The sequence below is a fragment of the Bacillus spongiae genome, from assembly GCF_037120725.1.
In the GTDB taxonomy this organism is placed as follows: Bacteria; Bacillota; Bacilli; order Bacillales; family Bacillaceae_K; genus Bacillus_CI; species Bacillus_CI spongiae.
The window spans coordinates 115343-230685 of record NZ_JBBAXC010000006.1 but is presented as its reverse complement, the minus strand read 5'-3'; the positions used below and the strand labels follow the sequence as shown (position 1 = coordinate 230685).

The 115343-nt window shown below is 35.9% G+C and carries 120 protein-coding genes, 1 other RNA gene and 1 pseudogene (2 of these 122 running past the window's edge); 24 read left to right on the top strand and 98 right to left on the bottom strand.

The features are described from left to right. From WAK64_RS09705 to WAK64_RS09655, 11 genes are all read right to left on the bottom strand, one after another. A protein-coding gene (locus WAK64_RS09705; protein ID WP_336586763.1) for a DNA topology modulation protein crosses the window boundary here: on the bottom strand, positions 1-216 show its beginning. It extends 288 nt beyond the left edge of the window; the window shows 216 of its 504 coding nt (coding positions 1-216); its start codon is at positions 214-216; its stop codon lies off the left edge, out of view. 807 nt (positions 217-1023) lie between these two features. Then, entirely contained in the window at positions 1024-1563 is a 540-nt protein-coding gene (locus WAK64_RS09700; protein WP_336586762.1) for an RNA 2'-phosphotransferase, read from the bottom strand. Positions 1564-1964: 401 nt separating this feature from the next. Then, positions 1965-2399 (bottom strand): SMI1/KNR4 family protein, encoded by a 435-nt coding sequence (locus tag WAK64_RS09695; RefSeq protein WP_336586761.1) that lies wholly within the window; start codon positions 2397-2399, stop codon positions 1965-1967. Between the two features lie 350 nt (positions 2400-2749). Further along, a complete protein-coding gene (locus tag WAK64_RS09690) occupies positions 2750-3325 on the bottom strand; it encodes a suppressor of fused domain protein (RefSeq protein WP_336586760.1) in 576 nt (191 codons plus the stop codon). Between the two features lie 520 nt (positions 3326-3845). Then, positions 3846-4241, bottom strand: a complete 396-nt coding sequence (locus tag WAK64_RS09685) for an SMI1/KNR4 family protein (RefSeq protein WP_336586759.1) — start codon at positions 4239-4241, stop codon at positions 3846-3848. After that, on the bottom strand, positions 4241-4453 hold the full coding sequence (locus tag WAK64_RS09680; protein WP_336586758.1) for a hypothetical protein: 213 nt from the start codon (positions 4451-4453) through the stop codon (positions 4241-4243). Before WAK64_RS09680 ends, WAK64_RS09685 begins: the two co-directional genes overlap by 1 nt. Before the next feature lie 550 nt (positions 4454-5003). Further along, positions 5004-5462: an SMI1/KNR4 family protein gene (locus WAK64_RS09675; RefSeq protein ID WP_336586757.1), complete on the bottom strand. Its 459-nt coding sequence runs from the start codon at positions 5460-5462 to the stop codon at positions 5004-5006. Positions 5463-5708: 246 nt separating this feature from the next. After that, on the bottom strand, positions 5709-6434 hold the full coding sequence (locus WAK64_RS09670; protein WP_336586756.1) for a hypothetical protein: 726 nt from the start codon (positions 6432-6434) through the stop codon (positions 5709-5711). Positions 6435-7459: 1025 nt separating this feature from the next. Then, positions 7460-7606 carry a hypothetical protein gene (locus WAK64_RS09665; RefSeq protein ID WP_336586755.1) on the bottom strand — a complete coding sequence of 49 codons (147 nt, stop codon included), beginning with the start codon at positions 7604-7606 and terminating at the stop codon, positions 7460-7462. A gap of 253 nt (positions 7607-7859) precedes the next feature. Next, positions 7860-8195, bottom strand: a complete 336-nt coding sequence (locus tag WAK64_RS09660) for a hypothetical protein (RefSeq protein WP_419465922.1) — start codon at positions 8193-8195, stop codon at positions 7860-7862. An 84-nt stretch (positions 8196-8279) separates the two neighbouring features. Continuing rightward, on the bottom strand, positions 8280-9050 hold the full coding sequence (locus WAK64_RS09655) for a sporulation protein (protein WP_336586753.1): 771 nt from the start codon (positions 9048-9050) through the stop codon (positions 8280-8282). A gap of 244 nt (positions 9051-9294) precedes the next feature. On the opposite strand from WAK64_RS09655, the gene WAK64_RS09650 reads away from it, so the two are divergent. Then, complete coding sequence (locus tag WAK64_RS09650) at positions 9295-10368, top strand: DUF2515 family protein (protein ID WP_336586752.1); 1074 nt, start codon at positions 9295-9297, stop codon at positions 10366-10368. Between the two features lie 88 nt (positions 10369-10456). Here the strand turns inward: WAK64_RS09650 and WAK64_RS09645 are convergent, their stop codons facing one another. Then, on the bottom strand, positions 10457-10630 hold the full coding sequence (locus WAK64_RS09645; protein WP_336586751.1) for a YozD family protein: 174 nt from the start codon (positions 10628-10630) through the stop codon (positions 10457-10459). A gap of 133 nt (positions 10631-10763) precedes the next feature. Between WAK64_RS09645 and WAK64_RS09640 the strand changes: the two genes are divergently transcribed. Then, positions 10764-10907 carry a hypothetical protein gene (locus WAK64_RS09640; protein WP_336586750.1) on the top strand — a complete coding sequence of 48 codons (144 nt, stop codon included), beginning with the start codon at positions 10764-10766 and terminating at the stop codon, positions 10905-10907. Here the strand turns inward: WAK64_RS09640 and WAK64_RS09635 are convergent. The 11 genes from WAK64_RS09635 to WAK64_RS09585 all read right to left on the bottom strand — a co-directional run bounded on the left by WAK64_RS09635 (position 10904) and on the right by WAK64_RS09585 (position 21803). Next, positions 10904-11542 (bottom strand): hypothetical protein, encoded by a 639-nt coding sequence (locus WAK64_RS09635; RefSeq protein WP_336586749.1) that lies wholly within the window; start codon positions 11540-11542, stop codon positions 10904-10906. The genes WAK64_RS09640 and WAK64_RS09635 overlap by 4 nt on opposite strands. A 287-nt stretch (positions 11543-11829) precedes the next feature. Continuing rightward, the gene (locus WAK64_RS09630; RefSeq protein WP_336586748.1) at positions 11830-12087 is read right to left on the bottom strand and encodes a YozE family protein; all 258 of its coding nucleotides are present in this window, start codon (positions 12085-12087) and stop codon (positions 11830-11832) included. 68 nt (positions 12088-12155) lie between these two features. Beyond that, positions 12156-12443 carry a YokU family protein gene (locus WAK64_RS09625; RefSeq protein WP_336586747.1) on the bottom strand — a complete coding sequence of 96 codons (288 nt, stop codon included), beginning with the start codon at positions 12441-12443 and terminating at the stop codon, positions 12156-12158. After that, positions 12436-13854, bottom strand: a complete 1419-nt coding sequence (gene kamA, locus WAK64_RS09620; protein WP_336586791.1) for a lysine 2,3-aminomutase — start codon at positions 13852-13854, stop codon at positions 12436-12438. The genes WAK64_RS09625 and kamA overlap by 8 nt, the downstream gene beginning before the upstream one ends. Before the next feature lie 35 nt (positions 13855-13889). Beyond that, complete coding sequence (ablB, locus tag WAK64_RS09615) at positions 13890-14723, bottom strand: putative beta-lysine N-acetyltransferase (protein ID WP_419465921.1); 834 nt, start codon at positions 14721-14723, stop codon at positions 13890-13892. 21 nt (positions 14724-14744) lie between these two features. Continuing rightward, positions 14745-16163, bottom strand: a complete 1419-nt coding sequence (locus tag WAK64_RS09610) for an aldehyde dehydrogenase family protein (protein ID WP_336586745.1) — start codon at positions 16161-16163, stop codon at positions 14745-14747. Positions 16164-16215: 52 nt separating this feature from the next. After that, entirely contained in the window at positions 16216-17487 is a 1272-nt protein-coding gene (locus WAK64_RS09605; protein WP_336586744.1) for a peptidase, read from the bottom strand. A 14-nt stretch (positions 17488-17501) separates the two neighbouring features. Next, positions 17502-18170, bottom strand: coding sequence for a 3-oxoacid CoA-transferase subunit B (locus WAK64_RS09600; RefSeq protein ID WP_336586743.1), 669 nt, complete (start codon positions 18168-18170; stop codon positions 17502-17504). Beyond that, the gene (locus tag WAK64_RS09595; RefSeq protein ID WP_336586742.1) at positions 18137-18844 is read right to left on the bottom strand and encodes a CoA transferase subunit A; all 708 of its coding nucleotides are present in this window, start codon (positions 18842-18844) and stop codon (positions 18137-18139) included. Before WAK64_RS09595 ends, WAK64_RS09600 begins: the two co-directional genes overlap by 34 nt. 17 nt (positions 18845-18861) lie before the next feature. Further along, positions 18862-20190: an aspartate aminotransferase family protein gene (locus WAK64_RS09590; protein ID WP_336586741.1), complete on the bottom strand. Its 1329-nt coding sequence runs from the start codon at positions 20188-20190 to the stop codon at positions 18862-18864. Positions 20191-20333: 143 nt separating this feature from the next. Then, the gene (locus tag WAK64_RS09585) at positions 20334-21803 is read right to left on the bottom strand and encodes an NAD(P)/FAD-dependent oxidoreductase (protein WP_336586790.1); all 1470 of its coding nucleotides are present in this window, start codon (positions 21801-21803) and stop codon (positions 20334-20336) included. Positions 21804-22058: 255 nt separating this feature from the next. Between WAK64_RS09585 and WAK64_RS09580 the strand changes: the two genes are divergently transcribed. After that, positions 22059-23849: a methyl-accepting chemotaxis protein gene (locus WAK64_RS09580; protein ID WP_336586740.1), complete on the top strand. Its 1791-nt coding sequence runs from the start codon at positions 22059-22061 to the stop codon at positions 23847-23849. A 148-nt stretch (positions 23850-23997) separates the two neighbouring features. On the opposite strand, the gene WAK64_RS09575 is transcribed toward WAK64_RS09580, so the two are convergent. The 4 genes from WAK64_RS09575 to rsgA form a co-directional block, all read right to left on the bottom strand. Beyond that, positions 23998-24147 (bottom strand): YjcZ family sporulation protein, encoded by a 150-nt coding sequence (locus WAK64_RS09575; protein ID WP_336586739.1) that lies wholly within the window; start codon positions 24145-24147, stop codon positions 23998-24000. 200 nt (positions 24148-24347) lie between these two features. Next, on the bottom strand, positions 24348-24782 hold the full coding sequence (gene msrB, locus WAK64_RS09570; RefSeq protein WP_336586738.1) for a peptide-methionine (R)-S-oxide reductase MsrB: 435 nt from the start codon (positions 24780-24782) through the stop codon (positions 24348-24350). Further along, positions 24779-25264: a peptide-methionine (S)-S-oxide reductase MsrA gene (msrA, locus tag WAK64_RS09565; RefSeq protein WP_419465928.1), complete on the bottom strand. Its 486-nt coding sequence runs from the start codon at positions 25262-25264 to the stop codon at positions 24779-24781. Before msrA ends, msrB begins: the two co-directional genes overlap by 4 nt. A 143-nt stretch (positions 25265-25407) precedes the next feature. After that, entirely contained in the window at positions 25408-26445 is a 1038-nt protein-coding gene (rsgA, locus tag WAK64_RS09560) for a ribosome small subunit-dependent GTPase A (RefSeq protein ID WP_336586736.1), read from the bottom strand. Positions 26446-26755: 310 nt separating this feature from the next. Here rsgA and WAK64_RS09555 point away from each other — a divergent pair, with 310 nt between their 5' ends. Then, positions 26756-27502 carry a DUF4397 domain-containing protein gene (locus WAK64_RS09555; RefSeq protein WP_336586735.1) on the top strand — a complete coding sequence of 249 codons (747 nt, stop codon included), beginning with the start codon at positions 26756-26758 and terminating at the stop codon, positions 27500-27502. 41 nt (positions 27503-27543) lie between these two features. Here the strand turns inward: WAK64_RS09555 and WAK64_RS09550 are convergent, their stop codons facing one another. Both WAK64_RS09550 and WAK64_RS09545 read right to left on the bottom strand, forming a co-directional pair. Then, on the bottom strand, positions 27544-28137 hold the full coding sequence (locus WAK64_RS09550; protein ID WP_336586734.1) for a YpmS family protein: 594 nt from the start codon (positions 28135-28137) through the stop codon (positions 27544-27546). A gap of 2 nt (positions 28138-28139) precedes the next feature. Continuing rightward, entirely contained in the window at positions 28140-28973 is an 834-nt protein-coding gene (locus WAK64_RS09545) for a GDSL-type esterase/lipase family protein (RefSeq protein WP_336586733.1), read from the bottom strand. A gap of 1115 nt (positions 28974-30088) precedes the next feature. Here WAK64_RS09545 and WAK64_RS09540 point away from each other — a divergent pair. Then, positions 30089-30973, top strand: coding sequence for an alpha/beta hydrolase (locus tag WAK64_RS09540; RefSeq protein WP_336586732.1), 885 nt, complete (start codon positions 30089-30091; stop codon positions 30971-30973). A 116-nt stretch (positions 30974-31089) separates the two neighbouring features. Next, entirely contained in the window at positions 31090-31908 is an 819-nt protein-coding gene (gene coaW, locus WAK64_RS09535; RefSeq protein ID WP_336586731.1) for a type II pantothenate kinase, read from the top strand. 411 nt (positions 31909-32319) lie between these two features. Here coaW and WAK64_RS09530 read toward each other — a convergent pair whose 3' ends face one another. Both WAK64_RS09530 and WAK64_RS09525 read right to left on the bottom strand, forming a co-directional pair. After that, positions 32320-33162, bottom strand: a complete 843-nt coding sequence (locus tag WAK64_RS09530; protein ID WP_336586730.1) for a DegV family protein — start codon at positions 33160-33162, stop codon at positions 32320-32322. Between the two features lie 274 nt (positions 33163-33436). Continuing rightward, positions 33437-34105, bottom strand: coding sequence for an SOS response-associated peptidase (locus WAK64_RS09525; protein ID WP_336586729.1), 669 nt, complete (start codon positions 34103-34105; stop codon positions 33437-33439). 200 nt (positions 34106-34305) lie between these two features. Between WAK64_RS09525 and trhA the strand changes: the two genes are divergently transcribed. Further along, entirely contained in the window at positions 34306-34941 is a 636-nt protein-coding gene (gene trhA, locus WAK64_RS09520) for a PAQR family membrane homeostasis protein TrhA (protein WP_336586728.1), read from the top strand. 291 nt (positions 34942-35232) lie between these two features. On the opposite strand, the gene WAK64_RS09515 is transcribed toward trhA, so the two are convergent. The 3 genes and pseudogenes from WAK64_RS09515 to WAK64_RS09505 form a co-directional block, all read right to left on the bottom strand. Continuing rightward, the gene (locus WAK64_RS09515) at positions 35233-35946 is read right to left on the bottom strand and encodes a lysophospholipid acyltransferase family protein (RefSeq protein ID WP_336586727.1); all 714 of its coding nucleotides are present in this window, start codon (positions 35944-35946) and stop codon (positions 35233-35235) included. A gap of 271 nt (positions 35947-36217) precedes the next feature. After that, positions 36218-36757: a DJ-1/PfpI family protein gene (locus WAK64_RS09510; protein ID WP_336586726.1), complete on the bottom strand. Its 540-nt coding sequence runs from the start codon at positions 36755-36757 to the stop codon at positions 36218-36220. A 345-nt stretch (positions 36758-37102) separates the two neighbouring features. Further along, a pseudogene (locus WAK64_RS09505) lies at positions 37103-37737 on the bottom strand (FMN-dependent NADH-azoreductase). 205 nt (positions 37738-37942) lie between these two features. Here WAK64_RS09505 and WAK64_RS09500 point away from each other — a divergent pair. Both WAK64_RS09500 and WAK64_RS09495 read left to right on the top strand, forming a co-directional pair. Next, positions 37943-38383: a helix-turn-helix transcriptional regulator gene (locus WAK64_RS09500; RefSeq protein ID WP_336586725.1), complete on the top strand. Its 441-nt coding sequence runs from the start codon at positions 37943-37945 to the stop codon at positions 38381-38383. 15 nt (positions 38384-38398) lie between these two features. Next, positions 38399-38878, top strand: coding sequence for a WYL domain-containing protein (locus WAK64_RS09495; RefSeq protein WP_336586724.1), 480 nt, complete (start codon positions 38399-38401; stop codon positions 38876-38878). A 245-nt stretch (positions 38879-39123) separates the two neighbouring features. On the opposite strand, the gene WAK64_RS09490 is transcribed toward WAK64_RS09495, so the two are convergent. The 17 genes from WAK64_RS09490 to WAK64_RS09410 form a co-directional block, all read right to left on the bottom strand. Continuing rightward, the gene (locus WAK64_RS09490; protein WP_336586723.1) at positions 39124-40209 is read right to left on the bottom strand and encodes a DUF4179 domain-containing protein; all 1086 of its coding nucleotides are present in this window, start codon (positions 40207-40209) and stop codon (positions 39124-39126) included. Next, positions 40202-40720 carry a sigma-70 family RNA polymerase sigma factor gene (locus tag WAK64_RS09485; protein WP_336586722.1) on the bottom strand — a complete coding sequence of 173 codons (519 nt, stop codon included), beginning with the start codon at positions 40718-40720 and terminating at the stop codon, positions 40202-40204. The genes WAK64_RS09490 and WAK64_RS09485 overlap by 8 nt, the downstream gene beginning before the upstream one ends. A 525-nt stretch (positions 40721-41245) precedes the next feature. Further along, positions 41246-43219 carry an ABC transporter permease gene (locus tag WAK64_RS09480; RefSeq protein WP_336586721.1) on the bottom strand — a complete coding sequence of 658 codons (1974 nt, stop codon included), beginning with the start codon at positions 43217-43219 and terminating at the stop codon, positions 41246-41248. Continuing rightward, positions 43209-43973: an ABC transporter ATP-binding protein gene (locus tag WAK64_RS09475; protein ID WP_336586720.1), complete on the bottom strand. Its 765-nt coding sequence runs from the start codon at positions 43971-43973 to the stop codon at positions 43209-43211. The genes WAK64_RS09480 and WAK64_RS09475 overlap by 11 nt, the downstream gene beginning before the upstream one ends. Before the next feature lie 311 nt (positions 43974-44284). Further along, the gene (locus tag WAK64_RS09470; RefSeq protein WP_336586719.1) at positions 44285-44776 is read right to left on the bottom strand and encodes a dihydrofolate reductase; all 492 of its coding nucleotides are present in this window, start codon (positions 44774-44776) and stop codon (positions 44285-44287) included. Then, complete coding sequence (locus WAK64_RS09465; RefSeq protein ID WP_336586718.1) at positions 44773-45567, bottom strand: thymidylate synthase; 795 nt, start codon at positions 45565-45567, stop codon at positions 44773-44775. The genes WAK64_RS09470 and WAK64_RS09465 overlap by 4 nt, the downstream gene beginning before the upstream one ends. Positions 45568-45579: 12 nt before the next feature. Beyond that, positions 45580-46281 carry an anthrax toxin lethal factor-related metalloendopeptidase gene (locus WAK64_RS09460; protein ID WP_336586717.1) on the bottom strand — a complete coding sequence of 234 codons (702 nt, stop codon included), beginning with the start codon at positions 46279-46281 and terminating at the stop codon, positions 45580-45582. A 95-nt stretch (positions 46282-46376) separates the two neighbouring features. Next, positions 46377-46958, bottom strand: a complete 582-nt coding sequence (locus tag WAK64_RS09455; RefSeq protein WP_336586716.1) for a YpjP family protein — start codon at positions 46956-46958, stop codon at positions 46377-46379. A gap of 243 nt (positions 46959-47201) precedes the next feature. Continuing rightward, positions 47202-47975, bottom strand: coding sequence for a class I SAM-dependent methyltransferase (locus WAK64_RS09450; RefSeq protein ID WP_336586715.1), 774 nt, complete (start codon positions 47973-47975; stop codon positions 47202-47204). A gap of 52 nt (positions 47976-48027) precedes the next feature. Continuing rightward, entirely contained in the window at positions 48028-48462 is a 435-nt protein-coding gene (locus tag WAK64_RS09445) for a BrxA/BrxB family bacilliredoxin (RefSeq protein WP_336586714.1), read from the bottom strand. 20 nt (positions 48463-48482) lie between these two features. Further along, the gene (locus WAK64_RS09440) at positions 48483-49598 is read right to left on the bottom strand and encodes a conserved virulence factor C family protein (protein ID WP_336586789.1); all 1116 of its coding nucleotides are present in this window, start codon (positions 49596-49598) and stop codon (positions 48483-48485) included. 75 nt (positions 49599-49673) lie between these two features. Then, positions 49674-51557 (bottom strand): ABC-F family ATP-binding cassette domain-containing protein, encoded by a 1884-nt coding sequence (locus WAK64_RS09435; protein ID WP_336586713.1) that lies wholly within the window; start codon positions 51555-51557, stop codon positions 49674-49676. Beyond that, a complete protein-coding gene (locus WAK64_RS09430; RefSeq protein WP_336586712.1) occupies positions 51554-52189 on the bottom strand; it encodes an HD domain-containing protein in 636 nt (211 codons plus the stop codon). Before WAK64_RS09430 ends, WAK64_RS09435 begins: the two co-directional genes overlap by 4 nt. 79 nt (positions 52190-52268) lie before the next feature. Then, complete coding sequence (locus WAK64_RS09425) at positions 52269-53102, bottom strand: DegV family protein (RefSeq protein WP_336586711.1); 834 nt, start codon at positions 53100-53102, stop codon at positions 52269-52271. 52 nt (positions 53103-53154) lie between these two features. After that, positions 53155-53646: a hypothetical protein gene (locus WAK64_RS09420; protein WP_419465920.1), complete on the bottom strand. Its 492-nt coding sequence runs from the start codon at positions 53644-53646 to the stop codon at positions 53155-53157. Next, a complete protein-coding gene (locus WAK64_RS09415) occupies positions 53647-55332 on the bottom strand; it encodes a formate--tetrahydrofolate ligase (RefSeq protein ID WP_336586710.1) in 1686 nt (561 codons plus the stop codon). A gap of 456 nt (positions 55333-55788) precedes the next feature. Beyond that, entirely contained in the window at positions 55789-56352 is a 564-nt protein-coding gene (locus tag WAK64_RS09410) for a YfiT family bacillithiol transferase (protein WP_336586709.1), read from the bottom strand. A gap of 205 nt (positions 56353-56557) precedes the next feature. On the opposite strand from WAK64_RS09410, the gene WAK64_RS09405 reads away from it, so the two are divergent. Next, a complete protein-coding gene (locus tag WAK64_RS09405) occupies positions 56558-56806 on the top strand; it encodes a hypothetical protein (protein ID WP_336586708.1) in 249 nt (82 codons plus the stop codon). 221 nt (positions 56807-57027) lie between these two features. Here WAK64_RS09405 and WAK64_RS09400 read toward each other — a convergent pair whose 3' ends face one another. Both WAK64_RS09400 and WAK64_RS09395 read right to left on the bottom strand, forming a co-directional pair. Beyond that, a complete protein-coding gene (locus tag WAK64_RS09400; protein WP_336586707.1) occupies positions 57028-57723 on the bottom strand; it encodes an AIM24 family protein in 696 nt (231 codons plus the stop codon). Further along, the gene (locus WAK64_RS09395; RefSeq protein WP_336586787.1) at positions 57723-58352 is read right to left on the bottom strand and encodes a class I SAM-dependent methyltransferase; all 630 of its coding nucleotides are present in this window, start codon (positions 58350-58352) and stop codon (positions 57723-57725) included. Before WAK64_RS09395 ends, WAK64_RS09400 begins: the two co-directional genes overlap by 1 nt. Before the next feature lie 152 nt (positions 58353-58504). On the opposite strand from WAK64_RS09395, the gene WAK64_RS09390 reads away from it, so the two are divergent. Next, positions 58505-58723 carry a DUF3892 domain-containing protein gene (locus WAK64_RS09390; RefSeq protein ID WP_336586706.1) on the top strand — a complete coding sequence of 73 codons (219 nt, stop codon included), beginning with the start codon at positions 58505-58507 and terminating at the stop codon, positions 58721-58723. Between the two features lie 103 nt (positions 58724-58826). Here the strand turns inward: WAK64_RS09390 and WAK64_RS09385 are convergent, their stop codons facing one another. Further along, positions 58827-60086, bottom strand: coding sequence for an aminopeptidase (locus tag WAK64_RS09385; RefSeq protein ID WP_336586705.1), 1260 nt, complete (start codon positions 60084-60086; stop codon positions 58827-58829). Positions 60087-60175: 89 nt separating this feature from the next. Further along, complete coding sequence (gene mntR, locus WAK64_RS09380; protein WP_336586704.1) at positions 60176-60604, bottom strand: transcriptional regulator MntR; 429 nt, start codon at positions 60602-60604, stop codon at positions 60176-60178. Between the two features lie 497 nt (positions 60605-61101). On the opposite strand from mntR, the gene cspD reads away from it, so the two are divergent. Next, complete coding sequence (gene cspD, locus WAK64_RS09375) at positions 61102-61302, top strand: cold-shock protein CspD (RefSeq protein ID WP_336586703.1); 201 nt, start codon at positions 61102-61104, stop codon at positions 61300-61302. Positions 61303-61345: 43 nt separating this feature from the next. On the opposite strand, the gene WAK64_RS09370 is transcribed toward cspD, so the two are convergent. Beyond that, positions 61346-61537 (bottom strand): zinc-finger domain-containing protein, encoded by a 192-nt coding sequence (locus WAK64_RS09370; RefSeq protein ID WP_336586702.1) that lies wholly within the window; start codon positions 61535-61537, stop codon positions 61346-61348. A gap of 20 nt (positions 61538-61557) precedes the next feature. After that, on the bottom strand, positions 61558-62214 hold the full coding sequence (locus tag WAK64_RS09365; RefSeq protein WP_336586701.1) for a reverse transcriptase-like protein: 657 nt from the start codon (positions 62212-62214) through the stop codon (positions 61558-61560). Between the two features lie 374 nt (positions 62215-62588). Here WAK64_RS09365 and WAK64_RS09360 point away from each other — a divergent pair, with 374 nt between their 5' ends. Together WAK64_RS09360 and WAK64_RS09355 are read left to right on the top strand one after the other, a co-directional pair. Further along, a complete protein-coding gene (locus WAK64_RS09360; RefSeq protein ID WP_336586700.1) occupies positions 62589-63011 on the top strand; it encodes an RNase H family protein in 423 nt (140 codons plus the stop codon). Beyond that, entirely contained in the window at positions 62990-63904 is a 915-nt protein-coding gene (locus WAK64_RS09355; protein ID WP_336586786.1) for a DMT family transporter, read from the top strand. The genes WAK64_RS09360 and WAK64_RS09355 overlap by 22 nt, the downstream gene beginning before the upstream one ends. A 21-nt stretch (positions 63905-63925) precedes the next feature. Here WAK64_RS09355 and WAK64_RS09350 read toward each other — a convergent pair whose 3' ends face one another. The 6 genes from WAK64_RS09350 to WAK64_RS09325 form a co-directional block, all read right to left on the bottom strand. Beyond that, positions 63926-64204 (bottom strand): DUF6123 family protein, encoded by a 279-nt coding sequence (locus WAK64_RS09350; protein ID WP_336586699.1) that lies wholly within the window; start codon positions 64202-64204, stop codon positions 63926-63928. A gap of 36 nt (positions 64205-64240) precedes the next feature. Then, the gene (locus WAK64_RS09345) at positions 64241-64723 is read right to left on the bottom strand and encodes a divergent PAP2 family protein (protein WP_336586698.1); all 483 of its coding nucleotides are present in this window, start codon (positions 64721-64723) and stop codon (positions 64241-64243) included. A 772-nt stretch (positions 64724-65495) separates the two neighbouring features. Next, positions 65496-66386, bottom strand: coding sequence for a 5'-3' exonuclease (locus WAK64_RS09340; protein WP_336586697.1), 891 nt, complete (start codon positions 66384-66386; stop codon positions 65496-65498). Positions 66387-66431: 45 nt separating this feature from the next. Continuing rightward, positions 66432-67277: a sulfurtransferase gene (locus WAK64_RS09335; protein WP_336586696.1), complete on the bottom strand. Its 846-nt coding sequence runs from the start codon at positions 67275-67277 to the stop codon at positions 66432-66434. Continuing rightward, positions 67274-67459, bottom strand: a complete 186-nt coding sequence (locus tag WAK64_RS09330) for a hypothetical protein (protein WP_419465927.1) — start codon at positions 67457-67459, stop codon at positions 67274-67276. Before WAK64_RS09330 ends, WAK64_RS09335 begins: the two co-directional genes overlap by 4 nt. Beyond that, on the bottom strand, positions 67449-71063 hold the full coding sequence (locus tag WAK64_RS09325) for a dynamin family protein (protein WP_336586694.1): 3615 nt from the start codon (positions 71061-71063) through the stop codon (positions 67449-67451). The genes WAK64_RS09330 and WAK64_RS09325 overlap by 11 nt, the downstream gene beginning before the upstream one ends. A 152-nt stretch (positions 71064-71215) precedes the next feature. Between WAK64_RS09325 and yunB the strand changes: the two genes are divergently transcribed. Next, positions 71216-71989: a sporulation protein YunB gene (yunB, locus tag WAK64_RS09320; protein WP_336586693.1), complete on the top strand. Its 774-nt coding sequence runs from the start codon at positions 71216-71218 to the stop codon at positions 71987-71989. Positions 71990-72080: 91 nt separating this feature from the next. Here the strand turns inward: yunB and WAK64_RS09315 are convergent, their stop codons facing one another. Next, the gene (locus tag WAK64_RS09315) at positions 72081-72629 is read right to left on the bottom strand and encodes an isoprenylcysteine carboxyl methyltransferase family protein (protein ID WP_336586692.1); all 549 of its coding nucleotides are present in this window, start codon (positions 72627-72629) and stop codon (positions 72081-72083) included. Further along, positions 72629-73702, bottom strand: a complete 1074-nt coding sequence (locus tag WAK64_RS09310) for a type III polyketide synthase (RefSeq protein ID WP_336586691.1) — start codon at positions 73700-73702, stop codon at positions 72629-72631. Before WAK64_RS09310 ends, WAK64_RS09315 begins: the two co-directional genes overlap by 1 nt. 164 nt (positions 73703-73866) lie before the next feature. On the opposite strand from WAK64_RS09310, the gene WAK64_RS09305 reads away from it, so the two are divergent. Continuing rightward, positions 73867-74349 (top strand): chemotaxis protein CheX, encoded by a 483-nt coding sequence (locus tag WAK64_RS09305; RefSeq protein ID WP_336586690.1) that lies wholly within the window; start codon positions 73867-73869, stop codon positions 74347-74349. 306 nt (positions 74350-74655) lie between these two features. Here WAK64_RS09305 and WAK64_RS09300 read toward each other — a convergent pair whose 3' ends face one another. Then, complete coding sequence (locus tag WAK64_RS09300; RefSeq protein ID WP_336586689.1) at positions 74656-75426, bottom strand: SDR family NAD(P)-dependent oxidoreductase; 771 nt, start codon at positions 75424-75426, stop codon at positions 74656-74658. Between the two features lie 294 nt (positions 75427-75720). Between WAK64_RS09300 and WAK64_RS09295 the strand changes: the two genes are divergently transcribed. Genes WAK64_RS09295 through WAK64_RS09285 form a run of 3 tightly spaced genes read left to right on the top strand, consistent with a single transcriptional unit; the run spans position 75721 to position 78031 of the window. Beyond that, on the top strand, positions 75721-75879 hold the full coding sequence (locus WAK64_RS09295; RefSeq protein WP_336586688.1) for a cytochrome c oxidase subunit 2A: 159 nt from the start codon (positions 75721-75723) through the stop codon (positions 75877-75879). 24 nt (positions 75880-75903) lie between these two features. Beyond that, on the top strand, positions 75904-76380 hold the full coding sequence (locus WAK64_RS09290; protein ID WP_336586687.1) for a cytochrome c oxidase subunit II: 477 nt from the start codon (positions 75904-75906) through the stop codon (positions 76378-76380). A 1-nt stretch (position 76381) separates the two neighbouring features. Beyond that, positions 76382-78031 carry a b(o/a)3-type cytochrome-c oxidase subunit 1 gene (locus WAK64_RS09285; protein ID WP_336586686.1) on the top strand — a complete coding sequence of 550 codons (1650 nt, stop codon included), beginning with the start codon at positions 76382-76384 and terminating at the stop codon, positions 78029-78031. Positions 78032-78298: 267 nt separating this feature from the next. Here the strand turns inward: WAK64_RS09285 and WAK64_RS09280 are convergent, their stop codons facing one another. Next, positions 78299-78742 (bottom strand): hypothetical protein, encoded by a 444-nt coding sequence (locus WAK64_RS09280; protein WP_336586685.1) that lies wholly within the window; start codon positions 78740-78742, stop codon positions 78299-78301. A gap of 14 nt (positions 78743-78756) precedes the next feature. After that, positions 78757-79080: an alpha-helical endospore appendage domain-containing protein gene (locus WAK64_RS09275; protein WP_336586684.1), complete on the bottom strand. Its 324-nt coding sequence runs from the start codon at positions 79078-79080 to the stop codon at positions 78757-78759. A 255-nt stretch (positions 79081-79335) separates the two neighbouring features. Between WAK64_RS09275 and WAK64_RS09270 the strand changes: the two genes are divergently transcribed. Then, positions 79336-79734, top strand: a complete 399-nt coding sequence (locus tag WAK64_RS09270; RefSeq protein ID WP_336586683.1) for a YhfM domain-containing protein — start codon at positions 79336-79338, stop codon at positions 79732-79734. Positions 79735-79862: 128 nt separating this feature from the next. On the opposite strand, the gene WAK64_RS09265 is transcribed toward WAK64_RS09270, so the two are convergent. From WAK64_RS09265 to WAK64_RS09220, 10 genes are all read right to left on the bottom strand, one after another. Further along, positions 79863-81365, bottom strand: a complete 1503-nt coding sequence (locus tag WAK64_RS09265) for a carboxypeptidase M32 (protein WP_336586682.1) — start codon at positions 81363-81365, stop codon at positions 79863-79865. A 252-nt stretch (positions 81366-81617) separates the two neighbouring features. Next, on the bottom strand, positions 81618-83546 hold the full coding sequence (locus WAK64_RS09260) for an ATP-dependent DNA helicase (RefSeq protein WP_336586681.1): 1929 nt from the start codon (positions 83544-83546) through the stop codon (positions 81618-81620). 66 nt (positions 83547-83612) lie between these two features. After that, entirely contained in the window at positions 83613-84752 is a 1140-nt protein-coding gene (locus WAK64_RS09255) for a THUMP domain-containing class I SAM-dependent RNA methyltransferase (protein WP_336586680.1), read from the bottom strand. 247 nt (positions 84753-84999) lie between these two features. Next, positions 85000-85388, bottom strand: an RNA gene (gene rnpB, locus WAK64_RS09250) — RNase P RNA component class B. A 73-nt stretch (positions 85389-85461) separates the two neighbouring features. Beyond that, positions 85462-85770 carry a cell division regulator GpsB gene (gpsB, locus tag WAK64_RS09245; protein ID WP_336586679.1) on the bottom strand — a complete coding sequence of 103 codons (309 nt, stop codon included), beginning with the start codon at positions 85768-85770 and terminating at the stop codon, positions 85462-85464. A gap of 224 nt (positions 85771-85994) precedes the next feature. Further along, the gene (locus tag WAK64_RS09240; RefSeq protein WP_336586678.1) at positions 85995-86549 is read right to left on the bottom strand and encodes an SLOG family protein; all 555 of its coding nucleotides are present in this window, start codon (positions 86547-86549) and stop codon (positions 85995-85997) included. A 76-nt stretch (positions 86550-86625) separates the two neighbouring features. After that, positions 86626-86901, bottom strand: a complete 276-nt coding sequence (locus tag WAK64_RS09235; RefSeq protein WP_336586677.1) for a CotD family spore coat protein — start codon at positions 86899-86901, stop codon at positions 86626-86628. 344 nt (positions 86902-87245) lie between these two features. Further along, positions 87246-88490, bottom strand: a complete 1245-nt coding sequence (locus WAK64_RS09230; RefSeq protein ID WP_419465926.1) for a ribonuclease H-like domain-containing protein — start codon at positions 88488-88490, stop codon at positions 87246-87248. 9 nt (positions 88491-88499) lie between these two features. After that, positions 88500-90776, bottom strand: a complete 2277-nt coding sequence (locus WAK64_RS09225; protein WP_336586675.1) for a DEAD/DEAH box helicase — start codon at positions 90774-90776, stop codon at positions 88500-88502. 72 nt (positions 90777-90848) lie between these two features. After that, complete coding sequence (locus WAK64_RS09220) at positions 90849-91634, bottom strand: alpha/beta fold hydrolase (RefSeq protein WP_336586674.1); 786 nt, start codon at positions 91632-91634, stop codon at positions 90849-90851. A 104-nt stretch (positions 91635-91738) separates the two neighbouring features. Between WAK64_RS09220 and WAK64_RS09215 the strand changes: the two genes are divergently transcribed. Then, positions 91739-92206, top strand: a complete 468-nt coding sequence (locus tag WAK64_RS09215) for an Hsp20/alpha crystallin family protein (RefSeq protein ID WP_336586673.1) — start codon at positions 91739-91741, stop codon at positions 92204-92206. A 150-nt stretch (positions 92207-92356) separates the two neighbouring features. Here WAK64_RS09215 and WAK64_RS09210 read toward each other — a convergent pair whose 3' ends face one another. Continuing rightward, entirely contained in the window at positions 92357-92851 is a 495-nt protein-coding gene (locus tag WAK64_RS09210) for a YppG family protein (protein WP_336586672.1), read from the bottom strand. A gap of 187 nt (positions 92852-93038) precedes the next feature. Here WAK64_RS09210 and yppF point away from each other — a divergent pair, with 187 nt between their 5' ends. Then, positions 93039-93248 carry a YppF family protein gene (gene yppF / locus WAK64_RS09205; RefSeq protein WP_336586671.1) on the top strand — a complete coding sequence of 70 codons (210 nt, stop codon included), beginning with the start codon at positions 93039-93041 and terminating at the stop codon, positions 93246-93248. Between the two features lie 155 nt (positions 93249-93403). Here yppF and WAK64_RS09200 read toward each other — a convergent pair whose 3' ends face one another. The 3 genes from WAK64_RS09200 to WAK64_RS09190 all read right to left on the bottom strand — a co-directional run bounded on the left by WAK64_RS09200 (position 93404) and on the right by WAK64_RS09190 (position 95508). Beyond that, positions 93404-93763 (bottom strand): YppE family protein, encoded by a 360-nt coding sequence (locus WAK64_RS09200; protein ID WP_336586670.1) that lies wholly within the window; start codon positions 93761-93763, stop codon positions 93404-93406. A gap of 107 nt (positions 93764-93870) precedes the next feature. Next, a complete protein-coding gene (locus WAK64_RS09195) occupies positions 93871-94119 on the bottom strand; it encodes a hypothetical protein (RefSeq protein ID WP_336586669.1) in 249 nt (82 codons plus the stop codon). Between the two features lie 390 nt (positions 94120-94509). After that, positions 94510-95508 (bottom strand): DUF2515 family protein, encoded by a 999-nt coding sequence (locus WAK64_RS09190; RefSeq protein WP_336586668.1) that lies wholly within the window; start codon positions 95506-95508, stop codon positions 94510-94512. Positions 95509-95621: 113 nt separating this feature from the next. Between WAK64_RS09190 and recU the strand changes: the two genes are divergently transcribed. After that, positions 95622-96260, top strand: a complete 639-nt coding sequence (gene recU, locus WAK64_RS09185; RefSeq protein WP_336586667.1) for a Holliday junction resolvase RecU — start codon at positions 95622-95624, stop codon at positions 96258-96260. 16 nt (positions 96261-96276) lie between these two features. Continuing rightward, positions 96277-98880, top strand: a complete 2604-nt coding sequence (locus WAK64_RS09180) for a PBP1A family penicillin-binding protein (protein ID WP_336586666.1) — start codon at positions 96277-96279, stop codon at positions 98878-98880. 436 nt (positions 98881-99316) lie between these two features. On the opposite strand, the gene WAK64_RS09175 is transcribed toward WAK64_RS09180, so the two are convergent. The 16 genes from WAK64_RS09175 to bshB1 form a co-directional block, all read right to left on the bottom strand. Continuing rightward, positions 99317-99826, bottom strand: coding sequence for a YpoC family protein (locus WAK64_RS09175; protein ID WP_336586665.1), 510 nt, complete (start codon positions 99824-99826; stop codon positions 99317-99319). Between the two features lie 2 nt (positions 99827-99828). Next, entirely contained in the window at positions 99829-100482 is a 654-nt protein-coding gene (gene nth / locus WAK64_RS09170; RefSeq protein WP_336586664.1) for an endonuclease III, read from the bottom strand. Positions 100483-100500: 18 nt separating this feature from the next. After that, entirely contained in the window at positions 100501-101202 is a 702-nt protein-coding gene (locus tag WAK64_RS09165) for a DnaD domain-containing protein (protein WP_336586663.1), read from the bottom strand. Positions 101203-101371: 169 nt separating this feature from the next. Continuing rightward, a complete protein-coding gene (asnS, locus tag WAK64_RS09160) occupies positions 101372-102664 on the bottom strand; it encodes an asparagine--tRNA ligase (RefSeq protein WP_336586662.1) in 1293 nt (430 codons plus the stop codon). Between the two features lie 143 nt (positions 102665-102807). Next, a complete protein-coding gene (locus WAK64_RS09155) occupies positions 102808-104001 on the bottom strand; it encodes a pyridoxal phosphate-dependent aminotransferase (protein WP_336586661.1) in 1194 nt (397 codons plus the stop codon). A gap of 21 nt (positions 104002-104022) precedes the next feature. Continuing rightward, positions 104023-104499: a cell wall elongation regulator TseB-like domain-containing protein gene (locus tag WAK64_RS09150; RefSeq protein ID WP_336586660.1), complete on the bottom strand. Its 477-nt coding sequence runs from the start codon at positions 104497-104499 to the stop codon at positions 104023-104025. A 19-nt stretch (positions 104500-104518) separates the two neighbouring features. After that, entirely contained in the window at positions 104519-104689 is a 171-nt protein-coding gene (locus WAK64_RS09145) for a YpmA family protein (protein ID WP_336586659.1), read from the bottom strand. Between the two features lie 193 nt (positions 104690-104882). Continuing rightward, the gene (locus WAK64_RS09140) at positions 104883-105689 is read right to left on the bottom strand and encodes a hypothetical protein (protein ID WP_336586658.1); all 807 of its coding nucleotides are present in this window, start codon (positions 105687-105689) and stop codon (positions 104883-104885) included. Between the two features lie 85 nt (positions 105690-105774). Then, positions 105775-108567 (bottom strand): ATP-dependent DNA helicase DinG, encoded by a 2793-nt coding sequence (gene dinG / locus WAK64_RS09135; RefSeq protein ID WP_336586657.1) that lies wholly within the window; start codon positions 108565-108567, stop codon positions 105775-105777. Positions 108568-109117: 550 nt separating this feature from the next. Then, positions 109118-109504 (bottom strand): aspartate 1-decarboxylase, encoded by a 387-nt coding sequence (gene panD / locus WAK64_RS09130; RefSeq protein ID WP_336586656.1) that lies wholly within the window; start codon positions 109502-109504, stop codon positions 109118-109120. 18 nt (positions 109505-109522) lie between these two features. Continuing rightward, on the bottom strand, positions 109523-110368 hold the full coding sequence (gene panC, locus WAK64_RS09125; protein WP_336586655.1) for a pantoate--beta-alanine ligase: 846 nt from the start codon (positions 110366-110368) through the stop codon (positions 109523-109525). Then, on the bottom strand, positions 110365-111204 hold the full coding sequence (gene panB, locus WAK64_RS09120; RefSeq protein WP_336586654.1) for a 3-methyl-2-oxobutanoate hydroxymethyltransferase: 840 nt from the start codon (positions 111202-111204) through the stop codon (positions 110365-110367). The genes panC and panB overlap by 4 nt, the downstream gene beginning before the upstream one ends. Positions 111205-111423: 219 nt before the next feature. Next, on the bottom strand, positions 111424-112407 hold the full coding sequence (locus WAK64_RS09115; protein WP_336586653.1) for a biotin--[acetyl-CoA-carboxylase] ligase: 984 nt from the start codon (positions 112405-112407) through the stop codon (positions 111424-111426). Then, positions 112392-113585: a CCA tRNA nucleotidyltransferase gene (locus WAK64_RS09110; RefSeq protein ID WP_336586652.1), complete on the bottom strand. Its 1194-nt coding sequence runs from the start codon at positions 113583-113585 to the stop codon at positions 112392-112394. The genes WAK64_RS09115 and WAK64_RS09110 overlap by 16 nt, the downstream gene beginning before the upstream one ends. 11 nt (positions 113586-113596) lie before the next feature. After that, on the bottom strand, positions 113597-114724 hold the full coding sequence (gene bshA / locus WAK64_RS09105) for an N-acetyl-alpha-D-glucosaminyl L-malate synthase BshA (RefSeq protein WP_336586651.1): 1128 nt from the start codon (positions 114722-114724) through the stop codon (positions 113597-113599). Beyond that, positions 114721-115343: the 3' portion of a bacillithiol biosynthesis deacetylase BshB1 gene (gene bshB1, locus WAK64_RS09100; RefSeq protein WP_336586785.1), read on the bottom strand. The gene runs 88 nt beyond the window's last position; only the last 623 of its 711 coding nucleotides appear in the window; its start codon lies off the right edge, out of view; its stop codon occupies positions 114721-114723. The genes bshA and bshB1 overlap by 4 nt, the downstream gene beginning before the upstream one ends.

The window sequence follows — 115343 nt, the reverse complement described above, 5'->3', positions numbered from 1 at the left end:
CATCGTACGATTGTAATTCCCATCAATAATCCATGATGATTCACTTAATAATTCATTTTGGATTTGTCTTTGCTCTTCATAAGATGTCGCAGCCCAATTAGGGTTCCATAATAATTGATCTAAGTGAAAAACATTTATATTCAACTTATTTCCTAGTTCAGTGGCCAATGTGGATTTTCCTGAACCACCTGAACCAATAAGAGCAATTTTCTTCAAATTATTCCACCAGCCTCTATATTTCTACTCCTACCAATAATATCACTCTCTTTTTATAACTCAACTTCGTAATCCTTTAGTTGCTCCAACATTCCTTGGACTTTTTACCGGACAAATATTATTGCTTTCTTCTATTAAAAGGTAGGTAATTAAATGAATGGCTTATTCTTAATAACTAAACTTTCACCTAGTTTCTCCTGCCAATAATTGATGATAACAGCTGTATCGTGCTTTTTATGTAAACCTATTCCAAAATATTACTTTTGTTACTAGTATTACAAGTCAAAACAATCATTTTGCTTCTTTGCACCAAGTTTATTTATAAATCACACGTTTCCCTACTGTGCTCATTTTACTCATATTTGTTTATGTCCTTTTAACAGCTAAATACAATAAGCACTCTTCACCTACGCTGGCAATCAAGTGCTGGCAAATTTTCTATGAGATTTTTTTTGTATTGACAAGAATTATGTAAAACCAATGTGGATGCGTGATATCGTCCTCGTTATTCAAAGTTGCAGTATATAGTCTTTCTTGTCTTAAAAAGTATCATCTCGAAATGTTCTTATTAACTTAAACTGTTATAGTAATATTCTATGATGGTACTTCCTTCATGCGTTATGGATTTCAGAGAAATAGTGTTTCAATACCTGTATACATCAGCTATGATCATTTATGTTGCTAGGTTCGCTATTATCTCATATGTAGTAATAAATTTTTCATATTGTCCTACTCAAATATTAGTAGATTTAATAAAAAAACCTTAAAAGACATATAGCCATTAAAGGTTTAAGCAATTGATTGATATTAATCTAAACATATGAACTTAGGAGGAATATAATCTGCCAACCATACTTTATTATTACCTTGGTAAAACTTTATGCCTTCCTCGATAGCCTTTTTAGCCTGCACCTTTAGTATTATAGGGTTTGAATCTTTACGTTTTCCAACTAAATTTGCTGTGTTAGTGTCAATTGACAAGTGTACATACTGCCTTGTCATTGGTTGAAGCCCGTTAGAAAAAATCTGTTCAACTAAATGTCTTGCTGTCCCATGATATAAAACAGATGGAGGTATCCCCGCTTTTTTCATTATTTTTTGAGGAACCGAATGACCGTATAATGCTCTTATCCTTCCATTCTGAATCTGATGCCGTTCTTTATCTGAGACCTCAATCATCCTCCTCAAATCATCTTGCATTAATGATTCCCATTCTAGATTATGTCTTAGAGCATTTAAAACTTGTTCTACATTTACCCACCCTTCACTATCTAGTTCTAACTCATATTCCCAAGGCGAATGTCGTAAAGCAAACGATAACTCCTTACTAAGTTTCAATAAATCCATATACACAACTTCTTTCTTAATCAAATTTATTCATTTTATCAATAGCTACTTTAAATCAATCCCAAAATAGTTCCCTATTGTTAATCACTCAGAGCTTTGTACTTCTTGTTAGTTCTTCAAGATATCCCCAGGTAAATACTCCTGACACATCAAATGCCATCTCCCCAAATTATCACACATTTTATTCTATCCCAGTCTTTAAATCCATAATCGAAGGATTACTTGCTTTACCTTCTCGTGTTTAGTTGTAATTTGAGGGTGTATTAATATAATGTCATCATCACTATCCTCTTAAACCTTCTTTCAATCATCAACTCTTCATTCAAAGCTTCTATAATTATATTCTGTTCTAAATCACTAAAAAACTTAAAGACTATAAAGTTAATCAAGGTCTCTGATTATTAACAATTGTCTAATAGAGTATTTACACCTACATTATTTACTAATAATTCCGTTAACGATGGTGCAATTCTCACTGCCTCCTCAATGTCCAAATCTGCGAATCTGTTATGGTATAACCCAAAACCCTCTTTACCATGTAGATAGATTAATGCACCACCTCCTTCATCATCACCAATTGCGAGTGAATTCGGGAGGTATCTCTGCACTTCATAAGCTTCATTCATTTCTATGCACCCTGATGCTCCCCAAATTCGAATATACATTTGGTTGCTAACATTAATCTCAATGTCTGAACCTAGCTGAATTAATTCTATATATTCTGTAGGTACATCTATTGTTGAAAGTTCCTGAAGTGCTTTGATCTCTTCTTTTTTTGAAGGGAACTGTCTGGCATCAATTCTGTAAACACTACTGATATTGTTTAGTATGTTCATTAATTATCAATCCTTTCAAACTTAACACCTAGTGTATTAAAATAATACTCTATTTTCCTACACGTAAAGCTATTCGTTCTTTTCGCATCGTATTTTGAGCTGATTCCATCAAGAACCTCAAATTCGTTTAATTTCTAGAAGGGCTGACGGGGGAACTATTGCTCATTTAATAATACGTTCTATTCGCTTAAACTAGCAAAATCCTTCACCTTTATACCATTTTTCGGACCGTTCTTATTTAATTCAATGCCTTTTTAACTCACTTTTACTACAATCTTTAATTATCAATTATAAACTTGTAGTAAATTATCTTGAAACGAAATAGTCATATAAGGTAAAGAACAGGAGGCCTACAATATAGACTTTCGCTCTAAATCAAATATGTCTATGTCTTCCTGTTCGAATAAATCCTCTAATGAGTCTGTTCCATTTTCTTGTGCAAATAGATATTCATTCTCAGAAATTGGAACAGCAAGTAGCCAAGTTACTTTTTTATTTGGAAAATCTAGCGTCCTTAAACCTTCAAACAAAAAGGGAAGCACAAATAAAATGTGTTTCATCTCCATATCGGGGTAATACATGCTAACCACATCATGAAAAACTTGACCAGGCGATACTGAGAATTTTGAATTTATAATACAAAAAGAACAGGTTGCTAATACATTTGGGAATAGATCATACTCATTATCACTCGCTCCCACAATTTCTATTCTTAAAGGAGTTGCCTCGACCGTAAATTCAATTGAATGATCGGATAGTCCAATAGTTGAGTATGATGTTATTCCATCATAAGGTCTATTAATAGTTGAAAGCATATCAATATTACTGACATTATTTTCATCCCAATATTTTGAGACACTCGGTTTCCCGCCCAAAGCTTCTAAAGCGGATTTTGCAATTATTTTATTTTCATTAGAAATACTCACACTAAACCTCCTTATAACCAAAATAATTGTCAGTCAAGTCCTCACCTTTATGGCTTCTATTTGATGAACTATAAAAACCTTATATAATTTTTCTTAAGGTTATTAACATAATCAAAGAGAATAGTTATCATACTAATACCATCAAATATAAAGTTGCACCCCTCAGTAGTCTTTGAAGCCAAAAGTTCATATGGTGGATTCCCGAATCCTATCCATTTATCTGCTATCTTGTCTAGAATTTTATTAAATTCCATATTATCTCTTTCATCTAAGAGTTCTAGTTTTATTCAAATTACATACACATCATTTATTTTCCAATAAGGAGTAATCCTAATAATTTATGACTCTCACTAGTAAATTTTCCTTTTCCCTGTTCTTGATAATTGAACATCCCACTCAAAAGGTTCGTCTCCCTCCTGCTACTTCGGGTTCAAGAAGATTCCTCCGTTATTTAATTTATTGGTAGTTTAAACTGATTTCCATTGCCAATCAAAGTTTAAATAATATTTGATTTCCTTAGTTATTCAGGAATGGTACAACCACGAGATACCCATTCTACTAAATCATTTGTCATAAAATCAGCATGACTTAGATTCATGTCACCGCTATCTGAAATAATTACTTGGGACGAATCAGTATCAGCAGCCATTAAAAATACTCTCCCACCACTATCATCACCAATAGCAATGTATCCATGAGCATACTGATTTACTTCCCATGTTTTATTTCTTTCAACAATATCCTCCGTTCCATAAATAAATACACCTTCAGTTGTTAAGAAACCATTTGATGTTAGTAATAACTCTTTAAAAGCTATTGGGATTATAGTGTTCATTAACTTTTCAATTTGAACAATGTCTTCATTAGACCCTGGAGGATTATTGTAATCCATTTCTAATTTAGTTAAATCAACCATTATTTAAACGCTCCTAAGCTATCAAAATATTTATACGCATTACGCACTGATTTCTGTGCATCTTTCATGTTCACACCAGTGTCTATCATTTCTGGATATCCCGTATTGAACTCATGTGTGATATCTGTATTATTACCTTCTATATTTAAATTTGCCCATTTATCCTGATTCGGATGGTGCGAACTGAACAAAGTTATCTGATTATTTTTCATTATGATATCCTGAAGCACGATTCTTTTGAGGACTCAAATAACCTTTCTCATCCATATCGTTTTTTTTGTAACCGTCTGGTCTTTTTGCATTACCCGTTTCCTTAAGAGCACACATATTTTGTATCTGCATCTTAAGGCTTGAGACAAAGTAACAATGTAGATCGTCTACTTTAAAAATTATAGACCGTTACACGTTCTTGTTTAACCTCTACCTTTTCAATAGGTATTTCTTTACCCTGGTAGGGAATGAATCGACTAGTTTTTAGAGCTGTAAGTTAGCACCACTATAATGTAAGTCAGTTGACGCATCAATCGCAGAGCAGGTGAATTTCACATTGTTTTTAAGCTCCTTGTCCACGACCTCTTTAGAATTTCCTAAGTCGTCACATCCATACCCTTTACTTATTTTACTTTATGGTTCACCACATTCGAGATACTTCCCTAAGAATTATAGAATTATTAAAGCAGCTTTCTATTAGCCTGGTTACGGTTTCTTACAATTAAAGATCGTTTAGTAGGCGATGGTACTGCCTTCTTAAGTTATGAATTTTTATTCTTCTTCTTCATACTCAATTAGACTATTTATAAAATTTGGTAATGAATCTGACAAATACTCGATATAATCTTCTGGATCTTCTCCATAATCAAATTCATGATTATAATAATAAATTGCTCCATTATCTTTTTCCCTAATGCTAAAGCAAAATAAATTACCACCATCTTCGTCCGCAAACGGGATTAACCATACTGGCTTAATCTGTTCATCATCTAGTAACGTTAAAATACTAAGTAAACTTCGTTCTTCATTTTTTACTGGAATAAAAAACTCCACTATATGTTCACTATTGTCAGCTCCAACAAATAGTGATTTTTCAGGATATCCGCCATTATACATTAAATAATGCTCTCTAATAGAAGTAGGAAATTTAAAACCAAAAGTAATTTCTACTTCTTCCAAATCGGACTCCTGAATATCATCTTCTTTTTCTAAAATCTTATTTGAATACATATTATCACACACCCTTATTTATATTTAACACCATGATATTTTTCGTATTGTGATACAGCTCATTGATGCTTGAATGTTGTCACTTTTGCTTTTCTTTGAATAAATTGGTTCGTAGATTCTCTTTTATACCCGCACAGTATTTGTCTTCCTTGCCTTTAATCTTGTTATCTCCCTAATGTCGTATGAGTAGTCTATTTTTCATAGCATGACTCTGCACTTAAAATCATAGTACAGAAAACCACTTAACTACCTTAAATAACTCCAACTCTGAGTACCTTTTTTGTTATATAGCCTAACTTCGTTGTCTGATACCCATTTTATTTTCCCTAAATGCTTGGCATATGCAAACTCATCAGGCAATTCAGTAATTATTTTCTTTCTCTCTAATTCAATACCTTGCATATCCTTTAATACTATAAAAATACTCATTTCTTTCACTTCATGTTGACAAAGCACTACTGCAATTTTGTCTTTCTTTGGGCTCTTTAATGTTTTTCCCCACATCCATTCATTTTTATAATCTAACCTTATTATTTTATTGTACACGTCTTCGAACGTCGTATTTTCCCACTTTTTTTCTATATTGATTTTCTCTATTCCTTCCATTAATAAATTTAGAGCTCTATTCTTCTTATCTCTATCATTACAAACAATAAACTTATCGAAACTAAACTTTACCTGAACTGTATAAACTCCTGAAAAATTAAGAATTCGTTCATCATCTACCTTATCAACACATTCCACGATTATCTTCCTACAATCTACAGTATTGAATTTGCTAAACAATCGCTCAAACATAGATGTAATACACCTAGTTTCTAAGCTAAAAACGCGTCGTTTCTGTTTCCAATTTGCTTCGTAATCATACCTTGTTGCTTCTTCATGAGAAAGATTTTTCTCATACATAATTTCTTCAATTTTATCTTTTTCAGTTTGATAAGGTAAGTCTAAACCAAATTCTTTTAGTATCATATTTTTCCTCCTTATTTGTCTTTCACTTGCCCTTGAGTAGGAACTCGTATATCCCTAACAAATTCAACTCTTTCACCCTCCGGTTATGGAAATTCAATTTATGTAACGTTTTAAGAAATATCGAGTAGTTTACGACCGTCTCTAGTTACTACAAATTGAATTACTCCCTTTTTAATGCAGACATTGTTTCTTCTGTGCAAATTTAAATCGAGTAATGAGGTGGTTGATTTTATATATATGTCAATGCAATTAATTTCGTAATACTGGTAGGCTTTTCAAAAAAAACTTGAAAGAATTAAAGTTCCCTCAAGGTTTCTATGGTTATGTGTTTAGTTTTTCAATGAAACGTAAATATATTGTTCTTTTTGTTTAAATCAATTCATTTATTAATCGGTCTTCCTTCTTTAATAATATAGCACTAAGCCTACAGCATATACTGCCCTATTATCATCTAAAGGGCATATTAAGATAGCTTCCCTGTGATCTTGATACATGTATTAATAGTATTTTCCCTGCATGAATATTTTTCAATGAACGGTAAGAGGTACAATAAGTACCTTCTTTCCATCCGAGCATCGAGAGCAACACTTTTTAAGATAACCGTCTTTATTCATTATCAATTTGTACTAATCACATTTTCAATATTAACAAAATTATCTTTAAGACAATTATTAATTTTTACTTCCCTTGTAAGAATCTCAAAGTAACTACTGTCAACTGCTCTTATTTCAACAAGTCCAGACTCCAATTGAATTTCGTTCAAATAATCATTATAGTCCAGGATCTTAATATTATTGTAATTTCTGTCCGACAATAATTTTACATCCTTGTCAGTGCCTATTATAATGACCTAAAATGTCTAACAAATCAAAGTCTAATTTATTATTCTTATTCGAAACTCTAAAATGATACATATTGCCCTCCCTTATTTGTACTATGTTGAAGTTCATACAATCAGTTGCCCTCCAGTTAGGATGAGTTATAAAAGAACCATGTACACTCCAAAACTTAAAAGTAATCGATTTTTATAAATATTGTATTGCACCTTCAATCTTTCTTTTGAAGGTAGTAGAATTTTTAGACCTTTTTAATTTCTCATTATCACACAATGGGTCAATTTTTTCTTTTAACATTGAAAGTAACCATTGTTTTACTTTCTTTTGTTCTGGCACTTCACTTTCTCCTAATCTCAACTCTCCTATCTATTATGATACCTTCAACTTGCAGAGACGTTAATGGACTTGCACGAAAAAAATACATCTATGACAACGCATTATGCACAGTGAACAATCCAAAACATCAAACGATTGCTTGTTATACCAATGCTAACCCCTCCACTTAACCCCAAATAACAACAGAAATAGTAGACCAAAGAGTTGGTCTACTATTTCTGTTGTTATGTTACCTTTATATTTTGTTACCATTTTATCTAATATGCACACGATTGACAGACTTCCAACCACCTGTCTCTAACCGATAGTAATGATGACCAGACTTACCTTCATCAATAAAGATAATGTCACCTGTTTGAATGTAACGGGCAGTATAATCTTTTGGTATTAAATCACCCACATTAAACATGCGGAAAACTTCATACAAAATGTCATCGTGGTTAGAACCTTTCACTTTTAAACGATAGACTTGAAGATAGCCTTTTTTCTGACCAAAATGAGGTGTTTGAAAAATCGTGATATCGTACAACTTGTTAACAAACTGAGGAATTGCTAGTTTTTCTAATAACGGCACTCCTATCCCTCCCATTAATATCGGAATTTTCAGTCATTATTTAAATTAGATACTAAGGGAGGATATTCCTTCTACTATTTCAAATTTTTTGTAAAAAAATTAAGAAAATCGTTGGATTACATCGAGTAACTTCTGTTCTATTGACACCATGTCTTCAGATGTTACAGTAACTCGAATGAAACTTTCATCCATTTCGAAAGCTTCTGCTAACAGTCCACCAATTCCTCTTGCCTTACGATCTACTTGCATTAATAGTTCTGCACTATTCTCATTTTGACTTAAGAAGCTAATTTCAAGTTCATCTAGCTTCCCTCTAAATTCCCCACTAGTTGGAACAAATTCAAACTCTTGAATAAATGGATATTTTCCCTTAAGTGAAGAAGGAGCCACCTCACATTCTACTTCCCGAATTCGAAACCCAATATTTTGGACAGATTGCAAGATTTCTTCTGTTAAAGGGTTTGGCTTTACTTCGATATAATCTTTGTCAGTTGGATCAACAGCATTTTTAATATCTAGCCCTGTTGACACCCATACTCGAGTATTTCCATATGTTAAAGGTGTATCATATGGGAGTAAAAATGAAAAAGGAATTTCTTTTGTTTCATTTTCATTAATCATAAACGGCTCATTCAGACGTGTTTTAAAAATGGATGCCGTATCTGTAAATTTACGATCGTCGGATTCGCGGATATACGTTGTATTAACAGATAAATAGATTGAGTCAATTTCTTGAGCGATATTCCCACCCACAATAGAAACAACTCCGTTAACGGTTTCTCCTGCTTCATATACCCCTTTCTCTAAAGAAGTATCTACTTTTGCTGCGCCAATTCCAAAACTTGCGAATACTTTATTAAATAATGACATTCTTCTTCTCCTCCTGATTCAATTGGTCAATGACCTAAAGGTGCTAACCCTCAGCTTGAAATGTTCTTTTAAGGTTTCTTCTTTACCTATGATGATTCCTTCAAAAATCGAATGAAAATATGAACAATTTAATGAAAATTCAAGCGTTAATACATCAATATCCATGTTTGTACTAACAAAGAGGATGTTACTTATCCTTATTTACGAATAACTTATTAAATGGTTTCAAAAGGGAGAGGTTTTTTTGTTTTTATCATTTATTAAGGAAGAGAGTGCAACCCCTTTACTGTCTTTCATCTCTATTCAAAAATTGGGAAAAGATATCGAGCAAGTTAAAAGTCCACCTACCGTGAAAGGAAAGGATGAGGATTTAATTCTCCAGAATATTCGTCGCTCGGTTGAAAAAAACAACCTTAATAATATCACTAGAACAAATGCCTACTTATCATTTTATAAAGAATACCCTGAAATACACTGGTCCTTCCTTGCACATATGGTTTCACGCAATGCAGGGTATCATATGACAGATATTCAATCTGTTTTCTTCAAATCCATCCTTAAAGACAACGACATAAAGTCATTGTTCTATTTTTTAGAGAAGGCTAATTTTGAAATTTTTGCAGATGCCTACCCTCAATTACTTTTATATCAGGAAAGTAAAAAAAGAGGGCTCCCCCTCTTCCATTTATTAGATGTATTGAATATTTCTCCTTTCATGAAAGTCTTATGGAATGAGTTTTGGCGAACTCAAGATTCGCGTATGCTCACTGTAGCCATGATCATCAATGAACAACAATTACTACAACAAAGAGTGTTGAATCATAATAATTCATTTAGTTCTTTACAAAGCATGTTATTCACTTTTCATGACCGGCTTGCTTTAACAACAATCCTTTTTCCTTTTTATAAAAAGAATAAAAAGAAAAGGAGCTTAACAGGGGCCGCTGTCCATCATTTTGAAGAGGTTAATCAAAGAATTACTACCGGAAAAAAATTATATCAATTGCTATTTCACTCCGATATTTATGCGCACGCTTTCTCATTCGCTCAACAGATTAACCATACTGGTTCTCGAGAAGACTATTGGCCTGAGACCTATCACGCTGAAATTCAAAATAACCGCGTCCATTCTCCTCCTTTAGCAGCTGTGTGGACAGACGTTAAGAACACGTTAGCCTGTCCAGAAGAATGGTATGATTCTCGAAAAAAATTATTACCGCTTCACTCATTGCCAATTATATCTCCTCGAGATCTCTCCTCCTTACACACAAAGAAAATAAAGTGGATCAAACGTCTCCAAAAATCTATCCTGTTATAAGAAAAGGGCAACCCCTTTATACAAAAGGATTGCCCTTCTTATTTGTTATGTGCCCATTATTTTCATACCGCAAGGATGTAACATAGCTTTATGGGTTTTCAATTTCTTCGTCAATAATACATTTTTCAATTAAGTATTCAAATGTTATATCAGCTAATTCCTCTAATTCGACTTCTGATGGAACATACCCTCTGTATACTAGCTCTTTAAGGAAAAAGGCTGCAATTTCTTCGGTATCAATAATAACTTCAATTTCCCGCATTGTATCGCCTCCTTTGTTTACAATCTATGAAGTGATAAACAAAGTTATGCTATCTCACTTTTTCTTCGGTATGTTTTTCTTAAGACATGCATATTTATGAAATATCATTAGATGATCGGAGTTGATCTTGTCCATGACCTATTGGAAGGAAAGAATAGTGGAAGAGTTTGAGAAAGAAGATGGAATGGTGATGAAGACGATGAGAAATATTATTTCTGTTACTTTTATTAGCTTTCTATTTTGCTTCATAGCGCTCTTTATCTTGATGCTTAGTTAAGCAGATTCATCTCGTGAACATGTAGCCTCTTTTAATTGCTGTAAGATTCCATCCATTTTTTTTAGGTATTGAGGGTCTAGAAATAACTGGTACATGACTTTATAATCATTATATTTATCTAATAAATAATCTACAAACTGATGATTATTTACAGAAGGAATAGTGGACGAGTGATTCATTGTTGGATGAAGAATATAATATTCTTTAAGAAAAACCTCTGCATAGTGACTTTCGGCAATAAGAGAAAGCTCGTCTTCATCCGCTTCTAACCATTCTCCATCTGTCACTCTCGTCAATTCATACACAATGTCCTCCCAAGCATCATCTTGATAACGCCAAATTTCTGTTCGTATGCCCACTACTTTAAATAAATCTAGTTCAAATCCCTTCACCTTCACAAGGTCGCCAAAGAAGAAGCCGTATTGAATATCAATCTGTTCTTTTTCCACTAAGACCCCTTCATATTCGTCTAATAAAAATAAGACCTCTTCTCTAAATAACCCCTCACTTTCATTTACTTCATATAAAATTTCACCCTCCATTCTCTTAATATCTGTAATAATGCCAACCGTACCATAAATGCCAATAACGATGGTGTCTCCTATTTGAAACCTAGGTTTCTGATTTTTATTCATTTCCTCCCATCTCCTTGATGTCTCTTTTTATTACTATATGCATGGAGTGGACATTCTGTCTAAAAACAATAGAAATTGAGTCAGATGTTATATTAATGTATCGAATCGCTTGTTATTCAACCAAAAAAATCCTGATCCGAAGATCAAGATTTTTTCAGTTTGCATTCTTTTCGAGTAATCCTCTATAGCATCATTAAATCAGGAACTTTTTCTGCAGTTACTTACTTTCATTATGAAGATAAGAAATACATTTCTTAGCAAGTGAAGGTAAGAAACCTATCCATTAATTACTCGTCATGAGAAGGAGTACTTACACTTTTCTTGTCTTCTACGTACACATATTCCTCCCATGCCTCGTCAAATACATTCATACTGGATAAATACGTTCCGTTTAATTCTAAATAAGCACTTATTTCATAAAAGTCTGTTGAATGCTTTGGAAAGCTATGATCCTCATATACATTATTGGCGAATAATGAGATATCGTCCTTACTACTAGAAGAATCTCGAAACTTCATTAAAAAGTGATAAAAAGATTTTGTCATTTATTCAACCGCCTATAGTTTTAAAAAATACTATAACGTACTTTATTAATCACGTAAAGTCGAACTCATTACGTGTCAAGACGAAAATAATTTCTCTTTAATAATCTTGGTAAAGACATTAACTCTTTAAAGGTAATGACCGCTGGAATTTTGGCTTGATCAACTAAATAAAGTTGATCCTCTAATTCTTGAATGAGATTCTCTGATTGATACTCCATTTGGCATGCTGAACAACACTTTGTAGGGGTCTCCGTTATTTGTATGGCTCGTGTACCATCAGGAAGCTCCCAATACACCGTTCGTTGCTGACTTATAATTGATTTTTCCCCACACCAATCGCATACTTCATTACTCATCTGTTTGCTCCTGTTTTTCCGCAGATTTAATTTTCTGTATCACAGCCTTATGCTTTTTTTCTTTTAATTGATCTCGCTTCTCACGAAAATCCTTTAAACTAGCATGCTCAGGATCACTTTCATACCCTTCTCTACGTTGAATTCGATTTAAATCTTGAGGAGTAATGGTGGCACTTTCGTCCTGCAATAATCCTGAAATACCAATCGGTGAATGACTACGGTCACTTTCCTCATAAATTGAATAGAAATAGTCATCCGCTTGACCCGGTATATAATTTTCTGGCTCTGGATACGTTGTAATAACACCTTCAAAATTACGTAATACGACCTTTTTTGAACTTTGGGCAAGTAAATAATTTGGTTGCAAGGCAATTTTTCCGCCTCCGCCTGGCGCATCAACAACAAAAGTAGGGACAGCATACCCGGATGTATGCCCTCTAAGACCTTCAATAATTTCGAGCCCTTTTGATACTGGAGCTCTAAAGTGGCCAATCCCTTCTGATAAATCACACTGATAAATATAATATGGGCGCACTCGAATCTTCACTAGGTCATGCATTAGCTTTTTCATGATTCCCACACTATCATTGATCCCCGCTAAAATGACTGCTTGGTTCCCAACTGGAACACCTGCATCAACTAACATTTCGCATGCTCGTTTAGATTCTTCAGTAATTTCAATTGATGTATTAAAATGGGTATTTAACCATACTGGATGATACTTTTTAAGAATGTTACATAAGTTTTCGGTGATCCTTTGCGGAAATACAACTGGTGCTCGTGTCCCAATTCGGATGATTTCTACATGTGGAATAGACCTTAAATTTTTCAAAATATATTCTAATATTTGGTCATTTATTAACAAACCGTCTCCACCAGAAAGAAGTACATCACGAACGTCAGGTGTGTTTCGAATGTAGTCAATTGCGAGGTCGAGCTGTTTTTTCGGTACTCCCATCCCGATTTGTCCTGAAAACCTTCTACGTGTACAATATCTACAATACATAGAACATTGATTGGTAACTAGAAAGAGAACTCTATCCGGATAACGGTGAGTAAGTCCTGGAACTGGTGAATCTTCATCCTCATGGAGGGGATCCTCAAGATCATATCTTGTCTTATTAATCTCCTCCCCTACTGGCACAGACTGCATCCGTATTGGACACTTTGGATTATCTTCATTCATTAACCATGCATAATACGGAGTAATATTAAGAGGGATGGTTTTGGTAGAAATTTTTACCCCTTCAATTTCCTCTTCTGTCAAATTGACCACCTTTTTTAAATCATCTAGTGTTCTAATCGTATTCGTTAACTGCCAAAGCCAATCATTCCACTGTTCATCTGTTACATCTTTCCAAAGCTCAATTTCCTTCCAGTGTCTTTTCGGCTTATATAAGTCCATTTTCATCAAATTCTCCATCCCCTTCCAAAAATAGCAATCTATCAATTAATTGTTTTCACCCAGATGTTCATATCTTCCATCTTATCATAAATATAACAATTGTTAAGTAAACGCCCTCTGTAAGAGTAGTTTAATTGTTTAAACGCAGCATTCATCCCAAAGGATAAGGCTCTGGCCAAGCTGTAATAACAAAAAATTCCTTCCCTTTTCAAATCAGCTTCTAATTGAGCAAGAAGCTGCTTCATTAATCCACCCTTTCGATAAGCGGGATCAGTAGCACAGTCCGTTAATTCCGCATTTTTTTCTTCTTTATTAATCTCTGCAGAAGCGGCTGAAATGATTTTTCCCTCTTCTTCGAAGAAATAAAAAATGGTTCCCTCATCCATGGACTGTTTAATATATTCTTCTTCATGAAGTGGAACAGGATAGATTTTAAATGTTTCTCGATATAGCTCCGCTAAACCTTTAGCATCCTCGTACCCCGCCTTTTTTAATGTATTGGCTGAGCTTCCGTTACCTACATAGGGTAGGTGCTGAATTTTTTCAATTACTTCATCTTCTTGACGATGATACAGACTATTTCTTCTTGAATCATGAAGAAATAAGGAAAGCATCCAAGCATCACTTCCCCGATAATATCCGTCGATAACCCCTTCAATACTATACCCCAGTGTTAAAAAGGTTTTTATATGCTCTTGCCTTACCTTTATTATGATTTTTTCTGCTGAAAGTTGAGTAGCTTTCTCACATACCACTCGATGAAGTTCTGTAAGATCCCCTCTATATTGATCAATGCGAATTCTTCGATTATATGGATCACAATACAATTGAGCATAAAAGGTTGGTTCCTGAAAAACCTCCACACTTGCCTTCAATGACAACACCCCACAATTTCTTTAAAGCTTAATTGATATTAATTTTAATTCTGTCATTTCTTCGATTGCATATTGAATTCCTTCCCTACCCATTCCACTTTCTTTCACACCACCATATGGCATATGGTCCACTCGGAATGTGGGTATTTCATTTATCATGACTCCGCCTACCTCTAATTCTTTCGCTGCCCAAAATGCTTTATTTATATCTTTCGTATATACACCTGCTTGTAAACCATACTTGGAATTATTCACCTCTTTAACCACCTCATTAAAATGGGTGAACGAATTGATCGTAACAATCGGTGCAAATACTTCCTCACATGAAACCCTCACATGTTGAGGAGCATGAAGAATGACAGTTGGCTGTAACATTCCATCTTCTACTTGCCCACCATGTTGAAGAATAGCCCCCTGTTCCACCGCTTCGTCAATCCAGGATTGAACTCTCTTTATTTCTTTAGGTGAAATTAAGGCAGATACGTCGGTATTTTTGGATAATGGATCTCCTAAAGTTAAGGACTTTACTTCATTTATAAATGCATCAATAAACTTTTCATAAATGCTTGCTTCAACATAAATACGTTGAACAGATATGCAAACTTGGCCTTGGTAAGCAAAGGCTCCTTTTACAATCCTGCCAATATTCTCCTCAATATTTGTATCCTCATCCACAATAACCGCTGAGTTAGAGCCTAGCTCGAGCGTTACCTTCTTTAACCCCGCTTTTTGACGAATAGCCGCTCCTACTTTCGGGCTTCCTGTAAAGGTAACCATCTTTACTTCATCGCTTGTAATTAAGGTATCACCGAGCTTACTTCCCCTTCCTGTCACAACATTTAGAACACCATCTGGAAGACCGGCACGATCAAATAACGCTGCAATTTTATAGGCTGATAAAGGGGTTTGGCTAGCAGGCTTCAAAACAATCGAATTTCCTGCAGCAATCGCAGGACCCACTTTATGTGCAACTAAGTTCATAGGAAAATTAAACGGTGTAATGGCCGCAATCACACCTAGAGGCTCTCTTACAGTATAGGCAATTCGATTTTCGCCTCCTGGAGCAGCATCCATTGGAAGTGATTGACCGTATAGTCTTCTTGCCTCTTGAGCAGCGAAGGTATAGGTCATAATGGTTCTATCTACTTCCGTTAACGCATCCTTCAATGGTTTAGCTGCTTCTTTTGCAATCAGCTCCGCACATTCCTCTTTTTCTTCCTTCATCATTTGCACCACTCGTTCTAAGATTTCGGCACGTTTATACGCGGGCATCCTCTTAAATTGTGTGAAAGCAGTGCTTGCTGCTTCAATCGCTAACTTCACATGCTGCTCCTCACCAAGAGCCACCTTACCGATCACTTTATTCGAATAGGGTGAAAGAAGTGTTTGATAGCTGTCAGTTGATGTTTCTTTCCCATTAATCCAAAGGTGTTGAGTCATGAAAATCTCCTCCTTTAATCTGGGCTGCTAAATTAGAGAGCCGGATACTTATTCAATGTTCTGTACTAATGCCACACCATTTCACGAGCATTTGAGCGTAAACTTCAGCACATTGAAACATGTTCTCTAACTCTATATACTCATCGCTGTCATGTGCTACTTCCGTTGTGCCTGGTCCAAATATAACAACTGGAATATGACCCGCCTTCCATAATATCCCTCCATCAGTCCCCCATGGAGATGCTTGAATTATAGGTTGAGTATGGAGCATATCTTGATAACTGCTTGTAAGCGCTAACAAAAGTTCATGCCCCTCAGGTAAATCACTAGATTGCCAGTGACCTCCAAACCATTCTAATTCTGGGGGATTCTTTTTAAACCAGGAATCGTCTTCACCTAAAGCGTCTATTTTTTCACGTAACTCTTTCTTTACTTTATCCCCTTGTTCACTTGGTGCGACCCCAATTCTTCCTTCTACAGAAACTAAATCAGGGACGGACGAAGGCCATTCACCACCATATATCTTGCCAATATTAATTGGAACAGGTATAGGAATACCGTTATATAAAGGATCGCTAATACGATCATTTCTTGTTTTCTCTAACTCTTCAAGAGACTCTATTACTTTATAAGCCTTTTCTATCGCACTTACACCTTCATATCGTGTGCCACCATGAGCACTTTTCCCTTTCACTTTTATTCGAAACCACATTGAACCTTGTTGTTTCGGAAAGAGCTTTAAATTTGTAGGCTCAGGAATAAGAGCACCATCCGCTTTATACCCTCTCAAAACGGTTGCTAGTGTCCCTGTACCACCACTTTCTTCTTCAATAACGCTTTGAAAAATGACATCACCTTTTAAACGAATCTGAAGATGTTTTAATGCTTCAATTGCTAATAATAACGATACCGTTCCCCCTTTCATATCTGTTGTTCCTCTTCCGTAGCATTTGCCATTTATAATTTCTGGAGAAAACGGGGGATTCGTCCAGTTTGATCGATCACCTTCTGGGACAACATCTATATGGCTATTTAATATGATCGATTTTCCTCCACCAGACCCTTTCCAAATGGCTACAACATTTGGTTGATCTTGAAAATCTTTACGGTCACATGAAAAAAATTCATGGTCCTTTACTTCGTTAACATCAATATCAAAAATATCTAATGTCAAGCCAAGCTCTCTGCATTTTTCTATAATAACAGCTTGTGCTTTCTGCTCATTCCCTCTTACAGACTCTTCCCCTATAAGCTTTTTGAGTAATTGTATTCCATTATTTTGATTTTGTCGTACCCAGTTATTAATACGTTCTTGAATGGTCACTCGTTCTCCTCCTTTCAACTATCATTTCTTTTTATTAAGTTGTTAGAAATCATTAAAGTCGCATTTGTTCTTTGCCTAACTTCTTCTATCGAAAAAGGATGAAAAAGCTCCACCAATTTAAACCCTTCTTCACAAATTTCATAAACACCCATTTCGGTTATCACCATATCCACGCACTGTTTAGCCGTTAAGGGTAATGTACATGTTGTGACTAGCTTACTTTCACCCTTTTTATTGCATTGGGACATTAAAATAATGACCTTTTTCGCTCTTGAAGCTAACTCAGTGGCTCCCCCCATACCAGGAACTTTTTTTCCTGGAATAATCCAGTTTGCTAAGTCACCTTGACTGCTTACTTGAAGAGCACCTAGCACGGACATATCAATATGACGATTTCGAATGATGGCAAAAGCCTCCGCACTATCACAATAGGAACCACCATGCTGCAACGTAACTGGAAATCCACCTGCATTACATAAATTCTCTTCTTCTTCCCCTCTTGCAGGTGAAGGCCCCAATCCAATCACTCCGTTCTCTCCATGAAAAAACACTCTTCTTTCAGGAGGTAAATAATTCGGAATGAAGGAGGGGATTCCAATACCTAGATTGACAATCATCCTGTTTTGAATTTCTTCTGCAGCTCGTTTTGCTAGTTTATATTTCCATCCATCTCCCACATCCATTTCCAGTTCACCCCTTTCGTCCGAATAATAGAGTTAACAAAAACCCCAGAGGTAATAATATGTTCGGGGTTTAATTCCCCACTTTCGACAATCTCTTCTACTTCAGCAATGGTGTACTTTCCAGCCATTGCAACAAGGGGATTTGTATTTCTTGCGCTCATTTCATAAGTGATATTCCCAAAATGATCCGCCTGTTTTCCATAAATAATGGATACATCGGCTGTTAAAGGTGTTTCCACTAAACAAGACGTTCCATTCACCATTATTTTTTCTTTCCCTATCGATAATAAAGGGTCATCTACTCCAATCTGAGTAATGATTCCCTCCAAACCCACTCCTCCTGCTCTAATACGCTCAGCTAATATTCCTTGAGGCGAAAATTCAATGTCAAGCTCACCACTCTCTCGCATCGTACCAGCAATTGGATTAGACCCAATATGCGAAGCAATGACTTTTTTGACTCTTCGATTGGCAATCAACTTCCCGATCCCTATAGAAGGAAATCCTGTATCATTCCCAATAATCGTCAAGTCTTTAATACCTAGCTCTAATATAAATTCAATCAGTGAAGGAGGGGAACCGACTCCTCCGAAGCCCCCAAACATTAACGTCATTCCATCATTAAATACTTTGCTAAGATCTTTTAACTCACACACTTTCTCCCATCCATTCATTTCAATTCCCCTTTTTCTTAAGCTTGAATGATTTCTTTTTCAAATGCCTCAATGACAGAATATAGCCTGTGATATAATTCTTTAATTTCACTACTTTTTATCGTTAAGGGTGGAGCAACTAAAATGGCCGTCCCGCTTTTACCATCTAATCCAGCTCCTGCAGGGTATATAAGTAGCCCTTCTTTTTCTGCAATAGCAACTAGACGAGGTGTCCATTCACTTGGCAATGGCTGGTGATCTTGTCCATTAATGAATTCAAGCCCAAATAACATTCCCTTCCCTCTTACATCACCAATCAATGAAAACCTTTCTTTTAATAAATTTAAATAATGGAGGAGCTCTTTACTTTTCGTTGGTACGTTTTCTAAGATTTTCTCATTATCAATTAATTGCAGTACGGCTAATGCAGCAGTTGCTGACAATGGATTAGCACTATACGTATGACCGCTCATCAAAACTCTGCTTCCTGTTTGAATTTCTTTAATAATATTATTAGACACTAACGTTGCCGCAATCGGTGAATAACCTGCTGATAAACCCTTTCCTATTGCAACAATATCTGCCTCTACACCCCAATCCTCAATCGCTAAAAAACTCCCCGTTCTGCCACAGCCTGTCATCACTTCATCAACAATAAACAGCAGATTGTGTTTGTCACAAATTTCTTTAATACGTTGATAATAGTCTTTTGTTGGAACAATCGCTCCACCAGCAGCACCAATAATTGGCTCTGCAATAAAAGCGGCAATGTTATCAGATCCAATTCTTTCAATCATTAAATCCAGTTGGTTAGCACATTTCAATTGACAGTTTGGATACTCTAGGTCAAATGGACACCGATAACAATATGGCGGCTCTAGTACTGGACGCTCTTCTAAATGACTTTCAAAACGCTCTCTTCTAACAGAATGACCAGACATACTTAGTGCACCCATAGTGATCCCGTGATAGCTTAACCAGCGTGATAAGATAATTTTTTTCCCTTTCCTCCCTTTCTCTTGCCAATATTGAATAGCAATTTTCATCGCTGTTTCGACCGCTTCTGAACCACTATTAACAAAAAAGCAATACGGCGTCTGTGGTGCTTTTTTTGCCAGCAGTTCGGCAAGGGCTTCCGCAGGTTCATTCGTAAATTGCGAACGGTAAACAAAAGCAATTTTATTTCCTTGTAGGCTCATTTTAGAAATGATTTCTTCCATCCCGTGACCAATATTCGCCGTAACAGCTCCTGAACATGCGTCTAGATAATCTTTTCCATTTTTGTCAAATACATAGACCCCTTTTCCATAATCCACTAAAGGGTAATTCTTATCTAGAAACGGTTTTATTAAATATGAACGGGACATAGAATCCCTCCTAAGCATATTAAATGCAATTATTCTTTTAATTCATATCTATGTAAGGAATTCCGAAATCTTTCTTACTTGAAAATCTCTTTTCAAAAAACATGAAAAGTCCGACTCCTGTAACTAGAGTCGGACCTTTCAACTTAATGATTGACTGATTCAAGCATTTTCTTATTTTCTAGTTTATTAATCATGTCTCTTGCAATCCAAACGCCACATGCACCCGCCTGTGCGAGCCCACGTGTAATTCCAGCTCCATCCCCTCCAACATACAAGCCTGAAATTTCAGTTTCAAAACGATTATTCAATTTGGGGCGTGCTGAATAAAACTTTGCCTCTACTCCATAAAATAACGTATGTTCAGAGGCAATACCAGGTGTAACATGGTCCAATGCTTCTGTCATTTCAATTAAACTTTTCATTGTATTGTATGGAAGAACTAGTCCTAAATCTCCTGGAACGGCTTCTTTTAAAGTTGGTTCTAAAAACCCTTCTTGAATACGTTTTACGGTTGACCTTCTTCCTTTTAAAATGTCTCCATATTTTTGGACAATAAGTCCACCATTTGATAAGCGATTGGCTAATGTGGATACTTCATGCGCATATTCATTCGGTTGATCGAACGGATCTGAAAAAGTATGAGAAACGAGCAACGCAAAATTGGTATTCTCACTTCCTAAAGTTGGGTCTTTATAAGCATGTCCATTTGCTAACATGGTACCTGAATGATTTTCCACTACAACATGTCCTGAAGGGTTACTACAAAATGTACGGACCTTTGTACCAACCGATGTATTATAGACAAACTTGCCTTCATAAAGGTGAGTATTAATTTCCTCCATGACAATATCAGAAGTTTCAACTCTCACACCAATATCTACTTGGTTGTTTAACATTCTTAATCGTCTTTTCTTTAATAGCTTTGCAAGCCATGTTGAGCCATCACGCCCTGGAGCAACCATCACTTTTTTAGCATATAAATTCGTTCCGTCTTTTAACGTAATTCCTTTCATTGTGTACTTTCTATCAGCATCCTTCTCTGTTAGAAAGTCCTCTACTTCTGTTTTAAACGTCATTTCGACCTTATCTTTTAAATATTCATAAATATTTTTCAAAATTTCTAGGTTCTGTTCTGTGCCAAGGTGCCTAACTTGTGCTCTTAACAATTTTAATCCTGCAGCGTACCCTCTTTTTTCAATATCTCGTACTTCAGGAGTTAAAGGGTCTGTTATATTCTCTGTTGCACCGTGTTGTAAATTAATCTGGTCAACGTATCTTATTAACTCTTCGACCTTTGAGTTTGGTAAATAATCGGTCATCCAACCTCCAAACTCACTTGTAATATTAAACTTTCCGTCAGAATAGGCACCTGCTCCACCAAAGCCGTTCGTAATTGAGCAGGCTGGGAGACAACCTGCAAATTCCTTCCGCCCTACTGCTGGAGGACATTTTTCAATCTTTTTTTGCAATATCGGGCAATTTCTCCTATAAATATCATGTCCTTTATCTACTAATAACACTTTAGCATTAGGTAATTTTAACGTCATTTCATAGCTGGCAAAAATTCCAGCAGGTCCAGCTCCAACAATAATCACATCATATTCGGTTCTCATCATCCATTACCTCTTTTCGTGTTTTACTAACCACAACGGTAAATATATCAAAATATCAAGACGATTACAACCATTTTCCGAACTTTTATTATTTATCATATATAATCGTTCGGTAATAACACTCATTCCCTCCTCTTATTTTCTTCGATATTTCGACAGAGCCAGAGAAATTTTTCAAATATTTTGTAGATAAATATGACTACTACCTGCATAATAATGTTAGAATTATTACAACTTTACAAAAGGGGGAATTATGTGAAAATAGTAAACTTCTCTTTTTTATCAAAAAGAAAAAAACCTTCTAACCTGAAAAGTGAACAAAAATCATGGGTAAAGCCTTTTCGCCTTTACCGAACGATTCGAGGGAAGGTAATCCTTTCTTTTGTTTTTCTTTCTTTCGTATTAATTGGGATTGCTTTTACGTTTAATGCCAACATGACCAAGCTAGATAATGAAATGAATACCCTTTTAGAAAGAGATGTGGAGGTTCAAAACCAATTGGCATTCCTGAACTCCTCGCTGTTAAATATTGAAACAGGTGCAAGAGGATATGTCATTACAGGAAATGAAGAATTTTTAGAACCATATGTAAAAGGAAAAGAGTCGATTCCTGAACATTTTCTTTTTCTTGAACGTACCTATTCTGGTCAAGAAGAGCAGTCGGATAGGTTAGGGAAGATCCAAACTAATTTTAATTTATGGATAAAGTGGATTGACCGCGTTGTAGACAAACGAAAGGCAGGATTTGCTAAAGAGGCACAAGAAATTGTTTCTACTGGACAAGGTAAAAAATACATGGATTCAATTGGTACATACGTAGAATTAATTGTTGAGGACCAATTATTAACGACGGACACACGGATTACAGAACTTAAAGATCAAGTAGCACTATCAAAAAATGTAACGGTCAGTTTAGCCATAGTTGCTAGTATACTTTCCATTATTTTTGCCATTATCCTATCCATAACGATTACTCGAAATACGAACAAAATCAGCTCGTCTATTTTAGAGATTGCTAATGCTGGTGGAGATTTAACGAAACGAATTAAAGTAACGTCAAAGGATGAGCTTGCTAAACTAGCAGATGATACGAATTTACTTATTGAAGGAATTGGAAAGCTTGTTTATGAAGTATCATTTATGGCTGAAAACGTCTCAGCCAGCTCAGAACAGCTTTTAGCATCAGCTGAGGAAACAACCAAAACCATTGTTTCCATAGCAGAAACTTCTACTCAGATTGCTGCTGGTAGTGAGGAAACGACAAACAAAATGACTGACTCTCTAGATAAAATGCAGGCGCTTGAAGAAGCTGCAACAACCCTTTCCAAAAATGCTGAGGTCGTTAAAAGCTCAGCACTTAATACGAAGGAAGCAGCTGAGGTAGGAAGCGATTCAGTAAATAGCTCTTCTGCAAAAATGATGAACATCGAAGAAATGATGGCAAACACATCAGATACTGTAAAAGCACTAGGCAAAAAGTCGGAAGAAATCACCTCCATTATTAAAACTATTACAGAAATTTCAGAACAAACCAATTTACTGGCATTAAATGCTGCAATTGAAGCAGCTAGAGCAGGAGAACATGGTCGAGGGTTTGCTGTTGTAGCAGATGAGGTCAGAAAGCTTGCTGAGCAGTCACAAGGAGCCGCAAGGGAAGTCACTAAAATTGTCTATTCGATACAAGAGGAAGTAACAAAAATTATCGAGCAAAACCGCGAAGGTGTAAAAGAAGTCATTTCCGGAGTGGAAACATCTAATGAGACGATTAACTCACTAGAGAGGATTTTATCTCACTCAACCTCAACATTTGATGTCATGGATGAAATGGTTCAACAAATCCATCATACCTTGACATTAAGCAATGAAGTTGCTTCATCCTTCACGTATGTAAATGAAATTGCTTCAAGCACAGCATTAAACACTGAAACGACCGCTGCCGCTTCTGAAGAGGGATCTGCTGCAATGGAACAGATCACCGCATCTGCTTCAGAATTATCCATTCAAGCTGAAAAATTACGTGATGTAGTGGGGAATTTTAAAATTTAAGAAAATTTATTTATTGTAGTCTAAAAGGCATTGCTTGTAAGCAATGCCTTTTTTGAGTTACTTTATCACTACATTTTTTTTATAGGGTTTAATATTCTTCCTTCCGTTAACAGAGCAAATGACAACATACCCGTCAACTTACGTATCTTTATCTAGGGAAGAAGCACACTGCCCCAATAATGATAAGTAAGATAAATAACACCACAATTAACGCGAAACCGTTATTAAATCCGCCGCAGCATGGATAACTATAAGTCGGGTATTCAGGGCAACAATGATCATAGCCTCCGTAATACATAGAACTCACTCCTCAAGTGTTTTGTTTTAATACATTACTACACTATGATAAATGCCCGATTTGTGTCTGTGCATTTGCCCAAATATTTTCTCTCTCTTCTAACGGTATTACAATGATAATACGAAAAATGCTAGTCTAAAAAATGATAGCAATATTTTTTTTCACTTCAATGCGATTCATGAAATACCATAACCGTATCGTCAATCAAACATTTTTTTGTATTCAGAATACCCTTCTTCCTCAAGACGATCTTTAGGAATGAACCTCAATGCTGCAGAATTGATACAATATCGAAGTCCACCTGATTCTTTTGGACCATCATCAAATACATGGCCAAGGTGAGAATCTGCTGTTTTACTTCTCACTTCTGTTCGAATCATGAAATGGCTAAAATCCTTTTTTTCAACGATTTCTTCGTCTTTAATTCCTTTCGAAAAACTCGGCCAGCCACAATGGGCATCAAATTTATCTTTCGAACTAAATAACGGAGTTCCAGAAACAATATCGACGTATATTCCCTCTTCAAAATGATTATAAAATTCATTTCGAAAAGCCGGTTCCGTTCCGTTGTTTTGCGTTACTTCATACTGCACGGGTGTTAGTTTTGTTTTTAATTGTTCTTTATTCTTATTCACTTCTCATTCCCCCAATGCGATTCAATAAAGTGCTTTCTTCCTGAACCTTCAAAATAAGCGTTATACCGCGTTGAATTCTTTTTATAATACCCTTGGTGATAACCCTCTGCTTGATAAAACGGTTTGGCTGGAAGAATCTCTGTTACAATCGGTTTTGAAAAAATGCCCTTCTCTATCAAGTTCTTTTTGGATTGTTCTGCTATTTGCTTTTGCTCTTCAGTATGATAGAAGATGGCTGTTTTATAGGAATGACCACGATCAAAAAACTGTCCACCAGGATCTGTTGGATCGATAAGTTGCCAATATGTTTCAACTAACTTTGCGTAAGGATAGATGGACGGATCAAAAGTAATTTGGACCGCTTCATAATGACCGGTAAGATTGGTACATACTTGTTCATAGGTTGGATTTTCAATCTCTCCACCTGTGTAACCTGATACAACAGATTGGATCCCTGGTTGCTCATCGAACGGTTTTACCATACACCAAAAACAACCTCCGGCAAATGTAGCCTGCTGGCTCTTTTGAGTTGTCACGATACTCACCCTTTCTAAGGTATATTCATACTCTTCCCTTAGTAAAAGATTCTAACGTGTTTTGTGCTATTCGTAAAAGAAATTGCTTACTACCTTCTGTTTCGTCTACTCTTTTTACTTCGTTGCTTCCACACTTTTTTCTCGTCTAGCTGTGCACGTAAATCGCTTTTTCTTTTATTGAATTCCTGTTCTTTTTGAAGTTTTCGATAGCTTTGAAAGCGTTGTTGTTCAAGCGTTCCATTTTCAATTGCTTCTAAAACAGCACATCCATGCTCTTTAACATGCTGACAATTTCGAAAGAAACAACGACTTGATAACGTTTCTATATCTTCAAACCCTACCTCTAAACCAGATTTCCCTTCCCAAATTTGAATCTCTCTCATTCCTGGTGTATCAATTACAGCCGTTCCATTCTGTAAATAAAATAGCTCTCTAACCGTTGTTGTATGTTTTCCTTTCCCATCCTTATCTCTGATCTCCAAAGTTTTTTGAACATTGTCACCCATTAAATAATTGACGATTGTCGATTTACCTACTCCAGATGAACCGACGAAGGCAACGGTCTTTTCCGGTTGTAAATAAGGCTCAAGTTTTTCCAGCCCCCAGCCCTCTTGACAGCTAAGGGGAATAATGTCGGCTTGTTTTGATAGTGTGTTTAGGTCAGCCATCACCTTTGCAATGGATGAACATAAATCACCTTTTGATAAAAGGAAAACAGGGGCTGCCCCACTTTCATGTGCTAGCATCAAATATCTTTCCAGCCTTCTTACATTTATATCCTCATTTAAGGATGACACAATAAACAGTGTATCAACATTTGTTGCAATGATTTGTTCTTTACATTCACTTCCTGCTTTCATTCTCGAGAATTTACTCGTTCGTGGATGTACGGAAGTAATAAATCCGAAATCATCGCTGCCCATTTCGCATGTCACCCAATCGCCAATTGCTGGGTAACTGTTCGAATCTAGATGCTGATAATAAAATTTCCCCGGTAGTTTACAATTGATTTCCTCGTCTCCAACTAATACTTTATAGACTTGTTTCATTTCTTTAATTACTCGGCCCGTTACAGTTCGATTTGATTCATTCTTTACATTCATTCTATTCTGATTATTTTTTTCCATCGTTTTCCTCCATAATAAAAAATCCATAGGCGTTTACACGTCCCATGGATTTTCATCATGTCAGTCATTCAATAGTAGCAATGATTAAAAAGCCATCCGTAAAGGAAGGGACGTGTTATAGTCGATAAACATCTGTTGTTGAGTGAATTGAATATGCATTTTTCTCATAACACAACACCTTCCTTCTTCAATAATTAAATTCATTATCCTATATTTCGAGAATAATTGCAAGGGATATTTTGTACATTCACCCATTTTTTGTCCTTTGCATATTGTATTGACGTAACAACTATAGAATGGAGGTTTGACTTTGAACTACTCACACAAATATTTAGAAAAAGCAGCCTTTTATGATTTGTTAGCTCATTATTATAAATATACAGATCCAAACAAACACATCCATTATTATCAAAAACATTTAGATAATATGAACAAAGCCCTTCAATCACCGCGCTCCGAGATGACACAGTATGCTCATTTACCCGCATATGTTCGTTTCCTTCATGCCTCTCCTGACTCGATGAATGTAGATGTATTTGTAAACGGCAAAAAGGTTCTTAAAAATATAGCTTTTAAAGAAGTTAGTGATTATTTAACTTTCCCTACTGGAAAATATCACATTGATATTTACCCAACTGGCGATTCTGTAACTACTATTATTAGTAAAAAAATAGCTGTCGAAGAAGGTAAAATTTACACTTACACCATCCTTGGAACTAGTGAAAAACTACAGCTATTACCTTATGAGGATAAGCCTAGAGTACATCCAAACGAAACAAAAATTCGTTCCATCCACTTATCACCAGATGCACCTGCCGTAGATATTGCTGTTAAAGGAGGAGATGTCGTATTTCCAAATATTTCGTTTAAACAAGCCACCGACTACTTACCACTTTCCCCAATGCCCGTTGACTTAGAAGCAAGAATAGCAGGAACAAACACCGTTGCTCTTTCAATCCCTACTCTTACTCTAAGGCCAAATGAAAGCTACACCGTTCTTATCGTTGGTTTCGTTGACGGTGAACCACCATTAGAATCACTTGTAATAAAAGGATAGACAAAACGAGCTTATGCTCATAGCTAAGCTCGTTTTCCTCTCTAAGGTTGAACGGTCTTATCTGATACATATAACATAAATGAAATTTGATCCGTGGCTAAATCAAATGTTTTAGCATGCACGCTTAAGCCACTTTTTAATTTCATTTCTGTCAATGCAACGTAAATGGACTCTTCATTTGGTTGAATTTTGACCCATTCAGGCAATTTATATGAATCACGAATAAACTTCAACACATAAGGAACGGGCAAATTAATCGTCCCTAAAGAAATCGTTTTCTGTTTTAATATTAAATCGCCATTGCTTAATACCTGAGGTTCAAACGTCATTTTTAAATCGATACTTCCAGTGAAAACGGCCATTGTTCCATATAGTTCAATTTGATCCGTTAACTTCACTGAATAGTCAATCGGTCCATTTAAATGGTTCTCATTTATATATAAATCGATCAAATTCGTTAGATTTTCTTTATTGGTCGTCAATTCTAAAGGAATATCTTCTTTCTCCCTATCAATTTGCTTATAGACAATGTCATCATCCTCGATGGGTTTAAAAAGGAAAGAAAATATCACAATTAAGACAATAAGCACGAAAACCAATAATGTGAAAAAAGCTAATTTCCACCTATTTTTCATATTTACTCCTCATTTTTGATCAGACTATTTTCAATTAATGTTTCAAATCTATTCCCCTTTGATAAAAACTCAAACACTCTCTCACTAATTCGTTGGTATCCAAGGTCATTAGGATGAAAAAAGTCATCTGATAGCAATTTCTCTTCTATGTTCATAAAAAGGTCAGCGATATTAACAAAGAACGCATTTTCAACAGAATTAATTACTGTTCGTTCACTAACAGCATTCCAGTCTTTTAAAATACTTTCTGTTTCCGGAACCTTTGAGAAAAGGAACAAAAAAGGATTATAAATCCCAATTAATACAATTCCGGCATCTTGATTAATATGTCTAATTTTTGTTAAAACCGTTGTTAATCGTTCCTGATAAAGAGAGGATTCAGTTGAAAATAATTCTAATGTTAAGGAAGTAAAATTTCTTTTAATAACAGACATTAAATCATTTCCACCGATGGTAATCATGACAATATCCGCCATTTCTATTTCTTCTCGAACACTTGAGTCTTCTAGCTGCTTAAGTAAGCCTGATGTTTTCAGCCCTTTTTTTCCTAAATTTATAAATTCCGTACTTTTTATCTCCTTTAAGCTATTAAATGATTGCGTTAAATGTGGAATATATCCTCCACTATTCGTGCTATCTCCAATTCCTTGGGTTAGCGAATCACCGATTGAAACGACTTTTAACTCCCTAGGAAAAAAATTAGCGGGAATTTCTTGCTTTGGAAGTAAACTAACTTGTTTTGTAGTCAGAAATGCGTTTGCTTGATTAGATGAACATCCTGTTAAAAACAGGATTATGACAACTTGAACCATCCATTTCTTCAAAATTTTACTCACACTTTCTCTGCCATTCTTAGGATGAATTGAATACTGACATGAAATAACATGAATGTAGCATAATCGATTATAACAAGTGCACAATAGCTCTCATTATTTCATTTAAAGCTGTCGTTTACATACGTAGGATAAACGAGAACCTTCTTTACTATATTGTGTAATACATTGAGGTATTATATAAAAAATCTCTTATTTTTTATAATTTCCTTTCATAATCAGGAATCGTTTGTCCCCTCCTTTACCAACCAAAAGCTACATCAACCTCATTCAACCAATCTCACAATAAGGTCATTTCATTATAGAGATCAAAAATATTTTCAAAGTGAGATTCTATATATTCATTCGATTTATATGCTATTATTCATAGTTTATGAAAAATATGGGAAAAGGGACTAAGTCTTTGTAAGCAAAAAGCAGCAAATTTTATATTAAGGAATGTTGTATATATTTAATACATCTAAGTACGTCTATCCATTCTAAGGTTTCCATACCATTCGATGGCTATTTTGATCACATGTAAGGGTGACCTGACTTCCTCAATTTTTTTCTTGTGTATTTCCACTGATATTCGGGCATCATGAATGGCATCTTTTATTGGTGCATCAACTTTTTTTACCTCTATGCTTCTATCTAGAGTAAGGGTGCTAATGGTGACCATTGCCCATCACTTTCATCTTATTTTATCTTTTTTTGAATCCACTTTGAGAGGAATGTTCAACATCCTACTATTTCTTTCTTTAACCTATTAAACATCTCCACCTACCCCCTTTATGAAAAGGACATAAGATTATCATGTTGAGTTTACAACTAAGCCCTTTGTCATAATCGCTAGTCTTTCTTTACGAATAACCGTTTGAAAGGTTTCATTTGCGTCCTTCGATATCCGCTTCATTTTGGTAAATAAAAATATAACGTAATGAAGGAAATACCGTTATATTTCTAACCATCCATACCGTATTCTAATTACTTACAGTAACTCTATATTATCCCTTTTTCACTAGTGCTTGTATAATTTCTGCTGTAAAATGATTGATATGGTCTTTCTATAGTGGTGACTTAATTCTCTACTTTCAGTTAGTTGAATGGATCAGCAAACAATGAAATGAGGTACTTGTATGGAAGAAAAATTTTTGTCGATAGATAACTATCGTGTAAGATGCAATGTTTGGGGAGAAAATATTTTGCCAACCATCGTTTGTTTACACGGATTAGGAAATACAAGTTTGAGCTTCATAGAAATAAGTGAAGCTTTAAAAAAAGAATATAAAATAATTTCTATTGATCTTCCTGGACATGGTAAAAGTGATAAGTTTACAACAGAAAAAGAATATGAAATGGTAAATATGACGAAATGGTTGTATACCATCATAAACAAACTGAATGTAGAAAAGTGTTACTTATTAGCACATTCATATGGAGCAGATATCGCCCTTCATTTTATGAAAGAGTATGGGTTTATGGTTATCAAGACATTATTAATTGATGGAGGCTATACAACGAAAGATGATTTTTATAAAATTGTTGATGAATTAGCAAATAAACCTGGATGGAAATGGCCAAACATCAACAATGTGGAGAAGGAAATTCAATATACAACAGAATCCTTTCATACATTTGAATATTCAAATTTTGAAGCCTTTCTCCATGAAGAAGCTCAATCAAATCGAAATTGGTCTCATAATAAAAAAAGAGCATCGATGGATTACGTTAAAGAGATTAATGGGAAAGTGAAGCTTATCGTTGATGCAGAAGTAGTAAGTTCAGTAATAAAGTCTATGGCCAACTCCCCAGTTAAACAAATTTATAGAGAGTTAGAAGATAATATATTGTTATTAGTGGCTACATTACCAAAAGAGTTTACGATCATTAATGATACATTATTGGAAGATGTGAAAAATAACTCTAAAATTGTAGTCAAAAAAATTGAAGATACTACTCATATGTTACATTGGGACGATACTGAAACGGTTATTGAAGAAATTAAAAAGTTTTTTTATTGAAACATGAAAAACTTTTTGCACAAATAAGTAATAACTTACACTTTCAGATGCTTGGACCTATAATAATCAAACATCATCTTGGAAAGTGAACCATTCCAAGAAACGGAGAGATACAAATGAATTATTCTAGCATTGGCATTGATGCCGGTGGAACACTTGTCAAAATGGCGACTCTAGAAAATAGCATCATGGAAAAAAGAACCTTCCCTTCCTCACAGATGAACGAGGTTGTTAATTGGCTTTCCGAGTATGCTCCAACTGCAGAAATCTGTGTCACTGGCGGAAAGCATCAATTACTAGCCAAACAAATAATGAAGCCTGTAACATCAATCGTCGAGTTTGATGCTACTTGCAAAGGGGTACAACTTTTAGCCCGCCAAAATAATCTCTTACTAGAAAAACAATTTATTTTAGCAAATATCGGAACAGGAACATCGATTCATCATATAGTTGATGGAAAACAAGAGAGAATCGGAGGAACTGGTGTTGGTGGAGGAACCTTAATGGGCCTAGCCTATTTATTATCCGGAATAGCTGATTATAACCAACTTGTACAAACAGCTGCAAAAGGAAAGAGAGATGGTGTTGATATTACAGTAAAGGATATTTTCGAAGGAATAACTCCCCCTATTCCAGAAAATCTTACAGCAAGTAACTTCGGAAATGTTCATCGCTTTATGGATAGAAAACCGTCAGAGCCTGATATACTGGCTTCCATTATAGGGCTCATTGCAGAGACGGTCGTCACCATTTGTTGTCAGGCAGCCCATCGTTTTGATACAAACTCTATCGTATACATAGGTTCAACCTTTCGTTCAAACCTACTCTTAAAAGAAATGATTGAAGAATACACGATTATGAAAGAAAAGAAACCAATCTTTTTGGAAGATGGCGAATTCAGTGGAGCTGTAGGAGCATTGCTAACTCTTCCTTGAATGAATCTTTTAGTTTCTCACATAGATTACAAGTTGTAGGTTTTATAAATAACCCTTAAAAAATATTTTGAACTGATACCCGCTTTATTGCATGATTAATTGAAAATACCTGGAAGGAAGGCCCTTGTAAACAACCTAGTCGAAACTAGCTTTTCTATGCTGAAATGCTTGCCGATGCTTTTTTGTTAAAACCTTAAAGGAACTCCCTATTACATACCAACTTATAGATGTGAAACATAAACAGCTCAGGTTTTTGCTACTTTCTAATCAGCCGAGGTGTCCTTTTCCAATCAACATTAACCCATATCCAATTAATCTTCCCAATGGCTGCCTCAGAAGGTTCTCTTTGGATTAAGCGTCACCCCATTTCCTACTCACTAATAAAAAAAGCTGTCTCCTCTATGGAAACAGCTATTCTGCGTAGTATTCAAACCCAATCGCGCCAACTCCGGTATGAGTTGAAATGACGGGCGTCGTTTCTTCAATCTCAAAAGAATCAAAGCCCGTTTCTTTTATGATTTTATCTTTTAACATTTTGGCTAGTTCAAGTCCATCTGCATGGCAAAGTCCAATTTTCTTTAACGTTTTTCCTTGAATATCTTCTGATAACTGTTTGACTAGAAATTTCACTACTTGCGAATGACTTCTAACTTTTGTGACTGGCGTATATTCAGCACCTTCTAAAGAGGCAATTGGTTTAATGTTTAATAGTGAGCCGAGTAATGCTTTTCCCTTTCCAATTCTTCCACCTTTAACGAGGTTGTCAAGTGTGTCCACAACAACAAATAGTTTTGTAGCAGCTCTAACTTCAGCTAATCTATTTACTATTCCTTCTACATCTTTTCCTTCCTTACTCATGTCGGCTGCTTCCATTACTTGAAATGCTAGTCCTTTTGAAATGAATAAAGAATCAATAACCGTGACATTACTATTACTCATGTCAGCTGCACTTTGTGCTGAACGAACGGTTCCACTCATTTTCCCCGTCATATGTATGGAAATAATATGACTTCCGTCCTTGCCAAGCTCATCATATAGCTCTAAAAAGGTGCCGACTGGGGGTTGAGAACTCTTAGGTAATTCAGGCGATTTTTTCATTTTTTCAATAAAGTCTTTTGGCGTAATATCGACACGATCTAAATAATTCTCACCATCAACAGAGAGTGATAGTGGAACGACGTGTATATTATTTTCGGCTATTTCCTTTTCTGATAAGTCAGCGGTTGAATCTGTTACTATTTTTATTTTAGTCATGATTACACATCCTTACTATATACCATTCAACCCTATTATAACGATAATTATTTCTGTTGTGAACTACCACAAGAGTCACCCATTGCAAAAACATCATAGTGCTATTATTTTAGAATAATAGAGTACATATATCTTGCTCTTAAAAATAACTGTTCTTTATTCTATAATTAGAAAAAAACAAACGAAGTGTTTCAATAGTATCGTCCATCCTAGGCATACGAAGTAACGGCTCCTATTGATAAGTCTACTTTTAACGTGATAGAACTCCTATACATTATGTAAACATTTGCTTAATACATTCTTCATTATTATTTTGACTGCTATTCACGATATTGGACACTCTGTAAAACTCCATTTTCTCATCTTCTAGTGGAGTCAATAAAGAAGAAACTTGGTCAAAAGGAATATTCACATTTAACCAATTAAGAATCTTATCTTTTGTATCTAGGATAACGGGCATTCGATCATGTATCGGTTGAACTACATCATTTGCCTTCGTAGTAATAATAGTCCCCATCGAATGTTTTTGTCCGTGCTCCTCTCTCGCATCCCATAATCCGGCAAAAGCGAAGGGTTCTCCATTTTCCAATTGAAAACGATAAGGTATTCTTTCTTTGCCCTTTCGTTTCCACTCAAAAAAACTATCTGCCATAAAAACACAACGCCTTTTATCGACTAATGATTTAAAGCTTACTTTTGTTGAAAGTGTTTCACCCCTTGCATTAATCATTGGTTTTGGTGCCGCTCCCTTTGGAGACCACTTTGGGATAAGTCCCCAATGAAGAGGACCAGCTCTTACTTTTGAATTGTAATAAATAGCACTTAATACCTTTTGTCCTGGCGCTACATTATAGCTGATTTCCCACTCTGTACTCCATTCATCAATTGTTATAAGTTGACTCCATTCCTCAGGTGGGATAGTAATTGTATACCTTCCACACATTTCGATTTACCCCCTATTGTAGATTCATTTTATTAATATTATAAGATTAGTTTACATCTCTATCCCCTTCTGCTCTAAAAGCAGGAAATAAATTATGAATAGGGAAAGTTAGCTTTAAGAAAATTTTTCAGCATAGTATTTGCAGATTTTTTGGGAATAACATAGAATAATTAATAACTGTACTTTAAGGGGGACTTTGTTTGTCAACCTACGATCAAATTCATTGGAAGGAAGAAATCGCCAACGCTATTACCCATGGAATTGGATTTCTTCTAAGCATCCCAGCCTTAGTTATACTCATTATCTTTGCCGTTGAAAAAGGAACGGCATGGCACGTCGTCAGCTTTACAGTGTTTGGCGTTTCGATGCTACTTCTGTACTTATTCTCAACCATGCTTCACAGCTTTAAACCTTCTCCAGTAAAACGACTTTTTGCTATTTTAGATCATTCTGCAATTTACGTTTTAATTGCTGGAACGTATACACCATTTGTATTAGTTAGTATCAGAGGTCCTTTAGGTTGGACGATTTTTGGTATTGTATGGGGATTAGCCTTGACAGGTATTGTTTTCAAATGCTATTTTATCGACCGATATAATGTCATCTCAACGCTTTTCTATTTATTAATGGGTTGGCTCATTATTATTGCCATTAAGCCAATATATTTAAGTTTAACAGGGACAGGTTTTGCCCTATTGTTAACAGGTGGGATTTCATACTCCATCGGGGCTATATTTTACATTTGGGATAAACTCCCATACAATCATGCGATTTGGCATTTATTCGTTCTGGCTGGAAGTGGGTTTATGTATTTTTGTGTATTATTTTATGTATAGAGCGAGGAGGTAAAAATTACTCTCGTTTCTTATGTAGCGAACGAAAAAAGAGCGTCTTCTTACGTAGGAGGTCGCTCTTTAGTTTATAACATATACCATTGAAATGGCTCCTATTCAAAATATCTTTATAATACTTCTACATCATTATATATTATCCTCTACCATTCACATTTTTCTTTTTGTTCTGCTTATCTCGAAAGAAAGTGGATAACGAAAAGAATCTATTCACGTTAAAACCATCGTATAAAAAATGGGAACCCTACTAAAATAGGTCCCCATTTTTTATTAGTTTTATAGTGCTTGTATCATTGCTTCTCGAATTTCCGATAAAATAACCTTACTATCTGTTTCGACTACTTTTTCTTTTGAAAAAGGCGGGAGTATTTCAATTGTAATTTGTGAAGGCTTTAGCCCCTTTGGTCCGTTTTCATAGATATCGGCTGTTCCTTTAATAACAATTGGGACAATCGGAACGTTTGCATCTTTTGCTAGACGTGTTCCACCAGCTTTAAATTCGCCAATTTGTCCACCTTTACTACGTGTTCCTTCAGGAAAAATAACCATCGATCGACCACTGTTTAACAGTTGGCTGCCTTGACGTAATGCTTTCACAGATTGCCTTCGATCTTTACGATCAATAAAGACACAGTCAAGAACTTCCATCCAATCGCGAATTAAAGGAACTTTTTTGACTTCAACTTTTGAAATAAAGCCAAATGGCTTAGGAATATAACCCATCAAGGTTGGAATATCAAAATTCCCTTCATGATTACTGACGAAAAGAACGGCCCCTTCGGGTAAATGTTCTTCTCCTATAACTGTAATAGTAGAGCCGGTATTATCAATGACTCTTTTTGCCCATGCCTTAGCGTATTTATGAGCAGACTGACTTTTTTCTTCCTCGTTTAAAGTAACTGATTTTTTTATTTTTCTTAAGGTTGGAATACTAAAAACGAGTGAAAAACATAAATAAAAAAATAAATAAACAATACGAATCAGTGCCATTTCTTTTCCTCCTATATCGAATACCTTCAATATTATACAGGAAACGACAGAAACTATGAAATAATTATTACCACTTATCTCATAGATTACTTGTATCATCAGTTATTTTAAAATAACGTTTGACCTTGTTATTTGAACTAGAGGGAGAATTTCAGTAAACTGTTTTCTAAAAGATTGTTGCCATTGACTATAAAAAATGACGTACACGAATTTTAGGTATACGCCATTTCACTTATTTAGTTGCAAAGCCAATTCTATAATGGTCACTTTATTATTCTCTATACCAATTATCATCAAAGTTTAGATTTAATGCTTTTCCGAAGCACACTCCAAATTTAATAAACCCCCGTCCTCTTCCTGTTATTATCTTCCCATCTTGAACAACCAGTTCATCCGAATAGTTTTCTTGTTCAAAGACTCCTGATTTTTCTCTAGCTTCCTCCGTCATCCCAACCGTATATTTTTTCCCTTTTAATATCCCAGCCTTTGCAAGTAAATAAGGTGAACTTGAGATACTTCCAATGACAGTTGCTTTCCTTTCAACCTCAGCTATAAAGTCTAGTAAAGCTTTTTCCTTTTCTAATGCAAAAATATCCATACAGCCTGTTAATAAAAGGCTATCTATCTCTTCCATGTTTATCTCATCAACAGTAGTGTCGGGTATGCAAGTTAGGCCTGCTTCTCCTCGGATAGGCTGGATACTTCCCCCGACCGTAATGACAGGCTTTCCAGCTTGCATTAAAATGGACAATGCAACACTTAACTCATACTCACTATACTGAGGGTATAATAGAACGGCTGTTTTTTTCATTTCTCTCAAGCTCCCATATGATTAGAATTGTCATTTAACAAAACATGCTTATTCTTTATGACTGTCTGACTGTTGAATAAGAACATGCTGTTAAGGATTATTTTCGCATAAATTAGAAAAATTTAGAAGTCAAAAGATCTCGCTTAATTTCACAGTGCCATTAATAAAACACGAAATGAATGAATCCAAAAACAAATTCAGTTTTCAATTCTAGGTTGCTTATCATTTATTCATTATTGCTTTTTCACAAGAATACGACTATTTGACATTTGCTAGTCTATCAAAATGGGTACTATCTACTCTGTGGAGAAAGAGAATGCTTAATTAAATCGGAAAATAGATTTTTTATTCTATTTGTAAGTTTGCTGCTACTTCATGTGCTTTTTTTATCGTTGCTTGTTTTACTTCTTCCGCTTTCTCAGGTCCCATAGCTGTACCTTCAGCGATAATACTAGCTACATCCGTTACCCCTAAATAACCTAAAACCGTTTTTAATAGACTATTAGCATGTTCCCAACCTGTCTTTGAACTATCAGAATAGATGGAACCTGAAGCTAAAATATGAACACCTTTTTTCCCTTTCAATAATCCGACTGTTCCAGTTTCAGTTGACTTAATAGTGATACCTTTGTATCAATGTATGCTTTTAGAACTGCTGGAAAGCTAAAATTCCACATTGGCGTTACAAATACATAGCCGTCTGCTTCAGCAATTTGTCCGGCTAATTCATTGATGCGACCTACTTTAACTTGTTGTTCGTTTGTTAATGACCGAAAACTTTCTCCTGCACCTAACTTACCCCATGCACTAAATACATCAGCATCAAGTATAGGTATATCTTCTTTATATAGGTCTAGTTTAACGATTTCTACATCTGGATTCTTTCTTTCATAAATTGCTAAAAACTCTTTTCCTACTTGAAGACTTACAGAATTCTCTTCGGCTAATGGATGTGCTGTAATATACAATATTTTTCTCATTGATTTCATACCCTCTCATAATCTAATTTTGCCCGTACTTTTACCTTTGATTGCTTACGTAATAATAGCTAAAATTGATCTACATGTAATCCGGAATTAAAACTTTTTTCCTCCTCCTGAAATTTATTAATGCAAAGCACAAATTCAACTTACCATACCTAATATGACACCTATATGACATAATGAATAAAAAAGAGGTGGTTTTTTGAAAATTGAACGACTAATCGCTTTAATCATGCTTTTGTTAGAAAGAGAAGTAGTTCCCACTAGCGAGCTAACTGAAAAGTTAGAAGTTAGCAGAAGAACCATCTTTAGAGATATAGACACCTTGAATATGGCAGGGTTACCTATTGTGACTACAAGAGGTTCAAAAGGTGGAGTAAGCTTGATGAAGACATATAAAGTTGATAATAAATTATTTACGCCAAAAGATGTACACAGCTTAATCACTAGCTTGAAAAGTTATTATCAATTATTAGAGAACAAAGATATTGCAAATATGTTGACCAAATTGGAAAGTATGACGGAAGGAAATGAGTTATTAAAACAAAATGACCATAAGGAATTTTTTTCTGTAGATTTAGAACTTAATCAAGGAAATCGCTCATTAAAAAGTCTGCTTAAAGTGATTGAAAAAGCAATGTAGGATAAACAATATTTATTGTTTGATTATATGGATAAAGATGGTGAAGCGAGCGTTCGTAAAGTTGAACCTTATAAAGTAATTTTTAAAGAAAGTAGCTGGTACTTACAAGCCTTCAGTCTAGAGCGAAATGATTATCGAACGTTCAAGCTAGCCCGTATGAGTCAGGTTCGGCTTTCAGAAAACGTTTTTATTCCGAAGAATTTTGAAGCATTACCTATGAATGGTTCAGATTGGATGACTAAAGATACAAAACAAGTCACGATTAAAATTGATAAATCCATTAAAGATAAGGTTATTGAACGATTCGGAGAAGAATATATTATAGCCGACAATGGAAATGAATATATAGCAAAATATTCAATCGTAGATAATAAACATGGATATAATGTACTTCTTAAATTTGGTGATAAGTGTGAAATTATTGAGCCGCAAAGTGTCAGAGAAAATTTCGAGAAATACTTACAAAGCATTTTATATAAATATAGTGATGATTAGTGTTTGAGGACTCAATAGTGTGGCTTTCCCAAAACTAGACAAGAAGATTTATTATTTCTATTTTACCATTTCGTTAAAGCCTCACAGGGCTCTTATAGTCATCACAACTACTTTCTATTTCAGAGTAACGACAAGAAGAATACCAAAAAACGGAGAGATAAATGACTGTGGTCGTTTATCTCTCCGTTTCTTAACGTTTTTCAAAAAATTAATGAACATCCAATGATTAAATTCTAATTCTCAATCTATTCCTTATCTATCAATGGGACCTCGATGCCTTCTCCAACTTCAAGGACAACATTTGAGCGATCTTTAATTGGTGCAAAGACCATTATAAATTCTCCTAGTTCCCTTTCTACTTCACCCTTACTGAAGTTTGGATCGATTCTTTCCCCACTAGCATTTAGGAATACACCAGACTTCCCTTCCGCAACGTGATAGCCAGAGCCTGGATTAATTTGTCTGGCATTTAAGAATTGAAGCTCTAGCTTACTCTTCATTGGTACTTTATTTCCTTCATCATCGGTATAGAACATGTCTGAGCCTTTAATCTCAAGCCTTGTTTCGAGCTCAGAAAATTCTACTCTTTCAATAGTGTATGTTTCATTTTCAAATGTGAATTTTTTATTTAATTCAACAATTTCACTATCTGTGATATAAGATTTGTCCAAGTTAAATTCGACTGGCCATACCGTCTTAATTTCACCCATCCCATTATTATCCCAAATTGTGATGTCTTCAATTTCTAAGCGAATATTTTCTCCTTCATGTTTTTTGATTGAATCAATTGATAGTGCTTTTGCTACTCTATTTTCTTCTTTATTGTAATGCCTGCTTCCCCAACCAACATTATCGAGCTCTTTCCTTTCTCCATCTTCTGAAATTAAATAAATTTTACTGGTACCTTCAAAAATATCTATATAGTAGTTTTCTAAGTCTGTCGTATCACTTTCATAGGTTATTAACAGTTTCGTCTCAGAATTATCAGTCATAACACTTTCAAAATGAATGGTAATATCATTTTGTTTGTCATAGTATGTTTGACTAATAGCTTGTCCATGCCCATCCTTTAAAGCATCTTTTAAGCCTGGATCATCAATGTATTTACTTACAAAGATTTTATTATATGCCTCTTTAATCGCTGCTCCTACGGGAGTAAAGGTTATTGCCGAGAAGGCGAGCAAACAGGCTGCGGCGGTGATTGAAAGTCTTTTAAACATTATACGGTTGCCTCCAAGCTCTTTTTTCGACTGTTTAACACCAAGCTTTACTCGATCGTGTAAAGCTTTTGGAATCTTTATTTTTTCTACTTCTCTTTTAAAGTTATTCATGAAAATCTGCCTCCTTAAATTCCTTTCGAAGTTTATGGATCGTACGATATAGCACTGATTTCACTGTTCCTAAAGGTAAATTTACTAACTCGGATATTTCCTTAAAAGTATACTCTTCATAATACTTTAACATCACGATACTTCTCTCAAGATCAGTCAACTTATCTAGAAACTCTTGCAATGTAATCGATAGAGGCACATCTTCGTCCTCAATGCCAATCTGTTCATGATACTCTGGCTTCAAATAAACCATTTTTTTATTCTTTTGAGTTATGTTAATTGAACAAGTAATGGTAATTTTCATTAACCATGTTTTTAAATACTCTGGATTTTTTAATGTATCAATTTTGTTGAACGCACGATATGCTACTTCCTGAACGACATCTAATGCATCATTTTCATTTTTCACATACACAAAAGCCATCCGATAAATATCCTCTTCATATTTCTTAAAAAGTTTTAAAAAAGCTCGTTCATCTCTCTTTTGGGCTTTTTTTACTAATTGAATCATAAAGTACTACCCTTCCTTTTTTGCGTCTTCTATTTATTAGACAAACAACGTTGTAAAATGGCTTAATTTTTTTGAAAAAAATTTTTTCCAGTCTCTATTTGTAAACTTTCCTACTAATTGCTCATTTAAGAACAACTCGTTTACTAAGGAACCCGTTTATTAGCTAGATTCTCTTAGTAAGCAGAAAAAAGAACTTCTACTATTATAGAAGTTCTTTTTTCTGCTTACTATACTAATGCTCACTTTGGATAACTTTATGCTTTTATTCCACCGATTTTTAGAAGTTATCCTCTAGCTGGATATTCTTTTACAATGTGAATGTTATTTGTTATTAAATGACTTTACTTCAACAATCTCATTGTATTTTAGTAGATGCCTTTCATAGTAGAGTTCATATAAAGTTGTGTATTTCTGAAACCACAAATACGCATAACAAAGCCCTACTAACGGATGATTCAAAACATGCAACAATAAAGTAGGTTAAACCTTTTCTCCTTAGAAAAAATCTATTCTTCATTGTCCATTTCAATTACTTCCACCCTTACTTAGTAAATTAAAAAACATTTTCTTTCGAGAATATAAATAAAACCCAATTTGGATTATATGGTAAACACCTGCTACTATGAAGAAGTGTAATAGTAACTCAGGATTGTCCATAACCCCTCCAATGTCCGTTGCCATCGCAACTAAATAAAGGAAAGCTAAAGTCGTTCCAACAATGGTCGGAATAAAGTATATGGTTGTTATTTCCTTTGAAATAATGTTCTTGATTTCCTTAGAGGTAATTCCTATATTATTCAATTTTTTATATTTCTCCTTTTCCTTCTCAACATTAGAGAAAAGGTTCAAATATAAGAGGATAAACGAGCCGAAGAAAAAAATAACACTTAATATAGTTGTTACAAAAAACAATATCCCATTAGAACTTTTATTACGATTATAATCACCAACTTTTGATGAAATTTGAAATAAGAATTGTTCAGACGTGTTCTCAACACGAAGATCAGTAAGTGGCGGGGATTTTTCATTAGAGCTACTAAATTTTCCAGCTAGTTTTTCGACAACATCGGTGGTCTCTTCCCAATTTTCAACATTAATAAAATGAAGATTTGAATCAAAGCCATCTAAGGTATTTTTTAGTTGCTCGTATTGAGAATTATCTACAATAAAAAAATCATGTAAATTGCTTACGAAATTAATATTTTTCTCAACAATTATTTCCTTTAGTGTATAAGTTGGATTACCATCAATGAGTGGAAAGCCATTAATCGGGTAATTTTCATCTCCATCCGTGTTATTGGGATCATCATTAATATAATATAGAAATTCCTCACCCTTCAGGTCCCACTTACTGGAAGTTAACTTATTAAATTGATCTAGTGACATAAAATGATAGTCATTCGTCCAGCTACTATACGCTTGATTTTGATAGTAGGAATAGATTGGGATCACCAGATGTTTTTGCATGGGGTTATCCTTTTGGTCAACAATTGAATAAAGCTCTTCTTTATGTAAGTTATTTTTATTTTCTGTCTGCAAAAAGGCAAGATCATAAGGATTTCCTTTAATTGCTTCCTTTTCAGCAGACATATATGTAAATAAATTTATCGTGCTATACAAAATAGTCACCATTATCATCACAGTGACGAGCATAAGAATGGATGTCAGCTGTTTGAATTTATAATCCAGACTAGTTAGAAACAGGATTCTGCGGTAATAGTAGGATTGGTTCTTTTTAGCGATTTCAATGAAGAAACTAGTAAACTGATAAATGGTCATGTACAACCCTATCAATGTCACGATTGTCCAAAATAGTAGGAATTCCCCACCGATAATCGGATCTGAATACGTATAATATAGACCTAAAATAGAGCAGATAACAATGGCTACTCCTATTCCACCCATTAGTGGACTCTTCAACTTGATTAATTCTGCAGCCTTGTCGCTTTTTAAACTTACAACAACATTTCTTTTGAGTACGACGAAGAGTGATCTCCCAACTGCAATGATAAAAACAACTAAGAATATCATTATCGTATAGAGGAACATTTGGCTATTTAGATGAAATGAAATTCCTTGTATTCCAACACTATGTATTAAGAGTAAGAAGAAAAGTCGCGAAAAGATACTTCCTACAAGAATACCAGAAACTAGAGATGCAAAGGCAATTATGCCATTCTCCAACAATAACATTTTTCCTATGTCACGATTAGACATCCCTAAAGTCATAAGAAGTCCAAACTCACTTTTCCTTCGTTTAATAAAATTGCTGTGGGCATAACTAATAAAAAATACGGTAAATACAATTAAGGCAACACCCGGAACTGTTAATACATATTGGATTGACTCCGTCTTTTTCACCTGAACAACTTGCTGGTTAAAATATACGGTCGAAAATATAAAGAAAAACATCACGGCAAAACTATTGCATAAATAGTAAAAAAGATACTTTTTGTAATGAGCCTTTGCCATTTTCAAAACGATTTGATTAAAAGACATCCGTTCTTCCTCCCAAGATAGCGAGGTTATCCATAATTTGATTTAAAAATTCTTTTCTATTTCCTTTCCTCACAATCTGTGAATGAATAGAGCCATCTTTTATAAAGACAACTTTCCTGCAATAACTTGCTGCAAATACATCATGGGTAACAAGAAGGACTGTTGCCGAAAGTTCCTCAACTACTCTTTCAAAGCACTCCATTATGGCAGTTGTTGCTTTTGAATCCAAATTCCCTGTCGGTTCATCAGCGAAAATAATACTAGGGTCATTTACTAACGCTCGACTAACAGCCGTTCGTTGCTGCTGTCCACCAGATATATGATAAGGGTATTTATTCAGAATAGGTTCAATTTCGAAAAGATCGGCAAGGTAATGAGCTTTTTCTTCCATCTCTGATACATTTTTCTTTTCCAACACCATTGGTAGAATCATGTTTTCTTTTACAGTCAAACTATCCAAAAGGTTAAAGTCCTGAAATACAAAACCTAATTGCTTTCGACGATACAGCGCTAATTCATCAACTGACATCTCACTAATCTCTTTTTCCATGATGATCACTTTACCTGAAGTCGGCTTATCAATTCCGCTCAATAAATTAAGCAAGGTTGTTTTACCGCTCCCAGATGGGCCCATAATTGCTATAAACTCGCCCTTAGTGATTGCAAGGCTTACTTGACTCAATGCTGTCGTGGTGTCTTCTCTATTTGAATCTCCATATATTTTATCAAGATTTACCGCTTTCAATATTTCCATTCCCTTTCCCCCTCTACTAACTGAAAATAAATAGTTAAACTTTAAAATAGTATACTTCTACTACTACAAACGAGCGTGCTATAAGGTTTATTAAGTGAAATTACACTGTTCCATTTACCGAACAGTGATTAAATACTAGGAAATAATTCTTTAATAATCAGCCATTTTTAAAACTCGTAAGGCATATCATTATGACTGTACTTATTTCCAATCTACTCACTTCAATGGTGGGCCATTAAAGTGAATTTATATCGAAAAAGGATTGTTAAGGTAAAAAGAACTTCCAATTGGAAGTTCTTTTTCGGTTTAGCTTATTTCTCAATTCTTTCATAAATAAGAAAGGTGTGAGGGTATTTGTTCTTTTCATTTACTGTTCCTTCTATAGAGGATTTCACGGTCCATTGAGACCAATCCCATTCAGGGAAATAAGTGTCGCCTTCAAAAGTTTTATGTATTTCCGTCACATATAACTTTGAAACATAGTCTTGTAGCATGACAAAAATCTCAGCTCCACCAATAACGAAAACCTCACTCGTCTGTTCATTTGCGTAATCTATAACCGCTTGTATTGAATGAAAAACCTTAACTCCATCCACTTGGAAATCATTTTTTCTCGTTAATACGATATTATCTCTTCCAGGTAATGGTCTGCCCAAAGAATCATAGGTTTTTCTCCCCATGACAATGGGAGAACCTAATGTTGTCTTTTTAAAGTTAGCCAAATCATTAGGTAAGTGCCATGGCATCGCATTTTGGTTTCCAATCAATCGTTGTTCATCCATTGCCCATATATATGAAATCATACACTTACCACTCCCTTAATATGTGGATGCGGGTCATAACCTGTTAACGTGAAATCTTCAAACGTAAAGGAGAAAATATCTTTCACATCTGGATTTATCTTCATCTTCGGTAATGGCCTTGTGTCGCGAGTAAGTTGTAATTTCACTTGTTCAAGGTGGTTTTCGTATATGTGAACATCTCCAAAGGTATGCACAAACTCACCTGGTTCTAAATCACACACTTGAGCAACCATCATTGTTAATAAGGCATAGGAAGCTATATTAAACGGCACACCTAAAAATACATCCGCGGAACGTTGGTAAAGTTGGCACGAGAGCTTGCCCTCTTGAACGTAAAATTGGAATAAACAATGGCAAGGTGGCAAGGCCATTTTATCCATATCTCCCACATTCCATGCTGATACGATTAACCTTCTTGAGTTTGGGTTTTGTTTAATTGTCTGAATAAGCGTCGATATTTGATCAATTGTGTCCCCGTTCCGGTCTGTCCAAGAGCGCCATTGATGCCCATAAACCGGCCCTAGGTTGCCCTCCTCATCTGCCCACTCATTCCATATTCTGACCCCATTTTCATTCAAATATTGCACATTTGTATCCCCATTTAAAAACCATAATAATTCATGAATGATTGATTTCAAATGTAATTTTTTCGTCGTTAATAATGGGAAGCCTTCTTGAAGGTCAAAACGCATTTGATAACCAAATGTACTGATCGTTCCTGTACCTGTTCGGTCGCCTTTCCTCTTTCCCTTTTCTAAGACCGTTTCACATAATGCATGGTATTGTTTCAATATAGACACTCCTTAATACAATTGTTCAAGCTGTAGAAAAAACGCATGAGTTTTTGGTGCTCTTTCATAGAGCGTTTTATTTGTTGATGAATTTAAATAAAACATAGCGAAGGATTCTGCAAAAAATTCTTCTTTATAATGAAGGAAATATTCGCGATTATGAAACAGGAGCCCACTCTCTTTCTCCATAAGCTCCTGCAAGGTTATCTCCACTAATAAGTCATCAAGTAAATAACGGTGAATAGAATGAGCTAGCTCATGCAACTCTAAATTAACAGACCCATGTCCCTGGCCAGGATTACTGTGACCAATCTTAACTAACACTAATTTAGAACCACCGATTCCTGGAACCTCATCCCATGTAATATTACTTTTATATCCCCTTGGAATAACTCCTTTTAAATGGGCAGCCGAAGGAAAGTCCGTTAAGCTTTCTTGAAATAGCCTGACTTGAATCTCTTCCTTGCGGATGCTTTCTAATAGATTTATAGGTAATGCACTGAGTCTATTAATCATTCTCATTACTTCTTCTTCCTCAAACTTCTCCTCAGGTAATAGAACAATATCATTTAAAACAGAGGATTGTTTTGGGATTTGTGAAGCAAGCGCACTATTTCCTAACGGAATGCCAGCAGGACCTTCTGTATTTATATTCTGAAATAGTAAAAATACGATTAATGCCATAATGACGACGTATTGTAAATACTTTTTCATTCTTTCACCTACTGTTCATGTTGAATAATATTCTATAGTTGCTTTTCCTATTATATCATAAAAAAAAGCCTTAATTGGCTTCTTTTTGTCTTTCATTATGAAAGGGTAGACCAGTTCGGAGGTGTGTTCTTCTCCCAATATATATCACCAAGTTGATGGTGTGCTTGGTACCCATCATGATAAGTATGGTAGTGGAAATTAAAATAATAACCATCAAGAGGAGGATGATCTCTTCTTACATGAAATCTAATCAGATCTTCGTTTGTATCACGGTTATAAATATGAAATAGCTTTTCACTTTTGACATTCATCGGAACTTCTGAAACCGTTAATTGTGATAGATCTTCTCCTGGATAGGTAGATAATACCTCATTTATGGATTGTTGGATTTTCGGTAAGATAATTTGTTGAAACTCTCCATCTATTTTCGGTCCAATTTTATCTCCAAATTTACCGTAGGATGTTTTTTCACCTTCACTTAATAAGAGGGAAAAAATCTCTTCCCTAGTAGCTACTTTATTTTCAACTTCTGTATTCGAGTCGTAAACCGATTTTAACTTACGATCACTATCATCAATCTTTTGATTTTCACTTACGTACAATTGAGATGGTGTTACGAGTCCAAAAGTTAAGATAGAGATAACGATGAAAAATAACTTTTTAATCCAATTAGACATAAATCTCTCTCCTTCAATGACTTGTAATCTATTATATATGTTAGACGATTTGTAAGCAAAAAAAGTTTCCAAAATCTGAAGATAGGGTAAACTATAGATTGAGGTCTGTTTAAAAAGGGGGGTTGTTTGATGGAATTTGATACATTAATTAGCATTGGTTACTTACTCTTATTAGCATACTTAACTTCTTTATCGTTAACAGATTAAGATGAGGGACAGCGCTTTTTTAGTTAGAAGCGCTGTTTATATTTGAATATACCCAAAATGGAATTTCGAACTTTTACGAACATTCACCGAAAAGCCTAGTTCTGAAAAACTTTCTGAGCGAAAATGATTTTTTAAGATAACTCGCTTTCTCGCTATTCTTTTGGCTTCAATCATCGTTTCTTGTGTAATTTTTTGATGTAAAGCAAGCGACCGTAGCGATTGAATTCCGTCTGAAGAAAGAATTGCTTCATCAAACATAGGGTCAAAATACACGATATCAACACTTCGATCTGGTAATTCTACTAATTTATCCATATAATTCTCTTGAATGACGTCTATCCTTCTCATTGCAAGATTCATTTCATGAAGGGCACTACTCCAGTTTGCTAACCCTTGTTTTACAATAAAAGCTATATACTCGTTTCCCTCTACTCCAATGACCTTCCCCTTCTCTCCAGCAGCATAGCTTAACACAATGCTATCGGAAGCAAGTCCAAGCGTACAGTCCAGAATTGTATCTCCTTGTTCAACTTGCGCCACCTGTAATAGAGGATCAACTTCACCTTTTAGTATTCGTTTCATACGTAAGGAAGCGGAGTTAGGATGAAAGAAAAAAGGCCGTTTCTCTCCCTTAATGTGTAGTTCTATTCTTGTATTATGAACGACAAGGCAAGATGATTGATGGTAGGCCTGCATAACATTTAAGGATTGTTTCTTCCTAGGTACAAATGGAGCGTGAAACCTTTCGGATAATGCCTGAGCAAAAGTGACAGCCATTGCATCGGCACGAGCGGATGTTGTAATAAACATATTTTCACCTTTCAATGGATTCTTATAAAAAAAGGCGCTAAAAGCGCCTTTCTTAGCAATGCTGGTCAAAAGCACTAGATAAATTTCTGATGATTTCTTCTAACGAATGACCTTCTATATCTTCACGTGGAATAAAGTGAACCACATCTTTTCCTTTCATTAATGCCATTGAAGGAGAAGAAGGCTCTAAACCTGAGAAATACTCCCTCATTTTTGCTGTTGCTAGTTTATCTTGTCCTGCAAAAACGGTTGCTACTCGATTCGGAGCTTTTTCAGCAGATAAGATAGACTGAGTTGCGGCAGGACGTGCAAGTCCAGCTGCACAGCCACAAACGGAGTTAACGACAATGAGTGCAGTGTCTTCATTCTCATTCATAAACTCTTCCACAGCCTCTTCCGTAATTAATTCCTTAAATCCAGCGTTTGAGAGCTCCTCTCTCATCGGTTTTACCATTTGCTTCATATATTCCTCATAAGCATTCGTCATGTTTATTTACTCCCTTATTTTTATTTCTTTCTCGCATCTGTCATTTGTTTCCACACAGAACCTTTAGCTTCTTCGCCTTCTTCTATACGTTCAATCGCCATTTTAATTTGCATTTCGACTTCAAACTCTGAATCACCTTCAGCTTTTCTTAAGGCTGGTAAAGCAGACTCATCACCGACCTCATACAAAAACATGGCAGCACGCCATCTCACTAGCTTGCTAGCATCCTCAAGTGCGAGGCACATAGCTGGAGTAGCTTCATTAAACCCTAAATCAGACAAACAGTCACCAGCCGTTCGTCTGACCGTAACGGTTTTATCTTGAAGTGCTAAATACAATAATGGCAATACTTTACGATCTTCTATCATTCCTAAATAAACAACCGCTAACCGTCTAATTGAAGGTTTCTCATCTTTTAATGCTACCTCCAATAAAGGCAAATCAGATAATGAAATAGACTTTAATTGTTCTAGTATACGATAGCGTTCGCGCCAATCATCAACTGAAAAATCATCCAACGACACAGCCTTTTCTTCTCCATCGATTCGTTGGTCTATAGGGGTAACATTCAGCAAAGCTTCCAGTCGTTCATTTGGATAGGCTGCCTCTAACTCTTCAATGATTTGCTCTCCAATTTGATCAAAATCACCATATCTAATTCCGCTATCCTTCCATTTCCGTTCAAGTACTACATTCTCACCTAATTCTTGTGCTTTCTCAATGGCTTTAAGGAAACGAGCACCTAAACTGTAGCGTTTTTCTTGCTCGCCATCTGTTAATTTGACTTGCATTGGAATACTTTTGAAAAATTGAATAGCTACTTGTACCTCACCATAATGGTCCTGAAGGCTTGTATTTTCATTTCCTTCAGTGCTTGCACTTTCCCCAAACACACTACGAACCTCGTTAAGAATTCCCTGCCAATTAAATTTCGCATTTCGTTCAATGGCAAGAAAATCAGCAACGTGATAAACGCCTTTTACCCCTTCAATTTGCAAAAGATTTTGTATGAGTTGTGGAGCACCTTCAGTATCTTCTTTTTTGTAATTCGCCCGTGTACCTGATGGGAGTTCCTCATTTAAAATAATCTTCATTGTATTTGGACTAGGTGTTGGTTCGATTGATTTTATTTTCATCATTCCTACCCTCCACTTCTTCATTTTTTATCCATTCATCTTACCATAAATTAAGAGGTAGAATAACCAATATGCTTATGAAGATGAAAGTTCTGAAAGGTAGGTCCATCGTTCAATTAAATGCTCTAGCTGAGCATTTAATTCTTCAAGCTCCTTCATAATGGATTGAGCTAGTTCAAAATCACTTCCTACCTGTTCCATTTTTTGTTCTGCTTCTTCAATCATTATTTCGGTTTCTTCAATCTTTTCTTCGATGGTTTCCCATTCCATTTTTTCTTTATAGGTCATTTTTTTTGATTGGGTTGAAGGAGCATTTCTTTCTGCACTCTTTTGTTTTAATTGTACACTACTTTCTTTTGGAGCATTTTCGTATTTAACATAGTCTGAGTATATGCCATAATACATTCCTAACTTTCCTTCACCTTGGAAGACAAGCAGTTGCGTTGCCACTTTATCTAAGAAGTAGCGATCATGTGAAACCGTGATGACAACCCCAGGAAATTCTTCCAAGTAGGCTTCTAAAACCGTTAGCGTTTGCGTATCTAAGTCATTCGTTGGTTCATCTAGGAGTAGAACATTTGGATTTTGCATCAATAGCTTTAACAAGAACAAGCGCCTTTTCTCTCCACCTGATAATTTTCTTAACGGAGTACCATGAGTTGACATTGGGAAAAGGAAACGCTCTAACATGGCAGACACGGAAATATGCTCACCCGTTTTTAGTGTCACTACCTCCGCTTCCTCACGAATGTAATCAATCATTCGTAAATTTGGAGGCATCTCTTCACTTTGTTGAGTATAATAAGCCATTTTCACTGTTTGTCCTATTTCAACTTCTCCTGAATCAATTGGTTCGAGTCCAGCAAGAATATTTAAAAAGGTGGATTTTCCCGTTCCATTTTTTCCAACAATCCCAATTCGGTCCTGGGGTTTAAACAAATAATTTATCGAGGTCAAAATTTCTTTTCCGTCAAATTTCTTTGACACATTTTTCAATTCAATGACCTTTTTCCCTAAACGGCTTCCTTTAATGTTTATTTCAAGGTCCGTCTCTGATTGATAGGAAGCTAACGTAGCGTCCAATTGTTCAAATCGCCCAATCCTTGCTTTTTGTTTCGTCGTTCTTGCTTTAGCTCCTCGGCGCATCCATTCTAATTCATTACGGAATAGGTTTTTTTGTTTTTCTCTCGTAGCTTGTTCATTTTCTTCACGAATACTTTTCGCTTCAATAAAATCTTGGTAGTTCCCTTTGTAGGCATACAATGAGGCTTTATCTAATTCAAATATTTGATTTGAAACAGCGTCTAAGAAATATCGATCATGAGTAACAAATAAAACGGAACCTGAATATTTAGCTAAATATTCTTGTAACCATTCAATGCTTTCATAATCTAAATGGTTTGTTGGTTCATCAAGTATTAACAGGTCAGGCATTTCAACCAAAACTTGAGCAAGTGCTACCCTCTTTTGCTGCCCTCCGGATAACTCTCCCACCTTTTGATCAAAGAATGTAATACCAAGCTTTGTCAAGATCGTTTTTACCGTTGCATTCGCTTCCCAAGCTTGATGAAGGTCCATTTCTTTTTGGAGAGTAAAGAGCCTTTCCTGCTTTTCTTCATTTGTCGGATCTTTCTCTAATGCCCTTAAAGACTCTTCATATTTTTTCATTAACTTCACGATCTTCGCATCACTCTCAAAAACTTGCTCTAAAACTGTCAGTTCAGGATTTAAATGCGGATCTTGATCTAGGTACGCAATGGTATACTCTTTGGGCGTAGATATCATTCCTTGATCGAGTAAGTCGATACTAGCTACTAATTTTAAAAGACTAGATTTGCCCGTCCCATTAATACCAATTAAACCTATTCTTTGCTTCTCAGCAATCGAAAAGGAAATATTTCGAAACAACATCTTTTCCCCGTAAGACTTCGTAAGCCCTTCTGCCATTAATACTTTCATTTTGTACCCTTCCATTCTTCATAAAATCTATGTATATATTGTTGCATAAATAGGGTTCGTTCTTCCGCAATCCGTTTTCCTGTCTTCGTTGTCATTAAATCTTTAAGCTTGAATAATTTTTCATAGAAGTGATGAACACTAGATGTTTTATCATTACGATATTCTTCTTCCGACATTTCTTCTCTTACCTTTACTTTAGGGTCAAAAATCGCCTGGCCTTTGCTTCCACCATAAGCAAACACTCTCGCGATGCCAATGGCTCCTATCGCATCAAGACGGTCTGCATCTCGAACAATTTCCCCTTCAATCGAATGAAGTTTCTTCTCATTTCCGCCGTTATATGAGATATTCATAACAATTTCTTTTATATGTTTTTTGTCTTCATCCAATAACGGCACTTTAGTTAGTGCTTGTTCAAGCCACTTTGCTCCAGTTGCTTCATTTACAAGTTTTTTATCCGCTACGTCATGTAATAATGCGGCATATTCAACTATATCCGGATTTCCTATTTGTTCCTCATTTACTATTTTTAACGCTAGTGTTCTTACACGGTCAATATGGTACCAATCATGACCAGAGAAATCATTCTTTAGAAGTTCCCTTACGAATTGTTCAACGTCCTCTTTACTCATTCTCTATCCACCTTAATTTCAAGACTATTCCCATTATCATATAGTTGAAAAATTATCGAGTCAATGAATTTCCATTAACTCAACCCTCTTTATACCAGCTTATCCCAATAAGCTCTTCACCAGCATGAACAGAAAGGACGGTACCTATTGGGCAAGTAAGAAAACTGACTTCCGGAAACCTTTCTGTTAATGCTTCCCTCCATTTCCTTGCCTCTGTTTCATTTTTCCCATGAAAAATCCAAGCATGCTGGATGGTTGCTTCCTCCAATGCTTTCTGTAGGAAGGACGTCATTTGCTTTAAGCCTCTTGCCTTACTTCTTACTCGATTTTTCACGATAATTTCCCCAGCCTCAATGGACAAAACCGGCTTAATGTTTAGCATACTACCTAAAAAAAATGTGAGTCCTTTTATTCTACCACTCTTATGGAGTTGCCCCAGATTCCCTACCATGACATAGGCTTCATTATGAGGAATTCTAGCTTCTAATCGCTCTTTAATGGTTTCTACTGATGCCCCTTTTTCTTGCAGTTTTTTTCCATATAAAATCAAATCTAATAGCGGATAAGATAAAACGTTTGAATCTATAATTGTGATGGGGATGTTAACAAAAGAAGATGCTTGTACTGCTGTATAATAAGTACCACTTAATTTAGAGGAAAGATGGATTGAGATAATATGATCATAATGCTGTTCACATTCTCGGTAAACATCAACAAAAGCCCCGATAGAAGGCTGCGATGTTTTAATTTCCATATTATCTTGTTTTATCAATTCATAAATTTTTTCCTGACCTATATCAATTCCATCATAGTAGGTCTCACCATTTACATTAATAGAAATAGGGACAATATAAATATCATCCAATTGTTTAATTTGATGTACAGAACTATCTGTTACCCAAGCTACTCTCAAAAAATCCCTCCTTTCTTTCATTATATTTGAAAAAAAGGAGGTTATGAATAGCCTAAATGAGCATTTCTAGCGATTGAATACTTTTTTCTGATAACGCAATTAAATCATCTACCTGATCTTCTAAAATCGGGCGGTTAAATACATGTTTATAAAAAAGCTTCTTTCCTGATTCAGATGACCTATACTCGATCTTTTCGAACAGTCGATTGCCCCAACATCGTTTAAGAATCCTTTCTAATTTAGCGCCAAGTTCGGTCTTTTCATCGATTCGATAGGTTAGCTTCAGATTGGCACCTGATTGCTGATTAGATAGCATGAGCAACTCAGATGATAGCATTGACAAAGTAGAGGATAATGTTAGCTCTACATTGACTCCTTTCACATGAGAAAGTTGAAAGGTAATCCGATACTCTCTCGACATTCTCGCTAAATCCACTAAATCTTGTCGATTGATCACAGCAATACTTCCTTCTAAATCAGCTTCATACAGCGCACCTTCGAGCACTACTTTTACATTATCAAAGGCGGTTGGATCAAACATCAATTAAAATAACCCTAACGCTTTTCCATCTGATGCTACATCCATGTTATAGGCTGCAGGTTCTTTCGGTAATCCTGGCATCGTCATGACATCTCCTGTTAAGGCAATCAGAAAACCCGCACCAATTCTAGGGACTATATCTCGAATGTGCAGGGTAAATGAATGAGGTCTACCTAATTGCTTTGGATCATCTGATAATGAATATTGTGTTTTTGCCATACAAATTGGATACTGACCCCAACCGTTTTTATTGACTACCTCTAAACTTTTTTGAGCTTTTAAAGAAAATTCTACAGAAGAAGCTCCATATACTTTTTTCGCAATTTGTTCGATTTTTTCTTCAACGGATTGGGTAACATCATATAAAGGGGTCACTTCTTTTGTTTGTTCCATTTCTGCTAAAATTACTTCTGCCAACTGTTCGCCACCGGCTCCCCCTTTTTCCCACACTTCTGTCAAGGCAAACGGAATACCTTGAGACGAACACCAGCTTTCAAGCCATTCAATTTCTTCATTACTATCTGTAGCAAAACGATTGATGGCCACAACGAAAGGCACATTAAATTGGCGCATTGTGTCAATATGCTTTTCAAGGTTCGTGATTCCTTCTTTTAAAGCCCTTAAATCCGTTTTTTTCAATTGATCTTTTGCTAAACCACCATGCATTTTTAATGCACGGATCGTAGCAACAATCACGACAGCACTAGGATTTAATTCAGTTACTGGACTTTTAATATGAAAGAATTTTTCTGCACCTAAATCGGCGCCAAAGCCTGCCTCTGTTACAACAATATCTCCCAATTTTGCAGCAGCTTTCGTTGCCATCACGGAATTACAACCGTGGGCAATATTGGCGAATGGACCACCATGAACGAGTGCAGGAGTATGCTCAAGTGTTTGTACTAAGTTTGGTTTAAATGCGTCTTTTAATAATAATGTCAAGGCGCCGGCCACTCCTAAATCCTTTACTGTTACTGGCTTCCTATCATATGTATAGCCGAAGACAATGGCACTTAATCTTGTTTTTAGATCTTCTAAATCCTTCGCTAAACATAGTACAGCCATAATCTCTGAAGCAACAGAAATATCAAACCCATCTTCACGTGGTACACCTTGAACAGGACCACCTAACCCGATGACTACGTTACGAAGGGCGCGGTCATTCATATCTAACGTGCGCTTCCATAAAACTCTTCTAGGATCAATATTCAGTAAATTCCCTTGGTGGATATGGTTATCAATCAATGCAGCCAGCGCATTGTTTGCTGCTGTTATCGCATGAATATCCCCCGTAAAGTGAAGATTAATATCCTCCATCGGCAATACTTGTGCATAACCTCCACCTGTAGCTCCACCCTTCACGCCCATAACAGGACCTAAAGAAGGCTCTCTCATTGCGATAACTGTTTTTCTTCCTAATCTAGTTAAAGCGTCCCCTAATCCAACCGTAACAGTAGACTTCCCTTCTCCGGCAGGGGTAGGATTGATGGCAGTCACAAGAATGACTTTTCCATCCTTCTGTTTTTGTAATTGTAATAAAGTATCATAAGATAACTTAGCTTTATACTTTCCATAAAGTTCTACATCCTCTTCAGACAACCCTAGTTGTTCAGCTATATGAACAATTGGCTTCATTTTAGCCTGTTGAGCAATATCAATATCAGATGGAACCTTCGTTTTAATGGTCATTTTCATCCCTCCTAGAAGTCTCCCTCTTATTATACTACTATTTCCTACTTTCATTTTATTCATGATTTCATGTTGGCGAAAAATTTTTCGTTTCGCTTAAGAAAGACTCTTTTGCCAAAAATTGTAACGCCCATCATTTCCTTTAAAAGACCGGTTTAGCCTCTTATACAGTATTGTAGGGGGGCATGCGTCTTCTCCCCCAAAAATACCTTAAACACTAACTTTTTATAAAGCAAACCGCTCGTATCAGAAATTACATTTAATCAGCCCGTTTACTTCTTGCGTTATTCTGATGCATAGTATTAGTTTTGAAAAACGCTTCATTAAAAATATGTGACACTAATAAAAAGAAGCCTTTTTGAAAAAAGTTTAATCAAAATGGCTTCTTTTCTTATAGTTCTATAGGCAATGTTCCTACTTCTTACGCGAACTGATATCTATAAATTATTTTCTCATTTATTCATTTTTCCAGCCTAATCGTTCAATAAGTGATTCAATTTGAGCAATGTGATGACGACTGTGCCAAGTAAACCTTTCAATTGCAACCTCTAAGCTCATTACCCCATGAGAAGGACTAATAAACGTCTTATCAAACTCTTTAACAGATAGCGAACGAAGTAAGTAGACAAATCGACTATGCAGCAAATCCAAGAGATTTAATGTAGGTTCAATAGAAATTCGATAATCATTTCCGTCTGCCCATAGGTCTTCTCGATAGGAACTTGCCGTTGGTGTATCCTCCGTTAATGCTCTCTTAAAACGAATATAGGCATTCATATCATTGTCTACCATATGGTGAATAATCTGTTGAATCGTCCAACCACCAGGTCGATATGGCGTTGATAATTGTTCTGACGATAAATGCTGCACTTTGAAACGAAGTGATTTAACTATTTGTGAAATTTCTTCGATCCACTCATTTCGTTGTTCTGCAGTTGGATGATGTGTTGGAGTAAATTTCCCAATTGGAAAACGTATATGTTCCATTTTTTCACCTACTAATCGTTGACCATTTATCAAGTATTGTCACTCCCATTCAATTATAGTACTAGCAATCCTATTGAGGATTATGTAAGAACCGGATAAGTCCTATGCTATTTCAATCCTGATACAATCCCATTATGTGAATCTTCCTCATTCCTCATGCCCACCATATAGGAACCTTTTCATTTCACTTTCATACACTATTAGGAATTATTTTCTTTATAGATGAGGAGGTAGAAGGGTGGAAAAGAAAAACAACAAATGGATGGTCTACAGTGAGTCAAATGGAGCAGGCATCGCATTAGGGCTTTTTTCTTTAGGACTCGCTCTTATTATCATAACTGCCATGATACTCTTTGAAGTATTCTTGAGTATTCTTTCTATCGTTATCTTAATAATTAGTTTTATATTGATTGCTATTGTTGTATTTTTACTTTGGAAGTTAGTGAAAGGAAAGAAATTCATTCACCGTAAAAAGCACAGTGATTAGCCTGCGACAACTCTCCTCATCCCTTCTTCTTGTATTTTTTAGATATAAAATTCAGGAGAGCGAAGAATGTAAATAATCTAATCTTTACATTATGAGTAGGTTCAGTTACGTATAGAACTTCAGTTCCTTTCATGAAAAGACGGGCTTCTGTTTAGAACAAGAAGCCCGTGTAAGAGGTTATAATTCCCCGTTAACAACCTTTTTAAGGAGACTAGAGTAAACTATTGTTGTTCTGCTGCGTAAAATTCTTCATAAGGCTGAACGACTACAAAGCCTGACCCTTCAAACTTCATTTGAATAGACTCGCCACTTCCTCTACCAAAGAACGTCTTTAAAGAGACATCTGTCACGAATTCGGGTTGTAAGTTTCCAGACCACGCAACCGTTGCATTAGGGTCAGTATAAACTGGACTGCCGGGTTCTACAAGTAGAGTCAGTGGTTCGTAATGAGAGGTAACAGCAACCATGCCACTTCCTTCAATTCGTACATTAAATAACCCACCTGCTAGCATTCCAGCCACTTTCTTCATCAATTTAATGTCCCAATCTAAATTGGATTCAAAAGCTAATAGGTCATTCCCATTTACATAAATGGATTCCCCTTCTAAATTAATGATTGATATTTTTTTCCCTTGATCGGCTAAATATAATTTCCCATTTCCAGAGGCCTTCATTAACGAGGTTCCTTCTCCTGTTAACGCCTTTTTAAAAAACTTGCCGATTCCATGCTCTAATATTCCTTCTCGAACGAACTTAATATCTCCACGGTAGGATATCATTCCACCAGCTTTTGCCCAAATATCCCCATCTAAGTTAATTTCTAAAATACGTTCTGTTTCTAATTCAAATAAACCTTGCCCTTTATCCTCTTGTTTCGTTTTTTGAATGAACTCTTGAACTGAGTATCGATTATCCATCACTGTTCTCCCTTTTTCAATAATATTAATGTCATAAATGTTAATGCCTCTTTAAGCTCTTCAGGCATTGTGGACCTCCTGACTATTTGAGGAACACTTTCTTTCCATACCCATTCTTCTCCAATAACCTTAAACCCTTCTTCTTCCGCTAATTGCTTACATTCCCATGGCATCATTGTATTACAAATAAATGGTTCTCCCCTTAGACGAGGAAAGCTATTGGTGCGAGGGTGGGCTGTTGGACCTAAAATTCCTAATAAAACGGTACCTCCAGGCTTTAACACTGATTTTATCTCGCGTAAAGAATGAAGGGGGTCTTTCGTCCATTCCAATGAATTAATGGCCATTGCAGCATCAAACTGCTCCGTTTTAAATGGTAGCGATGCTAAATCCCCCTGAAGAAAGGAAAGATCCTTTTTTTCATTTTTTTTTGCAATGGAGACCATTTTTTCAGATAAATCCATTCCAACAACTTTGTATCCCAACTCATGCAATAAAAAGGAACCATACCCATCTCCACATCCTAAATCCACTACGGAGGACTTAAAAGGAGTATGTTTCGCAAAGAACGGGATAATCTGTTTTCTGCTTCCTTTTTCCCACATCATTCTTGTTCGGTTATGCCACATTTCAGCTGAATCATTCCATTTAGATTGTGCATTTTCATGCCACTGATTATCCACAAACTCCACCTACTTTTACAAAAATTTCACTATTTTATAAGTATATCAAAGTAGACTTGACCATACTGATAAAAAAGAATGAAAGGAAGACATTTATAATGGAATATTTACAAAAAGTCCAACGATCCCACGATGGAACAATTTTGAACTTTCAAACATCAACTGGAAGAATCATTTCCTATCGAAAGGCCGTTCAAGAGGTAAAGGATGGTTGTATTGCTGGCGTCATGTTAAATGAAGCCAATCATGAATATGAACAATTAAGCGCAGAAGTAAACGGGGATACACTCTTTCAAGAATACCCGGACATATTTTAGAAAGAATTCTTACTATATCATGCCCAGTTTTTATGGCATATTCCGTACTTCTTGCTCGATTAAAAGGCAGAAATTATTAGGAGTTTCTGCCTTCTTACCACTATTATTCATTCGTAGCAACTGCGTTTATATCGATCGCCCAATTGCCTTTATGAAAAATTGTTTCCATCGTCCCATCCTGCTTTACACCCTCAATGCTTAATTCTCCATTTCCGATCATAAAATCAACATGAGTGATACTTTCATTAAAGCCCATTGCTTCTAGTTGTGCTTTTGTTTTATTCTTTCCATCTTTTACACACATCGTAAGAGCATTTCCTAACGCTAAGTGACAAGATGCATTTTCATCAAATAGAGTATTATTAAAAATAATATTTGTATTTGAAATAGGGGAATCATGGGGCACAAGAGCTACTTCTCCTAAATACCTAGACCCTTCGTCCATTTCAATTAACTGCTTTAACGTGTCATATCCTTCTGATGCCGTAAAGTCTACTACCTGACCCTCTTTAAACGTTAACGTAAAATCTTTAATTAAATTGCCACTATAGTTTAGAGGTTTAGAGCTACTCACCACTCCATTAACACCCGTTTTAACTGGAATCGTAAACACTTCTTCTGTTGGTAAGTTTGGAATAAAAGAAACCCCTTTATCATTTTCAAACTCAGCGCACATCCAAAAGCTTTCAGAATCAAGCTCTATTGTTAAGTCAGTACCCGACCCTGTATAATGTAGTTTCGAAAAATTTTGATTATTCAAGTAATCAGCGTACTTCGATAAATTATCGATATGTTGTTTCCACAATTGTACCGGTTGTTCCTGATCTGCCCTTGTCGTGTAAAAGATTTGTTCCCACAGTAAAGATACGGCTTTTTCATCGTCCACATCAGGAAATACTGTTTTTGCCCATTCGACAGAAGGGATAGCTGCAATTAACCAACTGATTTTACCGGATGTTATGTATTCAAGATAGTCTTTATTTGCAAGGTCTTGTGCTTTCATTGCCGTTGCAACCCGGCTTGGTTCTACATCATTTAATAGTTTCGGATTAGGCGAGGCAATATTTAAAAACGCCACATTTTCCTCCGCCATCTCGACAAAGCCGCGAGCTTTCCATAATGGGAAATCTTTCAATCCTTCTTCTGGAGCCATCTCTAATGTCATCTTACTTGCAAGTTCGTCATTATAATCAATCGTCACTCTTTTTGCTCCTGCACTATAGGCCTTTTCCATAAGCATTCTGGCGAAAGTCGCTGCAGATATTGGAGCCGAAATGAAAAGCTTTTGACCCTCCTGTAAATTTATTCCTACTCGAATAAGTAAATCTGCATACTCTTCTAATTTCTTTTCAAACTTTGTCAACTATATTCCCCCTCATAAAACATAAAATCCTATTAAACACAAGGGCAGGAACCCCTCTAAAAACGAAGAAAAACCCGCTACATTAGCGGTTATTCTTCGTTTTTATCATTTTGCTGTTGAATAAATTTTAATGCATTTATGCGCTCTGAATCTTCTTCTAAAAATTGAACAATATCACCAATTCGATCAATTGAATCCCAACTTAAATGATGCTCAATTCCTTCAACATCTTCATAAATATTTTCCTCTTTCACTCCGATAAGCCGTAAAAATTGCTCTAACAGATCATGTCGATAAACTAATCGTTTTCCAACCTTCCGCCCCTTTGGCGTTAAAATAAGGCCACGATATCTCTCGTAGATCAGGTAATCGTCCTTATCTAATTTTTGCACCATCTTCGTTACAGAGGAGGGGTGAACGGAAAGTGATTCCGCAATGTCCGAGACGCGAGCATAGCCTTTATTCTCAATTAAAAGATATATTTGCTCAATATAGTCTTCCATACTTGGCGTTGGCATGCTAATCCCTCCCTATTCTTTTTCTAACGTATCATAAAAATTTTACTATACGTTTAAAGATTAAACAAGGATTCTTAAATTAAACTGTATCGGTAGCTAAGTTCAAAAAACTTTTGTTATTATCCCTGTTTTGCAATCAAACCATGTTGTGGTGCTAATACAAGGACAACGCAATAACCACACCAGTCATTCCTGCCAATTGAAACTTCTGCATAAAACCGCTCGTATGGTGTTTTTTGCCTTTGACTATTGTTAAAGTTATTCGCTGATGCAAACTTTAAAACCTAAAATAATTTTGTCAACGATTCAATATTGTTTTGCACTATAAATTTAAATCTTTCAAAAATATGAATGCGCTTTCTTGACTGTATCTCCTGTAATCATGTATATTTATAGTAATCAAAAGGTTGTTTACGATGTAAGATAAATTACGCCCTTTTGAAAAATTTTCTTCGTGAGCAATTACTGCTCTACATAATTTAGGAGGATTAAGTACGATGCAAAATGGGAAAGTAAAATGGTTTAATAACGAAAAAGGATTCGGATTTATTGAAGTAGAAGGTGGAGATGACGTATTTGTTCACTTCTCATCCATCGAAGGTGACGGTTATAAGTCTCTAGAAGAAGGTCAAGAGGTTTCTTTTGAGATTGTAGAAGGCGCTCGTGGCCCTCAAGCTTCTAATGTAGTTAAATTATAATTACATAAAACAACATATAGGTTGAGGGTGAATGCTTTTATATTCACCCTCTTTCCCTGTTCGTTAGTTCTGCTCCTAATTCTTTTAACTTCTCTCCAACAGTACATTGTTGAATACAAAATTGATGAGCCGCATTTTTCCCATTTTCTTTCCGAAAATGATGTTTCAACCAGCACCCTTCACAGTAGCATTCTGTCAGCTGGTCGATTTTTGAAAAGACTAATTTCCGATTCATTTCTACAATCACTTCCTTAACTACGGTTGCTGTATATGACTAAGTATATTTTTTCCTCTTAGTGCTTGAGATGCTAGTTGGTGAGCTTCCTTGTTTTGTTTCCTAGGAAGAAGTTCAAATTTAGGCTGTATGGATAATGCCTCTATTTTCTCCTCAATTCGATCCAACCAACGAATGAGCGTATTTTCATAGCATGGCCATTCTCCTAACAGCTGCATTATGACCCCTTGTGCATCACCTTTAATCACACATACTTCATGTTTTACACCAATTTCCTCTAAGACCTTTAACCCTTCAAATAGAGCGGCATACTCCGCTTCATTATTATGCTCTATCCCTTCGAACGGCACATTCTTTCTAAAACGATAAGCTTTGGCTGCTTTTTCATAATATACTACTACACCAATCCCAGCTAAGCTAGTTTCTCGATCATACCCTCCATCGAAATAGAGTGTAACATTTTCTGGCTCTGTTTCTAATTGCTGATTTAGTTTGACGTATTCCTTTTTTGACCATTCTGTACCAAGCTCATCCTGCACTTTCATATTTTTCACACGACCTAATTTGTGCAGTTCTTCCATAAGAGGTAGGACATCACGCCTAGACATCCATTCTGATTCAAAACTAGTTCCCTCTCCTCCATTTACTTTGTAAGTAAAAGAGATTTTCATTTTCATGTTGCCCTCTCCCTACTATAAAATTAATTGAGTTTAACCCTGGTTGACGATATAATGTACAAGGCGTTTGACAATTCATTTTGAAAAGACAATGTAATCATACTAAACGCTATAATTAATTCATAAATGTAGGATAAAACGATTGTACTGTTCGAATTAGATTTAAACGAAACAATAGTCTTCTTTTCCTCCGTCTAATAGCTAGGAGCATGGTGAAAATGTAAAATAGTCCTATTTGACCTATATTTTTTGTCTTTTTTTCAATATTAATTCCTTAACCTTGAAGAAAAATCACTTTCATCCTCTTCTCTAGAGACTCTTCTTAGAAGTTATTTTCATACGAATAAAAACTAAGTCAACTTTAGGAGGGCGTCATGGTAGAAGTATACATTGATGGTGCTAGTGCGGGAAACCCAGGGCCTAGTGGTGCTGGCATTCATATAAAACATCACGGTAAAGCCGAAAGCTATTCTATTCCATTAGGAATAAAAAATAATCATGAAGCAGAATTCCTTGCTTTTTTATTCGCATTAAAAAAATGTGAAGAATATCAATTCACCATTGTATCCGTTCGTACTGATTCCCAAGCATTAGTCTCAGCAGTTGAAAAAGGCTTCGTAAAGCGAGATCAGTATAAAAAAATATATGATAAAATCGAGCAAATATTAAGACAACACGAATTATATTTTATTAAATGGATTCCTGGAAGTGAAAACCATATTGCGGATGCACTAGCTAGAAAAGCAATCCATTTAAATGAAGGGAGCCAATCAGAATCGTCAGCAGAAAGCGAATAGCGAACAATGCATTACTATTTGTGGCATTTGTATGGGGGAGTACTTTTGTAATCGTCCAAAAGGCGATTGCTTTTCTCCCTCCTTTTTCTTTTAATTTCATACGTTTTTTCTTGGCAAGCTTAATCTTGTTTAGTTTTTATTTCATTCATCGAAGAACGAAACCGATTCCGTATTCAGTCATTGCCCCTGGTATTTTACTTGGTTTTTTTCTATTTATCGGTTACGCGACTCAAACATTAGGCTTATTATACACTACACCCGCTAGAGCAGGGTTTATTACTGGATTAAGCGTGGTCATTGTACCATTTCTTGCACTTGCCTTTTCAAAGCAAAGACCAAGTATATTTGCGATAACTGGTGCAATCTTAGCTGCTTTCGGCCTGTACCTTCTTTCATCTATTTCATCACAAGCGATTAATGTCGGTGACCTTCTCGTTTTAGGTTGTGCAGTTGCTTTTGCCGTTCATATTTTTGTAACAGAAAAATATGCTGCTTCCTACTCTGCACTTTTATTAGCAGCCATCCAACTTTTAAGTGTTAGTTTTTTCTCTTTAGTAGGCGTATTTTTGTTTGAAGATATCACCTTTATGACCAACGTTGAATTATACCTTCACCCTACCGTAGTTGTAGGACTTTTGGTTACGATATTATTTGCCACAGCTGCTGCATTTCTGATTCAAACTTGGGCACAGCAATTTACTTCATCAACAAGAGTAGCCGTTATATTTGCGATGGAACCCGTTTTTGCCGCTCTTACCTCCTTTATTCTAATTAACGAGAAGTTAACAATCCAGCAAGTGATTGGCTGCTTGCTTATCTTTATTGGGATGATCATTGTAGAATTGAAACTAAGCAAACTGAAGCCTAAACAACAAAAAAATATTCCTTCATAAGATCAGGCTATTGGCCCGATCTTATGTCAGAATACCTTTCTGTTCAACATAGCGTAATGCTTGATATCGGTTTTTCACTTGGTCATGTTGAAAGGCTTCTAGTAAGGAGATATAAAAACTTCCATCAAACCGTTGCTTCACTTTTAAGGTCACTTCAATTGCAGCGTTCACTAATTCATCTGAAGCACCTGTCAATTTCTTTCCAAAGAAAATAAAGCCAACTGCTTCCTCGGAAAGTATAAAACCCTTATCTTCTAAATGCATTAAATACTCTTCAACTGTCCTCTTCCTCTTTGCCAACTCTTATCACCTTATCCGACTTTATTCTCTTTTATTTTACATAAACCTTCTCTTGTTTCCTATATTTTTTTCTGCTATATAGCTCATCGTCCCTATCAGAACACCTATTAGTGCACCCCCTATCACTTCAGAAGGTTGATGACCGAGCATATCTTTTAATTTCATTTGAGTTTGGTTTTCATACAAAATCGGTTCATGTTCATGAGCCTTTCGCACCAATTCATCTAAACTATTCACCTTTAGTGTTAACTCTCCCGTTTGTCTTCTAATCCCTTGAGCGTCATACATGACAATGAGCCCAAAAATGAGCGAAAGAGCAAAATCAATCGTTGAGATTCCTCGTCTTAAGGCAATAAAAGTCGTTAACGAAGAGACTCCAGCTGAGTGAGAACTTGGCATGCCACCTGTTTGAAAAAAAAGCTTCGGTTTCCATATTTTAGTTCGAAAAAAGTATAATGGAATTTTCAAGGCTTGAGCGAATGCAATACTAAAAAGAGCGGTTACAACTGCTTTATTCAATTATTCCACCTCCAGGATTAGTGTCTCCTTCTACTGTTATGAAATGCATCTGTTTAGTGCATATTAAGGGTGGAGGTGATCATGTGAGTAAAGGAAATAATAAAAACCGGGGCAAAATAGATCAGGGTGTCAACCCAACAGGGAACAGCCCTGACATTAAATCAACATTGGAAAATCGGGCAAGAAAGAAGAACACAAAATAGCTTCTGTATTTCCTTCTAATATAACTAATAATTAATCAAAACAGTCTTTCTGACCAAAAACACGATAGGGTCCAAAACCTATCTTTACTCATTCAGGAGCTAAGAAATGCAGTATTCTATTGCTTGTTATACGAAAATTGAGTAGGAAAGAATGATATGGCCATCTTCTCATTTCGAAAATGGTCTTTTTTAATTGCACGGTCCTATCGGTATTCGACACACCCTACTTTACCACTCGTGTAATTCCCTTTAACCTTCATTTGGTCTATAAAGAGTATTGTTTATATAGCTTAGGTATATCAATTAAACGAAAGAAGTAAGGAGAATGGTGAAAGAGATATTCCATTCCAACCAATAACAAACCAATTCTTTTAGGAGATAGATTCTAAAGGGATAGCTCGTTCCAAAAAGAGGAGCGTGTACACAAAAAAAGGCTACCTAACTCTATTTGAAAAATAGAGTTAGGTAGCCTAAAATGGGGTTGTTTCTGCCTCAAATAACTAGTTTAGTTCATTATAGCTTTTTATACTATTTTGTGCTCACAGTAAGTAGTCTGCTTCTTACCAAAACTAAGAAACTACTTCTTCAAAATTATGTTGTAGTAAAAAGCGTTTGACCACCCTTAATTCATGATCATCAATAAACATATGTGTACCATCAGCTAAACCTGTCCATTTTGCTTCATCAGTTGATAGTTCAATTGGGACGGTACAATGAATTTCAGCCAGTTTTCTTGATAAATGTAGCATTTCTAAATCGTTTGTTATTTTCTTTTGTTGAGAAGGGGTTAATTTTTCAAGATTTGTTAAAATACCTTGAATGTCACGATGTTCAGAGACAAGCTTAATGGCTGTTTTTTCACCAATACCCTTTACGCCAGGATATCCATCACTCGTATCTCCCATTAACGCTTTTACATCAATAAACTGCAATGGTGTAATGCCCTTTTCCTCTATAAAATTATGTTTCGTATAGGTTTTATAATTTCCAAACCCTTTTTGTAATATATGAACATTAATATCCTCATCTAGCAGCTGAAGAAGGTCATGATCCCCACTGACAATGGATACTTTACGGTCTGATCCCATTTGTTTCGCTATCGTTCCAATACAATCATCTGCCTCATAACCAGGCAGTCCTACATTCAAAAAATTAAAAGCAGCTGCTGCTTCTTTAGCTAAATCAAACTGTGGAATTAATTCTACTGGTGGTGCATCTCGATTCGCTTTGTAGCCATCAAATAACTCGTTTCGAAACGTCTTGGCTCCCATATCCCAACAAACAATCACATGGGATGGATTAACATAATTCGTTGCTAATAACGAATGTTTAATAAACCCTTGAACGGCATTTGTAGGGGTACCTTTTGTATTCATCATATATTGTCCCGTCACAGCTGTAGCAAAAAACGAGCGGAATAATAAGGCCATACCATCTATTAATAAAACATGTTGCTTCATATCTTCACCTCACGCTCCATTATAGCATAGTTTGTCGGTAACATTTTATTTTGATTGATTGACAACATTGACCACACTATGGCCCTCATAGGAGACCCAGTCGCTATAACTGCCAGCGTAAAGTACAATATTATGAAAACCAGCAATCTTCAAAGCGATGACGTTTGGGGTAGCCGTCACTCCTGAACCACAATACACGACAACGGGTTTGTCCTTTGGGAGAGTGCCAAATAATTCCCTTAATTCACCCTCTGATTTATAATGTCCATTTGAAAATACCGCTTCCCATGGGAAATTGACAGCTCCAGGTATATGTCCAGGTATAGGGTCGATTGGTTCTTCCTTACCCGTATAACGCACTTCAGATCGTGAATCCAAAAGCACTCCCGACTGTTTACCTGAAACAACCTCTTCTACGAATTGGACATCTGCTAACCAATCCCTTTGTGGTTTACTAATATATTTCACGGGTTGACTTATTGGAATGCTATTCTCAAGAGGAAAACCTGCTCCCCTCCAAGCTTTCATTCCTCCATTAAGTACATATACTTTTTCATGCCCCAAATAGCGCAACTGCCACCAGCACCTTGCTGCAAAAGCTCCCTCTCCTTGATCATACAGGACAATTGTATCTGTAGGTAAGATGCCACGTTTCCCTAATGTATTTTCAAAATCGGATATACTTGGAAGAGGGTGCCTCCCCCCATGGTTTGAAACAGGTGCTGATAAGTCTCGTTCCAAATCGAAATAAAGAGCGTTCGGAAGATGCTCTTGTTCATATTGTTTTCTACCTAATTGTTTGTCATGAAGAGAATAGGAACAATCAATGATTTTTATATCTCCCTCAGCAAGGTCATTCAGTAAGGTTTCTTTCTCCACAACGTACTTCATTTTTTATCACTCCCCTTTTTGCTCATCAATAACAAAACATGCTCCTTTGGCTCCCAGCAGTTAAAAACATACGTCGGTTTCGTTTCATATCCTAATCTCTCACAATAATAGACCATACCTCTTGTTGTTTTATTTGCTTGAAAATGAATGCACGTTGCGCAACAATGAAATCTATTCTTCATCATCCAGACCCTCTAGCTTCTTTAATAATAACTCCCATTTTGGCAGTTCGGTTTCTGAATGCAAACTATGATCCCATGCTTTGAATTGATCTGAAAGGTCCATCTTTGTTTCATCCAAATAACGGGTAAACTCTTTTGTTAAATACGCTTTTGACCAATCGGTTAACACTTGATTCATTGAATGCAAGTATTCTTTAGCAACAGGGCTTACAATAGATTGTAACGACTCTTTTAATAAGACTTTTTCATTTTGTTCAAAAAAGCGCTTTGTACCTTTAAATAGCTTTAGTGAAAAAGAAAAGGATTGCTGCATAAATAACTCTTTTGCATTCGTAAACAAGGGAATCTCTACCTTTTCCCATTCGAAATCTGAAAAAACTAAGTCATCATTCACTTTTTTTATATTTAAGTGAAGGGTCCCAATTTTCTCTTGTAGACTCTTTATCATTACTTTTTCAATACGAACAGATGTCGCTCTTAGTTCTTGAGCAAGGTCAAAGGCTGTTGCCTCGATCAATTCATTTAAAGCTACCTGCAATGCCGTTTTACCGTCATATTGTACAAATAGCGATGGGTGAAACGTTTCTTTAAAGAAATCAGAAAAACGGAAGAAGACTCGTTGATGAACATATAAAAGCAGTTCCTCTACTTCCTGCTCCACTGATGGATATAATGTTTCCACTGATTGCTTTTTAAGTAATTGTAGGACTTCTTGCTTTTCTAAGCGATTTTTATCTTTAAATATTTCTCGTTCGTTAGCTGTTTTTTTACTTCCATCTATAAATAGTGATAGCCTGCTTAATCCTTTTTTCCAAAGTGAGTTGGCTGAGTCAATGGTAACTTTGGTTAGCCCATTCGTTAAATAATCATCGAAGCTTTGTTGGAAGTGACCCATTTGTTCGTTTAATTCTTTTCCTTCTAGCTTTTCATCTAAAGAGCGTAAAGAAGATATACCAAAAAGCTGCGGCGAACGTATTCCATAATGATTAAGCTGATTTCCAACATATTGCATTACCTCTTGTTCTTCCTCTTCTGATGACGCAAGGTCAATGGCATTCACGATAAAAAACATTTTATCCATTTCAAATGTATCTTTCACTCTTCCAAGTTGAATGAGGAATTCACGATCAGCTTTACTAAATGCATGATTGTAGTAGGTGACAAATAAAATCATATCAGCATCTTTTATATATTGAAAGGCAACGTCTGTATGGCGCGCATTTATAGAATCTGCTCCTGGCGTATCGACTAACGTAATCCCTTGATTCGTAAATTGATTATCAATATACACATCAATTACATCTACAAAACACGACTGTTCTTCATTTGCTGCGTACCCTTCATAGGTTTTCAGATTAACTTCAACTGACTTTCCGAGCTTATTTTGATAGTTTTTAATCCCTCGATTAAAAGCCTGCAGGAAAGAAATATGGGTATTTTCCACTCCACTCCGCTTCTCCATTGAAATAAGTGGGATTTTTGCTTGAGCTTCTTCAAATGTATTCACCTTCATGGAAAACATAGAAAGGGATTGATTTAATTCTTCTAAAAGAGCATGTTCAGATTTAAAGTAAATAACAGCCTTATTTGAATCATGTTTTCCGATAGGTCTTATACGATTGATTGTGGCTGTAGTCGGATTAGGAGAGACAGGTAACGCTTTTTCGCCAAGAAGAGCATTAGCAAATGAAGATTTGCCGGCTGAGAAAGCGCCAAACAAAGCTATAGTATAATTCCTATTTTTTAAACGGTTCGCTTTTTCTTTTATACTCTTTGCAAATGAGTGAAAACCAGGAATCTGAATAAATTCATCGCCCATTATTGATAATCTATCTACGATTTTATCCACATTAATATCTTTTTGCTTCTCTCTCTCAATGGTATGTGATGGAGTGAGTAATTCGATGTCTGCTTCGATTTCTTTCTCCCATCCTTCTGATGAGAGATCCTGTCGTATACCTTCCTCTTCCTTCACCCATAGCGAGACCGCTGTGTCTACATAGTCCGTTAAGATTGACTCGTCTGGATTATTAGCATTTTTTAATGCTTCTTGTTTTTCATATAGATGCTTTTTTTCCCTGTCAATTTCATTAAATGCCTGTGCTTTCAACACAACCTCCTCGGAAGGGGTCAGGTTGAACTCCTCTTGCATTCTTTCAACCATGCTTGCCTTGATGTTATTCGTTTCCTTCTCCGCTTCTTTTGAGATGATACCTGCTAATTCCTCACAATAGGTTAACACGTATTCACCTGATAGCTGAGCCCCTCGTTTTTCAGCCTGTTTAAGCATATCCACTGTGACGATGACCTCAAGTTTATCACATTGCACCATTATACTTTCATCAAGTATTCGTGCATTTTTTAATTGCTGATGGCAAAACGTTCGTAAATGCCAGTCTAACTGCGAAACGACTGTTTCTTGGACTGCACTATGAAACGCTTTTAGACGACGAGCTCGTTCTTCCTCGGTTTTCCCTTTTGAGAAAAGAAAACCGACTTTAAAATCTTTTTGAATGGATGCCAAATAATCTTCAGCCAATTTTCGATTTTCAAACGGCATTAAATACGCATTCTTTATTATTTTTTTACGTTCTGCATTAAATTGTTCCTCAAATACTTTAATGCTTTCACCAGATTGATGCTTTTGCCAATCTATATATTGTTGAACAATATTTTCTTTTTTCTCCCAATCTTTATGGGTCAGCTTTTCGACAAAAGGCTGGACTCTTTCATCATATTGTTCCTCCAGCCACTGTTCATGTTCAACTATTAAGTGGCGAATACTTTTTTCTATTGTTTGATCTGCCGTTTCAACCCGACCAGCCATCTTTTTTTGAATAAATTGCTGGAGTGTTGGAAATTCGTTAAAAGGGTGATCGTGTTTTTTTAAGCTCGTGTAAAAAACAGCGGTCAGCTCGACACCCCATGCCGCAAAAGATTGACGAACAGATTGTTGAAAATCTTCAAAAGAAAGCTCTTCTTCATTGTGTTTATCCACTTGATTAACAATGAGATGCACGGATGCTCCTTTTTCGATTAACTCCTTCGTATAGCGAAAATTCACATGAGATTGAACGTGATTATAATCTACTACATAAAAGATCACATCAGCCAAATGAAGAGCGGATTCCGTTGCAAGCATATGGGCCTCATCCGTTGAGTCAACCCCAGGCGTATCTAGCACTGTTACCCCTAATGGTAATTGAGAATCTTGATGACCAATCTCAATTAACTCCACTTTGTCACCGCTTTTACAAAGTGGCATTATTTTCCTTGAATCATAATCACCTTGAACAAGGATTGGGACTTGGTCGTGGTAATGAATTTTTGTAAATTCTTCTTTGCTCTTATGTATTTTAACTAAATTTGCACTTGTAGGAATCGGACTCGAAGGAAGGAGTTTTTCTCCTGTTAGTTCATTAATCATCGTCGACTTGCCCGCCGAAAAATGCCCACAAAAGGCAATTACCCATTCACCTTTATAGATTTTTTTACTTAGAAGTTTTGTTTTCTCTGTCCTCTTCTTATCACCGTGCTGATCAAAAAGTTGATAGAGCTGAACGGTTTTATTTAACAAGTTCTGTTGTTCACTAGATTTGATCATATTTTTTCCCCTTGTGTTTTGATAACGCTTTAATTGTAATCCATATTTCCGTTGAATCCTATATCAATATTTATAATTTTACCAGTAATGAATCAAACATGAAATGTAAGTACGAATACAGGCATATATATTTATAGAGAAGGAGGGCTACTGTGTTTAAAACAAGAAGAAGAAAGAAAAAACTAAAAGGGCCTATACCCACCACTTACGTGTTTATGATTACTTTGGTTACATTTAGTGTATTAACCTTTATGAGTTTATCGATAATTAATGCAAGTATTGAACCTACTTTAAAAATCATAGCGGAAACGAAAGCAAGACAATTTGCTGCACAGGCCATCAATGATGCCATATCAAAGAAAATATCAGAAAACATTGATGTTAAGGATCTATTTGTTATACGAGAGGATGGTGGACAAATCTCATATAGCACTAATCCAAAAGTATATAATCGGGTGATTTCGGAAGCAACGATTAGAGTTCAAAAATATTTAGACCTCGTGGAAGCCGGAGATTTAGAGAAATTAGAGTCCTTTAAAACAGATATTGACATTGACTATTCAGATTCACAGGTACAAAATGGAATCATTTATCAAATACCGCTAGGAATGGCGACAAAAAATACACTACTTTCTAATTTAGGACCAAAAGTACCTGTGCGGTTTGAAATCTTAGGAGCAGTTACCTCCAACATTGAAACCAAAACAGTTGATCTTGGTATTAACCATGTTTTCCTTGAAATATACGTTAACATTAAAGTAGAGATGAATGTTATCATTCCCTCTGCGGAAAAGGTCATTGAAATTTCGAACCCTGTAAATATTGGCGCAATCTTTATTGAAGGTGACGTTCCTCAATATTATAATGGCCAAGGGGGAAGTGATCAATTTAACCCTATTGTTGTTCCAGCTGAGCCTCCAAATTAATTAACGAAAGGTCTTAACGTAATGGTTAAGGCCTTCTTTCATTTTGTGATGCATAGATACATGTTCAAACGAGCATATACAATATAGCTCTTTATGACCGAGCCCATCGCTTTTTTGTTGGAAATATCTCTTCATAATTCGTAATTTGTTTTAATGCTTTTTCTTCGATTGGGATTCGAATGGCTAAAATTAGCTGGTTTAAACAACCGAAGAAAAACAATGTCCAAAAAGCATCGAATAGGAGAGGGATAACGATTAGTTCAATCGTTACAAGGACATAATTTGGGTGTTTGAAGTATTTATACGGACCCTTTACGATAACATTCATCTCGGGCAAAACAAATATTTTCGTATTCCAATACTTACCTAAAGACGTAATAATCCAAACCCTTCCCACTTGTGTAAGTATAAAGAGAATGAGATAGAAAGGCCAAAAAGAGCTCAAATTTCCTTCATTCCATATCATTTCCCCTAAGAGCGAGATAAAAAACAATGTATGAATGAGGACCATAACCTTATAATGTCGTTGTCCAAACTCGATTGCACCTTGACTTATCATCCATTGTTCATTTTTCTTTGCGATGTATAGTTCCACTAATCGCTGTACAATAACAATACCAATAAAAATATAAATGAACATTATTCCCACCTCATTAATAATAACTCTGATGCAAATCCCGGTCCTAAAGCGAGCGCTAACCCATATTCTCCATTTTGAATCGATTTTTTAAAATGTTCCTTTAATACATAAAGAACGGTTGCCGAAGACATATTGCCAAAATCCTTTAATACTTTACGCGCTAAAAAAAGTTGTTCATCCGTTACATTTAAGGAAACTTTATACGCATCCAATACTTTCTTTCCTCCAGGATGGACAACAAAATTCGAAACATCATTCAGCGTAATTTCGTATTGTTGCAAAAAATGATCAACATTCGGCCTAAGCCAAGATTGAACTAAGCTTGGAATGTTTTTTGAAAATACAACAAACATACCTTCATTCCGTATATCCCAGCCCATTACATCAAGTGAATCCTTCTTTAAAATAGATTGAGTACCAATGATTGAGGGAAGAACTCTATTTTGGTGTACCAACACAGCACTCTTATCCCCTGAAACCAATGCACATGCAACCCCATCAGCAAACAAAGCAGTTCCGACTAAATTACTTTTACTCCGATCATTTACTTGAAATGTTAGAGAGCAAAGCTCGATAGTCAACACAAGTACATTCGCTTTTGGGTAAGCTACACAATAATCTTGTGCGCGAGCTAATCCAGCAGCACCTCCAGCACATCCCAGCCCCCAAATTGGGATTCGTTTTACATATGGAGAGAATGGTAACAAGTTCATGATTCTCGCCTCTATGGTGGGAGTTGCGATGCCAGAAGTACAAATCGTAATAATGGCATCAATGTCCCCATAATTAAGACCCTCTGTCTGTTGAATGATTTTTTCTATACAATTCTTCCCTAATTCCACTGAATTTTCGATAAATAAATTATTTTTTTCTTCAAAGCTATGCTCTTTGGAAAACCAATCAATATCTTTGACAAAGTACCTTGTTGTAATATCTGAATGCGTAAAAATTGGTAATAGACGATCAATATCCTTAAATGAAGATGAAAACAAACTCTTGGCAAAGCCAACCGCTTTTTCTTGCGTAATTTGAATAGGTGGAATTTCAGATTCTACATTGATAATCTTTGGCATTCTATCGCCCCTTTTCTACATGGATATAATGCCCTTAATTACCTATTTATATTTGAAAAATTGTCTGTTTTTTATTTTAATTTTAAAAATTATCTAAATTTTTAATCCTATTTACCTATTTTATGTGTTAAACTAGTGAGGATAAAACTGTGGAGGATATTGAGATGACGAGTTCAAATAGCATTCATAAAGTGCTAAACAGCAGCATTGAAGCGATACGGGCCGTTATTCCTATTTCACTAAAGGTGGATAAGCCTTCTTTACTACAACACCCTATTTTCCAGCATCGTTTCGGTGTATTAATTGGGATTACTGGAGATGTTAGAGGGAAAGTGATTGTAGAAAGTCAGCACGATACCTTGAAAGGAATAGGAACTGCCATGTTCGGAATACCTGTTGAAGGTGAAATGTTAGAGTCATTTGCCGGTGAACTCGGAAATATGATTGCTGGCAATCTCTCTACAAATATTGCTAATAAAGGTTTAACAACGGATATTACCCCTCCAACTGTAATTGTTGGACAATCAAAATTATACGGATTTGAACAAGCCATCTTGCTTCCTATTCATATAGTGAGCTTAGGAGAGCTACAGATCATCTTTATGCTTGAACAACCCCAGAAAAAAAGAGAAAACTCCTTCCAATAGCTATTTGTTTCAAATCAGCTTAAGTAGACTTCCAAACTAGAAAAAAATATCAAACACTATTTTTTCCTGTTCCATTCGTCAAGAAGGTCCATCCCAAAAGAGATGGACCTTCTTGCTATATAAAGCTATCTAATTTGATTTATGAGGAAACCATTTAGTTATAACTAAGGTGTTTCGTCCATAATAACACGATAAAAACGTTGCTTTAAATTAACCTCTCCATAACACTAAATAACGTGACATTATTCCTTCCGACAAGCTTATAAGATTCATTACCTTACATTAGAAAGGTAATGAGCAATGAAGTTAAAAGCCATTTATGGTCATTCCTCCATCAACAAAAAGCGTTTGTCCTGTAATATAATCAGCCCCTTCTGTGCAAAGAAATACCGTCGGTGAGACAAGCTCTTCTAATTTTCCAATTCTTTTTAAAGGCGTTACTTCTAAAATATCATTTACGTAATCAGCATCATTTAATAATTTTTCCGTTAATGGAGTTGGAAAATACCAAGGACCAATTGCATTTACATTAATATTATGTTTCCCCCACTCCAGTGCAAGTACTTTTGTCATTTGAATTAAGGCTGCCTTCGTCATACCATATACAACCCCTGTCCTTAATGCGACGTGACCTGCAACAGAGGAAATATTTATTATTTTCCCCCCACCTCTTTTCTTCATTCTCTCGCCCGCCTTTTGAGCCATTAAAAAACATGATTTTACATTTGTATCCATAATAAGGTCCCATTCCTCTGTTGTTACGTTGAAGGCTTCTGACCGCTTGTTCATGCCTGCATTATTAATTAACACATCTACAGGCCCTACTTCTTCATCAATGCGATTAAAAAGTGTAGTAATTTCTTCTGTTTTTGTTAAGTCTGTCGGCATAACCCAGCATTTTACCTCTTTCTCTTGTACAAGGCTTTGCGTTTCTTCTAGCTCTATATTCGTTCTTGAGACAAGAATAAGGTTAGCTCCTGCTTCTGCTAAACCGACGGCAATCGCTCTTCCAATACCTCTACCAGCCCCTGTAACAATGGCATTCTTTCCTTTTAACGGTTGTAAAGTTCCAAACAATGTACATACCCCTTTCAAACGTTTTATTTATTAATATTTATTCTTTATTTTAAAGTAACTCCCTCTTTTTTTGTTGAATAATTGTAACAGGGCACTCATTTAACTAAATTGAGTATATTTTCATAATTATCTTTCAATTCAATGAGGAAAATAGATTAATTTAAAGTGGTTCCTTCACACTTTTTTCACATTTTTTGGCTTCAAATGTGATTTTTATCACAGCCCCTTTCAGTTTTCAACTCTATGATAGTGTTAACGATAAAAATATTTATCAAGAGAAAGGGGGAAACACAAGTGGGAAAACCAGAAACTCAGTTACCTCATCAACCTAAAAGAAAATTAGAGGATGAGAAAAATTCGTTAAAAGGAACGCTTGCCTCTGTATCTTTACTTGGTGCATTTATTGTTGTTACATGGTTTATTGTCTTTTTTATTTTTATTGATCGTTTTTAGAGAAAGAGAAAGGGGTAGATTTTTATGCACATGCACCGTTATGAAAAATGGTGGCTCATAGTAGGAACGGGATCTCTCGTTTTATTTCTAGTAATATTAGGCATTTCATCCTTCCATCAAGGGCACGAGCCCCCTAGTGCGAAAGCATTTATTGATCCTGAAAGAGTTGAAGAACGCGCACCGTTTAATGATCCAGGATTGAAAAAGGTAGAAGGAAAAGACTGGGATTATGAACTTGTATTTGTTGCATCAGCTTTCTTTTATAATCCTGGCGAAGTTGAAATCCCGAAGGGTTCTACCGTAAAAATTATCGCTACTACAAAAGATGTTATACACGGTTTTGAGGTGGCAGGAACAAATATTAACATGATGATTGAACCTGGTTATATTAGTGAATACGTCACCACAATGGACGAACCAGGAGAATACTTAATTGTTTGTAATGAATATTGTGGTACCGGTCATCACACGATGAAATCGATGATTAAGGTGGTGGAGTAAGATGCAATCTTCTTTTATTAAAATTGATAAAAAAGACGCTGGGTTAGTAATGGCGCATTTCTATGTTGCCTTTATTGCTTTAGCATTAGGTGGATTAGCAGGACTTCTGCAAGTATTAGTCCGGTCTGGAAGATTCACTCTTCCAGCAAATATTGGCTATTATCAAGTATTAACCGTTCATGGAGTATTACTCGGACTTGTCCTTACTACTTTTTTTATATTAGGTTTTCAAATAGCTGCCGTTAGCCGAACTTCTGGCACCTTCTCTAAAGGTTCTCGTTTGTTAGGTTGGATTGGTTTTTGGGTCATGGTATTAGGAACAGGAATGGCTGCAACGATGGTGCTATTAAATGAGGCTTCTGTATTGTATACATTTTATGCACCCCTTCAAGCACATTGGATCTTTTACTTAGGATTAACGTTTGTAGTTGTAGGAAGCTGGATTGGTGGCGCGTCTGTCATTAATGAATACATTAAATGGAGAAAAGCGAATCCTGGTCAACCAAGTCCTTTACTTACATTTATGGCCGTTATTAATACCGTTTTATGGATTGTCGCAACATTAGGTGTTGCTGCAACAGTATTATTCCAACTACTTCCTTGGTCTCTTGGATTAGTAGAACGTGTTGACGTCTTAGTGAGCCGTACACTGTTCTGGTATTTTGGTCATCCACTTGTTTACTTCTGGTTATTACCTGCCTATATGGCTTGGTATGTAATTATTCCAAAAATTATTGGTGGAAAAATTTTCTCAGACTCACTAGCTCGTATGTCTTTTATTCTATTTTTACTTTTCTCTATCCCTGTTGGATTTCATCACCAATTAGTTGAGCCAGGAATTGACGCTAGCTGGAAGTTCCTTCAAGTTGTGTTAACCTTCATGGTCGTGATTCCATCGTTAATGACTGCTTTTTCGTTATTTGCAACCTTCGAGCTATTCGGCCGTTCGAAAGGAGCAACAGGGTTATTTGGATGGTTTAAGAAACTACCTTGGGGAGATGCTCGATTCGTCGTTCCATTTATTGGAATGGTCGCTTTTATTCCTGCCGGAGCAGGTGGACTTGTGAACGCATCAAACCAAATGAACCAAGTCATTCATAATACTATTTGGGTGACTGGACATTTTCACTTAACTTTAGCGACTTCTGTTGTCCTAACATTCTTTGGCATTATGTATTGGCTAGTTCCTCATTTAACCGGTCGTATATTAACAAAACAGATGAACAAATTAGCTATTATTCAAGGAATCGTATGGGCAATTGGAATGTCAATCATGTCTGGAGCAATGCATATTGCTGGATTATTTGGAGCTCCCCGCCGCTCTTCCTTCTCTACTTACGGAGATGCTCAACAAGCGTTAGACTGGATCCCATACCAAATTGCTCAAGCAGTTGGTGGAACCATTCTATTTTTAGGAATCATTCTTGTGCTTTACATTTTTATCAACTTAGCATTCTTTGCACCAAAGGGAGAAGAGGAGTTTCCTGTCGGTGAAGTAGATGAGGGCGCAGAAAGAACGCCGATGGTATTGGAAAACTGGAAAATTTGGTTAACTGTTCTCGTTGCACTCATACTAGTAGCGTACAGTGTTCCTTTCTTAGATATGATTCAAAATGGACCACCGGGGTCAAAAGGATATAAACTTTGGTAATAGCGTTACATTTCTTTATATGAACATACTTTTAAAGGTAGGATAAAATTATCCTACCTTTTATTATTTAATTTTGTAGGTTATGTTGTAATGATTTCCGTTTTTACAACCATTTTAATATGTTATATTCAAGCGTTCGTAAGGATTTATCGAATGAATCACTATTATAAGATTATGATAGACTATGTAACATACCTTCTCCGTTTGACCCAATCACCTCTACATGGATGAAATAAATAAGGAAATCATTAGTTGATTTCCTTTTATTTATTCTGGTTTAACAACGTTCGGCAACCATACTAACTCCGTTTTATTCTCACTTTTACTAGAAAATTCATTCAAGCACTTCAATTCAACCAAAATGTTTCTCATTAAATACTTCATATTCCTTTTTTGCAACGAGCTACTTGATACACCATTAAAAAATCTCATTAAATTTTTTAAATAATTTTCTAATATAGTAATCTTGTCTCTTTGAACCAAGTTATTCTCATACAACTTATAATTCTCAATTTTTCTAACAAATAAATTGAGATACTGATTTAGGTCATGTACATGTTTAGTAATTGAACTAGCTATTAACTCATCTGCAATATTCGCTGCTTTCATTCCTTTCCATAAAATATACATCGATTGATTGTAAACAATTAACCCTTCAACATTATTATTAACAGCATTATTGAAGAAAATAGCCTTTTGATTTCTACTCATCTTTTTCATGCCACTTAATGCTTATCATGATTTTGGGTTAATCGATTTTCCTCGTCAAATTCTATAACATTTTCAAGCTTTCTAAGCAATAACCACTCCTTCATAATAACGGTCTCAAGAACATTTCCGACAGATTTATTGAATGCAATGATTTGTTCATTATTAGGTTTAGTAGGGAAATCAAGGCACTTGCCGACGAATGCTTGAACCTTTTCAGCCTCTGCATTTAATATATGTGAAAGAGCAATTTCCTCTAAGGCAATCGATTCTAACAGATCCAGAACCACTTCTTTTTTAGACGGTCTATGAGGTTCTGGTGGAATAGTAGGCATACTCATTTAAAGCTCCTCCTTTTGGTTGACTTCCTTATCTATAGTCTATTTTAGTGGTGGCTTTTAGTGTACAATTAACAAGCGATTGACGAGCCCTTACTTAAAAAGGGCTCTCGCCTATCATAAATTAATTGTCGTACCAAAAAAAGAAACAAAGGTGTTTGTTCTTAACATTTGAATCCTATGATACAATTAGTTTATTAGAATTGCCAAAAAATGAAAAATAGACTAGTTAAGGAACAATCCATTTAGGGGGGTATTATGATAAAAAGGGTCGTTATTATCACTGTTATCGCCTTATTTTGTTTTATAGGCTTTACTATGTTTTATAACGGTTTTTCTGGAGTCCAAAGTGTGATGATTCAAGAGTACAATCATTCATTTGAAGAGGGTAAAAAGGTGACGGATCAAGAAATAATTGGAACGGTTACTGGGATTCTGAATAGAGCCAATAAAATAACAAATACTCAATATAAACTTGCCATTGAACCAAATTACAGAATTCAATTAGAATACAAAAACGAAGAGAAAGAAGTTTTACTTCTTTACGAAGGCTTCGACCAAAATGAGAGTCTTATTTCCACTGATCGTAGCAATAATTATTACAAACTAAATAAAAAACAAACGAAAAGTATGGTCCAACTTTTATTTAACGAATAAAGCAATTATAAAGTACAGTACATATGCCTGTTCACATAACATTGCTACACCTAAAATGCTTTTTGATAACATGAAATAAAGGCGTCCCTAGTCGAAAAATCGACTTAACGGACACCCTTTTTTACATTTTATAAATCATAAACTTTTTGATATTTCTCTTTTAAATAGCTAGCTAAATAATTTGCATTTAATCCTTCCCCTGTTATATCTTGAAGGATTTCTAATGGCTTTTTCATCTTACCATATTGATGGACATGACTAGTTAACCACTCTTTTACTTTTGATAACTCACCTTTCTCAAGTAACTCATCAAAGTTAGGAATGTCTTTTAACATGCTTGTTTTTAATTGTGCTGCATACATGTACCCTAGTGCATAAGAAGGGAAATAACCAAAGCTTCCGCCAGCCCAATGGACATCTTGAAGTACACCTTCCCCATCGTTAGCTGGTGAAACCCCTAAATACTCTTCATATTTTTCATTCCAAATCTTTGGTAAATCTTTCACCTGGATCTCATCATTAAACAACCCTTTTTCAATTTCATAACGAATGATGATATGAAGAGGATAGGTTAACTCATCCGCTTCGATTCGAATTAAAGAAGGCTTAGATTCATTAATTGCTCGGTAAAAATCCTCAAGTGATACATGATCAAACTGTCCTTCAGAATGCTGTTTTAGTAGGTCGTAATTTTTCTTCCAAAAATGAAAGTTTCTCCCAACGAAATTTTCATAAAATAACGATTGCGATTCATGGATTCCCATTGACGTACCCGTACATAACGGTGTACCAATCAAGTCTTTTGATATGTTCTGTTCGTACAATGCATGACCACCTTCATGAATTGTACCGAAAACGGCTGTTCTCCAATCATGTTCATCATATTTAGTCGTCACTCGAACATCACCAGGGTTTAATCCAATAGCAAACGGATGAACTGTTTCATCTAACCTACCTGCTCCAAAATCATAACCCATTTGCTCTAGTACTTTTAAACTAAAAGCTTTTTGCTGCTCTTTCGGAAAATCCTTGTATAGAAAGTCTGTCTCTGGTTGATTTACATTGTTTATTTGATGAACAAGTGGGACGATTTCTTTTCGCAACTGTCCAAATACTTCATCTAATACTTTTACTGTTACTCCAGGCTCATAGGCATCTAATAAAGTATCATATTTATTCTCTTCATATCCCCAATACTCAATGAAGCGTTTATTGTAATCAACTAATTTCTCTAAATATGGGCTAAATTTTGCAAAATTCGATTCAGCTTTCGCTTCTTCCCAAATGGTTTCTGCCTGAGATTGTAAGACCACATACTCTCTATATTCTTCAGCAGGAATTTTCTTATTTCTTTCATAGCTCTTGTTGCACTCTTCTAGTATTTTCACAACCTGATGAGATAATGCTTGTTTATGTGCAGACAATTCTCTTATGTAGGCAGCCATTTTATCTGAAGTAGACATTTCAAATACGTCTGATGATAACATTCCAATAACTTGCGAACGTTGTTCAATCCCTTTTTTTGGTGCACCAGTACGCATGTCCCAAAAAATCAATCCTAATGCTTCATTGTATGCTGTCATCTTTGACACATACTCTAAAAACTCTTTCACGATTTCTTCTACTTTCAATTCAAATCCCTCCTCATTCCTTTACTCCCTCATTTTATCATATTCAGAGCAATGTGATACAGTTTGCCAATGCTGCACTTTATTTTTAATACAAGTTTAATAGAGAATTAATGGTTTTAATTCGTTTCTAAAAGAAAGTGAGAATCAATTTTCTTTTTTTCCACCTATAAAATTGTTCGAAATTAGCTACTAAAGAAACTTCCTGAATCGAAAGTTCCTCTAGTGCATGAACATAGTAAAAATAAACAATGATTACCTAACTTCATTCACAATTGGTGTAACTGGTAAAATAGATGAGATCATTGATAGCCATTCGCTATCCTCATTCGTTAATAATACGTGAATGTCCCCTCTATCATTGGAGCTACGTATTAAGCGTCCAACACCTTGACGTAAACGTAATAACATATATGGTAAGTCAACTTCCTTTAATGCATCCGTTGCTCCTTGGCGTTTCGCATCAAAAACTGGATCAAACGGTGGAAATGGAAGGGAGTGGATTAACACTGTGCTAAGTGATTCACCTGGAACATCAAGCCCTTCCCATAAATGATAGGCACAAAGGACACTATTCTTATCATTTTGAAAATGTGAAACTAAGGTAGAGATTTCTTCTTCACTCTCATAATAAATTGGAAATGGTACGCTTGGCTGAGTTTCTACATACTCTTTAAATTTTTTCAAAGCATGTTTATTAGCAAACAATATTAGTGCTTTTCCATTTGACTTTATCATTTGATTGAATAAAAATGGATAGGATTCATCCTTATGATGCCCAAGAATATTTAATTGTACGTTCATTTTATCACTATAATCAAACGGAGAGGCAACAGAAAAGGACAAATAGTGATCAATACCTAAGCTTTGAGCAATATAGTGAAAATCTTTGTTATTGGATAAAGTAGCCGAAGAAAAGACATACGGTTTCTTTTGCGAAAATACTTCATCTCTCAATACTTCTTGAACTAATCTTGGCATCATCACAAGTGTAGTTTGTCGTTCATTCTCTTCTATCCAAGTGATTCCACCCTCTTCTGAAACGAATAGCGAAAGGGAGTAAAGCATTTGCTCCAAATATTCTTCTACAACACGAAGACTATATTCTGGAATTACAAATAATTCACCTTCAAAAACAAGCTCATCTGCCAATTGTTCAATTTGTCCTTTAAGTTGACGGGCGAAGGAAAGAATTTGCTCATTTTTTTCAACGTGACGTCTCTCTTCATCTGTTTGTGATGTACTGCTCTCTCGCAGGGATGAAAATAATTTTTCATTCAATATCAGTACTTCATCAATAATATGATGGGTAGTTTCACGGATATCATTACTTGATAAATTATCGAGTACCTCTTCTATCGTATTATCTGTCATTTTGTAGGTTAGTGCTTTTTGTGAAGCATACTCTAACAAATGACCTTCATCAAAAACGACAGAACTAGATTCTGGAAGTAACGGTAATTGGCCTTTTCTTTTCCGAGATTCCTTTGTCCATATATGCTCCATATAGAAGTCATGCGAACATATTATTAAATCTTGAGCACTTCGATAATATTCTCGTTGAAGATTTAAGCCACAGCGATGGCGGATATCACATGACAAACAATCTTGAGTTGAATCCCAATTAATTAAAGACCATTTGTCATCATCTAAATGTTGATAATCTTTACGATCACCATAAGGAAAATATTTCGTCATCGACTTAGGTTCCATAACAAATTCCGGAAGCTCTTTTTTTATCTCCTTAAACTCTGGATATTTTGTGTTGTTTGATTGCAGCTTTTTGGTGCATAAATACTGGTCCGGAGATTTTGCCAAGCGAACATCAAAAGACAAGCCTAGTGCTCTCTCAAGCTTTTTAATATCCCCTTCTTTTTTCACTAACTGTTCAATAAGTGTTTCATCTGCACATGCTATAATACCCGGTTTCCCTGTATAACGAGCATAGCAAATGCTGTATAATAAATAGGCTAGTGTTTTCCCCGTTCCAACTCCCGCTTCCGCAAAAATTACTTCTTTTTGTTGGAAAGCCTTCTCGAGCTGAAAAGCCATAAAAATTTGTTCATCACGTATTTCAAATCCTTGCTCTGGTAGCAAATCATAAAACACATCTCCGATCCAGTCTCCTAATGCTTCATAAAATGATTGCTCTTTTGTTAAAGAAAAAGGCAAGCTTTTTGTCATAAAATTCGTCCTCTCATTCAATCTAAAACGCAAGCGAATATCGCTTGCGTTTACCTTTTTATCATGTTAATTGATTTTTGGTGGTTTTGGTCCCCAATATTGATAGAAGTCCGTTTTGATAAACCCATTAAACAGCTTTCTTTTTTTCGTTGCGACTTTACCATACTGTTTTTCGAAATCTTCGTAAGAAGTCATAATATAGACGGACCAGGTGCTCAACCTATTAAAGGCTTCTCCCATGTCCCTATACATATTTTCAACTTCCTTTCGATCTCCTAAGCGTTCACCATACGGTGGATTCCCAATAATAATTCCATATTCCTTTTTAGTAGAAATATCTTTCACTTGCATTTGTTTAAAGGAAATGACATCGCCTAAGCCAGCCTCAAAAGCATTTTGCTTCGAAATCTCAATCATTCGATGATCTAAGTCTGATCCAACAATATCTAACTCTCGATCATAATTAGCCAAATCTTCCACTTCTGTTCGTACCTCGTCCCATACCTCTTTCCTCATCCAGCTCCAATCTTCTGAAAGGAATTCACGATTAAAGCCAGGGGCAATATTTTGACCGATCAGTGCGGCTTCAATCGGAATCGTCCCAGATCCACAGAAGGGGTCAACAAATGGACGATTAGGTGTCCAACGACTAAGTTGTACAAGAGCAGCTGCCAATGTCTCTTTTAAGGGAGCCTCACCTTGGGAAGCACGATAGCCTCTTTTATGTAAGCCTGCCCCACTTGTATCAATTAAAAGGGATGCTTTGTCTTTATGGATAGCAATTTCAATCTTAACTAACGGACCATCTTCAGTTAACCAGCTTGTTTGTTTATAAGCCTTTTTTATTTTCTCTACAATGGCTTTTTTAACGATCGCTTGGCAATCTGGAACACTATACAATTTCGATTTAACCGATTTTCCTTGAACAGGAAATTCAGCATCTACAGACAGATATCTTTCCCATGGTAATGATTTTGTTTTTTCAAAAAGTTCATCAAAACTATATGCCTTAAATTCTCCGACTAGAATTTTGACTCGATCTGCTGTTCTAAGCCACATATTCGATCGGGCGATGGCACGCTCATCCCCTTCGTATATTACCTTTCCGTTCTCAACTTTACAGTCATAACCGAGGTTTTTCACTTCATTCGCAACAAGAGACTCAAGTCCCATTGCTGCCGTTGCAATTATCGTATATTTTGACATAATTCCACCCTTACTATATAAGTTCAATTGTCTTTCTCATTTTCCCATAAGAAGTATAGGAAGTGCAAGAAAGGAAGCATTGATATATAAGGGAATGGACTTTACAGCTACGTGAAAATCACTTTTCTTGTCATCCCGAACCCTTATTCACTTGCTCTATTCAAAATATGGAAATGTATTTTAATGTAAATAAAGCTCTCCTATCTTGGAAAGGAGAGCTTGCTTTTTCATGTAACCAGACATAACGTTCTGTAAGCCATGTTTTGTTCCTTCGTACTCCTAACGACTGGCGTCTCGTACTCAGGTGGCAATCATCTATCTACAAGAGTATTTCATCTTGTCCTTCCTTCTGTTCATTTCCTTCAGGAAGATGCCCCTACCATTATTTGGGTTTCTCACTCGTGGGGTTTACCTCGTTCCACTCTCTACATTTCTATAGAGACTTCGTCACTGTGGCACTTTCAAGGTATTCACACCATATTCCAAGGAACTTAGGTGTTTTCCCTGCCGTCAACCTAGATTACTCCAAGTTGCCCTAGCTTATGAATTGGCTAGGCACGAACACTACGCGCATCTCAGCATCGTGTGAGCATGGACTTTCCTCTACAACTAACGTTGCAGCGATTACCCGAACGTTATGTTTTCATTATGCAAGAATTGATTATACGTGAAAATTTAACATAAATCAACTTGAAAAAAATGGGTGCTATTATTCGTATAGCTTACTACCAAACACATGCTTTTCTAAATTTGACAAGCGTTGTAAAATATCAAAATTTGTCGTTCCTGTTTGTTGTGTAGGTTGAGCTGATCTTCGGTTATTAATTTCTGATTGTTGTTTTTTTAAACGTAAATTTTCTTGTTGTAGCTCTTCAATTATCTGATGAAAGGATTCATAATCTTTGATAATCACATCTAAAAATTTATCAACATCTTCCTGTTTATATCCTCTCATTCCAGATTTAAAATCCTTTTCGAGTATATCTTTGTTAGTTAATTTTATTCGATCTGCTAACATTTTGTATCACCTCAACATGTACCTTCATGATTCTTTATTCTTTCAAATGTAGCTTCATTTGTCAATTGTATTATGAATAACCCAACATAAGGAGTACACTTATTTGTGCACATATACGACTAGAAGAGCGCGACCACATGATGAATTTGAAGTGTATACTTATATCAAAGAAAATGAAAAAAATCCTTTGTGTGACGTAGATCAAGCCATTTCTTCGGGAAACACTACTCATGTTTGAACTGCTCTTCTTCAACAACCATTTGTAAATCGTAAAAGCTAATCTGCCTAATTTCATATGGATTTTTTTCTTTATAAACTTTTGCCAAGTTCAAAAAATATTTGGGAGACCCTTCTTTTTCCTCGTCATATACTATAATTGTTGCATCGCTTTTTTGAAGAAAGAGAATGTCCTTTTGTCGAAATTGTTGAGGGCTTTCGTACGCTTTTTTTGAAATGGATTCAAAAAAATCTGCATGAATGGTAACCCATTCATACCGCTCTTTTTCGTGATCTTTCCATCTTTCCTCTTGATGGAAAAAAGGCGTTAAAACAGCAAGCTGTAAGTGTGGGTGTTCTTCTTGAAGCTCCAAAACCACTTCCCCTGCCCAGAGCTCAACACCTAACTGACCTGAAATTAATACCCATTCTAACCCCTCATCTACTAGAGCTAACAACTCTTTCTTTATCGCTAGCTTTATGTACCCTATCGCTGGATCATTCGAATTAAATATTCCTAATTCATACGTTTTATAACCCGTTATGGTGACAACCTTTGTCAAATTCATTGCTCCTTTTAGTTAATTACCCCAAAATAAAAAGAAAAGGGCAACGAATTGCCCTTTCACCATATAATTTTTATCCCATTCCGTTAGGAGGCATCGGTGCTGGTCCACCTGGTCCACCTGGCCCACCTGGTCCGCAGCAATTAAAGTGTTGATTAGATACTTCATTTGCAACAGATTGAGTGTGAGGACAATAGTGTTTATGTTGAAATAATTCATGGTTGCAAATAGTAGTATGGGTCGGATGAATGTGTGGAACTTCATAAGTGCAGTGGGTATTAATTACATTATATTTTGTAGGGTGTACCACTGCAGGTAATACTTGCACAGGTCTTCGTCTTCCAAACATAGTACCGTCTCCTTTCATTTTTTTCACTTTACATTAACAACCTATGAAAAAAATGGAGAACATGTACTAGTACAATGACCTATTTTTATAAAACAGACGGAAAACTATCTTTCATCGAGTTTAACACATAAGCAATAACACAAACGACGACAAAATACAAAACAAAAATGGTTCGATATGCTTTCATCTTTTCCTCAACCTTTACAATGAAAATTCAATTATTATTGTAACTCGTTCTCCGCCTAACCTCAATATAAATGTCGAAGTATTTCTATGATTTCCATCATTCTTCATACTTTCTGCATTTTTTGAAAAAATTAAACTAAAATCGTCGAAAATTGCTCTTACCCAGGAAATTTTTTCTCGTATTTACGTTTCAATCTAGCTAAACGTTTTTCCAATTGTTCTTCCTTTCTAAGTGGGGAGTGTTGCATTTCCCGACAGCATCGAATAGCTGCATGAAGATCCTTATATTGATGTTCATAAAGTTTAGCTAATTCTAACAATGCTTCATAATGTAATTTCCCTGAACCCTCTTTGCTAACTTTTTCCCAATAAGCTTTCGCTTTGTCGTATTCTCCTGACCTTTTTAAGTGATACGCTAATCGGTGAATAGCCGGCAATGAAATTTCACTTTTCTTCCCTTTTAACTCTTGAAATGTGCTAAACGCTTCATTTTTTTCACCTAAATAATGAAACCATTCCCCAACTTGTAGTTTTTCATAGTCAGTTTGACCATGATCTAATTGAAGAATTTGTTTCGAGAGAGTTATATATAAACTAATTAATGACAAGATATCTTCTTCATTATGCTTTAATACTTTGATCATCCCTTGAGGATTCTTATGTTCTACAAAATCATAATAAATCATCGGAGCAAGGTAACCAGGTACATCCTCTTTGCGATAAAAATCTAATACTTCTCTTTCAACATTTTGCAACTTAACTGACTCGATTTTATGCTTCCACATCCTACGTGATGCATGGTAAAGATCAAAATGTCCAAAAGATGGTAACTTAGGCACATGGTCTCTCACTAATGTATGCCGTGTTTTTACTTGTGGCCAATCGAAGGCTTTACCGTTATAAGTGACAAGCGTAGTGTAATCAATATTTTCTAAAAAACTATGATACAGTGCTATTTCATTTCCTGGTGAAGGCAAGACATGTTGACGAACGATAATGTTATCTCCTTGTACTTGAGCATAGCCTAACAAAAAGATAACATTGCCTACTCCACCCCCGAGCCCCGTTGTTTCGGTGTCAAAAAAGAAAAGGTCATCGGAGTCAAGGCCTCTTGCACTTAAGGGGTGATGACCATTAAAGCTCTGCCACGCTTCTATGACTTCCTTTAATTCTTGAAATGCATGTCGGCCATGGCGATATGATATTGGGTAAGTACTTTCTTTTACAATGCAAAATTGTTGATCTATTTTGTATAATTGTGCATTTTCCTTTTTCCAATCATCCCAATAAGGAATGGCTAATCTTTCTTTTGTCTCCCCTATTACTTTCTCCTTATATTTTCCCCCGTCCTTCTTCTGAATGTGGGGTTTCATTCTATTTAATTTATTTTTTAGACTCACGATACGTGCTCCTTACTCAAAATCTGCTAATACCATTGAAAGTAATTCCACAGCTGAATTTTTTGCTGTATTTATAGTTGTCTCCGTTCCAATGCATGTAGGACATCCATTTTGACAGGAACAAGTAGAAATCGTATTTTTTGTTTGCAGAATAATAGAACGTATATTCTCAAATACTTTTTTGCTCAACCCTACTCCGCCAGGATATCGATCATAAATAAAGACGGTCGGTTTTTCATTATGGGAGGCTTTCACTTGTGGCACAATAGAAATATCCTTTGGGTCGCACATAACAAAAAGTGGGACAATCGCATGAAGGGCATGACTAATGGCTATTAACCCCTCTTCTAACTGCTTTTCTGAAAATGAATTTATTGAATCTGAATAAGAAAACCATGTTGAGGATGTATGAAGTTCTTCCTCAGGCAAATAAATGGGACCAGATCCTATATTTTCGTGAGTGTTAAATTTGATTTTTTTAAATATCGTTGGTAATGCCCTGACTGATACATCTCCGTACCCTAACGCTACATTCTGATATTTCTGCTCAAGATCCACCTCTAAAACATCTAAAGAAACGGCTAAGTTTGCATCCGTAAAGTAATCGACATCAACCTCCCTTACATACGCTTTCTTTTCATCCCAATCTAATTTTTCTACTTGAAACTGGATGCCTTGATGTAAATAAATAGCTTCTTCATGTAAAAGGGTCATGGCGCTAAATCGATCCATTTCACCGATTACCTGTACAGATGACACTTGTGTAATATCAACAATAATAATGTTCTCTTGAGAAGCTGAGCGTAAACTAATATTATGAGCAGGAAAAGCATCATCCATCCAATAAAAACGGTTCCCATTCTCATGTAAAACTCTTTCTTCCTGAAGAAATTCTAAAATCTCTTCAACCTCTACTTTTCCAAATAAATCATTTCGCTGGAAAGGTAGCTCATAGGCCGCGCACTTAATATGATCGATTAATATGACTAAATTATCGGGATTAATTCTAGCATTCTCAGGTGAATGGCGAAAGAAGTAGTCTGGATGCTCAATAATATATTGATCCAATGGGTTAGAACTCGCAACCATGATGACTAGTGATTCCCCGTGGCGCCTGCCTGCACGACCTGCTTGTTGCCAGGCACTTGCAATTGTTCCAGGGTATCCAGTCATTATACAAACTTGTAATTGCCCAATATCAACACCTAGTTCTAATGCATTTGTACTAACAACACCATAAATATCACCTTTTCTTAATCCTCTCTCAATTTCCCTTCGCTGAGTAGGTAGATACCCTCCTCTGTACCCACTGATTGCGGTTGAACCCAACTCTTTTTTTACGAGTTCTTGCAAATACGTTAAAATAATTTCTACTCTTACTCTACTTCTAGCAAATACTATCGTTTGAATTTTATTCTTCAATAGTTCTCCAGCAATTTTTCTCACTTCTAGAGTTGCACTTCTGCGGATATTTAGTGGCTTATTCACAATTGGTGGATTATAAAACACAAAATGCTTCTTTCCGTTTGGAGCACCATTATTATCAATTAAAGTCATTGATGAATCTGTCAGCTCTTCCGCTAGTTCCTTAGGATTTGCGATTGTTGCTGAAGTACAGATAAAAACTGGTTCACTCCCATAATATCGACATATCCTTTTTAACCTTCGAATGACGTTTGCTACATGGCTACCAAATACTCCTCTATACGTATGGAGTTCATCGATGACTACGTACTTTAAATTTTCAAACAGCGATATCCACTTAGTATGGTGAGGAAGTATCGCTGAATGAAGCATATCCGGATTGGTCATAACGATATGCCCTGCTTTTCTTACTTTTTGACGAATATTTGCTGGCGTATCCCCATCATATGTATAACTATTAATTGGCATATCGACAAGCTGAATGAATTCATTTAGCTCACTTTTCTGGTCTTGTGCCAAAGCTTTTGTAGGAAATAAATAGAGGGCTCTCGACTTTTTATCTGTTAGAGCGGTTTGTAAAACTGGTAAATTATAACATAATGTTTTTCCAGAGGCAGTAGGAGTCACAGCTGTAAAACTATTCCCGCTCATGGCACATTTATACGCACTCAATTGGTGGGTGTATAGCTGGTAAACTTTTCTTTTTGAAAGGGCTTCTTTAATAACAGGATGTAAATTTTCTGGTAGATCGACCATTTTAGCAGCTTGAGCTTCGATCGTCTCCCAATGCACTATATGATCTTTAAAGGGGGCTTCTTCTTGAAGTACCCTCATCACATCTTTCAAGGATTTCTTTTGAAACATTATTTTCACCTCACCAACATTGTAGCGAATATTTGTTCGCTAATAAAGAGGTAGATTAAGATTTCTATTCTCTTAATCCCTTCTCATCATAAATTTCTTCAATTCAAATGCTAAAAGATCTGCTTCTTCTACCATTCCCATATGACCTGACTCTTTTAGAAGTACTCTTTTTACATGCGGATGATTCGATGTATAGACCTTATCAACCGGAATAATCCTATCTTTTTCTCCAGCAACTAGTAAAACAGGAACTTTGGCATGAACAATGGTCATTCGTCGATCTATCCGTTCTCTCATAGCAATTAGCATTGCTTGAGCCGCTTCTGAATGAGTCATTAATCCAATTTCAATGGCCTTTCTTTTCCATTCATTAAAATGAGGATTGCTTTCATTACTAAATAATTTTTGAACTAAGCTATTTGTAAAGGGAACCATTCCATTTAATTCAATATTTTGTATATCTCCTAGTCGCTTTTCCTTTGCATCTTCAGAATCAGGGAAAGCAGTTGAATGGATTAAGCCAAAGCTTTTCAATGATTTTTCATACATCTCTGCATAGGCAAGGGTAATATATCCACCAAGGGAATGGCCAAATAAATGAAATGGAGGTAGCGTTAGCTCTTGAGATAGTTGGTAAATATCATTCGCCATAGCTTCTATTGACAGCAGACCTTGTTGAAATCGAGATTTCCCATGACCAGTTAAATCGACTGTGATGACTCTATGGCTGTCTAAAAGTGGGACAAGTTCATCCCAGTATGCGCTACTTCCACAAAAACCATGTAGTAAAAGGACTACCTCGCCTTCACCACGATCATAGTAAGCCAATCCACCATCTGATATTTTAAAATTTTCCATTATTTCAAACCCCTTCTTTACGTTTTTTTGTTGACATCGCACATCATCCTTTCACTAGCATAAAATAAATCACATTGAATTTCCATTTCAAAGGAGGAAAAAACATGGAAAAGCAAAATTCAAATCGCCCTTCGAAAAATAACCGTGAACCCTTTGGTGATATGATGAAATCAATGAATGGTTTCTTTCATGATCGACCAGTAAAAGGGCTATTGCAAAGTATAGACGAATTCTTCTCTTCACCGTATCCATTTGGCGGATTTCCCGTCGACACAGAAGAAACGAAAACAGAGATTATTGTAACAGCAAAATTACCCGGAGTGAAAAAGGATGAATTAACAATTGATATTCTTCAAAATTACGTAACCATATCCGTAGAACAGAACGAACTCAAGGAAGAGAAGGACGATTTGATCAATAAATCATCACAACAAAAAGCTTATCACCGTACATCTAGAACCATACCGCTATCTACTCCAATTAATGACCGACATGTTAAAGCCACATACAAAGATGGCGTATTAAAATTAGTCTTGCCTAAGCTAAAAGGGAGAAACATAGAAATAAAATAAGTCACTTTAAGGTGGAATGAAAGAATAGCGATCATCTACTTGCTTATTTAAATGAAATTCCCTGCAGAAAAAATGAGCCGAGATCCGACCAGTTGTCAGATCTCGGCTCTTTATTATAAATCTTACGATGAACGATTAACTAACCCCTATTTAAGTAAAGATACTCCCGAACCCTTTCACAAGAGCCGAGACTTGATTCATGGCTCCCATCATCTGACCTGCCGTATTTACCATCTTATTTAAATCAAGACTCCCATCTTTCCCTTTAAATGAATTCATTATCGAATTAACGCCGCCTTGTTGATTTTTTATAGCAAAGCTACCCTTTGGGTATGGATTCGCAAACCCTTGTGGTCTTGGTCTAGGAGTTGGATAATAATATTCCTCTTCTTGTTGTAATGGGTTTTGAAAAAATTCACTTTGTTGATGTTGATATGGTGATTGGCCTGAATGAGCATTCCACATATTGTTGTACCCTTCTGGTTGGGGTGGGGGAAGGACAACCCCATTGGAATGATTGGCTTGATTGGCAGGGGTGGGATAATGGTTAGGACCTGTATTATACGGATGTCCAACTTGATTAACAAACTGATTCATTGGATATGGCCGATAATAATGGAAGCGATGGCGTCTATTCATCATCATTCCTCCTTATAACATCACTTTCTAGTATCATATGTTTCAATAATAAATTGGTGTAATACCTATATCTTTAATCAACAAACAGCGAATTCTGTCGAAAGTCTCATTTTTCTTACAAAAAGACATTTCCAAAATTTATGTTACGATACAAGTATATAGACGTGCAAAAAACGTCTTGAAGGGGGAATGAATGGTGAATGTTCAAGAGTTAAAAGAAAGGTTTATTCAGAGACGTCAATATCATACAGAAAACGTTAACGATTTATTAGACTTTACTAAGAACATTTATATCTCTAACGAGATCACATTAAAAGATTATTCGATGCTCATTCAAGAACTTGAACAGAACGGTGCACTTATTCCATTTGATCATGATACTTCAAATATTAAAAAATTTTAAGATGTAATGGCTCCTGTGACCCATTAAATTGAACCAGAATAGTGGAGAGAGATCCCATTCCCACTATTCTTTTTTTGTTTCACTCAATATTTAGATATCGTATTATTTGTTTATTATGACTTAATATTAAGGCTTTCTAAACCATTATGTGAACATCATACACTTTTCGTTAATTCATTCTTTATGGTTTGTAAATTATAGTGAATGGATTGGTGATAACTTTGAAAACGATTATAGCTTGTTTCTGGATAAAACGCTTGGACGGAAACCAGTTCTACATTATCAAGTGTTTGTTGTATTTGCATTCGATGTATGTACTTAGGCTGAGCCTTTTTAATCCATTCAAGTGAAGCCTGTTCCCATTTATTTAATACGTCCCTTACTTTGTCCGCGTAGGGTTTTACCTCATTATAAAAGTCTCCTTTATCCCCACTAGCCCTCTTTGAATCATAAATTTCTTTTAATTCTTCATTATAATGAATCAGTTCCTCTGTTAACTGAAGTAAGTTGTTCAATTAAAGCCTTCCCTTCATTAGTTCATACGGTTTATTTTTTGAACATTTTAACAACAAAAAAGCAGCTCAAAATAGCTACTTTTTCTCTATGTTTTATTTTATGTTGATTAGGACCCTAATTCAAGTACAGCCTCTCTTGGCTTTTGGTGCTGCGCTTTTAATTTTTGAATATCAACAATAATCTTGACTTTTTTCTCATTATACTGAAGAGTTTGACTGAGTTTTAATAATTTGAGTTCATACTGCAAATACTGCTTTTGCTTTTCAAGGGAAATACAGTCGGTTATTTGTTTATCCAACGTAGAAAGCATTCGCTCTAACTTCACTAACTTCGTGATTACTTCTTCTTTCACCATCGATATAACCTCCCTTTTTCTTTCACTCCTAACTTTCTATGTGAAGGGACAATTCCCTTCCACCTTGACAAAACTAGAAGAGAAGTGACAAAGAAAATTACTTTCTACTAACAGGAACAGAATTTCCGACAACTACTTGAATGAATCTTTTACTTTTAGAGAAAATAAGAAAAGGAGGTGCTAATCATGGCAAAAAATCAGCCAAAATCAAAAAATCAACCGAAAGAACAGCAGAAAGCAGGATATGGAAACCCTAAATTAGAAGGGCCTAATCGCCCTGCCACGTAAATACCCCATAGAAGAAATATAATCTAACCCATTACGAAAAGAGTTTGTTACGTTTCTAACTCTCTCTTTTCGTTTTTTATCTCCACCCTCCTATTTCTGTTGTTATCCGTGTAAAAATTCCCAGATTCGCTTAAACCACTCCAATTTTTTTCTTTGATAAAAAAACCACTCAGTGAGATTAGGTTGCTTAAAGGGAGCTACGCTTTTTTCCCAACCAGGCGTTGGTCCTCGCTTTTGAGACCAATCCTCTTTTTCGTGAACGTGATGTGAAATTATTGGATATGAAAGCCGAAGCCATGGAGTTGTATAAAGTGGTTTCTTGGATAAGTATTTTTCATAATCTGTACGAGAACCCGTGTGATCCTGATGTAAACTAAAATCTAAAAACTTTTCAAAATGCACGGGCTCAAATAACAATAGTGCTAGTTTCTTACCAAATTGCACTCTTTCTTGTAATTTTGTAAAGTTGACCACGCTTCCTCCAAATAACTCACCATCTCTTGTCGGAAAAATGACCGAGCTTAAATGTAATAATTCTTGAAGTCGATAGACAGGAGTTTTGAATACATTTCGCTTATATGCGGGGTGCTTTATTAAGGGCTCTTCTATTATATTTTGTTCATTTACGATTAAAGAATATAAAAGCCTGTTATTAAGTTTTCTTTCCCAATAGACTTCCCATTCACTGATCATAAACTCAGAAACAAAAAAATTTCTTAAAAAATGAAACTTTTTTTGCCTACATAACGTCGAATAATGGTAGACAAGTAGTTGTGGGAAAGCATCAGAAAAAATAGTCCAGTTTGCTTTTTCATAAGTTTGAAACAACTCTATCCGCTTTCTTTTCGGTAATAACTTACAAAATATTGGACTTTCGAGGTCTGTCATATTCCACCCCGCGTTTCTAGAAACCATGGAGGCTAAAAACGACCAACGAATTTCTGGGTGGAGATAAAAAAAAGCTTCATATGCTTTTGTTCTCGAAATATTATCTTTATTATGGTGGGCCGTCATATCATTGATTTTTTCAATGATGACCCTTTCCTCCTCTTTTGGAGGTACATTCTGCAAAAGAGGAAGAACATAGTCCCATTTTCGCATTACTTCTCTCCTTTAACCTTATTACAGTTAAGGTTGGAGAAATTAAGTCTTTTTATTCACACATTCTTTCTTCGTTTTTGATATGATATGTTTATCTTGTGAGGTGAAACAGATTGAACTTTAAGTATCCGAATGGAAAACGATACGAACCCACGGAAAGGGATAAGCAGCATAGAATCAAAAGCACTAAAAATAAAAACCACTCTTATAGCAACCGCGGAATGACGTTGGAAGAAGACTTAAATGATACCAACGCCTATTATCTTGATCGAAATATAGCTGTCATTCATAAAAAGCCTACTCCTGTTCAAATTGTACAGGTTGATTACCCTAGACGTAGTGCCGCAGTCATTAAAGAAGCCTATTTTAAACAAGCTTCCACGACAGATTATAATGGGGTATTCAAGGGAATCTATATTGACTTTGAAGCAAAAGAAACGAAAAATCAAACCTCTTTTCCATTAGCCAATTTTCACACTCATCAAATTGAGCATATGAAAACAGTCGTGCAACAAAACGGAATTGCGTTTGTCATTTTACGTTTTTCTTCTTCTGAGGAAATTTTCTTGCTTCCGTTCCCTACCTTGCACTATTATTGGAATAGGATGGTAAATGGTGGAAGGAAGTCTATTACGAAGGATGAAATCGTCAATAATGGCTTTCCTATACCTGTTGGCTTGCAACCACGGCTTGATTATCTTAAAATTGTTGAAAAATTAACATTTAAATTAAATGAACCTTTTATTGATTGAAAGTGAGGAATTTGATATGGCTGGTGACTATAAAACCAGAGAAGAACGACGTAAAATCCAGCAATCGTCTAAGAAAAAAACAAAGAATAAGCGATCTATTTTTAAGAAGATATTTTTATTCGCTTTTCTTTTTGGATTAGTTGGCTTATTAACTGGAGGAGGCTTATTCGCTTACTATGTAAGTAAAGCACCTTCATTAGATGAAGCAATATTAAAAGACACCATTTCGTCTGAAATTTACGATATGAATGGTGAACTCGTCACCAAAATAGGCTCTTCAGAAAATCGGAAATATGTTGAGTTTGATGAAATTCCTGACACGGTAGTAGACGCGATTATTGCGACAGAGGACTCTCGTTTCTTCGAACATTTTGGTATCGATCCAATTCGTTTAGGCGGTGCGGTCATTGCGAACGTTACCCGTGGATTTGGTTCTGAAGGAGCGTCTACTATTACGCAACAAGTGGTAAAAAACTACTTCTTTAGCTCAGATAAAACATTGGAACGTAAAGCGCAGGAAGCCTGGTTAGCGCTACAGCTAGAACAAGAGTACACAAAAGAACAAATCTTTGAAATGTATGTTAATAAAATTTTAATGGGCGGTCGTATTTACGGAATTGCAACAGCCTCTGAATATTATTATGGCAAAGAATTAAGCGAGCTTGAGCTTCATGAGGCAGCGCAGCTTGCAGGGATGCCGCAAAGTCCGAATAACTATAACCCTTTTGTATATCCAGAAGAGGCACAAGAGCGACGCGATATCGTCTTACAACTAATGAATCAACATGGTAAAATTTCTGAAGAAGAAATGAATAAAGCGATGGAAATAGACGTAAAGGAAACTCTCGTTCAAGAAGAAGAGCGACTTACGGCAGAGGAAGAAAACTTTGATAACTTTATCTTTATGGTAATCGAAGACGTTGAAAAGCAAGGCTATGACCTTTCAGATGGATTAAAAATCTATACAACATTGGATACTGATGCTCAAACGTATGTTAATAAAGTGCTAACAAATGAAGAAATGGCCACATATGTAGATCGTGAAGAATTGTATACGACCGTTCAATCGGGAGTTTCATTATTAGATACTCAAACAGGTGCCATAAGAGCCGTTGGAAGCCGCAGCGGACAGGAAGACGTTGAATGGGGCTATAATTTCGCCACCCAAGCGAGCCTTCAGCCTGGTTCAGCTATTAAACCTTTGCTCGATTACGCACCTGCGATCGAATTTTTAAATTGGTCAACATACCATATCATTGATGATGCCCCGTACGAAGGACCAAACGATTGGACGCCATACAACTGGGATAATAAATTTAAAGGGCCGATCACAACAAGAGAAGCGATTTGGGATTCACGAAATATACCAGCTATTAAAGCGTACAAGGAAGTTGGCGCTGACAACGCAAAAGAATTTATTAACCGACTAGGAATTGATATGAGAGAATACTTTGAGAGTGCTGCTATTGGTGGCGTTGAAGGGACAAGCGAGATGAAAACAAGTCCTTTACAGATGGCAGGGGCTTACGCAGCATTTGGAAGCGGTGGAATCTATAATAAACCACACTCTATTACTCGTATTGAGTTTCGAGATGGGTCAGAAGTTGACCTGAAACCAGAGCCGGTGATTGCCATGAAGGATTACACGGCGTATATGATTACTGATATGCTAAAAAGTGTTGTTGAACATCCAGGAGGATCTGGAAATTCTACTAGGATTTCAGGTTTACCTTTAGTAGGTAAGTCCGGTACGACAAATTTTGATGAAGATCAACTTGATAAATTTGGATTTAGCAGTAAAGATGCACCAGATTCTTGGTTTGTTGGGTACACGTCCAACTACACCCTCTCGGTATGGGTCGGCTATGATGATAAAACAGGCTACTTAACCCCTGAGGAAAGAAGAGAGATTACTCAAAAGGGAATATTCAAAAATATAATGAGCCATGTTTCAGAAGGTGTAGAGACAGCCGATTTTAAAAAGCCTGCGTCCGTTGTCGAATCTCCCGTTGAAATTGGAACAAACCCTGCGAAGCTACCGAGTGATCACACTCCGAGCGATAAGATCACGTACGAATTATTCGTTAAAGGAACGCAGCCTACATCAACATCTTCTTTATACGATAAGCTTGACGCTCCTGAAAATCTAGAAATAAAGGAGAAGAAAGATAACACAATCGAATTAAAATGGAAATATGGTAAGTCAAAGAAGGATATTGAGTTTATCATCTTAAGCTCAATGGATGGTGGTCCATTAACGGAAATAGCCAAAACGACTAAGAAGTCAGTAACCATCGATAATCTTCAACCAGGTAGTCAATATCAATTCCAAGTATTAGCTGTTTCAGATCTACAAGAAAGTGAACCTGCTTCGATTTCATATGAGCTACCAGGTGTAGAAGAGGAACCTATTGAAGACCCGCTTGACGATTTACTTGATGACTTGCTTGATGGAGATACTGATACCGATGAAGGAACGGAGAATGATGGCACGGAAGGAGAAGGTGGTAGCCCTGATGATGAGACAGGCAATCCAGACTCAGAAACGGGAGATACTACTGAGGAACCTTTAGATGATAATCTTCTAGATCCTAATGATGGTAACATCACTTCTCCTTAAATGCTATTAAGGAAATATTGCTTCATTTAAAATAAAATATAAAAGAAGCTGTCCAAAAAGTCAGGAACACAGAACTTTTTGGACAGCTTTTTATTACCCTGTTTCGTTTTACCAATGTCGGGTTAGTGATTCCTCCTTCGCCTATCCAAATGTACCTCATCTATCCTTACTCCCCCCTAATAGTAAATCAATTGATAGAACTCACAACCACTCTATCGTCTAGGAGAAGTTCATCAGACAAATTTTCCAAAACTCCGCATCCCACTTATATTCAAACTATGCAATCATCAAGGCTCAACTGACCTCGGATCATCCAGAATTCATTACGGTTCTACTAATTGTTACACGAGATACAAATAAAAAAATCGGAGGGAAAAATTCCACCGATTTTTTATTCATAAACTATTAGAAAGTACCTTCATATAAAAGGTCGCATTTATCTTTTTTCTATTACAAAATGCTTTACTGCATGTTTATACTGCTCTTTTATTAACTCACCAAGTTGAATAAAAGAATGGTATGATGTAGGTCTTAATAAAATAAACTCTACTCTTTCACAAAGATTAAATGCTTTTATTTCTAACGATTCCATATGCTTTTGCCAATTATCTAGTATAACAGGCGTTTTATTACTCCAAAAAACAAGCATAAACAAGAATGAAATCCCTTTTTTCATATGATTATCCAAAACTTTTTCACCTTGCTTAATTTGATTGGAAATTGTTTCTTGAAGCGTACTCCAGTCGTCTACCATTTCTTTTAAGTAAGGCTTTGGATCTTGCCACGGAAAAGAATCTTCGTACTTTTCCCCTGAATAATACACTAATTCATAATAAAAATAATGAGGAGAGGCAAGGTGTGAAAGGTCTTCTTCTCGTAGAAAAACATGGGTGTTTTGACTGTAAAATACAGGGTGAACTAATTCGTTGGGAATGATTATATCCATGTTTACGTACGTTTATTTTTCATTCTTTTTTTTCCTTCACGACATAAGGTAAGTAACGGACAAACTTCACATTGTGGTTTTTGAGCCTTACAGTGGTAACGTCCAAAGAATATTAAACGATGGTGTGTTTCAGACCATTCTTCCTTTGGTATTTTCTTCATTAGCGTTTTCTCAACTTCTAGAACCGAATCCTTCCATCGACAAATCCCCAATCGTTTACTCACTCTTTCAACATGAGTATCTACTGCTAATGCAGGAATACCAAAAGCAACTGATTGAACTACATTGGCAGTCTTCCTACCTACCCCCGCTAATGAAACTAACTCTTCTCTCGTTCTCGGAACTTCTCCATTGAAATCTTCAAGCAGCTGGCGACATAATGTTTGAATGTTTTTCGCTTTGTTACGATAAAGCCCTATTGATCGTATATCCATTTGGAGTTCTTCGAGTGATACTGCAAGATAGTCTTGCGGTGTTTTATATTTTTCAAACAAGCTTTTGGTTACTTTATTAACTAATGCGTCTGTGCATTGAGCTGAAAGTGCCACAGCGATAACTAGTTCAAAGGGATTGTCATGAACCAATTCGCAATGTGCATTTGGATACATCTGCTTCATTTCTTCGAAGCAAAAGCTGATTTGTTTCTTATTTAACATAATTCCTCCACCCAATCATTACTGCTCCAGCCAATTATAAAATGGAACGTTATTATTTCGAGACGAATTCATTTTTTCTGGTTTAATCTGTTTTTGACGAAATTGTTCACTATGAGATCTAGCTTGCTCAATCGTTTTCACGCCTTTTTTCTTCCATTCAAAAAGGATCCGATCAATATAGCGGAAATTTAGTTTTCCGGATATTACGGCTTCTTTTAATGCCTCCTTAATGATCATTGTGTTTTGCTCATCCTGGTCAATCCACATAGATAACGTTTCAACTTCAATTGGCGACAAAGCTCGTCCAAATTCTTGTTCAAAGGCTTTGTATAAATCTCCCTCATCTAATATAGTTTGTTGAACAGTTAATGAATTATTTTCTTGTTCCATTTTGTTTATCAAGGTCTCCCAAAGTGGCTGTAATGAATATTGTTCGTAACGAATACCGTCTTTGGATGTTTCCTCTTGAATAGCAAGCAGGTTTTTTTGTAACAACCGACGAAGAATGGCCACGCTTGACTCAGATGAGATAGTCATTTTTTCTGCTAATTGTTCTGGAGTTGGAAACTTAATGCCTTTTTGTTGAAAGGCCATTATTTGCATAAGTAATACTAGTTCAGTTTCAGAAAGGCTTAATTTTGAATAATGTGAAAGAAGCATTTGCGGAAGTTGTATGCTCCCCTCTTCAAGCCAAGTAAGGAACAACTGTTTATATTCCATATCATACACCTCATGTTTTAGTATACCACGGTAACATTTCAATGGGGTGCAAAATGTATTTTCCCCTTTGAATAAAAAAAATCAGCATTTGCTGAAAATATGAGAGGCCACGTACATTTTAAGTGTACGTGGCCTTCGTATATTTCATGTATAACAATACAAGGAAATATTAAGGATATATACGATTTAACAGACGTGGGAATGGAATCGTTTCTCGAACATGTTCAACGCCACTTAACCATGCAACGGTTCTTTCTAGCCCTAAACCGAAACCTGAGTGTGGGACAGAACCATATTCACGTAGTTCTAAATACCATTTGTAAGCATCTGTTTCTAAACCATGCTCTTTCACACGTTCTTTTATGAGGTTAACATCATGAACACGTTCAGATCCACCAATGATCTCCCCATAGCCTTCTGGTGCAATTAAATCTGCACACAATACAACCTCTTCCCGGTCAGGGTCTGGCTGCATATAAAAAGGTTTTAGGCTTGTTGGATAATGAGTGATAAACACAGGCATATCGTAATTTTCTGCTATAGCTGTTTCGTGTGGAGCCCCAAAATCATCTCCCCATGTTATATCATCAAAACCTTTTTCATGTAAAAATTTAATAGCATCATCATATGAAATACGAGGAAATGGCGCTTTAATTTTTTCAAGCTTTGACGTGTCTCTGCCAAGTCGTTCTAATTCTAATTGGCAATTCTCTAGAACGGATTGAACGATATAAGAAACATACTCTTCCTGAACCTTTAAGTTATCTTCAAATTGATAAAATGCCATTTCCGGCTCAATCATCCAAAATTCAATTAGATGACGACGAGTTTTTGATTTTTCAGCGCGGAAGGTCGGCCCAAAAGAAAACACCTTTCCTAAAGCCATCGCTGCTGCTTCCATGTATAACTGTCCGCTTTGAGATAAGAACGCATCTTCATCAAAGTACTTTGTGTGGAAAAGTTCTGTTGTTCCTTCTGGAGAACTACCCGTTAAAATTGGTGGATCTACCTTTACGAAACCTTCTTTATTAAAAAATTCATATGTTGCACGAATGATTTCATTACGAATTTTCATAACCGCATGCTGACGTCTTGAGCGTAACCAAAGATGACGATGATCCATTAGAAATTCAGTTCCATGTTCTTTTGGCGTAATCGGGTAATCAATCGCTTCATGAATTACTTCAATTCCTGTCACTTGTAGTTCGTACCCGAAAGGAGAACGAGAATCCTCCTGTACAACACCTTTTACATATAAAGATGTTTCCTGTGTTAAAGATTTTGCTTGCTTAAATATTGCTTCTTCTACTTCACTTTTCACAACAACACCTTGAATGAAGCCTGTTCCATCACGTAACTGTAAAAAAGCAATTTTTCCACTAGAACGTTTATTAGCAAGCCAGGCACCAATGGTCACTTCTTGTCCCAAATATTTATTTACTTCACTTATCGTTGTTTTCAAATTAAATCCCTCCAAAACCAATACACACTTATATGTAATTATGGCTATTATACATTCGATTTTCTAATTATACAATCCGGCTGATAAGCTATCAATACTCTATTCATAGTTTCTCCGACAGATCCACATTTTCATGAATTTAATTATTTTGCCATTTTTTCATGAACAAAGGCATCCATTCGACGAATAGCCTCTTCTAATAAGTCTAAGGAAGTAGCATAGGAAAGACGTATATTATCTTCTGATCCAAAGCCCGATCCAGGAATAACGGCAACCTTTGCTTCTACTAATAGTGCTTTAGTAAAATCATCAACATTTACAAATCCAGTTAGTGTTGCCGCTTCTTTCACATTAGGGAACAGATAAAAAGCTCCCTGTGGCTTTTCACATGTAACTCCTGGAATTGAAGTTAATTTACTAAAGATGTTCAATAATCGATGTTCAAACGACTGTCTCATTATTTCTACTGGCTCTTGTGTACCATTGTATGCTGCAATACTGCCAAATTGAGACGGTGTCGTTGGGTTTGAAGTGGAATGGCTAGCTAAGTTTGTCATTGCTTTAATTAATTTCTCATTACCAACAGCATAGCCGATTCTCCATCCTGTCATCGAATGTGACTTGGAGACACCATTAATAATAATGGTTTGTTCCTTTAACTCATTTGAAAGTTGCGCAATAGAAGTATGAGTTGCACCATTGTAGACTAATTTTTCATAAATTTCGTCAGATACAATGAGAATATTATGCTCTAAACAAACCTCTCCCAATGCCTGTAACTCTTCTGATGTATATATCATACCAGTCGGATTGCTCGGTGAGTTGATAATTAATGCCTTTGTTTTTTCACTAATCGCTTTTCGAAGTTGCTCAGGGGTAACTTTGAATGAATTCTCCTCTTTTCCTTCAACCGATACTGGCACCCCTCCAGCTAATTTCACCTGTTCAGGGTAACTTACCCAATATGGCGTAGGAACAATAACCTCGTCCCCTTCGTTTAGCAATACTTGAAATAACGTATATAATGCATGCTTAGCTCCACTCGTAACAATCACATTGGCAGGTTGATACTCTAATTCTTGGTCCTTTTTTAATTTTGCTACAATCGCCATTTTTAGTTCATTTAATCCACTAGAAGGAGTATATTTCGTTTGACCTTCCGTCATCGATTGATACGCAGCTTGTATAATATGCTCAGGCGTATTAAAATCTGGCTCTCCTGCACCCAAACCAATCACATCAATTCCTTGAGCCTTCATCTCCTTTGCCTTAGCCGTTATGGCTAGCGTCGTTGAAGGTGTTAATGCACTAACTCTATCTGCAAGCTCCCATTTCATTGTTTCGTTCTCCTCTCAAGTTTAAATATTTTCAATTGTTCTCGACCATTCACCAGTTTCGAAATATATATAATAATAATTCAAATCATCTTCTTCATCGAGATAAGCAAGTTCCCAAATAGGTCGACCTTTTTCTAAACCGAGCCCAATTGAAAGAAGTTCCTTTACATTCTTGTCATTGGCCAGTATATTATAGGCCTCTTTTTCCGTAGTACCATTTGCCCAATTTTGAATAATAATTTCTTTATTTTTATCCTCTGGAACAAACGCAATAAGCTTTTCATTTTGTTTGTTTTCTCCCACCACAGAAATATAGCTTTGTGTTCCATGGTAGATGTAGGTCTCTAATACAGTGTCTATTTCTGTTTTTTCTAATGCAGATTGAATTGCATAGTCTTTTGCTTTTTCAAAGGGTTCACGAGCATTTATATAAAGCATGATCATGACACCCAATAAGGAAATAACAAAAAATAATAAACCAATCATTCGTTTTTTCATTATGTACCAACCGCCTACTCTATGTACGATAAATTGTAAATATCGCCTTATCTTGGTCTTTTTGATCCAACGCCAACCCAAACATTAAGTCTCTCTCCTTTAATGTTCGATTTAATACATCGACAACTTTATATAAATCAGGGGAATGTTGAATTTTAACAGTTGAAATCATTTCAATTTTACTTTCCATTATTATGCCTCCTACATACCAAACAAATATTGTAACTCATACCGTGTACACTTTCGGTCAAAATAAGAGTACAGTATTCCTAATCATCATTATAACAGCTATAGAAGATGATTTTGCAAAAAATATGACTAACATTATTCTAATTCACACACACCATTCAGCAAGCCCTTCTCAGGGCTTGCTTCTTTAGTGTTTAAGGAGAAATAAATTCCTTTTTAGGAAACGTAAGCACCTCATAATTATCTTTATCGAACTTAATAGAAATTAAGCCATTTTGCTTCGTATAATACACATCCACCCATGTTTCATAAAAAACTTCTAATAAATCCTCATTTTTCTTTGATTCTCCATTGTTCCCAATGATGGCTGTTTGAGGATCGAGGTGATGAATAAATTTTTCTGAAACAAAATACTCTTTAGACCAGATCGGTAACTTGATAATGCTAATGTTATTAAGCTCTTGAGAAAGGTGCTCTGTTTCAATTTGATGATTAATGTTTTCTATCCAGAAAAGCTCATTATTGTGAAGTGATATCGTGAAATTAACCCCGTTCCCATCATATTTAACGTCCAATGCAATTCCTTCAGCAAGCTCTAACTTTTCTCCTTTTACTAAAGAAGTTTGAACAGGGAAGAATTTATTCATATCAATCGCTAATGGGGTTAACAGGATTAACTGTTTAATATCATACTTTGTTTGCAATCGTTGAAGCATTCTAGCATCTATCATTGCTGTCAAAATAATCCCATCAACTTGTTTGATCTGAAATTGTTGTAGAAACTGATTAATTTCTTTTTCATTCTTTGTTGTGCCAGCATTAATCAAAAAAACTCTATTATTTGGCAAATGTATGATAGCACTTTCACCGTTTTCAATTGGTAAAAAAGAAAAGACAACTTCATTCTCCTGAACATTGAAGTCAATTGTCGTTTTTTCTGCAAAAACGATACTCTGTGAAAATAATAAAAGAAAACTGATTACCAATACAAACCTAGTCATTAATTCCCCATCCTTCAACGCTTTTCTATCTTTAGCGTGTGTTAAACAGAAAAATCTATGAAGGGAACTTTAAAAAAAGCAAAGACTATAACCAATTCTCAATAACATCTATCATACCTTCGAGAGGCTCTTGTCGTACAGGTATATCAGGAATAGACTTTAAAAAGGCATTACCATAACGAGTCGTATGAATTCGACGGTCAAATACAATAATAACTCCCCTATCTGAACTTCTCCGCAACAACCTCCCTACACCTTGCTTAAATCTGATTACGGCTTCAGGTAATGAATACGAGTAAAAAGGATTTTTTCCTAGCTGCTGTAATTTTTGACTCTTCACTTTATTAATGGGTTCTTCTGGAGAAGAAAACGGTAGCCTAACCAAAACTAAACATGATAAATCATCTCCAGGTATGTCGACACCTTCCCAGAAGCTATTTGTCCCAAAAAGAATTGCCTTTTCAAATCGTTGGAAGTTTTTCGTTAACCTTTGCCTGCTTCCTCCTGTAATCCCTTGAGCCATCAATATGTAATCCTCTAATAAACCACTCTCTTTCATTAAATCATAGGTCATTTTGAGCATTTCATAGGAGGTAAATAAAATTAACATCCTTCCTTTTGTCGCTTCCGCAATTGGAATTAAGTGACTGGCAATCGCTTCTGAATATTCTTCTAACGAGACGGATTGTATATCTGGAATATCTGTAGGAACCAATAATTTTGACTTCTCTTTGAACGCAAATGGAGATAGAAATTGAAACGAAGTAACATTATTCTTCAACCCGATTGCATCTTGAAAATATGAAAAAGATCCCTCCACAGTTAAGGTTGCTGAAGTCAAAATAATGCTTTGTTTACGCTTGTATAAGAGTTCTTCTAATAGCTTTCCTACTGAAATGGGTTGGGTTGTTAATTCAAGGCTATTCGGTATCGAACGAATATCTCCTTCAAGCCATACAACCTCTTCCTCTTCCTCTTGTAAAATCATTTGATTTAGAGAGGTAGAAAGCTCCTCCCATTCCTTTATGAACAAATGACATTCTTGCAAGAATACTTTTTCTCGGTGAGTCAAGGTAGGATAATACTTCATTACGTGCTCAACAACTTTTCTTAAACTTTCTTCAACCTCCCTTACACTGCTATAAACTCTTTCAGCTGAATATAGAAGGGGTTTCTTCCATTTTTGACCACTAGAATTATGGAATGAAATTTTCTTTTTATGTGAAGCATGGGTCATTTTCATCGGACGAAGCACTTCGCCTAGCAATTGAAAAAACTCATATAGTTCTTCAAATGAATTTCCAATGAGTGAATCCACTTCAAAAGGATGATAAGGAATTGATAGCGCATGTCGATGAATTAATTGATCAAGTTTATAAAAAAGCTGTTTTTGTTCTAACGTTCCTAACTGCCCCATTAAGAAACGGGCTGACAGAAAGTCCAGCGACCTCCCTAAATACCTTCTTGCAACCCCTTCTAGGTGGTGTGCTTCATCAATGATAAGGTAATCATATTCTGGTAAAGTGGTCCCTCCTGTTTTAACATCTGTAAGGAGCATACTATGATTTGTAATGACAATATTAGCAGCAGACGCTTGTCTCTTAGCACGAGTGTAAAAATCCCACTCAATCCACGGATTTTTATGATTTGATATCAAATCGCCATCATGCTTCAGCCTGTTCCAAAATAATTTCCCACCACTTGATAAATTTAGTTCATCAACATCTCCTGCTTCAGTATCCAACAGCCAAACTAAGATTTGCATTTTTGTCATAACCGTATCGTATTGCTTATCTTCTTCTTTTAATAACTGCTCAAATTTATACAAGTTTAAATAATGACTTTTTCCCTTTAATAAACTAACCATTATCGAAAATGGCAGCAGCTTTTTGAGAGTGGGAATTTCTTTTTCTAATAACTGTCCTTGCAGTTGAATTGTATGAGTACTAACTACCACGGTTTTATTTGATTGATAGGAGTGGTAGGCTGCGGGGAGTAAATAGGCAATGGATTTTCCTATGCCTGTTCCAGCTTCAATCATACAATGCTGACCATTTTTAAAACTATCATATATATTGTCCATCATTTCCAATTGGCTTGTTCTTTTTTCAAACGTATCCATTTGCTTCAGCGTTTGGAGCTTTTTCTTCTCTGTGTATGGATAGTGAATGCATTCCTTCGCTTCTACTTTAGATGATTGTTCATTCTTCCCTATAACTAACCCTCTATAAGACTCAAGCGAAACAGGCAATTCTTCAACATATTTTTCTTTTTGCTGAACAAAATAATCGAATAAAAGGTCGAGATCGCTTCTTAAATCCTTTGCTAGTTCAGATAACTTTTTTAATGTCATTAAAGGAAGTTTTTGAATTTTGTCCATAAACATTAATAATAATTCAGCTGTAACCATTGCATCACTATCAGCCTGATGAGGACGATCATGCTGAAAGGAGAATTGCTCGGATAAATCTGAAAGTTTATAGCTATCTGCTGTTGGTAATATAATTTTCGCTAACTCTACCGTATCTATCGTCGGACCCGAAAACGGATTAACTTCTGATTCCATAAGTTCTGACTGAAGAAACGTTAAGTCAAACTGTACATTGTGGGCAACAAAAATGGCTCCTTCTACTAGTTTCTCTATCTTTGGTGCAATATCTTTAAAAAGAGGGGCACCTTTCACTATAGAATGGTTGATCCCCGTAAGTTCTTCGATAAAAACAGGGATGGGTTGTTGAGGATTAAGAAATGACGTAAATTGATCCACTATCTTTCCATTTTCGATGATTACGGCAGATAATTGAATAATTTTATCACCTTTTTTTGGGGCATTGCCCGTCGTTTCTAAATCCATTACTACCATTCGCTGCAAGTTCATTACAATCACTACCTTTAATTTCTCTCTCAATAAAATCTTGTTACGTTCTATGTAGAACAGGTACGATGTTAGTGTACCATATATTAAGGCAATTTGACCCTCTATTCTAAAAGCAATATGCCGTATTATTCGGCTTTTACATCTTCATAAGAAAATACGAGTATAATTGCCACCCATTAAATGGTTTTCTTAATTAAGTAAATAAAATCAATGGTTAGGAATTATTATTAACAAATTACAGGATTTCACATACATACTATTAGTTGCGGAGATTTCATTTTCTAAAGGGCCATAATAGATGATAAATCAGATTATAAAAAGAACTTCCCTTTACTCATTTAACGTAATAACGAGATAATCTAAAAATGTTTACATTCAGAACAAAACGTACTCACCCGAAATTAAGAGATAGCTTGAGTCTAAAGGAAAAACATTGCTTCGTACTTATAGTTAAGATTTAATCACCTGGCCCGTATAATCACCATTTTACGAAATCAGACTCTTTACCCTACAAAAAAGGACTAACAGTAATTTGCTAGTCCTAACATAATTATAGTATGACAGTTGCTTCTGGTTCAGTGTTAATCATTTCCTTTATGTGATTCTTTTCATCCATGACAGCAACTTTTGGCTTGTGGGTAGCTACCTTATCTTCTGGTACGAGTGCATAAGAAATGATAATTACAATATCTCCTACTTGTACTAGACGTGCTGCTGCACCATTTAAACAAACGACGCCACTTCCTCTTTCACCAGCAATAATATAAGTTTCAAGTCTGGCTCCATTGTTATTATTCACAATTTGAACCTTTTCATTTGCAACCATACCAACAGCATCCAAAATATCTTGGTCAATGGTAATACTTCCAACGTAATTTAAGTTGGCTTCCGTAACCGTTGCTCGATGAATTTTTCCGTTCATCATCGTTTTAAACATGTATTTTCCCCCTAGTTGTCAAATTTCAATTATAATATTATCGATTAAACGAGCAGATTGAAACTGTACTGCTATAGCAATAATAATATTCCCTTGTAATACATTTACAGCTTCAAGGCTCGGGTATGAATAGACCTCAATATAATCTACTTCACCGCTTGTATGTTCATTTAAATAAGTTGAAATCATTTGCACAATAGCAAATGGGTCTCGCTCACCATTTTCTATTGCTTGGACCCCATATTGCAGGCTGCGATATAATTGTGGAGCCTCTTGCTTTTCACTATTAGTCAAATAAACATTCCTTGAACTTTTTGCAAGCCCATTCTCCTCCCGTACAGTAGGTACTGAGATAATTTGTAATGGGAAGTTTAAATCCTTGACTAAAGCTTCGACTACTGCAACTTGCTGCGCATCTTTTTGACCAAAGTAGGCTGCATCAGGTTGAACTAAATGAAACAACTTCGTCAAGACCGTTACGACACCATCAAAATGCCCTTCTCGCTTTTTACCACATAAGACATCTACCCTAGATATGGCTTTCATTTTAATTGAAGGAGAGTGTGGATACATCTCCTTCAATGTGGGAGCAAATAATACATCTACTCCACTTTCAAGTGCCAGTTGCTCATCTCTATGGATATCTCTAGGGTAACGTTCAAAATCTTCGTTTGGACCAAATTGTAGCGGATTTACAAAAATACTCAATACGACTATATCGTGGTTTTCACGTGCCTTTTTTATTAAAGATAGGTGTCCTTCATGGAGGAAACCCATCGTTGGAACAAAACCGATTGATTTATTTTCATGTTTCAATTCAATTATACTCTTTTTTAGCTGTTCAATTGTTTCTAACTTCTTCATTCTCTCTCTCCACCGTATAATGCTGTTAATTCATCCTCTTTCATCGTAAAGGAATGCTGTTCTTCAGGAAATTCATTACTCTTTACTTCATGAACAAATTGTTCGAGGCTACTTAATATAATTTCATTAACATCCCCGTATTTTTTAACAAATTTCGGTATACGGTCCACACCATAGGTGACCATATCATGGTATACAAGTACTTGCCCATCTACAACAGATCCTGCACCGATACCGATGGTAGGAATAGATAGTTCTTCTGATACTCTCTTCGCTAACTGATGGGGAACACACTCTAGTACTAAGGCGAACGCACCAGCTTCTTGGCAACGCTTCGCATCTTCCATCAGCCTTTTCGCTGTATCTGCTGTCTTGCCTTGAACTTTATAACCTCCTAGGACACCTACCGATTGGGGGGTTAAACCTAAATGTGCCATGACAGGAATTCCAGCTTCTGTTAGCGCTTGAATCATGTCTACCACTTTACCAGCACCTTCCACTTTAACCGCTTCAGCTTGTCCTTGTTGAATAAGTTTCTGTGCAGCAAGTAGTGTCTTCTCACGAGAAAGATGGTAAGTCATAAAAGGCATATCAGTAACAGTAAATGTATTAGGCGCACCCCTTTTTACTGCTTTTGAATGGTGAATCATATCCTCCAATGTTACAGGTACTGTAGAATCATAGCCTAGCACTACCATTCCTACTGAATCTCCGACTAAAATGAGATCAACTCCCGCTTTCTCAGCTAACTTAGCTGATGGATAATCATAGGCTGTAACCATGGAGATTTTTTCTTCATTTTCCTTCATTTTCAAAAAACTTGTTGTTTGTTTCATGCTTTCTTCCTCCTTTGTTAGAGGAGACGAAACGAAATAAAAGGTCCTCCTATAGACAGAAGGACCCTATGTTTACAGTTCATGTTTCGACCCTCTGTCCCAGTCCTAAATCGGATCAAGGCAGAATTATAATGATTAAGTATTTCATTCATTCGGTGCAGTTCAATTAAGATACCGCCCAACAGCATTATAACAAAAATATACAAAAAAGAACATATTCTAAGATTGAATTTGAATATCAGCAGAGTAGATTTCGCGAATTTTCCCATCCTCTTCTTTGACTAATAATATTCCCTCATCCGTAATTCCTAACGCTTTTCCGTATATTGTTTCATTTATTGTACGGGCAATAATGTCTTGCCCAAGGGATACTGCGTAACTTTCCCACAAAAGCTTAATTGGATAAAAACCTTCATCAATATAGACTTTGTAATATTTCTCCAATTTCAACAGTATCCGTTGTACAAGCATAGCCCTTGAAATCGTTTGACCTGATTCAAGGCTAATGGATGTGGCTATGTTTTCGAGATCATTTGGAATATCTTCTTTTTTCAGATTCACATTAATTCCAATTCCAATAATAACAGAATTAATTTTATCCGCTTCTGCGACAAGCTCTGTCAAAATACCCGTCACTTTCTTTCCCTTAATTAATAAATCATTTGGCCACTTTATTTCAGCATCTACTTCTGCAATCTCTCCAATCGCCTGAGCAACTGCAACAGCGGAAATCAACGTAAACTGCGGTGCCTTATGTGGAGGTAAATCGGGTCTTAAAATAATGCTCATCCAAACACCTGTATATTTTGGAGAATGCCATTTTCTTGTCATTCTTCCTCTTCCAGATGTTTGTTCTTCAGCAATAACGATTGTTCCTTCTGGAACAGCCTCTTGGGCTAAAATATGAGCAATTTTTTGAGTAGAATCAACCGATTGTTGATAATGAATATTTCGACCTAACATAGACGTTTCAAGTCCTATCAGTAATTCACTTTCTGAAACTTTATCAGGAGTTTGAATGATTCTATACCCCTTCTTTCTAACTGCTTCTAATTGATATCCTTCTTTACGCAATTCCTCTATATGCTTCCAAACAGCAGTCCTAGAGCAGCCCGTTTGATTAGCAAGTTCTTGGCCTGATAAAAATTTCCCTTCACCTTTGGCAAAAGCTTCTAATATTTTCTTTCTTATAGGCGATTGCATTGTTGGATCCACTTCCTTATAGCCAATTGCTCATTGACGATTTTTTCTTCCACCACATTCTTTTCAATATCTGCTAGCAGTTCTTTTACCCATGGTCCGCCTGCCCTGCCACTCCAAGTAAGTAAATCTGAACCATTTACCGACAATTCTTGGCGATCTTTTATAGGTAAATTTTCGTACCTTCTAGTCAATTCATGAACTTGATTCGGAATTTTATGTAGTGCTGCATATACCATTTCCACTTCTAACATCGTTTCAATACCAGCTCGGTAAATAGTGTAGTTATTCCAATCCTTTTGGTGCCTTTCTGCTAAACTAGATTGCGCTTTGAGTAAAAAATTGATTTTCTTGTTCGGCATTCTCCAGCTAGTTAGGAACATCTTGCTATTCATACTCGGGCACAAGGAAAGAAATAATAACCAGAATTGCATTTCACCATGAATGTAGGGTAAATAATCGATTAATTTTATCAGTGTTTTTTTCTTATCTTCCATCCCAGGAAGGTAGCGAAAAAGTCCTGTATCAACCATTATTTCTAGAGCATGCACTTTATTTTTGCCATTTATTAGCTTGCACATTTCAGCGTATATCCTCTCAACAGCAATATGTTTTAATAAAGAAGCATGCTCTTGTAGGGCCATTTTAGTCGATGGAGCTAATTCAAAACACAACTGACTAACAAACCTAACCGCTCTCATCATTCTAAGCGCATCTTCCTGAAATCGATCCTCGGCATTCCCTACTGTTTGAACCTGTCTTTTCATTAATGCTTTTTGACCATGGAAAGGGTCAATCAGATCTCCATTCTCATTCATTGCGATACTATTCATCGTAAAATCTCTTCGTTGCAAATCCTCTCTTAACGAACGAATAAACTGGACTTGATCTGGTCTTCTGAAATCATTGTATTCTGCTTCTGAGCGAAAAGTTGTTATTTCATAGGCTTCCCCTTGGAATTTTACTAAAATCGTTCCATGGTCTATTCCAATGTCAATTGTATTTTCAAAGATTTCTTTTGTTTCTATCGGTAAAGCGGAAGTCGCTATGTCTACATCGTGGATATCTCTTTTTAATAAATAATCACGAACAGAACCACCGACAAAATAAGCCTCAAAGCCAGCAGCTTTCATTCTATGTAGGACCGGAACAGCCTTTGAAAAAGGATGTGGTAAAGACATCGTTTTCCTCCTTATTCCATTAAATCTCGATAAATCGATTCATATTGGTTTACGATTTTCTCTGAATGAAAACGCCGATTCACAGAACTTAACGCGTTTTCAGACATTCTTTTGAGCACGTCTCGATTACCGAGTATATAGCTAGCCTTTCTACTCATTTCATCGATATCACCTAAAGTGCAAATAAACCCATTTTCACCATCTTCAATAACTTCCGGAATGCCCCCTATATCCGTCCCAATACAAGGTACCCCACAAGCCATTGCTTCAAGGGCAACTAATCCAAAGCTTTCCTTTTCAGAAAGTAGGAGAAGTAAATCACTCATGGAATAGAGCGTCTCTACCTTTTCTTGCTTACCAAGAAATAGCACAGAATCATTTAGCCCAAGTTCTTGGACTAACTGACATATCACACTTATTTCCGGCCCATCTCCAACAAGTAGTAATTTACTCTTAATGGATTTAGATACTTTGTGGAATACTTTCACAACATCTTGCACTCGTTTCACTTTACGAAAATTAGATACATGAATTAGAACTTTTTCATCTACGGAAATGCCATATTCTTCTCTTAAATGATGAACATCAACCTTTTGATAGACCCTCTCATCAATAAAATTATAAACGGTATGAATTTCCTTTTTTGGTTGAATTAAATCGTAAGTCTGTTGTACTAATGAGTTGGATACTGCAGTAACATAATCAGATTTCTCAATTCCAAAGCGGATACTATTCTTTAAAGAGTGATCATATCCTAATACAGTAATATCAGTACCGTGGAGAGTAGTAACGATTTTAATATTTGAATCAGCCATCTGCTTTCCTAATATCGCACAGACGGCGTGGGGTACAGCATAGTGAACATGTAGTATATCTAAATTTTCTCTTTTAATTACTTCAGACATTTTATTGGCCAAAGCAATATCATAAGGGGGATACTGAAAAACGGAATAAGCATTAATTTCAACTTGATGAAAATATACATTTCGATACACTTTGTTTAATCGAAATGGCATCGCCGAAGTAATAAAATGAATTTCATGTCCCTTTTCTGCAAGTAACTTTCCAAGCTCTGTTGCTACCACACCAGATCCCCCGACACTTGGATAACAAGTAATTCCTATCTTTAACTTTTTCATTCTTCCTCTCCTAAAAAGTCTCTCTCAAGTACAATCGGCGTTTCAGTTTTAAATCCTTCAGCATAGACGGCATTCACTTCTTTACCGAATAGTCGTTCTCTTGCTTGGATAACCTCTATGTAACCGTTCGTTAAAGGTGTTTCAATCCCTTTATCCCCTTTTGTAAATTGACTTTGATAGGCCTCAAGCGAACGTATTTTCGTCTCCATATAATCATCAATTGTCACCATAAAATCAGGTTTATGAAAGCCGTTAATCATATAATAATAAAGCGCTTTTGGACGATGAGCCTCCAGTGATTCTTTCGATTTATACTTATGTATGCCAGAAGAGAACACAGCTTCTCGGATTAACTTAGAAGCATTACCGTGATCCGGATGGCGGTCTATGCTATACGGAGCAAACACAAGTTGGGGCTTAAATTTTCTGATAACATCAACAATTTTTTGGATATTGACCTCATTCATATATAGCCCACGATCAGGCAAATCTAAAGTCACTCGTCTATTAATCCCTAAAATGTTACCCGCCCTATTGGCCTCATCTTTACGTAAAGCAATCGATCCGTTTGAAGATAAATCAGCTTGAGTGAGATCACAAATGACGATATTTTTTCCTT

Excerpts from the sequence above, each read along its gene's own strand:
- WAK64_RS09700 (WP_336586762.1), bottom strand. The coding sequence starts at position 1,563 with ATGGATTTATTGAAACTTAGTAAGGAGTTATCGTTTGCTTTACGACAT.
- WAK64_RS09695 (WP_336586761.1), bottom strand. The coding sequence starts at position 2,399 with ATGAACATACTAAACAATATCAGTAGTGTTTACAGAATTGATGCCAGA.
- WAK64_RS09685 (WP_336586759.1), bottom strand. The coding sequence starts at position 4,241 with ATGGTTGATTTAACTAAATTAGAAATGGATTACAATAATCCTCCAGGG.
- WAK64_RS09680 (WP_336586758.1), bottom strand. The coding sequence starts at position 4,453 with ATGAAAAATAATCAGATAACTTTGTTCAGTTCGCACCATCCGAATCAG.
- WAK64_RS09675 (WP_336586757.1), bottom strand. The coding sequence starts at position 5,462 with ATGTATTCAAATAAGATTTTAGAAAAAGAAGATGATATTCAGGAGTCC.
- WAK64_RS09670 (WP_336586756.1), bottom strand. The coding sequence starts at position 6,434 with ATGATACTAAAAGAATTTGGTTTAGACTTACCTTATCAAACTGAAAAA.
- WAK64_RS09660 (WP_419465922.1), bottom strand. The coding sequence starts at position 8,195 with ATGGGAGGGATAGGAGTGCCGTTATTAGAAAAACTAGCAATTCCTCAG.
- WAK64_RS09655 (WP_336586753.1), bottom strand. The coding sequence starts at position 9,050 with ATGTCATTATTTAATAAAGTATTCGCAAGTTTTGGAATTGGCGCAGCA.
- WAK64_RS09645 (WP_336586751.1), bottom strand. The coding sequence starts at position 10,630 with ATGCGGGAAATTGAAGTTATTATTGATACCGAAGAAATTGCAGCCTTT.
- WAK64_RS09640 (WP_336586750.1), top strand. The coding sequence starts at position 10,764 with ATGACCTATTGGAAGGAAAGAATAGTGGAAGAGTTTGAGAAAGAAGAT.
- WAK64_RS09635 (WP_336586749.1), bottom strand. The coding sequence starts at position 11,542 with ATGAATAAAAATCAGAAACCTAGGTTTCAAATAGGAGACACCATCGTT.
- WAK64_RS09630 (WP_336586748.1), bottom strand. The coding sequence starts at position 12,087 with ATGACAAAATCTTTTTATCACTTTTTAATGAAGTTTCGAGATTCTTCT.
- WAK64_RS09625 (WP_336586747.1), bottom strand. The coding sequence starts at position 12,443 with ATGAGTAATGAAGTATGCGATTGGTGTGGGGAAAAATCAATTATAAGT.
- kamA (WP_336586791.1), bottom strand. The coding sequence starts at position 13,854 with ATGAAAATGGACTTATATAAGCCGAAAAGACACTGGAAGGAAATTGAG.
- WAK64_RS09610 (WP_336586745.1), bottom strand. The coding sequence starts at position 16,163 with ATGACTCAACACCTTTGGATTAATGGGAAAGAAACATCAACTGACAGC.
- WAK64_RS09600 (WP_336586743.1), bottom strand. The coding sequence starts at position 18,170 with ATGGATGTGGGAGATGGATGGAAATATAAACTAGCAAAACGAGCTGCA.
- WAK64_RS09595 (WP_336586742.1), bottom strand. The coding sequence starts at position 18,844 with ATGAATGGATGGGAGAAAGTGTGTGAGTTAAAAGATCTTAGCAAAGTA.
- WAK64_RS09590 (WP_336586741.1), bottom strand. The coding sequence starts at position 20,190 with ATGTCCCGTTCATATTTAATAAAACCGTTTCTAGATAAGAATTACCCT.
- WAK64_RS09585 (WP_336586790.1), bottom strand. The coding sequence starts at position 21,803 with ATGAGAACCGAATATGATGTGATTATTGTTGGAGCTGGACCTGCTGGA.
- WAK64_RS09575 (WP_336586739.1), bottom strand. The coding sequence starts at position 24,147 with ATGTATTACGGAGGCTATGATCATTGTTGCCCTGAATACCCGACTTAT.
- msrA (WP_419465928.1), bottom strand. The coding sequence starts at position 25,264 with ATGGTAAAACCGTTCGATGAGCAACCAGGGATCCAATCTGTTGTATCA.
- rsgA (WP_336586736.1), bottom strand. The coding sequence starts at position 26,445 with ATGGAAAAAAATAATCAGAATAGAATGAATGTAAAGAATGAATCAAAT.
- WAK64_RS09550 (WP_336586734.1), bottom strand. The coding sequence starts at position 28,137 with ATGAAAAATAGGTGGAAATTAGCTTTTTTCACATTATTGGTTTTCGTG.
- WAK64_RS09540 (WP_336586732.1), top strand. The coding sequence starts at position 30,089 with ATGGAAGAAAAATTTTTGTCGATAGATAACTATCGTGTAAGATGCAAT.
- coaW (WP_336586731.1), top strand. The coding sequence starts at position 31,090 with ATGAATTATTCTAGCATTGGCATTGATGCCGGTGGAACACTTGTCAAA.
- WAK64_RS09530 (WP_336586730.1), bottom strand. The coding sequence starts at position 33,162 with ATGACTAAAATAAAAATAGTAACAGATTCAACCGCTGACTTATCAGAA.
- WAK64_RS09525 (WP_336586729.1), bottom strand. The coding sequence starts at position 34,105 with ATGTGTGGAAGGTATACAATTACTATCCCACCTGAGGAATGGAGTCAA.
- WAK64_RS09515 (WP_336586727.1), bottom strand. The coding sequence starts at position 35,946 with ATGGCACTGATTCGTATTGTTTATTTATTTTTTTATTTATGTTTTTCA.
- WAK64_RS09510 (WP_336586726.1), bottom strand. The coding sequence starts at position 36,757 with ATGAAAAAAACAGCCGTTCTATTATACCCTCAGTATAGTGAGTATGAG.
- WAK64_RS09490 (WP_336586723.1), bottom strand. The coding sequence starts at position 40,209 with ATGAATAACTTTAAAAGAGAAGTAGAAAAAATAAAGATTCCAAAAGCT.
- WAK64_RS09485 (WP_336586722.1), bottom strand. The coding sequence starts at position 40,720 with ATGATTCAATTAGTAAAAAAAGCCCAAAAGAGAGATGAACGAGCTTTT.
- WAK64_RS09480 (WP_336586721.1), bottom strand. The coding sequence starts at position 43,219 with ATGTCTTTTAATCAAATCGTTTTGAAAATGGCAAAGGCTCATTACAAA.
- WAK64_RS09475 (WP_336586720.1), bottom strand. The coding sequence starts at position 43,973 with ATGGAAATATTGAAAGCGGTAAATCTTGATAAAATATATGGAGATTCA.
- WAK64_RS09470 (WP_336586719.1), bottom strand. The coding sequence starts at position 44,776 with ATGATTTCATATATATGGGCAATGGATGAACAACGATTGATTGGAAAC.
- WAK64_RS09460 (WP_336586717.1), bottom strand. The coding sequence starts at position 46,281 with ATGAAAAAGTATTTACAATACGTCGTCATTATGGCATTAATCGTATTT.
- WAK64_RS09455 (WP_336586716.1), bottom strand. The coding sequence starts at position 46,958 with ATGTCTAATTGGATTAAAAAGTTATTTTTCATCGTTATCTCTATCTTA.
- WAK64_RS09450 (WP_336586715.1), bottom strand. The coding sequence starts at position 47,975 with ATGTTTATTACAACATCCGCTCGTGCCGATGCAATGGCTGTCACTTTT.
- WAK64_RS09445 (WP_336586714.1), bottom strand. The coding sequence starts at position 48,462 with ATGACGAATGCTTATGAGGAATATATGAAGCAAATGGTAAAACCGATG.
- WAK64_RS09440 (WP_336586789.1), bottom strand. The coding sequence starts at position 49,598 with ATGAAAATAAAATCAATCGAACCAACACCTAGTCCAAATACAATGAAG.
- WAK64_RS09435 (WP_336586713.1), bottom strand. The coding sequence starts at position 51,557 with ATGAAAGTATTAATGGCAGAAGGGCTTACGAAGTCTTACGGGGAAAAG.
- WAK64_RS09430 (WP_336586712.1), bottom strand. The coding sequence starts at position 52,189 with ATGAGTAAAGAGGACGTTGAACAATTCGTAAGGGAACTTCTAAAGAAT.
- WAK64_RS09415 (WP_336586710.1), bottom strand. The coding sequence starts at position 55,332 with ATGACCATTAAAACGAAGGTTCCATCTGATATTGATATTGCTCAACAG.
- WAK64_RS09400 (WP_336586707.1), bottom strand. The coding sequence starts at position 57,723 with ATGGATAATCGATACTCAGTTCAAGAGTTCATTCAAAAAACGAAACAA.
- WAK64_RS09395 (WP_336586787.1), bottom strand. The coding sequence starts at position 58,352 with ATGTGGCATAACCGAACAAGAATGATGTGGGAAAAAGGAAGCAGAAAA.
- WAK64_RS09390 (WP_336586706.1), top strand. The coding sequence starts at position 58,505 with ATGGAATATTTACAAAAAGTCCAACGATCCCACGATGGAACAATTTTG.
- mntR (WP_336586704.1), bottom strand. The coding sequence starts at position 60,604 with ATGCCAACGCCAAGTATGGAAGACTATATTGAGCAAATATATCTTTTA.
- cspD (WP_336586703.1), top strand. The coding sequence starts at position 61,102 with ATGCAAAATGGGAAAGTAAAATGGTTTAATAACGAAAAAGGATTCGGA.
- WAK64_RS09370 (WP_336586702.1), bottom strand. The coding sequence starts at position 61,537 with ATGAATCGGAAATTAGTCTTTTCAAAAATCGACCAGCTGACAGAATGC.
- WAK64_RS09365 (WP_336586701.1), bottom strand. The coding sequence starts at position 62,214 with ATGAAAATGAAAATCTCTTTTACTTACAAAGTAAATGGAGGAGAGGGA.
- WAK64_RS09360 (WP_336586700.1), top strand. The coding sequence starts at position 62,589 with ATGGTAGAAGTATACATTGATGGTGCTAGTGCGGGAAACCCAGGGCCT.
- WAK64_RS09340 (WP_336586697.1), bottom strand. The coding sequence starts at position 66,386 with ATGAAGCAACATGTTTTATTAATAGATGGTATGGCCTTATTATTCCGC.
- WAK64_RS09335 (WP_336586696.1), bottom strand. The coding sequence starts at position 67,277 with ATGAAGTACGTTGTGGAGAAAGAAACCTTACTGAATGACCTTGCTGAG.
- WAK64_RS09330 (WP_419465927.1), bottom strand. The coding sequence starts at position 67,459 with ATGAAGAATAGATTTCATTGTTGCGCAACGTGCATTCATTTTCAAGCA.
- WAK64_RS09325 (WP_336586694.1), bottom strand. The coding sequence starts at position 71,063 with ATGATCAAATCTAGTGAACAACAGAACTTGTTAAATAAAACCGTTCAG.
- WAK64_RS09315 (WP_336586692.1), bottom strand. The coding sequence starts at position 72,629 with ATGTTCATTTATATTTTTATTGGTATTGTTATTGTACAGCGATTAGTG.
- WAK64_RS09310 (WP_336586691.1), bottom strand. The coding sequence starts at position 73,702 with ATGCCAAAGATTATCAATGTAGAATCTGAAATTCCACCTATTCAAATT.
- WAK64_RS09305 (WP_336586690.1), top strand. The coding sequence starts at position 73,867 with ATGACGAGTTCAAATAGCATTCATAAAGTGCTAAACAGCAGCATTGAA.
- WAK64_RS09290 (WP_336586687.1), top strand. The coding sequence starts at position 75,904 with ATGCACATGCACCGTTATGAAAAATGGTGGCTCATAGTAGGAACGGGA.
- WAK64_RS09285 (WP_336586686.1), top strand. The coding sequence starts at position 76,382 with ATGCAATCTTCTTTTATTAAAATTGATAAAAAAGACGCTGGGTTAGTA.
- WAK64_RS09280 (WP_336586685.1), bottom strand. The coding sequence starts at position 78,742 with ATGAGTAGAAATCAAAAGGCTATTTTCTTCAATAATGCTGTTAATAAT.
- WAK64_RS09275 (WP_336586684.1), bottom strand. The coding sequence starts at position 79,080 with ATGAGTATGCCTACTATTCCACCAGAACCTCATAGACCGTCTAAAAAA.
- WAK64_RS09270 (WP_336586683.1), top strand. The coding sequence starts at position 79,336 with ATGATAAAAAGGGTCGTTATTATCACTGTTATCGCCTTATTTTGTTTT.
- WAK64_RS09260 (WP_336586681.1), bottom strand. The coding sequence starts at position 83,546 with ATGACAAAAAGCTTGCCTTTTTCTTTAACAAAAGAGCAATCATTTTAT.
- WAK64_RS09255 (WP_336586680.1), bottom strand. The coding sequence starts at position 84,752 with ATGTCAAAATATACGATAATTGCAACGGCAGCAATGGGACTTGAGTCT.
- gpsB (WP_336586679.1), bottom strand. The coding sequence starts at position 85,770 with ATGTTAGCAGATCGAATAAAATTAACTAACAAAGATATACTCGAAAAG.
- WAK64_RS09235 (WP_336586677.1), bottom strand. The coding sequence starts at position 86,901 with ATGTTTGGAAGACGAAGACCTGTGCAAGTATTACCTGCAGTGGTACAC.
- WAK64_RS09225 (WP_336586675.1), bottom strand. The coding sequence starts at position 90,776 with ATGTTTCAAAAGAAATCCTTGAAAGATGTGATGAGGGTACTTCAAGAA.
- WAK64_RS09220 (WP_336586674.1), bottom strand. The coding sequence starts at position 91,634 with ATGGAAAATTTTAAAATATCAGATGGTGGATTGGCTTACTATGATCGT.
- WAK64_RS09215 (WP_336586673.1), top strand. The coding sequence starts at position 91,739 with ATGGAAAAGCAAAATTCAAATCGCCCTTCGAAAAATAACCGTGAACCC.
- WAK64_RS09210 (WP_336586672.1), bottom strand. The coding sequence starts at position 92,851 with ATGATGATGAATAGACGCCATCGCTTCCATTATTATCGGCCATATCCA.
- yppF (WP_336586671.1), top strand. The coding sequence starts at position 93,039 with ATGGTGAATGTTCAAGAGTTAAAAGAAAGGTTTATTCAGAGACGTCAA.
- WAK64_RS09195 (WP_336586669.1), bottom strand. The coding sequence starts at position 94,119 with ATGGTGAAAGAAGAAGTAATCACGAAGTTAGTGAAGTTAGAGCGAATG.
- WAK64_RS09190 (WP_336586668.1), bottom strand. The coding sequence starts at position 95,508 with ATGCGAAAATGGGACTATGTTCTTCCTCTTTTGCAGAATGTACCTCCA.
- WAK64_RS09180 (WP_336586666.1), top strand. The coding sequence starts at position 96,277 with ATGGCTGGTGACTATAAAACCAGAGAAGAACGACGTAAAATCCAGCAA.
- WAK64_RS09175 (WP_336586665.1), bottom strand. The coding sequence starts at position 99,826 with ATGGATATAATCATTCCCAACGAATTAGTTCACCCTGTATTTTACAGT.
- nth (WP_336586664.1), bottom strand. The coding sequence starts at position 100,482 with ATGTTAAATAAGAAACAAATCAGCTTTTGCTTCGAAGAAATGAAGCAG.
- WAK64_RS09165 (WP_336586663.1), bottom strand. The coding sequence starts at position 101,202 with ATGGAATATAAACAGTTGTTCCTTACTTGGCTTGAAGAGGGGAGCATA.
- WAK64_RS09155 (WP_336586661.1), bottom strand. The coding sequence starts at position 104,001 with ATGAAATGGGAGCTTGCAGATAGAGTTAGTGCATTAACACCTTCAACG.
- WAK64_RS09150 (WP_336586660.1), bottom strand. The coding sequence starts at position 104,499 with ATGAAAAAACGAATGATTGGTTTATTATTTTTTGTTATTTCCTTATTG.
- WAK64_RS09145 (WP_336586659.1), bottom strand. The coding sequence starts at position 104,689 with ATGGAAAGTAAAATTGAAATGATTTCAACTGTTAAAATTCAACATTCC.
- WAK64_RS09140 (WP_336586658.1), bottom strand. The coding sequence starts at position 105,689 with ATGACTAGGTTTGTATTGGTAATCAGTTTTCTTTTATTATTTTCACAG.
- dinG (WP_336586657.1), bottom strand. The coding sequence starts at position 108,567 with ATGAACTTGCAGCGAATGGTAGTAATGGATTTAGAAACGACGGGCAAT.
- panD (WP_336586656.1), bottom strand. The coding sequence starts at position 109,504 with ATGTTTAAAACGATGATGAACGGAAAAATTCATCGAGCAACGGTTACG.
- panC (WP_336586655.1), bottom strand. The coding sequence starts at position 110,368 with ATGAAGAAGTTAGAAACAATTGAACAGCTAAAAAAGAGTATAATTGAA.
- panB (WP_336586654.1), bottom strand. The coding sequence starts at position 111,204 with ATGAAACAAACAACAAGTTTTTTGAAAATGAAGGAAAATGAAGAAAAA.
- WAK64_RS09115 (WP_336586653.1), bottom strand. The coding sequence starts at position 112,407 with ATGCAATCGCCTATAAGAAAGAAAATATTAGAAGCTTTTGCCAAAGGT.
- WAK64_RS09110 (WP_336586652.1), bottom strand. The coding sequence starts at position 113,585 with ATGTCTTTACCACATCCTTTTTCAAAGGCTGTTCCGGTCCTACATAGA.
- bshA (WP_336586651.1), bottom strand. The coding sequence starts at position 114,724 with ATGAAAAAGTTAAAGATAGGAATTACTTGTTATCCAAGTGTCGGGGGA.